Source organism: Streptomyces sp. PTL18, from assembly GCF_059510295.1.
Genome location: NZ_JCAJZO010000008.1, coordinates 166,267 through 279,256, shown reverse-complemented (window position 1 = coordinate 279,256; position 112,990 = coordinate 166,267). Strand labels below are relative to the sequence as shown.

Annotated in this window: 96 protein-coding genes and 1 pseudogene (2 of these 97 running past the window's edge); 45 read left to right on the top strand and 52 right to left on the bottom strand. The window is 72.6% G+C overall.

Translation table 11 applies throughout. The annotated features are described in order from the left end of the window. Nucleotides 1–328 carry the end of an SDR family oxidoreductase gene (locus AC5WS8_RS18375; RefSeq protein ID WP_496104474.1) on the top strand. 458 nt of this gene lie to the left of the window's left edge, so only the last 328 of its 786 coding nucleotides appear in the window; the start codon falls outside the window, past its left edge; its stop codon occupies nucleotides 326–328. Between the two features lie 91 nt (nucleotides 329–419). Here the strand turns inward: AC5WS8_RS18375 and AC5WS8_RS18370 are convergent, their stop codons facing one another. Continuing rightward, nucleotides 420–1,535: an ADP-ribosylglycohydrolase family protein gene (locus AC5WS8_RS18370; protein ID WP_496104473.1), complete on the bottom strand. Its 1,116-nt coding sequence runs from the start codon at nucleotides 1,533–1,535 to the stop codon at nucleotides 420–422. 159 nt (nucleotides 1,536–1,694) lie between these two features. On the opposite strand from AC5WS8_RS18370, the gene AC5WS8_RS18365 reads away from it, so the two are divergent. Beyond that, nucleotides 1,695–2,207: a DUF2165 domain-containing protein gene (locus AC5WS8_RS18365; protein ID WP_496104472.1), complete on the top strand. Its 513-nt coding sequence runs from the start codon at nucleotides 1,695–1,697 to the stop codon at nucleotides 2,205–2,207. Nucleotides 2,208–2,262: 55 nt separating this feature from the next. On the opposite strand, the gene AC5WS8_RS18360 is transcribed toward AC5WS8_RS18365, so the two are convergent. Beyond that, the gene (locus AC5WS8_RS18360) at nucleotides 2,263–4,851 is read right to left on the bottom strand and encodes a bifunctional FO biosynthesis protein CofGH (protein WP_496104471.1); all 2,589 of its coding nucleotides are present in this window, start codon (nucleotides 4,849–4,851) and stop codon (nucleotides 2,263–2,265) included. Nucleotides 4,852–5,073: 222 nt separating this feature from the next. Here AC5WS8_RS18360 and AC5WS8_RS18355 point away from each other — a divergent pair, with 222 nt between their 5' ends. Together AC5WS8_RS18355 and AC5WS8_RS18350 are read left to right on the top strand one after the other, a co-directional pair. After that, nucleotides 5,074–6,600 carry a CehA/McbA family metallohydrolase gene (locus AC5WS8_RS18355; RefSeq protein ID WP_496104531.1) on the top strand — a complete coding sequence of 509 codons (1,527 nt, stop codon included), beginning with the start codon at nucleotides 5,074–5,076 and terminating at the stop codon, nucleotides 6,598–6,600. Nucleotides 6,601–6,723: 123 nt separating this feature from the next. After that, a complete protein-coding gene (locus AC5WS8_RS18350; RefSeq protein WP_496104470.1) occupies nucleotides 6,724–7,119 on the top strand; it encodes a nitroreductase/quinone reductase family protein in 396 nt (131 codons plus the stop codon). Nucleotides 7,120–7,218: 99 nt separating this feature from the next. Here AC5WS8_RS18350 and AC5WS8_RS18345 read toward each other — a convergent pair whose 3' ends face one another. The 6 genes from AC5WS8_RS18345 to AC5WS8_RS18320 all read right to left on the bottom strand — a co-directional run bounded on the left by AC5WS8_RS18345 (nucleotide 7,219) and on the right by AC5WS8_RS18320 (nucleotide 14,626). Continuing rightward, on the bottom strand, nucleotides 7,219–8,670 hold the full coding sequence (locus AC5WS8_RS18345) for an aldehyde dehydrogenase family protein (protein WP_496104469.1): 1,452 nt from the start codon (nucleotides 8,668–8,670) through the stop codon (nucleotides 7,219–7,221). Next, entirely contained in the window at nucleotides 8,667–10,397 is a 1,731-nt protein-coding gene (locus AC5WS8_RS18340) for an N-acyl-D-amino-acid deacylase family protein (RefSeq protein WP_496104468.1), read from the bottom strand. Before AC5WS8_RS18340 ends, AC5WS8_RS18345 begins: the two co-directional genes overlap by 4 nt. Before the next feature lie 12 nt (nucleotides 10,398–10,409). Further along, nucleotides 10,410–11,528, bottom strand: a complete 1,119-nt coding sequence (locus AC5WS8_RS18335) for an LLM class flavin-dependent oxidoreductase (protein WP_496104467.1) — start codon at nucleotides 11,526–11,528, stop codon at nucleotides 10,410–10,412. Between the two features lie 125 nt (nucleotides 11,529–11,653). Next, on the bottom strand, nucleotides 11,654–12,430 hold the full coding sequence (locus tag AC5WS8_RS18330; RefSeq protein WP_496104466.1) for an SDR family NAD(P)-dependent oxidoreductase: 777 nt from the start codon (nucleotides 12,428–12,430) through the stop codon (nucleotides 11,654–11,656). A gap of 13 nt (nucleotides 12,431–12,443) precedes the next feature. After that, nucleotides 12,444–13,349 (bottom strand): TIGR03619 family F420-dependent LLM class oxidoreductase, encoded by a 906-nt coding sequence (locus tag AC5WS8_RS18325; protein WP_496104465.1) that lies wholly within the window; start codon nucleotides 13,347–13,349, stop codon nucleotides 12,444–12,446. Between the two features lie 20 nt (nucleotides 13,350–13,369). Further along, nucleotides 13,370–14,626, bottom strand: coding sequence for an amidohydrolase family protein (locus tag AC5WS8_RS18320; protein ID WP_496104464.1), 1,257 nt, complete (start codon nucleotides 14,624–14,626; stop codon nucleotides 13,370–13,372). A 192-nt stretch (nucleotides 14,627–14,818) separates the two neighbouring features. Here AC5WS8_RS18320 and afsR point away from each other — a divergent pair, with 192 nt between their 5' ends. Continuing rightward, nucleotides 14,819–17,761, top strand: coding sequence for an SARP-family global regulator AfsR (gene afsR, locus AC5WS8_RS18315; RefSeq protein ID WP_496104463.1), 2,943 nt, complete (start codon nucleotides 14,819–14,821; stop codon nucleotides 17,759–17,761). 194 nt (nucleotides 17,762–17,955) lie between these two features. After that, complete coding sequence (locus AC5WS8_RS18310) at nucleotides 17,956–18,135, top strand: hypothetical protein (RefSeq protein ID WP_496104462.1); 180 nt, start codon at nucleotides 17,956–17,958, stop codon at nucleotides 18,133–18,135. A gap of 98 nt (nucleotides 18,136–18,233) precedes the next feature. On the opposite strand, the gene AC5WS8_RS18305 is transcribed toward AC5WS8_RS18310, so the two are convergent. Beyond that, nucleotides 18,234–19,856: a FadD3 family acyl-CoA ligase gene (locus AC5WS8_RS18305; RefSeq protein WP_496104461.1), complete on the bottom strand. Its 1,623-nt coding sequence runs from the start codon at nucleotides 19,854–19,856 to the stop codon at nucleotides 18,234–18,236. Between the two features lie 110 nt (nucleotides 19,857–19,966). On the opposite strand from AC5WS8_RS18305, the gene AC5WS8_RS18300 reads away from it, so the two are divergent. From AC5WS8_RS18300 to AC5WS8_RS18290, 3 genes are read left to right on the top strand one after another with little or no spacing between them, the layout of a single operon-like run. Then, entirely contained in the window at nucleotides 19,967–21,115 is a 1,149-nt protein-coding gene (locus tag AC5WS8_RS18300) for a lipid-transfer protein (protein WP_496104460.1), read from the top strand. A gap of 10 nt (nucleotides 21,116–21,125) precedes the next feature. After that, entirely contained in the window at nucleotides 21,126–21,566 is a 441-nt protein-coding gene (locus tag AC5WS8_RS18295) for a Zn-ribbon domain-containing OB-fold protein (protein ID WP_496104459.1), read from the top strand. Then, the gene (locus tag AC5WS8_RS18290; RefSeq protein ID WP_496104458.1) at nucleotides 21,563–22,360 is read left to right on the top strand and encodes an enoyl-CoA hydratase/isomerase family protein; all 798 of its coding nucleotides are present in this window, start codon (nucleotides 21,563–21,565) and stop codon (nucleotides 22,358–22,360) included. Before AC5WS8_RS18295 ends, AC5WS8_RS18290 begins: the two co-directional genes overlap by 4 nt. 292 nt (nucleotides 22,361–22,652) lie before the next feature. Here the strand turns inward: AC5WS8_RS18290 and AC5WS8_RS18285 are convergent, their stop codons facing one another. Beyond that, on the bottom strand, nucleotides 22,653–24,992 hold the full coding sequence (locus tag AC5WS8_RS18285; RefSeq protein WP_496104457.1) for an outer membrane protein assembly factor BamB family protein: 2,340 nt from the start codon (nucleotides 24,990–24,992) through the stop codon (nucleotides 22,653–22,655). Nucleotides 24,993–25,218: 226 nt separating this feature from the next. Continuing rightward, nucleotides 25,219–25,956: an AfsK-binding protein KbpA gene (kbpA, locus tag AC5WS8_RS18280; protein ID WP_496104456.1), complete on the bottom strand. Its 738-nt coding sequence runs from the start codon at nucleotides 25,954–25,956 to the stop codon at nucleotides 25,219–25,221. Nucleotides 25,957–26,111: 155 nt separating this feature from the next. On the opposite strand from kbpA, the gene AC5WS8_RS18275 reads away from it, so the two are divergent. Then, the gene (locus AC5WS8_RS18275; RefSeq protein ID WP_496104530.1) at nucleotides 26,112–26,747 is read left to right on the top strand and encodes a TetR family transcriptional regulator; all 636 of its coding nucleotides are present in this window, start codon (nucleotides 26,112–26,114) and stop codon (nucleotides 26,745–26,747) included. A gap of 258 nt (nucleotides 26,748–27,005) precedes the next feature. Here AC5WS8_RS18275 and AC5WS8_RS18270 read toward each other — a convergent pair whose 3' ends face one another. Next, entirely contained in the window at nucleotides 27,006–27,479 is a 474-nt protein-coding gene (locus AC5WS8_RS18270) for a nitroreductase family deazaflavin-dependent oxidoreductase (RefSeq protein WP_496104455.1), read from the bottom strand. After that, nucleotides 27,476–28,651: an acyl-CoA dehydrogenase family protein gene (locus tag AC5WS8_RS18265; RefSeq protein ID WP_496104454.1), complete on the bottom strand. Its 1,176-nt coding sequence runs from the start codon at nucleotides 28,649–28,651 to the stop codon at nucleotides 27,476–27,478. Before AC5WS8_RS18265 ends, AC5WS8_RS18270 begins: the two co-directional genes overlap by 4 nt. A gap of 106 nt (nucleotides 28,652–28,757) precedes the next feature. On the opposite strand from AC5WS8_RS18265, the gene AC5WS8_RS18260 reads away from it, so the two are divergent. Together AC5WS8_RS18260 and AC5WS8_RS18255 are read left to right on the top strand one after the other, a co-directional pair. After that, nucleotides 28,758–29,933: a thiolase C-terminal domain-containing protein gene (locus AC5WS8_RS18260; RefSeq protein ID WP_496104453.1), complete on the top strand. Its 1,176-nt coding sequence runs from the start codon at nucleotides 28,758–28,760 to the stop codon at nucleotides 29,931–29,933. A 30-nt stretch (nucleotides 29,934–29,963) separates the two neighbouring features. Next, entirely contained in the window at nucleotides 29,964–30,629 is a 666-nt protein-coding gene (locus tag AC5WS8_RS18255) for a pyridoxine/pyridoxamine 5'-phosphate oxidase (RefSeq protein WP_496104452.1), read from the top strand. Nucleotides 30,630–30,639: 10 nt separating this feature from the next. Here AC5WS8_RS18255 and AC5WS8_RS18250 read toward each other — a convergent pair whose 3' ends face one another. The 4 genes from AC5WS8_RS18250 to AC5WS8_RS18235 are packed head-to-tail and all read right to left on the bottom strand — an operon-like array spanning nucleotide 30,640 to nucleotide 33,100. After that, nucleotides 30,640–31,512 (bottom strand): GNAT family N-acetyltransferase, encoded by an 873-nt coding sequence (locus AC5WS8_RS18250; RefSeq protein WP_496104451.1) that lies wholly within the window; start codon nucleotides 31,510–31,512, stop codon nucleotides 30,640–30,642. A gap of 39 nt (nucleotides 31,513–31,551) precedes the next feature. Beyond that, entirely contained in the window at nucleotides 31,552–32,205 is a 654-nt protein-coding gene (locus AC5WS8_RS18245) for a GNAT family N-acetyltransferase (RefSeq protein ID WP_496104450.1), read from the bottom strand. A 29-nt stretch (nucleotides 32,206–32,234) separates the two neighbouring features. Beyond that, nucleotides 32,235–32,651, bottom strand: a complete 417-nt coding sequence (locus AC5WS8_RS18240) for a Zn-ribbon domain-containing OB-fold protein (protein WP_496104449.1) — start codon at nucleotides 32,649–32,651, stop codon at nucleotides 32,235–32,237. Then, nucleotides 32,648–33,100 carry a DoxX family protein gene (locus AC5WS8_RS18235; RefSeq protein ID WP_496104529.1) on the bottom strand — a complete coding sequence of 151 codons (453 nt, stop codon included), beginning with the start codon at nucleotides 33,098–33,100 and terminating at the stop codon, nucleotides 32,648–32,650. The genes AC5WS8_RS18240 and AC5WS8_RS18235 overlap by 4 nt, the downstream gene beginning before the upstream one ends. A 211-nt stretch (nucleotides 33,101–33,311) precedes the next feature. Here AC5WS8_RS18235 and AC5WS8_RS18230 point away from each other — a divergent pair, with 211 nt between their 5' ends. The 4 genes from AC5WS8_RS18230 to AC5WS8_RS18215 all read left to right on the top strand — a co-directional run bounded on the left by AC5WS8_RS18230 (nucleotide 33,312) and on the right by AC5WS8_RS18215 (nucleotide 38,441). Further along, nucleotides 33,312–34,520 (top strand): flavin-containing monooxygenase, encoded by a 1,209-nt coding sequence (locus AC5WS8_RS18230; protein ID WP_496104448.1) that lies wholly within the window; start codon nucleotides 33,312–33,314, stop codon nucleotides 34,518–34,520. A gap of 159 nt (nucleotides 34,521–34,679) precedes the next feature. Further along, nucleotides 34,680–36,905, top strand: a complete 2,226-nt coding sequence (locus AC5WS8_RS18225; protein ID WP_496104447.1) for an acetate--CoA ligase family protein — start codon at nucleotides 34,680–34,682, stop codon at nucleotides 36,903–36,905. 34 nt (nucleotides 36,906–36,939) lie between these two features. Then, nucleotides 36,940–37,770, top strand: coding sequence for an enoyl-CoA hydratase/isomerase family protein (locus AC5WS8_RS18220; protein ID WP_496104446.1), 831 nt, complete (start codon nucleotides 36,940–36,942; stop codon nucleotides 37,768–37,770). A 65-nt stretch (nucleotides 37,771–37,835) separates the two neighbouring features. Next, nucleotides 37,836–38,441 carry a flavin reductase family protein gene (locus AC5WS8_RS18215; RefSeq protein ID WP_496104445.1) on the top strand — a complete coding sequence of 202 codons (606 nt, stop codon included), beginning with the start codon at nucleotides 37,836–37,838 and terminating at the stop codon, nucleotides 38,439–38,441. Nucleotides 38,442–38,471: 30 nt separating this feature from the next. Here the strand turns inward: AC5WS8_RS18215 and AC5WS8_RS18210 are convergent, their stop codons facing one another. After that, nucleotides 38,472–39,776 (bottom strand): MFS transporter, encoded by a 1,305-nt coding sequence (locus tag AC5WS8_RS18210; protein ID WP_496104444.1) that lies wholly within the window; start codon nucleotides 39,774–39,776, stop codon nucleotides 38,472–38,474. A gap of 71 nt (nucleotides 39,777–39,847) precedes the next feature. Here AC5WS8_RS18210 and AC5WS8_RS18205 point away from each other — a divergent pair, with 71 nt between their 5' ends. Further along, nucleotides 39,848–40,858: a GlxA family transcriptional regulator gene (locus AC5WS8_RS18205; RefSeq protein ID WP_496104443.1), complete on the top strand. Its 1,011-nt coding sequence runs from the start codon at nucleotides 39,848–39,850 to the stop codon at nucleotides 40,856–40,858. 47 nt (nucleotides 40,859–40,905) lie between these two features. Here the strand turns inward: AC5WS8_RS18205 and AC5WS8_RS18200 are convergent, their stop codons facing one another. The 3 genes from AC5WS8_RS18200 to AC5WS8_RS18190 form a co-directional block, all read right to left on the bottom strand. Further along, nucleotides 40,906–41,955, bottom strand: coding sequence for a Zn-dependent alcohol dehydrogenase (locus tag AC5WS8_RS18200; RefSeq protein ID WP_496104442.1), 1,050 nt, complete (start codon nucleotides 41,953–41,955; stop codon nucleotides 40,906–40,908). A 10-nt stretch (nucleotides 41,956–41,965) separates the two neighbouring features. Beyond that, nucleotides 41,966–43,120 carry an acyl-CoA dehydrogenase family protein gene (locus AC5WS8_RS18195; protein WP_496104441.1) on the bottom strand — a complete coding sequence of 385 codons (1,155 nt, stop codon included), beginning with the start codon at nucleotides 43,118–43,120 and terminating at the stop codon, nucleotides 41,966–41,968. A 285-nt stretch (nucleotides 43,121–43,405) separates the two neighbouring features. Further along, nucleotides 43,406–44,305 (bottom strand): SDR family NAD(P)-dependent oxidoreductase, encoded by a 900-nt coding sequence (locus AC5WS8_RS18190; protein WP_496104440.1) that lies wholly within the window; start codon nucleotides 44,303–44,305, stop codon nucleotides 43,406–43,408. Nucleotides 44,306–44,414: 109 nt separating this feature from the next. Between AC5WS8_RS18190 and AC5WS8_RS18185 the strand changes: the two genes are divergently transcribed. Continuing rightward, nucleotides 44,415–45,341 (top strand): cyclase family protein, encoded by a 927-nt coding sequence (locus tag AC5WS8_RS18185; protein WP_496104439.1) that lies wholly within the window; start codon nucleotides 44,415–44,417, stop codon nucleotides 45,339–45,341. A 350-nt stretch (nucleotides 45,342–45,691) separates the two neighbouring features. On the opposite strand, the gene AC5WS8_RS18180 is transcribed toward AC5WS8_RS18185, so the two are convergent. From AC5WS8_RS18180 to AC5WS8_RS18165, 4 genes are all read right to left on the bottom strand, one after another. Then, nucleotides 45,692–46,201 carry an ATP-binding protein gene (locus tag AC5WS8_RS18180; protein WP_496104438.1) on the bottom strand — a complete coding sequence of 170 codons (510 nt, stop codon included), beginning with the start codon at nucleotides 46,199–46,201 and terminating at the stop codon, nucleotides 45,692–45,694. A gap of 474 nt (nucleotides 46,202–46,675) precedes the next feature. Beyond that, a complete protein-coding gene (locus tag AC5WS8_RS18175) occupies nucleotides 46,676–47,563 on the bottom strand; it encodes an acyl-CoA dehydrogenase family protein (protein ID WP_496104437.1) in 888 nt (295 codons plus the stop codon). 7 nt (nucleotides 47,564–47,570) lie between these two features. Next, a complete protein-coding gene (locus AC5WS8_RS18170) occupies nucleotides 47,571–48,704 on the bottom strand; it encodes an acyl-CoA dehydrogenase (RefSeq protein ID WP_496104436.1) in 1,134 nt (377 codons plus the stop codon). 10 nt (nucleotides 48,705–48,714) lie between these two features. Continuing rightward, on the bottom strand, nucleotides 48,715–49,911 hold the full coding sequence (locus tag AC5WS8_RS18165) for an amidohydrolase family protein (protein WP_496104435.1): 1,197 nt from the start codon (nucleotides 49,909–49,911) through the stop codon (nucleotides 48,715–48,717). A gap of 102 nt (nucleotides 49,912–50,013) precedes the next feature. Between AC5WS8_RS18165 and AC5WS8_RS18160 the strand changes: the two genes are divergently transcribed. Beyond that, nucleotides 50,014–51,552 carry a class I adenylate-forming enzyme family protein gene (locus AC5WS8_RS18160; RefSeq protein ID WP_496104434.1) on the top strand — a complete coding sequence of 513 codons (1,539 nt, stop codon included), beginning with the start codon at nucleotides 50,014–50,016 and terminating at the stop codon, nucleotides 51,550–51,552. 175 nt (nucleotides 51,553–51,727) lie between these two features. Here the strand turns inward: AC5WS8_RS18160 and AC5WS8_RS18155 are convergent, their stop codons facing one another. Continuing rightward, nucleotides 51,728–52,240 (bottom strand): EF-hand domain-containing protein, encoded by a 513-nt coding sequence (locus AC5WS8_RS18155; protein ID WP_496104433.1) that lies wholly within the window; start codon nucleotides 52,238–52,240, stop codon nucleotides 51,728–51,730. A gap of 229 nt (nucleotides 52,241–52,469) precedes the next feature. After that, nucleotides 52,470–52,853 (bottom strand): STAS domain-containing protein, encoded by a 384-nt coding sequence (locus AC5WS8_RS18150; protein ID WP_496104432.1) that lies wholly within the window; start codon nucleotides 52,851–52,853, stop codon nucleotides 52,470–52,472. 361 nt (nucleotides 52,854–53,214) lie between these two features. On the opposite strand from AC5WS8_RS18150, the gene AC5WS8_RS18145 reads away from it, so the two are divergent. Both AC5WS8_RS18145 and AC5WS8_RS18140 read left to right on the top strand, forming a co-directional pair. Further along, nucleotides 53,215–53,796, top strand: a complete 582-nt coding sequence (locus AC5WS8_RS18145; RefSeq protein ID WP_496104431.1) for a sigma-70 family RNA polymerase sigma factor — start codon at nucleotides 53,215–53,217, stop codon at nucleotides 53,794–53,796. 110 nt (nucleotides 53,797–53,906) lie between these two features. Continuing rightward, nucleotides 53,907–55,073: a maleylpyruvate isomerase N-terminal domain-containing protein gene (locus tag AC5WS8_RS18140; RefSeq protein ID WP_496104528.1), complete on the top strand. Its 1,167-nt coding sequence runs from the start codon at nucleotides 53,907–53,909 to the stop codon at nucleotides 55,071–55,073. Between the two features lie 377 nt (nucleotides 55,074–55,450). Here AC5WS8_RS18140 and purU read toward each other — a convergent pair whose 3' ends face one another. Both purU and AC5WS8_RS18130 read right to left on the bottom strand, forming a co-directional pair. After that, on the bottom strand, nucleotides 55,451–56,332 hold the full coding sequence (gene purU, locus AC5WS8_RS18135; protein WP_496104430.1) for a formyltetrahydrofolate deformylase: 882 nt from the start codon (nucleotides 56,330–56,332) through the stop codon (nucleotides 55,451–55,453). Between the two features lie 96 nt (nucleotides 56,333–56,428). Continuing rightward, nucleotides 56,429–56,929, bottom strand: coding sequence for an SCO4402 family protein (locus AC5WS8_RS18130; RefSeq protein WP_496104429.1), 501 nt, complete (start codon nucleotides 56,927–56,929; stop codon nucleotides 56,429–56,431). Between the two features lie 117 nt (nucleotides 56,930–57,046). Here AC5WS8_RS18130 and AC5WS8_RS18125 point away from each other — a divergent pair, with 117 nt between their 5' ends. Continuing rightward, on the top strand, nucleotides 57,047–58,381 hold the full coding sequence (locus tag AC5WS8_RS18125; protein ID WP_496104428.1) for an ABC transporter substrate-binding protein: 1,335 nt from the start codon (nucleotides 57,047–57,049) through the stop codon (nucleotides 58,379–58,381). Nucleotides 58,382–58,433: 52 nt separating this feature from the next. Here AC5WS8_RS18125 and AC5WS8_RS18120 read toward each other — a convergent pair whose 3' ends face one another. After that, nucleotides 58,434–59,897: a hypothetical protein gene (locus AC5WS8_RS18120; RefSeq protein WP_496104427.1), complete on the bottom strand. Its 1,464-nt coding sequence runs from the start codon at nucleotides 59,895–59,897 to the stop codon at nucleotides 58,434–58,436. A gap of 270 nt (nucleotides 59,898–60,167) precedes the next feature. Beyond that, nucleotides 60,168–61,550 carry an NsdA family TPR-like regulatory protein gene (locus tag AC5WS8_RS18115; RefSeq protein WP_496104426.1) on the bottom strand — a complete coding sequence of 461 codons (1,383 nt, stop codon included), beginning with the start codon at nucleotides 61,548–61,550 and terminating at the stop codon, nucleotides 60,168–60,170. A 342-nt stretch (nucleotides 61,551–61,892) separates the two neighbouring features. On the opposite strand from AC5WS8_RS18115, the gene AC5WS8_RS18110 reads away from it, so the two are divergent. From AC5WS8_RS18110 to AC5WS8_RS18095, 4 genes are all read left to right on the top strand, one after another. After that, complete coding sequence (locus tag AC5WS8_RS18110; protein ID WP_496104425.1) at nucleotides 61,893–62,546, top strand: bifunctional DNA primase/polymerase; 654 nt, start codon at nucleotides 61,893–61,895, stop codon at nucleotides 62,544–62,546. A 43-nt stretch (nucleotides 62,547–62,589) separates the two neighbouring features. Beyond that, nucleotides 62,590–63,381 carry an ABC transporter ATP-binding protein gene (locus AC5WS8_RS18105; RefSeq protein WP_496104424.1) on the top strand — a complete coding sequence of 264 codons (792 nt, stop codon included), beginning with the start codon at nucleotides 62,590–62,592 and terminating at the stop codon, nucleotides 63,379–63,381. After that, complete coding sequence (locus AC5WS8_RS18100) at nucleotides 63,378–64,964, top strand: transporter (protein WP_496104423.1); 1,587 nt, start codon at nucleotides 63,378–63,380, stop codon at nucleotides 64,962–64,964. The genes AC5WS8_RS18105 and AC5WS8_RS18100 overlap by 4 nt, the downstream gene beginning before the upstream one ends. 167 nt (nucleotides 64,965–65,131) lie before the next feature. Then, a complete protein-coding gene (locus AC5WS8_RS18095; RefSeq protein ID WP_496104422.1) occupies nucleotides 65,132–66,523 on the top strand; it encodes a PAS domain-containing protein in 1,392 nt (463 codons plus the stop codon). 13 nt (nucleotides 66,524–66,536) lie between these two features. On the opposite strand, the gene AC5WS8_RS18090 is transcribed toward AC5WS8_RS18095, so the two are convergent. Continuing rightward, entirely contained in the window at nucleotides 66,537–67,325 is a 789-nt protein-coding gene (locus AC5WS8_RS18090; protein ID WP_496104421.1) for an SIS domain-containing protein, read from the bottom strand. 283 nt (nucleotides 67,326–67,608) lie between these two features. On the opposite strand from AC5WS8_RS18090, the gene AC5WS8_RS18085 reads away from it, so the two are divergent. Then, on the top strand, nucleotides 67,609–68,301 hold the full coding sequence (locus tag AC5WS8_RS18085) for an iron-dependent transcriptional repressor DtxR (protein ID WP_496104420.1): 693 nt from the start codon (nucleotides 67,609–67,611) through the stop codon (nucleotides 68,299–68,301). Between the two features lie 730 nt (nucleotides 68,302–69,031). Further along, nucleotides 69,032–69,886 (top strand): alpha/beta fold hydrolase, encoded by an 855-nt coding sequence (locus AC5WS8_RS18080; protein ID WP_496104419.1) that lies wholly within the window; start codon nucleotides 69,032–69,034, stop codon nucleotides 69,884–69,886. Between the two features lie 331 nt (nucleotides 69,887–70,217). On the opposite strand, the gene pdxH is transcribed toward AC5WS8_RS18080, so the two are convergent. After that, complete coding sequence (pdxH, locus tag AC5WS8_RS18075; RefSeq protein ID WP_496104527.1) at nucleotides 70,218–70,856, bottom strand: pyridoxamine 5'-phosphate oxidase; 639 nt, start codon at nucleotides 70,854–70,856, stop codon at nucleotides 70,218–70,220. A gap of 428 nt (nucleotides 70,857–71,284) precedes the next feature. On the opposite strand from pdxH, the gene AC5WS8_RS18070 reads away from it, so the two are divergent. Next, nucleotides 71,285–72,385 (top strand): citrate synthase 2, encoded by a 1,101-nt coding sequence (locus AC5WS8_RS18070; RefSeq protein WP_496104418.1) that lies wholly within the window; start codon nucleotides 71,285–71,287, stop codon nucleotides 72,383–72,385. A gap of 35 nt (nucleotides 72,386–72,420) precedes the next feature. Here AC5WS8_RS18070 and AC5WS8_RS18065 read toward each other — a convergent pair whose 3' ends face one another. The 8 genes from AC5WS8_RS18065 to AC5WS8_RS18030 all read right to left on the bottom strand — a co-directional run bounded on the left by AC5WS8_RS18065 (nucleotide 72,421) and on the right by AC5WS8_RS18030 (nucleotide 82,673). Beyond that, nucleotides 72,421–73,098 (bottom strand): TetR/AcrR family transcriptional regulator, encoded by a 678-nt coding sequence (locus AC5WS8_RS18065; RefSeq protein WP_496104417.1) that lies wholly within the window; start codon nucleotides 73,096–73,098, stop codon nucleotides 72,421–72,423. After that, nucleotides 73,086–73,862: an enoyl-CoA hydratase family protein gene (locus AC5WS8_RS18060; protein ID WP_496104416.1), complete on the bottom strand. Its 777-nt coding sequence runs from the start codon at nucleotides 73,860–73,862 to the stop codon at nucleotides 73,086–73,088. Before AC5WS8_RS18060 ends, AC5WS8_RS18065 begins: the two co-directional genes overlap by 13 nt. Then, a complete protein-coding gene (locus tag AC5WS8_RS18055) occupies nucleotides 73,859–75,424 on the bottom strand; it encodes a 4-coumarate--CoA ligase family protein (RefSeq protein ID WP_496104415.1) in 1,566 nt (521 codons plus the stop codon). Before AC5WS8_RS18055 ends, AC5WS8_RS18060 begins: the two co-directional genes overlap by 4 nt. Nucleotides 75,425–75,453: 29 nt before the next feature. Beyond that, nucleotides 75,454–76,623, bottom strand: coding sequence for an acyl-CoA dehydrogenase family protein (locus tag AC5WS8_RS18050; protein WP_496104414.1), 1,170 nt, complete (start codon nucleotides 76,621–76,623; stop codon nucleotides 75,454–75,456). An 82-nt stretch (nucleotides 76,624–76,705) separates the two neighbouring features. Next, a complete protein-coding gene (locus AC5WS8_RS18045) occupies nucleotides 76,706–78,556 on the bottom strand; it encodes an acetyl/propionyl/methylcrotonyl-CoA carboxylase subunit alpha (protein WP_496104413.1) in 1,851 nt (616 codons plus the stop codon). A gap of 15 nt (nucleotides 78,557–78,571) precedes the next feature. Then, nucleotides 78,572–80,170 (bottom strand): acyl-CoA carboxylase subunit beta, encoded by a 1,599-nt coding sequence (locus AC5WS8_RS18040; RefSeq protein ID WP_496104412.1) that lies wholly within the window; start codon nucleotides 80,168–80,170, stop codon nucleotides 78,572–78,574. Further along, nucleotides 80,167–81,873 (bottom strand): acyclic terpene utilization AtuA family protein, encoded by a 1,707-nt coding sequence (locus AC5WS8_RS18035; RefSeq protein ID WP_496104411.1) that lies wholly within the window; start codon nucleotides 81,871–81,873, stop codon nucleotides 80,167–80,169. The genes AC5WS8_RS18040 and AC5WS8_RS18035 overlap by 4 nt, the downstream gene beginning before the upstream one ends. Next, a complete protein-coding gene (locus tag AC5WS8_RS18030; RefSeq protein ID WP_496104410.1) occupies nucleotides 81,870–82,673 on the bottom strand; it encodes a TIGR03084 family metal-binding protein in 804 nt (267 codons plus the stop codon). The genes AC5WS8_RS18035 and AC5WS8_RS18030 overlap by 4 nt, the downstream gene beginning before the upstream one ends. 559 nt (nucleotides 82,674–83,232) lie before the next feature. Between AC5WS8_RS18030 and AC5WS8_RS18025 the strand changes: the two genes are divergently transcribed. Further along, nucleotides 83,233–84,189: an EamA family transporter gene (locus AC5WS8_RS18025; protein ID WP_496104409.1), complete on the top strand. Its 957-nt coding sequence runs from the start codon at nucleotides 83,233–83,235 to the stop codon at nucleotides 84,187–84,189. 338 nt (nucleotides 84,190–84,527) lie between these two features. Here AC5WS8_RS18025 and AC5WS8_RS18020 read toward each other — a convergent pair whose 3' ends face one another. After that, entirely contained in the window at nucleotides 84,528–84,785 is a 258-nt protein-coding gene (locus AC5WS8_RS18020) for a hypothetical protein (protein WP_496104408.1), read from the bottom strand. A 246-nt stretch (nucleotides 84,786–85,031) separates the two neighbouring features. On the opposite strand from AC5WS8_RS18020, the gene AC5WS8_RS18015 reads away from it, so the two are divergent. Continuing rightward, on the top strand, nucleotides 85,032–85,472 hold the full coding sequence (locus AC5WS8_RS18015; RefSeq protein WP_496104407.1) for a YybH family protein: 441 nt from the start codon (nucleotides 85,032–85,034) through the stop codon (nucleotides 85,470–85,472). A 99-nt stretch (nucleotides 85,473–85,571) separates the two neighbouring features. On the opposite strand, the gene AC5WS8_RS18010 is transcribed toward AC5WS8_RS18015, so the two are convergent. Then, complete coding sequence (locus AC5WS8_RS18010; RefSeq protein WP_496104526.1) at nucleotides 85,572–86,177, bottom strand: carbonic anhydrase; 606 nt, start codon at nucleotides 86,175–86,177, stop codon at nucleotides 85,572–85,574. A gap of 573 nt (nucleotides 86,178–86,750) precedes the next feature. Continuing rightward, entirely contained in the window at nucleotides 86,751–87,992 is a 1,242-nt protein-coding gene (locus AC5WS8_RS18005) for a PP2C family protein-serine/threonine phosphatase (RefSeq protein WP_496104406.1), read from the bottom strand. 243 nt (nucleotides 87,993–88,235) lie between these two features. On the opposite strand from AC5WS8_RS18005, the gene AC5WS8_RS18000 reads away from it, so the two are divergent. Continuing rightward, nucleotides 88,236–88,661 (top strand): hypothetical protein, encoded by a 426-nt coding sequence (locus AC5WS8_RS18000; RefSeq protein WP_496104405.1) that lies wholly within the window; start codon nucleotides 88,236–88,238, stop codon nucleotides 88,659–88,661. Nucleotides 88,662–88,838: 177 nt separating this feature from the next. Here the strand turns inward: AC5WS8_RS18000 and AC5WS8_RS17995 are convergent. Both AC5WS8_RS17995 and AC5WS8_RS17990 read right to left on the bottom strand, forming a co-directional pair. After that, nucleotides 88,839–89,009 (bottom strand): annotated as a pseudogene (locus tag AC5WS8_RS17995) (IS982 family transposase); the annotation flags it as partial. A gap of 8 nt (nucleotides 89,010–89,017) precedes the next feature. After that, a complete protein-coding gene (locus tag AC5WS8_RS17990; protein ID WP_496104404.1) occupies nucleotides 89,018–91,888 on the bottom strand; it encodes an FAD-binding and (Fe-S)-binding domain-containing protein in 2,871 nt (956 codons plus the stop codon). A 497-nt stretch (nucleotides 91,889–92,385) separates the two neighbouring features. Between AC5WS8_RS17990 and AC5WS8_RS17985 the strand changes: the two genes are divergently transcribed. The 7 genes from AC5WS8_RS17985 (at nucleotide 92,386) to serC (ending at nucleotide 99,795) form a co-directional block, all read left to right on the top strand. Continuing rightward, complete coding sequence (locus tag AC5WS8_RS17985) at nucleotides 92,386–94,218, top strand: ATP-binding protein (RefSeq protein ID WP_496104403.1); 1,833 nt, start codon at nucleotides 92,386–92,388, stop codon at nucleotides 94,216–94,218. Further along, complete coding sequence (locus AC5WS8_RS17980) at nucleotides 94,215–94,622, top strand: roadblock/LC7 domain-containing protein (RefSeq protein WP_496104402.1); 408 nt, start codon at nucleotides 94,215–94,217, stop codon at nucleotides 94,620–94,622. The genes AC5WS8_RS17985 and AC5WS8_RS17980 overlap by 4 nt, the downstream gene beginning before the upstream one ends. Further along, complete coding sequence (locus AC5WS8_RS17975; RefSeq protein ID WP_496104401.1) at nucleotides 94,619–94,966, top strand: DUF742 domain-containing protein; 348 nt, start codon at nucleotides 94,619–94,621, stop codon at nucleotides 94,964–94,966. Before AC5WS8_RS17980 ends, AC5WS8_RS17975 begins: the two co-directional genes overlap by 4 nt. After that, nucleotides 94,947–95,591 (top strand): GTP-binding protein, encoded by a 645-nt coding sequence (locus AC5WS8_RS17970; RefSeq protein ID WP_496104400.1) that lies wholly within the window; start codon nucleotides 94,947–94,949, stop codon nucleotides 95,589–95,591. Before AC5WS8_RS17975 ends, AC5WS8_RS17970 begins: the two co-directional genes overlap by 20 nt. Further along, a complete protein-coding gene (locus AC5WS8_RS17965; protein ID WP_496104399.1) occupies nucleotides 95,588–96,811 on the top strand; it encodes a cytochrome P450 in 1,224 nt (407 codons plus the stop codon). The genes AC5WS8_RS17970 and AC5WS8_RS17965 overlap by 4 nt, the downstream gene beginning before the upstream one ends. Next, nucleotides 96,808–98,031 carry a cytochrome P450 family protein gene (locus AC5WS8_RS17960; protein WP_496104398.1) on the top strand — a complete coding sequence of 408 codons (1,224 nt, stop codon included), beginning with the start codon at nucleotides 96,808–96,810 and terminating at the stop codon, nucleotides 98,029–98,031. Before AC5WS8_RS17965 ends, AC5WS8_RS17960 begins: the two co-directional genes overlap by 4 nt. Nucleotides 98,032–98,676: 645 nt before the next feature. Next, nucleotides 98,677–99,795: a phosphoserine transaminase gene (gene serC / locus AC5WS8_RS17955; RefSeq protein WP_496104397.1), complete on the top strand. Its 1,119-nt coding sequence runs from the start codon at nucleotides 98,677–98,679 to the stop codon at nucleotides 99,793–99,795. A 530-nt stretch (nucleotides 99,796–100,325) separates the two neighbouring features. Here serC and AC5WS8_RS17950 read toward each other — a convergent pair. Further along, nucleotides 100,326–101,300 (bottom strand): WD40 repeat domain-containing protein, encoded by a 975-nt coding sequence (locus AC5WS8_RS17950; RefSeq protein WP_496104396.1) that lies wholly within the window; start codon nucleotides 101,298–101,300, stop codon nucleotides 100,326–100,328. 85 nt (nucleotides 101,301–101,385) lie between these two features. Here AC5WS8_RS17950 and AC5WS8_RS17945 point away from each other — a divergent pair, with 85 nt between their 5' ends. The 3 genes from AC5WS8_RS17945 to AC5WS8_RS17935 all read left to right on the top strand — a co-directional run bounded on the left by AC5WS8_RS17945 (nucleotide 101,386) and on the right by AC5WS8_RS17935 (nucleotide 103,348). Further along, on the top strand, nucleotides 101,386–102,069 hold the full coding sequence (locus tag AC5WS8_RS17945) for an SGNH/GDSL hydrolase family protein (RefSeq protein WP_496104395.1): 684 nt from the start codon (nucleotides 101,386–101,388) through the stop codon (nucleotides 102,067–102,069). A 57-nt stretch (nucleotides 102,070–102,126) separates the two neighbouring features. Next, on the top strand, nucleotides 102,127–102,294 hold the full coding sequence (locus tag AC5WS8_RS17940; RefSeq protein WP_496104394.1) for a hypothetical protein: 168 nt from the start codon (nucleotides 102,127–102,129) through the stop codon (nucleotides 102,292–102,294). 61 nt (nucleotides 102,295–102,355) lie between these two features. Continuing rightward, nucleotides 102,356–103,348 (top strand): aldo/keto reductase, encoded by a 993-nt coding sequence (locus AC5WS8_RS17935; RefSeq protein ID WP_496104393.1) that lies wholly within the window; start codon nucleotides 102,356–102,358, stop codon nucleotides 103,346–103,348. A 196-nt stretch (nucleotides 103,349–103,544) separates the two neighbouring features. Here the strand turns inward: AC5WS8_RS17935 and thpR are convergent, their stop codons facing one another. The 3 genes from thpR to AC5WS8_RS17920 all read right to left on the bottom strand — a co-directional run bounded on the left by thpR (nucleotide 103,545) and on the right by AC5WS8_RS17920 (nucleotide 106,318). Then, on the bottom strand, nucleotides 103,545–104,114 hold the full coding sequence (gene thpR / locus AC5WS8_RS17930) for an RNA 2',3'-cyclic phosphodiesterase (RefSeq protein WP_496104392.1): 570 nt from the start codon (nucleotides 104,112–104,114) through the stop codon (nucleotides 103,545–103,547). A gap of 124 nt (nucleotides 104,115–104,238) precedes the next feature. Next, nucleotides 104,239–105,501 (bottom strand): MFS transporter, encoded by a 1,263-nt coding sequence (locus tag AC5WS8_RS17925; RefSeq protein WP_496104525.1) that lies wholly within the window; start codon nucleotides 105,499–105,501, stop codon nucleotides 104,239–104,241. 379 nt (nucleotides 105,502–105,880) lie between these two features. Further along, nucleotides 105,881–106,318 (bottom strand): MarR family winged helix-turn-helix transcriptional regulator, encoded by a 438-nt coding sequence (locus AC5WS8_RS17920; protein ID WP_496104391.1) that lies wholly within the window; start codon nucleotides 106,316–106,318, stop codon nucleotides 105,881–105,883. A gap of 194 nt (nucleotides 106,319–106,512) precedes the next feature. Here AC5WS8_RS17920 and AC5WS8_RS17915 point away from each other — a divergent pair, with 194 nt between their 5' ends. Then, a complete protein-coding gene (locus AC5WS8_RS17915; protein WP_389001572.1) occupies nucleotides 106,513–106,695 on the top strand; it encodes a ribbon-helix-helix protein, CopG family in 183 nt (60 codons plus the stop codon). A 33-nt stretch (nucleotides 106,696–106,728) separates the two neighbouring features. Here AC5WS8_RS17915 and AC5WS8_RS17910 read toward each other — a convergent pair whose 3' ends face one another. Then, entirely contained in the window at nucleotides 106,729–108,180 is a 1,452-nt protein-coding gene (locus AC5WS8_RS17910) for an NCS2 family permease (protein ID WP_496104390.1), read from the bottom strand. A 283-nt stretch (nucleotides 108,181–108,463) separates the two neighbouring features. Here AC5WS8_RS17910 and AC5WS8_RS17905 point away from each other — a divergent pair, with 283 nt between their 5' ends. Then, on the top strand, nucleotides 108,464–108,733 hold the full coding sequence (locus AC5WS8_RS17905) for a DUF2530 domain-containing protein (RefSeq protein WP_496104389.1): 270 nt from the start codon (nucleotides 108,464–108,466) through the stop codon (nucleotides 108,731–108,733). 107 nt (nucleotides 108,734–108,840) lie between these two features. After that, entirely contained in the window at nucleotides 108,841–111,234 is a 2,394-nt protein-coding gene (locus AC5WS8_RS17900; RefSeq protein WP_496104388.1) for an HAD-IC family P-type ATPase, read from the top strand. Between the two features lie 11 nt (nucleotides 111,235–111,245). Here the strand turns inward: AC5WS8_RS17900 and AC5WS8_RS17895 are convergent, their stop codons facing one another. Further along, nucleotides 111,246–112,990: the 3' portion of a sacsin N-terminal ATP-binding-like domain-containing protein gene (locus AC5WS8_RS17895; RefSeq protein WP_496104387.1), read on the bottom strand. Its footprint extends 1,423 nt past the window's final position; 1,745 of the gene's 3,168 nt are visible here — the last part of the coding sequence; the start codon falls outside the window, past its right edge; it ends in the stop codon at nucleotides 111,246–111,248.

The window sequence follows — 112,990 nt, the reverse complement described above, 5'->3', positions numbered from 1 at the left end:
ACAGGCGGCGTACGCGGCGTCGAAGGGGGCGCTGACCAGCGCCATGTACTCGCTGGCACGAGAGCTCGGCCCGTACCGGATCCGGGTCAACACGGTTCTGCCCGGCTGGATGTGGGGTCCGCCCGTCGAGGCGTACGTGCGCTTCACCGCGCACACCGAGGGCGTACCGCAGTCGGAGGTGAGAAGACGGCTCACGGACCGCATGGCCCTGCCCGATCCGGCGACGGACGGCGACGTGGCGGACGCCGTGGTGTTCCTGGCCTCCGACCGGGCGCGCGCGATCACGGGCCAGTCCCTGCTGGTGAACGCGGGTGAGCTGATGAGATGACCCGCACCTGAAGCAACCGCCTGAACGGAGGTGTGCGCACCCGGCCGGAACCAAGCGCCCCTGGGTTCGTCGGGGAGCCCCCGGGCGGCGGTCACGCCCGGGGGTACCGCTCCAGCCAGCCCGGCGAGGACCCACCCGGCCCGTGCAGTGCGGCGCCCTGCGTCATCTCCATGGCGAAGTCGTCCGCCAGGACCAGCATCGTGGGACGGCCCTCCAGCTCGGCCAGCCAGCCCGGCGGGAGGGCCGTGTCGCCGTGCAGCGCCCCCAGAAGGCCACCGGTCAGGACCGCAGCGGCCCCCGAGGGACCGCCCTGGTTCACGGCGAGGCACAGCGCGTGCGGGACGTCCTCCCCCACCAGTGCGCAGTACACGGCGACCGCGAGCACCCCGGCCGCCGTACCGTCCCCGGCCAGCTCCTCGATCCGGTCGGGAGTCGGCACACCCTGCCGTACCGCTCCCAGGGCGTGCTGCAACGCGTCCGCGACCTGCTGCTGCCCCGGTCGCGGGGCGAGCAGCGCCAGGGCCCGCTGCACACCCGCGTCCAGGCCCTCCGCGCGCGCCAGCCCGTGCAGGATCACGGCGTACGCGCCCGCCGCGAGGTACGCCGTGGGGTGCCCGTGCGTCTGCGCCGCGCACTCGATCGCGAGTTGCAGCACGAGTTGCGGATCCCACCCGACGAGCAGCCCGAACGGCGCGGAGCGCGCCGCGGCCTCGGGCCCCTGATCGCCCGGATTCTTCGGCGCGTCCAGCGTGCCCATGGTGTCGTCGCCGAGTCCGAGCAGACACGCCCGGGCCGGTGAGCGCCGGGCGTACAGCCACTCCTCGCGGGCCAGCCAGCCGTCCTCCTTGCGCCGCTCGTCGGGCCCCCAGTCCCGCTGGGTGGCCGCCCAGCGCAGATACGCCCGGTGCAGATCGGTCGGCGGATGCCAGGCGCCGGTGTCACGGCGGACCTGGGCGCGGATCAGCCCGTCCACGGAGAACAGGGTGAGCTGGGTGTGGTGCGAGATCGCGCCACGCCGGCCGTGCCCGAACGTCAGGTCCGTCAGCCCCAGGGGCCCGTGGGCCTGCCGGATCTCCTCCAGCGTGAGTCCGTCCACCGGCGCGCCCAGGGCGTCGGCGACGGCCACCCCGAGCAGCGTGCCCCGAACCCGGCTGCGGAAGTCCTGCTGCTCGGTGCGCCCCCAGACGGTACCGGCTGTCGCACCCACCCCAGGCCTCCCTCACGGCACCGCACGCACGTCGACGCGCAGCACTGTAATCGAGCCGGAGCGGTCGGCTCAGGGCTGTGGAGCGTCATGCACACCACACGTGCGGGACCGCCCGAAAATCCCCTGTGAGCGACCGAAAGCCGTCTCCATAGTTGGATCATGGCCGAAACCACGAGAAGCCCCCGCACCCCGTCCGCGCTCCCCCTCGCCGCGACCCTCCTCACCGGCACGGTCGCCCTCTACATCGCGCTCGTCGCGTTCGGGAACATCACCGACTTCGGCACCAACCAGCAGTTCGTCCGGCACGTCCTCGCGATGGACACCACCTTCAAGGACGACGACCTGATGTGGCGCGCCATCACCTCGCGCGCCTGGGAGGACGCCGCCTATGCGGCGATCATCGTCTGGGAGACGGCGGCCGCCCTGGTCCTGATCGCCGCGACCTGCCTGTGGGCCCGCCGCCACCCGCGTGCCCGGTGGCTGTCCGACATCGGTCTGCTGATGCTCCTGCTGCTCTTCGGTGCCGGGTTCGTCGCGATAGGCGGCGAGTGGTTCGCGATGTGGCAGTCCAAGACCTGGAACGGCCTGGACGCGGCTGTGCGGGTCATCGTCCTGGCCGGGGTGGTGCTGCTGGTGACGCATCTGCCGGGAGCGGCCCGGGAAGAGGGCTGAACGGCCCTGGGGGACCCGTGGGGCGAGGCCCCCGGCACATGACGCGCGGCGGCGCTCAGCTCTCCAGCACCGGCAGCAGCTCCGGCAGGTGCCCGTCCGAGGCCGCCGCCGCCCGCTGCCGTTCCTCCGGGACCTCGCCGTACAGCGTCGTGCGCGGTTTCGCGGGGCGGCCCGCCGCCTCCGCCACCGCGACGAGTTCCCTGACCGACTTGTACGAGCCGTACGACGAGCCCGCCATGCGGGAGATCGTCTCCTCCATCAGCGTGCCGCCCAGGTCGTTCGCGCCGGAGCGGAGCATCTCCGCGGCGCCCTCCGTACCCAGTTTCACCCAGCTCGTCTGGATGTTGGGGATGTGCGGGTGCAGCAGGAGGCGCGCCATCGCCGTGACCGCGCGGTTGTCCCGCATCGTCGGACCGGGGCGGGAGATGCCCGCCAGGTACACCGGGGCGTTGGTGTGGATGAAGGGCAGGGTGACGAACTCCGTGAAGCCGCCCGTCCGTTGCTGGATGCGGGCGAGGGTGCGCAGGTGCCCGAGCCAGTGGCGGGGCTGGTCGACGTGGCCGTACATCATCGTCGACGAGGAGCGGATGCCCAGTTCGTGCGCCGTGGTGACGACCTCGACCCAGGTCGCGGCCGGCAGCTTGCCCTTGGTCAGGACCCAGCGGACCTCGTCGTCCAGGATCTCCGCCGCCGTGCCCGGAATGGTGTCCAGGCCGGCCTCCTTCGCCGCCGCGAGCCACTCGCGGATCGACAGGCCGGTACGGGCCGCCCCGTTGACCACCTCCATCGGGGAGAAGGCGTGCACGTGCATGCCGGGGACGCGGGACTTCACCGCCTTCGCGATGTCGAAGTACGCCGTCCCGGGCAGGTCCGGGTGGATGCCGCCCTGCATGCACACCTCGACCGCGCCCACCTCCCAGGCCTGCCGGGCACGGTCCGCGACCTGCTCCAGGGAGAGGGTGTAGGCGTCCGCGTCCGTGCGGCGCTGTGCGAAGGCGCAGAAACGGCAGCCCGTGTAGCAGACGTTGGTGAAGTTGATGTTCCGGGTGACGATGTACGTCACGTGGTCGCCGACCGCCGACTTGCGCACGTCGTCCGCGATGCGGGTGAGCGCGTCCAGTGCCGGGCCGTCCGCGTGCAGCAGGGCCAGGGCCTCGTCGTCGTCGAGCTTCGCCGGGTCGTCGGCCGCCGTGCGCAGCGCCGCCCGTACGTCCGCGTCGATGCGCTGCGGTGCCATGCCGGGCGCCGCCGCCTCCCGCAGCGCCTCCCAGTCGCCGTACACCTCGTCGAAGTCGTCCCGTCGGTCGCCCGTGCGGCCGTCGGTGTCGATCGTGCGGTGCAGGTCGGTGCGTCCGGTGGCGACGAAGACCTCCTCGGGCTCCTGCCAGGGGTGCCCCTCGACCACCGCGTCCTCGCGGGCCAGGCCCGTCTCCGGGTCCGCCAGAGCCGCCACGTGCGGGCGCAGCCGGGGATCCAGCCAGGGCTCGCCGCGCCGTACGAACTCCGGGTAGACGCACAGGCGTTCGCGCAGCGTGAAGCCCGCCGCCGCGGAACGCTCCCGCAGGCGCTCGATCTGCGGCCAGGGCCGCTCGGGGTTCACATGGTCGATGGTCAGCGGTGAGACCCCGCCCCAGTCGTCGATGCCGGCGCCGATCAGCCGCTCGTACTCGCCGTCGACCAGGTTCGGCGGTGCCTGCAGGCAGGCGGAGGGGCCCATGATGTGCCGGGCCACGGCCACCGCGGCGACCAGCTCGTCCAGTTCGGCGTCCGGCATCCCGCGCATCGCCGTGTCCGGCTTGGCGCGGAAGTTCTGGATGATCAGCTCCTGGATGCCGTGGTGGGCGCGGGAGACCTTCCGCAGCGCGAACAGGGACTCGGCGCGCTCCTCGTAGGTCTCGCCGATGCCGATGAGGATGCCGGAGGTGAAGGGGACGGAGGAGCGGCCGGCGTCCTGAAGGACGCGCAGCCTGACCGCGGGTTCCTTGTCCGGGGAGCCGTGGTGGGGGCCGCCCGGCTCCGACCACAGCCGCCTCGCCGTCGTCTCCAGCATCATGCCCATCGACGGGGCGACCGGCTTGAGCCGCTGGAAGTCGGTCCAGGACATCACTCCCGGGTTGAGGTGCGGCAGCAGGCCGGTCTCCTCCAGGATCCGGACGGAGACGGCCCGTACGTAGGCGATGGTGTCGTCGTAGCCGTGCGCGTCCAGCCACTCGCGCGCCTCGGGCCAGCGGTCCTCCGGCTTGTCGCCGAGGGTGATCAGGGCTTCCTTGCAGCCCAGGGCGGCGCCCTTGCGGGCGATGTCGAGGACCTCGTCCGGGGACATGAACATCCCGTGCCCGTCGCGGCGCAGCCTGCCCGGCACGGTGACGAAGGTGCAGTAGTGGCACTTGTCGCGGCACAGGCGGGTCAGCGGGACGAAGACGCTCTTGGAGTACGTGATGACGCCGGGCCGGCCGGCGGCCTCCAGGCCCGCGTCGCGCACCCGGGCGGCGGACGCGGCCAGGTCGTCGAGGTCCGCGCCGCGGGCCCGGAGCAGCACCGCCGCCTCCGCCACGTCGAGCGCGACACCGTCCCGGGCGCGTTTGAGGGCGCGACGCATGGAGTTCTCGGTGGGGCCGGTTCCAAAGGTCGCGGAAGTCGTCATCCCTCGAGCATACGGAGGCGGTGACCGGGCCATACAGGGCGTACTCGTGTCGGCGGGGCGGCTCGGCCGTTACAGGGTGTCACTGGCGCCGTGTCCATCCGTTGTTCCGCCGAACGTGGCTGCCGATCGGCTTCCCGTGCCCGGGAGTTCACAGCCGGACCCCACAGTGGTGTGCGCCATCCCTGCACCACCCCCGTCATGCGACACGTTGGGAGCAGCAGCATGTGCGAGGACGACCGGGGCAACGGCATGGGAAGACGCGCACTGTTCGTGACGGGCGCGGCCGCCGCGCTTACGTTGGGAACCGTGAGCTTCTCCCCGGGCCCCGCCGCCGAGGCGGCCGACAACCAGGAGACGAGGACGGTGCGCGGCACGCTGCCCACCGGCTCTCCCGACTTCGTGTACCTGCCCGTCGACGTCCCCGAGGGCGTCCGTGAGATCAGGGTCGCCTACACCTACGACAAGCCGTCCGTCCCGGCCGGCACCCGGGGCAACGGCCTGGACATCGGCATCTTCGACGAGCGCGGCACCGAGCTGGGCGGCGCGGGGTTCCGCGGCTGGTCCGGCGGCGCGCGCAGCGAGTTCTTCCTCCGCGCGGACGACGCCACCCCCGGCTACGTCCCGGGCCGCATCCGCTCCGGCACCTGGCACATCGTGCTGGGCCCGTACACGGTGGCGCCGCAGGGCCTGACGTACGAGGTGACGGTCACGCTCACCTACGGCGCGCAGGGCGAGACCCCGAAGCCCGTGTACCCGCCGTCCCGGGCGAAGGGCCGGGGCCGCGCCTGGTACCGCGGGGACTGCCATCTGCACTCCTGGTACTCCGACGGCCGCCGTACACCCGCCGAGATCGCGGCGCTGGCCCGGGCGGCCGGTCTGGACTTCATCAACACCTCCGAGCACAACACCCACTCCTCGCACGCCCACTGGGCCGACCAGGCGGGCGACGACCTGCTGATCATGACGGGCGAGGAGGTGACGACGCGCAACGGCCACGTGCTCGCCTTGGGCGTCGACCCGGGCACGTTCATCGACTGGCGCTACCGGGCCCGCGACAACCGCTGGGCCCGCTTCGCCCGGCAGATCCGCAGCGCGGGCGGTCTCGTCGTCCCGGCGCATCCGCACGCCACGTGCGTGGGCTGCGGCTGGAAGTTCGGCTTCGGCGAGGCGGACGCGGTGGAGGTGTGGAACGGCCCTTACACCCCGGACGACGAGGTGACGCTCGCGGAGTGGGACAACACGCTGGTGGCGGCGGTCCGGGAGGGCCACGGCCGGTGGCTGCCGGCGATGGGCAACAGCGACGCGCACCGCGACCCGGACGCTGTGGGCAGCCCGCAGACGGTGGTCCTCGCCGACGACCTGACCCGCGAGGCCGTCCAGGAGGGCATCCGCGCGGGCCGCTCGTACGTCGCCGAGTCCAAGAACGTCTCCCTGACCTTGACGGCCTCGGGCAGCCGCGGCGAACACGCGGGCATCGGCGAACGGCTGCGGGTGGACCGCGACACCCCGGTCACGGTCCGCCTGGAGGTGCGGGGCGCCCCGCGCTGCACGGTCCGCTTCGTCACCGACCAGGGCGTGCTGTTCTCGAGCCCCCCGCTGCCGGTGACCGGCTCGGGCACGGCCGAATGGCGTACGACACCGGCGTACGCGGCCTACGTCCGGGCCGAGCTGCGGCACGAGGCGGCGGCGGGCCCGGTGCCCGGGGCGCTGGCCGCGTTCACCAACCCGATCTTCCTGGGCGGGGCGTAGTCCCTGCCGGGGCGTGGACCCGCCCGTTGGGGCGCGCGGCCAATCCCCGCGCGCTCCGCTCCCGGGTCTGCGAGACTGCGCGAAGCGCCCAGCACTTCCCGCCGTCAAGGAGAGCGAGGGACGATGCCGGAATTCGCCGATCGCAAGCAGCGGGTCGTCACGGCTTGTCAGCGCCACGTCGTCAACCCGCTGCTGCGCCGCCTGCCCCTCCAGACGGTCCTGGAGACGACGGGCCGTGTGTCCGGGCTGCCGCGCCGGACCCCGGTGGGCGGCCGCCGCGTCGGCGACTCCTTCTGGCTGGTGTCGGAGTACGGCGAGAAGTCGCAGTACGTCCGCAACATCCAGGTGGATCCCCGCGTCCGGGTCCGCATCCTGGGCCGCTGGCACACGGGCACGGCGCACCTGCTCCCGGAGGACGACCCCCGGACCCGCCTGAAGAGCCTGCCGCGCATGAACAGCATGGCGGTACGGGCGTTCGGGACGCGGCTGCTCACGGTGCGCGTGGACCTGGACGGCTGAGACGGAGGCCGGGACCGACGGCCGGGATGGGACGGACGGCCGGGACGGACAGCCGGGACCGACGGCCGGGACCGACCGCAGCCGGGACCGGCGGCCGGGTCAGCCCGGCCACACGATGGCCTGCAGCTCGCTGTACGCCTGCAGGGCGTAGGAACCCACGTCGCGGCCCACCCCGCTCTTCTTGAAGCCGCCGAACGGCGCCTCCATGTTGCGGCCGACCGTGTTCACGCCGACGCCGCCCGCGCGCAGCCGGCGCGCCACGCGGAAGGCGCGGGCCACGTCACGCGACCAGACGTAGTCGATCAGGCCGTAGTCGGAGGCGTCGGCCAGGTCGATGCCCTCCTCCTCGTCGTCGAACGGGAGCACCACGACCACCGGCCCGAAGATCTCCTCCCGGACCACCCGCATCCCGGGTGTGCAGTCCGCGAGGAGGGTGGGGGCGACGTAGAAGCCGCGGCCCCGCGGAGGCCGTTCACCGCCGGTGACGAGGCGCGCGCCCTCCTTGCGGCCCAGTTCGACGTACGCCTCCACGCGGTCCCGGTGCGCCGCCGAGATCAGCGGGCCCACGACGGTGTCCCGCTCGCGCGGATCACCGACCTTCAGGCGGCGGGCGTACGCCGCCAGTCGGGAGACCAGCCGGTCGTACACGCCGCGTTGCGCGAGCACCCGCGTCGGCGCCGTGCAGATCTGGCCGCTGTAGAAGGAGAACGTGGTACCGATTCCGGCCACCGCCGCGTCCAGGTCCGCGTCGTCGAAGACGAGCGCCGCGCCCTTGCCGCCCAGCTCCATCAGCTGCCGTTTCATGGACCGGCCGCACACCTCGGCGATGCGCTGCCCCACGGCCGTCGATCCGGTGAAGCTCACCATGTCGACGTCCGGGCAGTCCACGGCCGCCTCGCCCACCTCCGGGCGCGCACCGCCCACCACGTTCACCACGCCCGGCGGCGCTCCCGCCTCCTGGAGCGCCTCGGCCATGCGGTACACCGACAGCGGGTCCTGCGGGGCCGGCTTCACGACCACCGTGTTGCCCATCGCGAGCGCGGGGGCCACCTTGCCGGCCGGGTTCGCCCAGGGGTTGTTGTACGAGGTGACGCAGGCGACCACGCCGACCGGCCGACGCACGGCCAGGGCGCCCACGACGCCGGCCGGGCCGAACGGCCCCGCCTCGTTGATCTGCGGCGGCAGCGGCTGCTCCACCGGTTCCACCCGCGCGTACCGACGGAAGCGGGCCACCGCGACCCCGACCTGCATCCCGCGGGCCGTCCCGGTCGTCGCGCCGCTCTCCGCCTGCGCCAGCTCGGCGTACGGCCCCAGCCGGCTCTCGATGATGTCGGCCGCCCGCGCCAGCACCGCCGCCCGTTCCCGGGGCGGCGTCCGCGACCACGGCCCGAACGCCTCGCGGGCCGTGGCGCAGGCCGCCCGCACCTGGTCCCGCGAGGCCTCCGGCGCCCACCCGACGATCCCCTCGGTCGCCGGGTCGGTCACCCGGTGGTGGCCGTCGTCCGGCTCCACCCACGCGCCGCCGATGAACAGCCGCTGCCGGTCGGTCACGTGGTGCTCACCGTCCTGGTGTCCCGCCCGGAGCGCAGCACCTTCCCCGGTACGGCCCCGGTCACCACGTCGTCCCGGATCGCCTCCACGCCGTTGACCCAGACGGCCCGTATCCCGATCGCCCGCGAGTCCAGCCGCGGGCTGCCCCCCGGCAGGTCGTGCACCAGGGTGGCCTGTCCGGCGTCGATGCGCTCCGGGTCGAAGAGGACCAGGTCGGCGTGGAAGCCCTCGCGCACCCGACCGCGCTCCCGGAGCCCGAACAGCTGCGCGGGGTCGTCCGTCAGCATCCTCACCGCCCGTTCCAGCGGCACCAGCTTCCGGCCGCGCAGACAGTCCCCGAGGAACCGGGTCGTGTACGGCGCCCCGCACATGCGGTCCAGGTGGGCGCCCGCGTCGGAGCCGCCCAGCAGGACGTCCTCGTGCCGCCAGGTCTCGGCCCTCAGGGCCCAGGAGCCGGGGTCGTTGTCGGTGGGCATGGGCCACAGGACCGTGCGCAGGTCGTCGTTCGCGCAGATCTCGACCAGGCACGCGAAGGGGTCCTGGCCGCGCTCGGCCGCGATGTCCTTCACGACGCGCCCGGTCAGGCCCTCGTTGCGCGGGCTGAAGGTGTCGCCGATGACGTAGCGCCCGAAGTTCGTCAGGCGCCGGAAGACGCCGGCCTCCCGGGAGTGCGCGCGGCGCAGCATCCCGGCCCGGACCTCGGGGTCGCGCAGCTTCGCGATGCGCTCGGGTACGGGCAGGCCGAGGACCGGTCCCCAGCCGGGGATCAGGTTGAGGGCGCAGAAGGTGCCGAGGGACATGTTCATCGGCGTGAGGATGGGCATGGTCAGGGCCACCACCCGGCCGCCCGCCTTCCGGGCCCGCTCGCTCGCCAGGAGCTGGCGGGGCACACGTTCGGGGACTGCCGCGTCGATGGTGAGGACGTTCCAGTTCAGGGGCCGGCCCGCCGCCGCGCTCAGCTCCACCAGCAGGTCGATCTCCGGGTCGCTGAACCGGTCCAGACAGCCCGCGACGATCGCCTCGATCTGGGTCCCCTCGTGCTCACCCACCGCCTCGGCGAGCGCCAGCAGCTCAGCCGGCCGTGCGTGCCGGGAGGCGACCGGCTTCCCGTCGCCGTCGGAGTGGGTGGAGGACTGGGTGGTGGACAGCCCCCAGGCGCCCGCGTCCATGGCCTCGTGGAACAGCCGGACCATGGCGTCCAGCTGCTCGTCCGTCGGCTGCCCGCCGACCGCCTCCGGGCCCATCGCATATCGACGCAGCGCGCAGTGCCCCGCCATGAAACCGGCGTTGACGGCGATCCGCCCCTCCAGGGCGTCCAGGTACTCCCCGAAGGAGCGCCAGGTCCAGGGCGCCCCCTCTTCCAGGGCGACCAGGGACATGCCCTCCACCTTGCACATCATCCGCCGGGTGTAGTCCGCGTCCTCGGGCCGCGCCGGGTTCAGCGGGGCGAGCGTGAACCCGCAGTTGCCGGCCACGACCGTGGTGACCCCGTGGTTCAGCGACGGGGTCGCGTACGGGTCCCAGAACAGCTGGGCGTCGTAGTGGGTGTGCGGGTCGACGAAGCCGGGGGCGAGGACGAGGCCGTGCGCGTCTTCACCGGTGCGGGCGTCCTCGGTGACCGTGCCGACGGCGGCGATCCGGCCGTCGCGTATGCCGACGTCCGCGGTACAGGCGGGGGCGCCCGTACCGTCCACGACGGTCGCGCCCTTGATGACGTGGTCCAGCATGCGCCGCACCCCTCAGGCGGCCTGACGGAACCGGCTGGTCCGGTGCACGGGATCCGTGTCGATCTTCGGGATCACGTGCTCTCCGATCAGCCGTATCGTCTGGAGCGTCTCCTCCTTCGGTATCCCGACCGGCAGCCCGAAGCTGAGCTGGTCGGCGCCCGCCTGCTCCCACCTCTTGCACTGCCGCAGCACCTCCTCCGGGTCGCCGCAGATGAGCAGTTCCTCCTCGATGAGCAGTTCGAGGAACTCCTCGGTGTACTCGGGGAGCGTCTCCGGCCACACGGGGAAGCCCTCGGGACGCGGGAAGGTGTCGTGGTAGCGGAAGACCAGGGACGGCAGGTAGTGCAGTCCGCCGTTCACCGCGATGCGGATCGCCTCCTCGTGCGTGGGCGCGCAGATCGCGGTGCTCGTCACCATCACGTTGTCGTTGACGAAGTCCCCGACGGGCTCGGCGTCCACGATCGCCGTCTTGTACTGCTCCAGCACCCACTCCATGTCGGAGACCTTCTGCACGCTGAAGCCGAGCACCCCGAGGCCCTTCTTCGCGGCCATGGCGTACGAGGACGGGGACCCGGCGGCGTACCACATCGCGGGGTGCGACTTCCCGTACGGCTTGGGGAGCACCGTGCGGGGCGGCAGCGACCAGTGCTTGCCCGTGAAGCCCTGGTACTCGTCCTGGAGCCACATCTTCGGAAACTCGGCGATGGTCTCCTCCCAGATCTCCTTCGTGTGGTTCATGTCGGTGATGCCGGGGAGGAAGCCGAGGATCTCGTGGGAGCCGGCGCCGCGTCCGCTGCCGAACTCGAAGCGGTTGCCGCTGAGGTGGTCGAGCATGGCGACCTTCTCGGCGACCTTCACCGGGTGGTTGACCGGGGCGAGCGGGTTGAAGATCCCGGAGCCGAGGTGGATGCGCTCGGTGGCGTGGGCGAGGTAGCCGAGGAAGACGTCGTTGGCGGACAGGTGCGAGTACTCCTCCAGGAAGTGGTGTTCGGACGCCCACGCGTACTTGAAGCCGGACCTGTCCGCCTGGATGACGTACTCGGTCTCCTCCATCAGCGCCTTGTGTTCCGCAAGCGGGTCGGTCTCGGCCCGCTTGCCGACGTATCCCTGTACGAAGAGCCCGAATTCCACGGAGGTCACCGTCCCCACGAGTCTTATCTGACACACCGTCAGATTGGCTTGCCGCCGACTGTCGCACCACCCCGTCGGGCCGTCAATAGCCGACGGACGGTCGGATCACGGAGTCGGACGACTCCTCAGACGACCGAAACGCCGGCCAGCCACCCACCGTCGATCACGAACGGCTGCCCGGTGATGTACGAGGAGTCGTCCGAGGTCAGGAAGAGGGCGAGTTGCGCCACCTCCTCCGGCTTGCCGATGCGGCCGAGCGGCACGAGCCTGCCGTACACCTCGTCGAGCGCCCTGGACGTCTCCTCGGCGTCCGCGTCCGGGTCCAGCCGGGCCGGATTGGCCATCGCGGTGTCGATGGCGCCGGGGCACACCGCGTTGACCCGGATCCCCTCCGGCGCCAGCTCGATCGCGGCGACCCGGGTGAGGCCGAGCACGGCGTGCTTGGTCGCCGCGTACGCCCCCACGGCCGCCATCCCGGTCATCGCGGTGTAGGAGGCGGTGTTGACGACGGTGCCGCCGCCGGCCGCCGCGATCTCGGGAGCGACGGTCCTCATGCCGAGGAAGCAGCCGACCTGGTTGACCTGGACGACGTTCATGAACTCGTCCAGGGGCGTGTCACGAAGCGCGTTGAACCGCAGGATGCCCGCGTTGTTGACCAGCCCGTCGATGTGCCCGTACGCCGCCTTCGCGGCGGCCACGGCGGTGGCCCAGTCGGCCTCGCGGCCCACGTCGAGGTGGACGTACGACTGCCCCAACTCCTTGGCGAGCGCCTCCCCCTGGTCGTCGAGCACGTCCGCGAGGACGACCCGGGCCCCCTCGGCCGCGAACAGCCGCGCCTCCTGCTCGCCCTGCCCGCGCGCCGCCCCGGTGACGATGACGACGCGCCCGTCCAGCTTGCCCATGGGACCTTCCTCCTCAGTCCAGGCGGGGCGCGACCTCGGCCCCGAACGCGGTTATCTGGTCGGTGAGTTCGGTGCGGCTCCGGCTGCGGAACCGCACCTGGACCTGGTTCACGCCCATCGCGCGGTAGGCCCGCAGGGACTCGGCGATCGCCTCGGGGGCGCCCCCGATCGTGCGCGACCCGACGTCCCAGCGGGGGTGACCGATGTACAGGGGCTCGGTGATGGCGCCGACGGTGAAGGGGCCGCTGAGCCCCGCCTGTTCACGGAGCTGCCCGATCCGGGCGATCTGCGCGGGCAACCGCTCGCGCGGGTCACCCTGCGGCAGCCAGCCGTCCCCCTTGAGCGCGGCCCGGCGCACGGCGGCGGGCGAGGAGCCGCCCACCCACAAGGGGACGCGCGGCTGAGCGGGCCGGGGCCGCTGACCGAGCCCTTCGAAGTCGTACGCCTTCCCGTGGTGGACCGGGAACTCCTCGGGCCCGAGCGCCGCCCGCAGCGCGTCGATCGCCTCGTCGAGCAGCGGCCCGCGCCGCCCGAAGTCCACCCCCAGCGCCTCGAACTCCTCCCGCACGTGCCCGGCCCCCACCCCGAGGACGAGGCGCCCGCCGGAGAGGTGGTCGAGGGTCGCGTACTGCTTGGCGGTGACGAGCGGGTGCCGCAGCCCCACGATCGCGACATGGCTGAGGAGCCGTACGCGCTCGGTGGCGGCTGCGAGGTGGGCGAGTGTGGCCACCGGGTCGTACCAGACCGTGCTCATGGCGGGGGCGAGCCGACGCGGAACGGCGACGTGGTCGCAGCAGGCGACGTAGTCGAACCCGGCGGCGTCGGCGGCGCGGGCGACCGCGACCAGGTCCCCCGGACCGGCCCCGGCTTCCCAGGGCTCGGCGTAGAGCGTGGACTGCGACTGGACGGGAAGCTGCATCCCGTACCGCAGGCTCCCGCTCAACGCCTGCCGCCCGGCCACAGTCCGTCCTCCGTGAGCCCCAGCAGCTCGATGGCGTTGCGCCGCACGATCCGCTCGACGACGTCCGGGTCCAGGTGCGCCATCTGCGCCTCGCCGACCTCCCGGGACCTGGGCCAGGTGGAGTCGGAGTGCGGGTAGTCGGTCTCGTACAGGACGTTGCCGACACCGATGGCGTCCACATTCCGCAGCCCGAAGGCGTCGTCGAAGAAGCAGCCGTAGACGTGCCCGGCGAACAGCTCGGACGGCGGCCGGTGCACCTTGTCGGCGACGCCGCCCCAGCCGCGGTTCTCCTCCCAGACGACGTCCGCGCGTTCGAGGATGTACGGGATCCAGCCGATCTGCCCCTCCGCGTACATCACCCTCAGGTTCGGGAACCGCTCGAACTTGCCGCTCATCAGCCAGTCGACCATGGAGAAGCAGCAGTTGGCGAAGGTGATCGCGGAGCCGACGGCGGGCGGTGCGTCGGCGGACGTGGACGGCATCCTGCTGCTCGACCCGATGTGCATGGCGACGACCGTGCCGGTCTCGTCGCAGGCGGCGAGGAAGGGGTCCCAGTCGTCGGTGTGGACGGACGGCAGGCCGAGGCGGGGCGGGATCTCGGAGAACGCGACGGCGCGGACCCCTCGTTCGGCGTTGCGGCGCACCTCGGCGGCCGCGAGTTGGGCGTCCCACAGGGGGATGAGGGTCAGGGGTATGAGACGCCCCTGCGCCTGGGGCCCGCACCACTCCTCCACCATCCAGTCGTTGTAGGCCCTGATGGACAGCAGCCCGAGCTCGCGGTCCTTGGCCTCGGTGAAGGTCTGCCCGCAGAAGCGCGGGAAGGTGGGGAAGCAGAGGGCCGACTGGACGTGGTTGACGTCCATGTCGGCGAGGCGCCGGGGGACGTCGTACGAGCCCGGGCGCATCTGCTCGTAGGTGATCACCTCGAGCCTGATCTCGTCCCTGCTGCAGCCGACGGCGGTGTCGAGGCGGGTGAGGGGCCGGTGCAGGTCCTCGTACACCCACCAGTCGCCGAGCGGTCCGTCGTCGCCGGGGGCGCCCATGACCGGGGCGAACCTGCCGCCGAGGAAGGTCATGTCCTTCAGGGGTGCGCGGACGATGCGGGGGCCGGTGTTCCGGTACTTCGCCGGGAGGCGGTCCTGCCAGACGTTCGGGGGCTCCACGGTGTGGTCGTCCACGGAAATGATCTCGGGGAAGGCGGCGCCGGCCGCCGCTGAGGTCTCCATGCCGCTCAAGGTAGCGCCGATCTGACGCTCCGTCAGCTGCTGCGGACGGGCGCTCCCGATATGAGGAGAGCGTGTGGGGACCTCGTGACGCACCGCACACCGGCTTGTGATCGCCGTCTCCCACGGCTGACGCATCCGCCATGAACAAGGCAAACTGGCCTCTTGGTCGTGGACGGTTCGGCAGGGGGCCAGGGGGCAACGATGGACGGTGTGCCGCGAGTACCTGAGCAGCGGGGTCCCGAGGATTCGGCGGCACTGCGCTTCGGTGTGCTCGGACCGGTGCGCGCCTGGCGCGGGAAGGAGCTGCTGGCCACCGGCTCGCCGCAGCAGCGCGCCCTGCTGGCCGCGTTGCTGATGCGCGAGGGCCGTACGGCGACCGCGTCCCAACTGATCGACGCGCTGTGGGGTGACGACCCGCCCCCCCGGGCCCTGGCGGCGGTCCGCACCTACGCCTCCCGTCTGCGCAAGGTGCTCTCGCCGGGTGTCCTGCTCAGCGAGTCGGGCGGCTACGCGGTGCGGCTGGGCGAGCCCCGCTCCCTGGACCTGGCCGCCGCCCAGGAGCTGGCAGCGGAGGCCGAGAAGGCGAAGAACTCCGGGGACCTGTGCCATGCCCGGCGCGTCCTGAACGAGGTGCTGGCGCTGTGGGACGGTGAGCCGCTGGCCGGGGTGCCCGGCCCGTACGCGGAGGCCCAGCGCGCCCGCCTGGAGGAATGGCGGCTGCAGCTCCTGGAGTCACGCCTCGACATGGACCTGGAGCAGGGCTGCCACGCGGAGGCGGTCTCCGAGCTCACGGCCCTGACGGCCGCGCACCCCCTGCGCGAGCGCCTCCGGGAGCTGCTGATGCTGGCGCTGTACCGCTCCGGCCGCCAGGCGGAGGCCCTGGCGGTCTACGCGGACACGCGGCGACTGCTGGCCGACGAACTCGGGGTGGACCCCCGGCCCGGCCTGAGGGAACTCCAGCAGCGCATCCTCCAGGCCGACCCGTCCCTGGCCGAACCCTCGGCACCGGCGCCCGAGCCGTCCGCCGCCCCCGTACGCCCGGCGCAGCTCCCGGCCACCGTCCCGGACTTCACGGGCCGCGCCGCCTTCGTCGCCGAACTGAGGGAGGTGCTGGCGTCGGCGGAGGGCCGGGTGATGGCGGTGTCGGCGATGGCGGGCATCGGGGGCGTGGGCAAGACGACCCTGGCCGTGCACGTGGCCCACCAGGCACGCACCGCCTTCCCGGACGGCCAGCTGTACGTCGATCTGCAGGGCGCGGGCTCCCGGGCGGCGGAACCGGAGACGGTCCTCGGCTCCTTCCTGCGTGCCCTGGGCACGGCGGACTCGGCCATCCCGGACTCGCTGGAGGAGCGGGCGGCCCTGTACCGGTCGGTGCTGGACGGCCGCCGGGTGCTGGTCCTGCTGGACAACGCGCGCGACGCCGCCCAGGTACGCCCGCTGCTTCCCGGCACCGAGGGCTGCGCGGCCCTGGTCACCTCCCGGGTCCGCATGGTCGACCTGGCGGGAGCGCACCTGGTGGACCTGGACGTGATGTCGCCCGACGAGGCCCTGTCGTTGTTCACGAAGATCGTGGGCGAGGAGCGGGTCGCCTCGGAGCGGGAGGCGGCACTGGACGTGGTGGCGGCGTGCGGCTTCCTGCCGCTGGCGATCCGCATCGCGGCGTCGCGCCTGGCCTCGCGGAGGACCTGGACGGTCTCGGTACTGGCGGCGAAGCTGGCGGACGAACGACGGCGGCTCGACGAGTTGCAGGCCGGCGACCTGGCGGTGAAGGCGACCTTCGAGCTGGGCTACGGGCAGTTGGAGCCGGCGCAGGCGCGGGCGTTCCGGCTGCTGGGGTTGGCGGACGGGCCGGACATCTCGCTCGCGGCCGCCGCCGCGGTACTGGACCTCCCGCCGGAGGAGACGGAGGACCTGCTGGAGTCCCTGGTCGACACGTCGCTGCTGGAGTCGGCGGCGCCCGGCCGCTACCGCTACCACGACCTGGTCAGACTCTACGCGCGTGCGTGCGCGGAACGGGACGAACACCCGCCGAGCGAGCGGGACGCGGCGATGTCGCGGTTGCTGGACTTCTATCTGGCCACGGCGGCGGGGGTCTATGCGATCGAGCGGCCGGGGGACCGGCTGGTGGATCACCTGGAGGCCACGCAGTATCCAGGCCTGACGTTCGTGGACCGGCACGAGGCCCGGGACTGGTTGTACGCCGAGGCACACACGCTTCTCGCGTTCGTCCAGCAATGCGCCAGACGTTCGACGCTGCGGCGTGCGGTGGACCTGCTGTGGGCGGCGAAGGACCTCGCCGAGTCGGGCGCCAACTCCAAGCAGTACGAGGTCGCAGCGCACGCTCTCCGAGACGCGGCCGACCAGGCGGATGACCCCCGGGCACGGAGCCGCGCGCTCACCACCCTGACCAACGTGCACCTCGTGGCCGGGCGCTTCAGCCAGGCGGACGAGGAGGCACGCATGGCGATGGAACTCGCCCATCTCGCAGACGACCTGGCGCCCAGCTGCTGGGCCGCCAACGACCGGGGCATCATCGCTCTCTACCAGAACCGTCATTCCGACGGAGAGGCGTACCTGCGACAGGCCATCGAGAGTTTCCGGCTGGACGAGAACCACGCCGGTGAGGCCAGCGCGCTCTGCAACCTCTCCCGTATCCAACTGGCCCTGGGACAGGTCGGCAGCGCCGTCGAACTCGCACAGCAGGGCATCGTCATCTACGACCGACTGGGGCACACGTTGCGAGGCGCCAACGGCCGCTACGCCCTGGGGCTTGCGCTGACCGGCAAGGGCGAACTGGACGCAGCTGTCGACCGGCTGACCGAGGCGCTGGAGGTGTTCCGAGACAGCAGGCAGCGCCTCTGGGAAGGGATGACGCTGTTCCGGCTGGCGGAGGCGCATATAGCGGGGCAGCGGCCGGCCAAGGCAGCGGCCCTGGCCGAGCAGGCGCTCGCGGTCCTGCGGGGAATCGGAGGCGAATGGCGGCGAGGCAACGTACTGACCGTCCTGGGCCGTGCCCTCAACGGCCTCGGCCAGACCGGTCGGGCACAAGCCTGTTGGCAGGAAGCCCTTGACATCTTCGATCAACTCGGCTCACCGGAGGCAACGGACGTGCGGCTCATGCTCGCCCCCGCCGCAGCCGCATAGCCTGCGGCAGCGCGTTCATCGTTCGTTTATCGCGACAGGGCACTCTCCTTGTTGTCGATCCGTCGCGTCGGGGGGCCCACGGGTCAGCGGTGATCGCTACCGCTAGGGTGAACGGCCCTGATACGCCTGTCCGGCGGCCCTCGGGGGAGTCGCCGGGCAGGCATCGCCCATCAATGAACGGGAGTTGCACGTCCATGAGCGATGCCAAGAAGGACTTCGTGGTCAAGCCGCTCGACAACCACGCCACCGACATCGAGAACGTCACCACGCTCGACAACCACGCCACCGACGGGGAAATCACCACGCTGGACAACCTCGCGACGGGTGGCACAGTGACTCCGCTGGACAACCACGCAACGGACGAGAGAGCCTGACACACCTGTCTCCACACGGGGATCGGCCGCGGCGGCACGGAGGGGGAGCCGTCGCGGCCGAAGTGCGTCCGGCCTACGTCGGCACCACTCCGTCGTGCCTACGTCGTCCCCGAGCGCTGTTGCGTGCGCCCCCGCAGCGTCCCTTTCAGCACCTTGCCGCTCGCGTTCCTCGGCAGGACCTCGACGAACTCCACCAGCCTCGGCACCTTGTAGTTCGCCATCTCCCGGCGGGACCAGGCGATCAGGTCGTCCGCCGTCAGCACCGCCCCGGGGCACCGCACCACGTACGCCTTGCCCACCTCCCCCAGCCTCGCGTCCGGTACGCCGATCACCGCCGCCTCCGCCACGTCCGGGTGCAGGGCGAGCAGTTGCTCTATCTCCGCCGGGTACGCGTTGAAGCCGCCCACGATGTACATGTCCTTCAGCCGGTCCGTGATCCTCAGGTTGCCCGCGTCGTCCAGCACGCCCACGTCGCCCGTGCGCAGCCATCCCTCAGCCGTCAACGCCTCCGTCGTGGCCGTCTCGTCCTCGAAGTAGCCCTGCATGACGTTGTAGCCGCGGACCAGGACCTCGCCCGGAACTCCCGCGCCGAGCGGTTCGCCCTTCGGGTCCACCACCCGTACCTCCACTCCCGGGATGGGGCGGCCCGACGTCGTCGCGATCACCTCCGGCGCGTCGTTCCTGCGGCACATGGTCACGAAACCGCTCGCTTCCGACAGGCCGTACGCCGTCAGCACCGTTTCCACGCCGAGTTCCCCGCGCAGGCGTTCCACCAAGGGCAGCGGCACCACCGCCGCCCCCGTCACCACCAGGCGCAGGGCGGAGAGGTCGTAGGAGGCTCGTGACGGGTGGTCCAGCAGCGCCTGGTGCAGGGTCGGTGGGCCCGGCAGGACCGTCACCCGCTCGGCCGCCGTGTTCGCCAGTGCCGTGTCCACGGTGAACACCGGCTGCGGGATCATCGTCGCGCCCCGCATCAGGCAGGCCAGAACGCCCGCCTTGTAGCCGAACGTGTGGAAGAAGGGGTTGACGACGAGGTAGCGGTCCCCTTGCCGCAGGCTCGTCAGATCCGCCCAGGTCTCGTAGGCCCGCAGCGTCTGCGCGTGGGTGATCACCGCGCCCTTGGGGCGGCCTGTCGTGCCCGAGGTGAAGATGATGTCCGAGGGCCGGTCGCCCGTCACGGCCGACGCCCTCCGCCGCACCACCGGCTCCCCCACCCCCTCGCCGCTCGCCAGGAAGTCCTTCCAGGTACGGAAGTCCGCCGGGGCGTCGTCCGCGAGGACCACCACCTGCTCCAGGTGCGGCAGACCCGGCAGCGGACCGCCTCCGGGCCCCTCTCCCGCCGCCCTCCGCAGCGCGGCCACGTACGACGTCCCGAGGAACGCCCCCGTCACGAACAGCAGCTTCGCCCGGCTGCGCGCCAGGACGCAGGCCGCCTCGGAGCCCTTGAAGCGGGTGTTGAGCGGCACCAGGACCGCGCCCGCGGACACGGCGCCCAGAGCGGACACGATCCAGTCGAGCGTGTTGGGTGCCCAGATCGCGACGCGGTCGCCGGCGCCGGCGCCGTTCGCGATGCAGGCCGCCGCCGCGCGTTCGACGCGGGCGCCCAGTTCGGCGTACGAGATCCGGGTACGGGCCTCGACGACCGCCTCCGTGTCGCCGTAGCGACGGGCCGCGCTGCGCACCAGTTCCGCAATGCTGCCCCACTCCACGTCACCGCGCACGGCGTCCTCCCCACAGCACGCACTGCCGAACACCCATAGCTGACTCTCCGTCAGATTAGCGGTAACCTGACGCACTGTCAGCCGAGGTACGTCCGCAGAGGTGGTGCACCATGGCAGGGTTCAAGGACGCGACCGCCGTCGTCGGCATCGGACAGACCGCCTTCGCCAAGCGGCTCCCGGAGTCCGAGAAGGCCCTGGCCTGCCGTGCCGTCCTCGCCGCCCTCGACGACGCCGGGATCGCGCCCGGCGAGGTCGACGCGCTCGCCTCGTACACCATGGAGGAGACCGACGAGGTGGAGGTCGCGAAGGCCCTCGGACTCGGGGATCTCACCTTCTTCAGCAAGGTCGGGTACGGGGGCGGCGGTTCCTGCGCGACCGTCGCGCACCTCGCCGCCGCCGTCGCCACCGGTCAGGCCACCGTCGGTGTCGCCTGGCGGTCCCGCAAGCGCGGCAGCGGGCCGCGGCCGTGGCGGAACACGACCGCGCAGCTCCCCACTCCCGCCCAGTGGACCCGGCCCTTCGGGCTCCTCAGGCCCGTCGACGAGATAGGGATGCTCGCACGCCGGTACATGCACCGGTACGGGGCGACCAGGGACCACCTCTTCAACGTCGCCCTCGCCTGCCGGAACCGGGCCAACCAGAATCCCGCCGCCCTCATGTACGAGCGGCCCCTGACGAGGGACATGTATATGACCTCGCGGTGGATCAGCGAGCCGCTCTGCCTCTTCGACAACTGCCTGGAGACCGACGGGGCGTTGGCCTGTGTGGTCGTCTCCCGCGAGCGCGCCCGCGACTGCCGGCGACGGCCCGTCTACGTCCACGCCGCCGCCCAGGGGCTGCCCGCCCAGCACCACGGCATGGTCAACTACTGGAACGACGACCCGCTCACCGGCCCGGCCTGGACCGCCGCCCGGCACCTGTGGAAGCACGCCGACTTCACCCCCGACGACATCGACGTCGCCCAGATCTACGACGCGTTCACCCCTCTCGTCCTGCTCTCCCTCGAGGGCTACGGCTTCTGCGGCCGGGGCGAGGGCGGGACCTTCACGGAGGGCGGTGCGCTGGAGACCGGTGGACGGCTGCCGCTCAACACCGGGGGCGGTGGGCTGTCCGAGGCGTACGTCCACGGGTTCAACCTGATCAACGAGGGGGTCAAGCAGCTGCGCGGCACCAGCACCGCCCAGATCCCGGGCGCCGCCACCTGTCTCGTGACCGCCGGCGAGGGGGTCCCGACCTCCGCCCTTCTGCTCAGGAACTGAGGAGCGTGCCATGTCCCCCGAGTCCCTCCCCGCCTTCCTCTCCCCCGTCCCCGACGACGACGGCGCTCCCTTCTGGGAGTACGCCGCGCGCGGCGAACTGCGCGTGCAGGCCTGTGCCGAGTGCGGGGAGACCCGCTTCCCGCCGCGGCCCTGCTGCCCGCGCTGCCGGTCCTTCACCGGCGAGTGGCGGCGGATGAGCGGGAAGGGACGGATCTGGTCCTACGTCGTTCCTCATCCGCCGCTGCTTCCGGCCTACGCGGCACAGGCCGGGTACAACGTGATCGTGGTGGAGCTCGCCGAGGCGCCGCGCATCCGGCTCGTCGGGAATCTCGTCGCCGGGCCGGACTCGCCCCTGAACTCCGTGCCGCCCGAGCGGATCCGGATCGGCGCCAGGGTGCAGGCCGTCTTCGACGGGGACGGGATGCCCCGGTGGGTGCTGGAGCGGTCGTGAGCGCGGAAACCGGAGGGGGCGCAGGGCTGCGGATCAACGCGGACGAGGAGACCGGGGTCGCGGTCGTCACCCTGGACCGGCCCGGGAAGCTCAACGCCGTCGACCTGGACATGGCGGCCCGGCTCGCGTCCTGCTGGCGCGCGCTGCGGTACGACGACTCCGTACGGGCCGTCGTCCTCACCGGCGCCGGGGAGCGGGCCTTCTGCACCGGGCTCGACCGGGACACGGACGTGCCGCAGCCGGAGTCCCCGTACATGCTGGACGATCCGCTGCTGAGCATCGGCCCGAAGGCGAACGACCTGTGGAAGCCGGTGATCGCCGCCGTGCGGGGCATGGCCTGCGGCGGGGCGTTCTATCTGCTCGGCGAGAGCGAGTTCGTCGTCGCGGACGAGACGGCCTCGTTCTTCGACCCGCACACCACCTACGGGATGGTCAGCGCGTACGAGGCGGTGTACATGGCGCACCGGATGCCGTACGGGGAGGCCGCCCGGATGGCGCTGATGGGGACCGCCGAGCGGATCTCCGCGCGGCGGGCGTACGAGATCGGGCTGGTGTCCGAACTCACCGGGCCCGGCGGCGCCTTGGAGGCCGCGGTGCGCTGTGCCGCCGTTCTCGCCTCCTACCCGCCAAAGGGCGTGCAGGGCACCGTGCGATCCCTGTGGGCGGCCAAGGAGGCGGCGCGGGCGCAGGCCTTCGCGCAGGCGCCGGCGCTGATCGCGCTCGGGAGCCTGCCGGTGGAGCGGCAGGCGGAACTGTTCGCGGGGCGGCGGAAAGGTGGGTTCCGGGTGCGGTGAGGGACCGCACGGGTCCCGTCCGGGCCGCCACCGTATGGCACGGCCCGAGCACAGCACATAGCGTCAGGGGGACGGCCGCCGTCCCGAACCCCTTCCGTCCGGCCCGGTACGACGGCCGTCTCCACCACGCCTCAGACCGCCCGGGCCGGCACGACAGCCGTCCCCACCCGCACCCCGGACCGCCCCGGCCGGCACGACAGGCGTCCCCCCTCGGACCGGCACGACAGGCGTCCCCACCCGGGCCCCGGACCGCCCCGGCCGTCGCCACGACCAGTAGGACGACCGCCCGTCCTCACGCCGTCCGCGCCGTGCCCGTGCCCTTCTCCGCGTCCAGTGCGTACACGCAGCGGTCCTTGCTGCACGCGTACACCACGCCGTCCTTGACCACGGGGGCGCCGGTGATCTCGCCGCCGGTGGCCAGCTTCCAGCGCAGGCGGCCGTCGTCCGCCTTCAGGGTGTACAGCAGGTGGTCCGTGGAGCCGAAGTGGATGCGGCCCTCCGCGACGGCCGGGGAGCCCACGATGTCGCCGCCCGCCTGGAAGCGCCACTTGGGGGTGCCGGTGACCGCGTCCAGGGTGTAGAGGCCCTTGCCACTGCCCACGTGGACGTGCCCGGCGGCCACCAGCACCGGGTCGATGGCCGCCCGGGACTCGGTGGCGATGCGCCAGCGGTCGCGGCCGTCCGCCGCGTCGAGGGCGTACACCGTGCCGAGGTAGTCCGCGAGGTAGATGCCGCCGCCCGTCACCGCCGGGCCCGGCGCGAAGGCGGGCGGGCTGAGGAAGACCGCCGGCGCCTCGAAGTGCCAGCGCACCATGCCGCTCGCCACCTCCAGGGCCAGGACCCGGGTGCCGGCGCAGACGTAGACGCAGCCGTCGGTCGCGTGGGTGAGGCGTAGGGGGACCTGGCCGCAGGAGGCCACGTCCCCGATGGGGTACGACCAGCGTTCCTCGCCGGTGCGGGCCTCCAGGGCGCGCAGCCGGGCGTCCTGCCAGACGTACACCGTGCCCTCGTGGAGCGCGGGACCCGCCTCGGGGGTCTCGAAATCGGTCTGCGCGCCGGTGATCTCCCACAGCTTCCGGCCGCCCGTCGCCTCCCAGGCCTGGACGCCGCCGCCGCGGGTCGCGGTGACGACCGTGCCGTGGCCGGCCTTGAGGGAGTACACCCAGCCATCCGTCTGCAGCCGCCACAGATCGGTGCCCTCGCGGGCGTCCAGGGCGAAGAGGGTGGGCCCGTCGGAGGCGTGGACCCGGCCGTCCGCGACCGCCGTCGACCAGGCGACGTCGCGGGTCTTGAAGCGGCGGCGACCGGTCGCCACGTCCAGCGCGTGCACCTCGAAGGAGGTGACGTAGACCAGGTCGTCGGCGACGGTGGGGGTGCCCCACACATCGTTGGACATGCGGAAGCGCCACGGACGCCAGCCGGAGGCGGTCTCCGGGGGCGCGGGCGGCGCGGTGACCGCGGGGACGGCTCCCCCCGCGCCGTTGACCCCGGCGCCCGGGCGGGACCAGGACGCGGCGAGCGCGGCCTCGGGCGGCGGCGCCTGCAGCGCGGCGGCCCGGGCGTCGGCGACCCGCGGCCCGGGTCCGATCGGCACGGAGGCGCCCGCGAGCCGCACCGGCCCGGCGTCGGGCGCGCCGACCGGCATGGGCACCGGGTCGTGGGACGGCGGGGGCGGAAGTGCGGGGCGCGCGCCGCCGCCGCTGCGGTTGCCGGAGGGGGAGGGCCTGGTGGCCGGACGTCCGCCCCTGCGGGCCTCGATCAGGCCGACCGCCTTCTCGGGCAGCCAGGCCGAGGCGGTACCGCTGTCGTCGGAGCCGGAGCCGAACAGGTGCGGGGCGAGCTGGGCCTGGAGGTCGGCCGGGTTGGGGCGGGCGGTGGGGTCCATCTGCATGCAGGACTCGATGAGCGGGCGCAGCTCGTCCGGCAGGCCGGACAGGTCAGGGCCCTCGCGCAGCAGCATGAAGACGGTCTCGACGGGGTTGGCGCCGTGGAAGGGGGGATGCCCGGTGGCCGCGAAGACGAGCATGGAGCCGAGCGAGAAGACGTCGCTGGCACCGGTGACGCTGCGTGAGTCCTTGGCCTGTTCGGGGGACATGTAGGCGGGCGTGCCGACGGCCACATTGGTCATGGTCAGGCGGGTGTTCGATACGCCGGAGGCGATGCCGAAGTCGATCACCCGGGGGCCGTCCTCGACGACGAGGACGTTCGACGGCTTCAGGTCCCGGTGGACCAGGCCCGCCCCGTGGATGGACTGCAGCGCCTCGGCCACGCCCGCCGCGAGCCAGCGCACCGCCTGGGCCGGCAGCGGGCCGCACTCGGTCACTATCTCCTCGAGGGAGGGCGCGGGCACATAGGCGGTGGCGAGCCAGGGCACGGCCGCACGCGGGTCGGCGTCGACCACCGCCGCCGTGTAGAAGCCGGAGACCGCGCGGGCGGCCTCCACTTCCCGGGTGAAGCGCACCCGGAACAGCTGGTCCTCGGCCAGTTCCGTGCGCACCGTCTTGATCGCCACGCGCCGGCCGGACGCCGAGCGCGCGAGATAGACCAGCCCCATGCCGCCGGCACCCAGCCGTCCCAGCACCTCGAACGGCCCGATCCGCCGCGGATCGTGCTGCGTCAGCTGATCCACCACTTGCCTGCCACCTCCCCGTACGGGTCGCGTCATCCGCCTCGTGCACGCGACCCCGTGCAGCGTCTCACCACCGCACCGCCATGGCGGCACGCACCCCGATTCTTCCTGTCCGGGCGTGTGGAAGCTAACCCGGGGGCGGAACGGGGTGTCTCAGGACAAAAACATGCCGCACGGTGGTACGGGAAGCGGGCGCCCGCATGGTGGAACAGTGGCCTGCGGGGAGGCGTCAGCGCTGGAGCAGCGCGAAGGACGCCCCTTGGTCGTCGCTGACCACCGCCACCCGTCCGTACGAGGTGTCGAACGCGGGTACCTGTACGCGCCCGCCCAGCCGGGCCACCGCGCCGAGCGCCGCCGCGCCGTCCCGGACGCCGAAGTGGACGAGGAAGTGGGGCGGCATCTCCGCCGGGAAGACGTCCTCGAGCGGGGCCCGCCCGAAGTCGGGGGCGGCGCCGGGGCCGAACAGGGCGTCGTGGAAGAGGCCCGTGTAGAAGGTGTTCGCGGCGGCGGTGTCCCGCGTGTACAGCTCCGCCCAGGTGAAGGAGCCGGGCTCGTGCCGCTTGCCGAAGCCCGCGTGCGCACCGGGCTGCCAGAGCCCGAACACGGCACCCTCGGGGTCGGCGGCCAGCGCCATGGTGCCGAGGCCGTCCACGGGGTCGGGCAGGGCGACGACCTGGCCGCCGGCCGCCTGGATCCGCCGGGCGAGCGCGGTGGCGTCGGGGGTGGCGAAGTAGACCGTCCAGACGGTGGGCATCCGCCCGTCCACCTTGCGGGTCAGCGCGGCCACGGGTGCACCGTCGAGGTGCGCCCACACGGAGGAGCCCGGCGCCTCGGCGAAGCTCCACCCGAAGAGCTCGCCGTAGAACCGCTTGCCCGCCTCGACATCGGGCAACTGCGCGTCGAGCCAGCACGGGACGCCCTCCGGGAAGGGGCCGCTGCGCGAAGACGATGGCGGATTTTCGGCCATGCTGCCAAGCTAGCGTCACGACCCGTGGCGCGCTCGCGGGCGTACTCCCTCTTCACCGCCCCCCGAAGCGGGTGCAGGCCCCTGTACTCCCCATTTGCAGTCGGCCGAATCGCGCTTCGATCACCCCTCGGTAAGCTGACGGCATGACAGGACAAGTGCGTACCGTCGACGGCCGCGTGGCCGGTCGACGCGGGCAGGCGACGCGGCAGAAGCTGCTCGACTGCCTCAGCGAGATGCTCAGCTCCTCGCCCTACCGCGACGTCAAAGTCATTGATGTCGCCCGGAAGGCGGGGACGTCACCGGCGACCTTCTACCAGTACTTCCCGGACGTCGAGGGCGCCGTCCTCGAGATCGCGGACCAAATGGCCGCGGACGGTGCCGGGTTGACCCGGCTGCTGGAGGGCCGCTCCTGGGCCGGGAAGGCCGGCTGGCAGACCGCGCAGGAACTCGTGGAGGGCTTCCTCGAGTTCTGGCGCAAACACGACGCCATCCTGCGGGTCGTGGACCTCGGCGCGGCCGAGGGCGACAAGCGCTTCTACAAGATCCGCATGAAGATCCTCAACGCGGTGAACAACTCCCTCGCGGACTCCATCGCCGAGCTGCAGTCCAAGGGCAGGGTCGACAAGGACGTGAACCCGGCGGCCGTGGCGGGCGCGCTCGTGGCGATGCTCGCGGCCGTGTCCTCCCACCAGAAGGGCTTCACGTCCTGGGGCGTCAAGCAGGCCGAACTGAAGCCGAACCTGGCCCTGTTGGTGTACCTGGGCGTCACCGGCAGGAAGCCGACGAAGTAGCCCCGCGGGCGGCACTCGCCGACACGGCGCCAAGTCCTGTCATCCAGGCGGCGGTTCACCCGAGTGGACCGCCGCCCGCGGCGCCGTCCGGCCCCCGCGCCGGAGCCGGTCTTCCGCGCCCGAGCCCGTTTCCCGCGTCGAATCCCCGCGGCCGGGGCCGCGGTCACCGCCGCACGAGGGTCACCACCCCCGAGGGTCACCGCGGCACAAGGGCCACCCCCGAGGTCACCGCCGCACAAGGGCCACCGCCCCCCAGGGTCACCGCGGCACGAGCCGGAAGATCCGGATCTGCCGCTCCACCCGCTCCTGGTAGGTGGCGTACGGCGGCCAGAACGTCAGCACCGCCTTCCACGCGGCCTCCCGCTCCTGCCCCCGCAGCAGACGGGCCGTGACCGGGATGTCCTCGCCCTTGAAGCTGATCTCCGCGTCGGGATGGACGAGGAGGTTGTGGGTCCAGGCCGGATGGCCGGGCCGCCCGAAGTTGGAGCCGACGAGGAGCCAGCTGCCGCCGTCCTCCGGCATGCACGCGAGCGGCGCACGACGCGGAAGGCCGCTCCTCGCGCCGGTGGACGTGAGGATCACACCCGGCAGCATCTGCGCGCTGAGCAGCACCTTTCCACGGGTCAGCCGGTGCACGGCACGATCCAGGGCGGGTACGACGTGCGGCGCGGCCCTGGCGAAGGCCCGCGTGGAGGACACCTTCTGGACGATCCGTACGCCGAGGGCCGTCACACGGCCACCTCCCTCTGGTCGAAGAGCCCCGCCGCGTCCGCCGCGCGGGCCCGCAGCCGGTGCACGGGCCCGAACAGCAGCTCGTCGCCGGTGGCCCGTTTGAAGTAAAGATGCGCGGGGTGCTCCCAGGTGAAACCGATACCGCCGTGCAACTGGATCCCCTCGGCCGCGGCGGCCCGCAGCGCCTGAAGGGCCTGGGCGAGCGCGAGCCCGCCGGCCCGGTCCCCTTTCACACCGGCCCACGCCGCGTAGTACGCCGCCGAGCGCGCCGCCCGCACCCGTACGTACACGTCGGCCAGCCGGTGCTTCACGGCCTGGAAGGACCCGATGGGCCGCCCGAACTGCTCCCGCTGTCCGACGTACTCGACGGTCCGCTCCAGCACCCGGTCGGCGGCACCCACCGCCTCGCAGGCGAGCACGGCGGCGGCACGGTCCCCGACGGAGGCAAGTACCCCCGCCACATCGGCACCGTCCTCCCCGAGCAGGTCGGCTTCGGTGTCGCGGAGTTGGATCCGGGCGCAGGGCCGCGTCCCGTCCAGGGAGGTCTGCCGGGTACGGACGGCGCCGTCCCGTACGAGGAACAGCAGTGTCCGCGACCGCGCGAACCCCCCGGCGTGTGCGGCGACGACCAGCAGCCCGGCGCTGTGCCCGTCGAGCACCTGCGCCGCCTCCCCGTACAGCCGCCAGGTGCCGGCCGCCCGCCGCGCCTGAACGCCGCCGGCGCGTCCGCCGCCCGCCCAGTCGCCCCCGTTGTCCCCGGTGAGGGCGAGGGCGGTGGCGAGGGCGGGGCCCGGCACGGCGAGGGCGGCGGTCAGCTCCCCGGCGGCGATCCGGGGCAGCAGTGCGCTGCGCTGGGTGTCGGTGCCCAGGGCGAGCAGCAGGGGCGCGGCGAGCACCGCGGTGGCGAGCAGGGGGGAGGGGGCCAGGGCACGGCCCACCTCCTCGCAGGCCAGCGCGAGTTCGGTCGTGCGGCAGCCCGCGCCGCCGTAGGCCTCGGGCAGCGCCAGTCCGGGAAGGCCGAGTTGTCCGGCGAGGGTGGCCCACAGGGCGGGGTCGTACCCGGCGGCGGTCCGGGCTGCGGCGCGCACGTCCTCGGGGTCACAGTGCTTGGCCAGCACCCCGCGCACCGTACGGCGGATCTCGTCCTGTTCGGTGGTGAAGCGGGCGTCCATGCGCGAACCGTCCCTCCGCACGGTATCTGATGGTGCGTCATATTAGGTCAGCGGTCTTCGCCCGCACAGGCTCCGCACTCGACTTATCTGATGTACCGTCAGATCCATGGCACCCAGATCCGGTGAACGTGCCGCGATCGTCGGCGTGGCGCTCTCCGACTGCGGGCGGGCCGACGACGCGACCCCCTACACCCTCCACGCCCAGGCCGCCCGCCGCGCCCTCGCCGACGCGGGCCTGGACCGTGCGGTGGTCGACGGCTTCGCCTCCGCCGGGCTCGGCACGCTGGCGCCGGCGGAGGTCGCCGAGTACCTCGGTCTGCGGCCCACCTGGGTCGACTCCACCTCCGTCGGCGGTTCCACCTGGGAGGTCATGGCGGCGCACGCGGCGGACGCGATCGCGGCGGGCCACACCCGGGCGGTGCTGCTGGTCTACGGCTCCACGGCCCGCGCGGACGTCCGGGCGGGCCGCCGCACGGGCACCCTGTCCTTCGGCGCCCGCGGTCCCCTGCAGTTCGAGGTGCCGTACGGCCACACACTGATCGCCAAGTACGCGATGGCGGCCCGCCGCCACATGCACGCCCACGGCACGACGATCGAGCAACTGGCCGAGGTGGCGGTGCAGGCGCGGGCCAATGCGGCGGCCAACCCGGAGGCCGTGTTCCGGGACCCGATCACGGTCGGGGACGTCCTGGCCGGGCCGGTGATCGCGGACCCCTTCACCAGGCTGCACTGCTGCCTGCGCTCCGACGGCGGAGCGGCGGTCCTGCTGGTGGCCGGGGAACTGGTACGGGACTGCCGTACCCGGCCGGTGTGGGTGCTCGGGACCGGAGAGCACGTCTCGCACACGACGATGTCCGAGTGGCCGGACTTCACGGTGTCGCCCGCGGCGGTGAGCGGCCGTCTCGCCTTCGAGCGGGCCGGGGTGCGCCCGGAGGAGATCGACTTCGCGGAGATCTACGACGCCTTCACCTACATGACCCTGGTGACGCTGGAGGACCTCGGCTTCTGCGGGAAGGGCGAGGGCGGGGCCTTCGTCGAGAAGGGGCGGCTGCTGGTGGAGGGCGGGGCGCTGCCGGTGAACACGGACGGGGGCGGACTGTCCGCCCAGCACCCGGGAATGCGGGGACTGTTCCTGCTGGTGGAGGCGGTACGGCAACTGCGGGGCGAGGCCGGGGCGCGACAGGTCCGAAGGAGCGGTGGACGGCTGCCGGAGCTGGCGGTGGCGTCGGGGACGGGGGGCTGGTTCTGTTCGTCGGGGACGGTGGTGCTGGGGCGGGGCTGACAGAGCCGCCGGCCGGGCGATACTCGGGGCATGGCGACGGATCTTCACGAACTGCTCAGGTCCCTGCGGGTGTGGGACCCGGCCACCACCCAGCTGGCCGCCTTCGACCCGGCGGCGGCGCCCGAGGAGCCGCTCGCGCTGTTCACCGAGTGGTTCGCGCAGGCGGTGGCGGCGGGGCAGCCCGAACCGCACACCATGTCGCTGGCGACGGCGGACGCGGACGGAACCCCGGACGTCCGCATCGTGATGCTGCACGGCGCGGACGCGGACGGCTGGTCGTTCGCGACCCACCTGGACAGCCGCAAGGGACGGCAGCTGGCCGCCCGGCCCCAGGCCGCGCTCTGCTTCTACTGGCCGGTGCAGGCCCGCCAGGTCCGGCTGCGCGGCCCGGTCACGGCGGCACCGTCGCAGGAGGGCCAGGCGGACCTGCACGCCCGCTCGACCGGTGCGCTGGCGGCGGCGCTGACCGGTCGGCAGAGTGAGGTGCTCGGGTCGCTGGAGGAGCTGGCGCGGGCGTCGGAGACGGCCTGGGAGCGCGCGGGGCGCGAGCCGGACGCCCCGGTGCCGTCCTGGACGCTGTACCGCCTCCGGCCCGAGCAGGTGGAGTTCTTCCAGGGCGACGCGCGGCGCCGGCACGTGCGGCTCCACTACCGCCGGGCGGAGGGCGGCTGGTCGCGGCAACTGCTGTGGCCGTGAGCGGAGAGCGTCAGGCGTCCCCGAACTCGTACACCGCGAAATCCGCCACCGTCCGGTAGCCGAGCCGCCGGTAGAGGCCGTTGCTCGTGGGGTTGGCGAGGTCGGTGAACAGCAGGACCTCCTTGGCACCCGCGTCGAGCGCGGCCCGGCTGACGGCGGCGGTGGCGGCGCCCGCATAGCCACGGCCGCGCAGCGGGGCGGGGGTGTAGACGGGGGCGACGCGGATCTGCCCGGCGACCTCGGGGGCGACCCCCGCCATCGAGACGGGGGTGCCGTCGGGGGTCTCCCACAGCGTGACGCCGCCACGGGCGATCCGGGTCCCGGCCCAGCGCTCCGGGTCCTGCCCGGGAGGCTCGCCGACGTCCGCCGCGAACTCGGCGAACCACCGCGCGGCCAGTTCCGCGTCGTCCGCCCCCGCGACCCGGGCACGGCCCGGCGGTGCGGGGTCGGGCGGGGTGAGGGTGCCGAGGCGGTAGAGGCGCCGGCTCCTCGCGAGCCGGGCGGCGGCTCCGGTGCGGCGCTCCCAGGCGGCCGCGAAGTCGGCGGCCGCATCCGCGGGTCCGAAGGCCGACGGAAGCGTCCGGTCCTCCTCCGCGAGCCGTGCCGCCAGCGCGTCGGCGGCCCCCTCGGGAAGGGCGCCGACCTGGAGCTGGAACGGGGGCGTGCGCAGGGCGGTGGCGCGCACGGTGCCGTCGCCGTCCACGAGGTGACCGAAGTACGGCGCCTGGTCGCCGTAGGTGGCGGGGCCGTTTCTGCGCAGGGTGTCGGTGACCGTCAGCTGGACGGTGTGCAGCGCGGGCTCGGACCGCAGGAACGCCCCGGCGCGGTCGAGGAACCGTTCGAGATCGTCGGTCAACTGCCAGTCGTACGCGTCCGAGTCCATACGCCAGGTTCTCGTGCAGCCCCCGGGCACGCACGCGATTTACGCACCCGGGGGCCGCGACGGAGCGAACGTCGCCTGTCGGGGCACTGGCTGGGAGAGCACCGGCTCCGGGTCGCTCGCGATGCGGGCATGCAGATGTTCGTCCCGGAAGAGGTCGAACCGCCCTTCCCCAGGCATCGCGCCCCGTCGTGTCCCCTCGTACCGGAAGCCGCAGCGCTCGGCGACCCGGCAGGAGATCTCGTGACCCAGGGCGTGGCCCAGCTCCAGCCGGTGCAGCCCGAGGTCGCCGAAGGCCCAGTGGGCGGCGAGCGCGAGGGCGCGGGTGGCGACCCGACGGCCGCGGGCCTCGGGCAGCACCCAGTAACCGACGTGAGCGGCGCGCATGACGGCGTTGATCTCGTTGAGACTGAGGCAGCCCAGCGTCGCACCGCTCGCCGCGTCCGTGATCCGGAACGTCAGGCCCGTCCCGTTCCCCGCGGCCTCCACCTTCGAGCGCAGCGACTCCCGTGCGCTGTCCCTGTCCCGGACCCGTCTCAGCGGCGTGTTCCAGCGCAGGAAGTCCGGATCGGTCAGGCCTCGCAGCCACAGGCCGACATGCTCCTCCGCCTCGACGTCCCAGGAGGTGAGCCGCAGGCCATGGCCGTGCACTTCGGGAACGGGCAGCAGGGAGGAGTGCTCTCGTATGGCAGCCATCGGGCCATTCAACCAATGTCGGCGCCCGATCACCGGCTGAACGGCCGGAACACCGGTACGCCCTCCCGGAACGCCACATCCAGCTCCATCCCCACCCGCAGACCGCTGCCGTGCCCGCAGTCCACCACCTCGGTCATCATGCGCGGCCCCTCCGCGAGGTCCACGACGGCCGCGACGTACGGGATGCGCTCGGTGAAGGGCGGCAGGTCGTTGCGGTGGACGACGGACCAGGTGTAAAGGGTCGCCCGGCCGCTCGCCGGCTCCCAGGTCACCTCCTCACTCCAGCAGTACGGGCAGAACTCGCGCGGGTAGTGGTGCGCACGCCCGCAGGCCGCGCAGCGGCGGACCAGCAGCCGCCCCTCCGCCGCCGCGTCCCAGTAGGGGCGGGTGAAGGCGTCGGGCTCGGGACGGTCGTACCGCGGCCGCCCACCCGCCGCCCCTCTCACCGGAACAGCCCCAGGGCGCCGTCCACCGACCAGGCCTGCCACGACATCCCGAACAGACCCACCACCGAGATCAGCGCCATCATCGAGTTCTGTCCCTGCTCGGCCCAGTCGTGGATCATGAGGACGAAGTAGAGGGCGTTGAGCGCCAGTCCGCCGGCCAGGGCGACCGGCGTGAGGAAGCCGACGATCAGGCCGAGCCCGAGGGCGAGTTCCGCGTACGCCACCACGTACGCCATCGCCCTGGGTCTGGGGGCGACCACCGCGTCGAAGCCGCTGCGCACCGCCGCCCACCGGTGCCGGGCGGCGATGTCCGCGGCCCACGCGATCCCGGTTCCCCGCTCGAACCACGCCTTCTTGTCCTTGTGCCGCCAGCTCTCCAGCCACCACAGGCCGAGCCCGATCCGCAGCACGGCGAGCCACTCGGCGCCGGTGAGCCAGATCGTGTCCATACCCGCCTCGCTTCCCACCGACCGGGTGCCGGCCACCGCATATCTGACGGTACGTCAGTTCAGCGCACCCGCCGGAGTCGCGCAAGACTCCCCACAAGCGGGCCGCCCCGTCACGATTCCCACCCACTCCCCCTACAGTCGTGATCGATTCGCAACCGATTCCGGTCTTGACCGAGACCCATCAACGGATGACGCGGTTACGCTCCCGCTCATGGCCGACTTGTCTGCTGCTTCGCCGCGCGCCGTGGTGCCCGCCCACGAGGACCGACCGGTGTACGTCGTCGGCGGCGGCCCGGGCGGGCTCGCCGCCGCGTACGCGTTGCGCGCCCGGGGCGTACGAGCCGTCGTGCTGGAGAGGTCCGACCGGGTGGGAGCGTCCTGGCGGCGCCACTACGACCGGCTGCACCTGCACACCACGCGGCACCTGTCCGCCCTCCCCGGGCTGCCGATGCCGCGGCCCTTCGGGCGGTGGGTGTCGCGCGACGACGTGGTGCGCTACCTGGAGAAGTACGCCGAGCACCACGAGCTGGAGATCGTGACCGGCGTCGAGGCCTCCCGCATCGATCCTGCCCCCGACGGCACCGGCTGGCTGCTGCACGCCACCGGCGGCCGCGAACTGACGGGCAGCGCGGTCGTCGTGGCCACCGGCCACAACCACACCCCGCGCGTGCCCGACTGGCCCGGCCGCGACGCCTTCACCGGCGAGCTTCTGCACGCGGGGGAATACCGCAACGCGAAGCCGTACGCGGGCCGCGACGTCCTCGTCGTCGGGGCCGGCAACACCGGCGCCGAGATCGCCGTCGACCTGGTGGAGGGCGGCGCCTCACGGGTGCGGCTGTCGGTGCGAACGGCGCCCCACATCGTGCGCCGGTCCACCGCCGGATGGGCCGCGCAGTACACGGGCGTGCTCGTACGGCGGCTGCCGGCGGGGCTCGTCGACCGGCTGGCCCGGCCGGTGGCGAGGCTCAGCGTGCCCGACCTGTCGGCGTACGGGCTGCCCCGGCCCGACACCGGGCTGTACAGCAGGGTCAAGGACGGCGCCATCCCGGTGCAGGACGTCGGGCTCATCGACGCGGTGCGCAAGCGGCGGGTGGAGGTGGTGGCGGCCGTCGAGGCCTTCGAGGGCGGCAAGGTCGTCCTCGCCGACGGCGGCCGGATCGAACCGGAGGCCGTGATCGCCGCGACCGGGTACGTCCGCGCCCTGGAGGGCCTCGTCGGGCACCTCGGCGTCCTCGACGCCCGTGGCAGACCGGTCGTCCACGGCGCCCGCACCCCGCGCACGGCCCCCGGCCTGTACTTCACCGGCTTCACCAATCCGATCAGCGGCATGCTCCGCGAACTCGCCATCGACGCCCAGAAGATCGCCAAGGCGGTGGCGCAGCACACCGAACGCACCCGCGCGGCCCGCCGACACGGCTGACACGAACCGGCACCGCACCCGGCAGGAGACCCGGCAGGGACCCGTCGCAGCCCCGCACCGCACACCCCCTTCCTGACAAAGCGTCAGTTCAGTAACCTGACACTGCGTCAGCTACAGGCTGTCCGTTGCCGGAGCCGTCACACAGAAGCGGGCGGAGCGATGCTTGGATCAACCCATGGCACCCTGACCACCGACTCCCGCCGGGCCCGCGTCGCCGCCTGCGGGGAACCGCATTCGCCCGTGGTGCGGGGCCGGGCCGCCGACACCGGTGACCTCGATGTCAGCGGGCGGCCGCTGCATGCCGACGTGCCCGACCTGGACCGGTTCTTCCGGCCCGAGTCCGTCGCCGTCATCGGCGCCTCCGACGCCGAGGGGCGCCCGAACGCCGGCATCACCCGGCAACTGCTCGCCTGGGCCGAGCGGGTGGGCGCCCGGCTGCACCCGGTGCACCCCACCCGTCGGTCCGTCTTCGGCCTGCCCTGCTCTCCTTCCGTCGCGGACCTGCCCGAACAGGTCGACCTCGCCGTGCTCCTCGTCTCCGACCCACTCCCCGTCCTGGAGGAACTGGGCGCGGCCAAGGCGAGGTTCGCCGCCGTCTTCGCCTCCGGGTTCGCCGAGACGGGCGAGGACGGAGCCGCCGCCCAGGCCGGGCTGGCCGCCGCCGCCCGCAGGGCCGGGGTGCGGCTGCTCGGGCCGAACACCAACCTCAACGCCTTCGAGCGGTTCCGGGACGACCTCGACGGGCCGGCCATCGCGCTCATCACCCAGTCCGGACACCAGGGGCGACCCGTGTTCGCCCTGCAGGAACTCGGCATACGGCTCTCCCACTGGGCTCCCACCGGCAACGAGGCCGACCTGGAGACCGCCGACTTCCTCTCCTACTTCGCCGAGCAGCCCGAGGTCGGCGCCATCGCCTGCTACATCGAGGGCCTGAAGGACGGCCGCGCCTTCCTGCTCGCCGCCGACCGGGCCGCCCGGCGCGGAGTACCGGTCGTCGCGGTCAAGGTCGGCCGCACCGAGGCCGGCGCCCGCACCGCCGCCTCACACACCGGCAAGCTGACCGGCGCGGACGACGTGATCGACGCGGCGATGCGGCAGTACGGGGTGATCCGCGTCGACGGGCTCGACGAACTCCAGGACACCGCGACGCTGCTGGCCCGGGCCCGCACCCCGCGCGCCGACGGTGTCGTCGTCTATTCGATCTCGGGCGGCACGGGCGCGCACGTCGCGGACCTCGCGGCCGGGGCGGGGCTGCGGCTGCCGGTGCTGTCCGAGGCCAAGCAGGCCGAGCTGCACCAGTGGATCCCCGCCTACCTGAGCGTCGCCAACCCCGTCGACAACGGCGGTCACCCGGTGGGCGACGAGCGCGGGCGGAAGATCATCGACGCGATCCTGGACGACCCGGAGGTGGGCGTGCTCATCTGCCCGGTCACCGGGCCCTTCCCTCCGCTGAGCGACAAGCTGGTGCGGGACCTGGTGGACGCGGCGGAGCACACCGACAAGCTGGTGTGCGTGGTGTGGGGGTCGCCGGTCGGCACCGAGGCCGCTTACCGCGAGACGCTGCTCGGCTCCTCGCGCGTGGTCACCTTCCGCACGGTCGCGAACTGCGTCGTCGCCGTCCGCGCCCACCTCGAGCACCAGCGCTTCACGCGCGGCTACCGCTCCCCCTTCGACGAGGCACCCCGCACCCCCTCGCCCTCCTGCCGCAAGGCACAGGCACTGGTGCAGGCCGGTCAGCAGCTGAGCGAGCACGCGGCGAAGCAACTTCTGCGGGCGTACGGCATCCGCGTACCGCGCGAGCAGCTGGTGACCAGCGCGGCGGCGGCCGTGCGCGCGGCGGGGCTCGTGGGCTACCCGGTGGTGATGAAGGCGTCCGGCGCCCGGATCGCCCACAAGACGGAGCTCGGTCTTGTGAAGATCGGGCTGACCTCCGCCAGCCAGGTCCGGGACGCCTACCGGGAACTGACCGACATCGCGCGCTACGAGGGGATCGAGCTCGACGGTGTCCTGGTGTGCCAGATGGTCGAGCGGGGTGTCGAGATGGTCGTCGGCGTCTCGCACGACCGGCTCTTCGGACCCACGGTGACCGTGGGACTCGGCGGTGTGCTGGTCGAGGTGGAGCGGGACGCGGCCGTGCGCGTGCCGCCCTTCGGCGAGGAGCAGGCGCGGGCCATGCTCTCGGAACTGCGCGGGCGGGCCCTGCTGGACGGGGTGCGCGGGCGCCCCCCGGCCGACATCGACGCGCTCGTCGAGGTGGTGCTCCGCGTCGAGCGCATGGCGCTCGAACTCGGGGACCGGATCGCGGAGCTGGACATCAATCCGCTGATGGTGCTGCCCAGGGGGCAGGGGGCCGTGGCGCTGGACGCGCTGGCGGTGTGCCGCTGAGGCCCGGATCGGCCGACTCACGAAACGGAACATCATGACGTCCTCCCCCGAAGACTCCGTGGACAGCGAAGATCCCGTCGAGTCATTGGTACTGCACACCACTGACAGCCACGTCGCGCAGCTCACCCTCAACCGCCCCGGCTCCCTCAACGCGATCACCCCTGACCTGCGCGAACTCCTCATCCGGAAACTTCTCGACGCCTCCGCGGACCCCGATGTGCGCGCCGTGGTCCTCACCGGCGCGGGACGTGGTTTCTGCGCCGGGGCGGATCTGCGCGGCGGGGCGGGGGCCGGTGAGCGGATCGCCGGCGACGTCGCACGGACCATCCGCCGGGGCGCCCAGCGGCTGATCTCCGCGGTCCTCGACTGCGAGAAGCCGGTGATAGCCGCCGTGAACGGGACCGCCGCCGGACTCGGCGCCCACCTCGCGTTCGCCTGCGACCTGGTTCTCGCGGCCGAGTCGGCGACGTTCATCGAGGTGTTCGTGCGCCGCGGCCTGGTCCCGGACGGCGGCGGGGCGTATCTGCTGCCCCGGCTGGTCGGCCCGCAACGCGCCAAGGAGCTGATGTTCTTCGGCGACGCCCTGCCGGCCACGGACGCGGAACGCCTCGGCCTGGTCAACCGCGTGGTACCGGGGCACGCCCTGGAGAAGACCGCCCGCACGTGGGCCACCCGCCTCGCCACCGGCCCCACCCGCGCCCTGGCACTCACCAAGCAGCTGGTCAACGCCTCCCTGGACACCGACCGTGCCGCCGCCTTCACGGCCGAGGCCACGGCCCAGGAGATCAACATGACGACGGCGGACGCCCGCGAGGGCGTGACGAGCTTCGCGGAGCGGCGGGAGCCCGGCTACCGCGGCCGCTGAGCACCGTAAGGGGCCTTCACCCGCCCCTTCACTTCTGACGTTCCGTCAGTTTCAATGGCGGTGTGATGGGACACGCAGGGATGGCGGCCACCGCCGTCCGCTACCTCAGGTCCATCGGGGCACGCGCGGACGCGGGTCCCGTCGAAGCGCTGCCGCGGCCGGAGTTGCGGGCCGTGCGGGAGGACGAGCGGGCGCCCGTCGACCCGGCCGAGTTCCGGCGCGTCCTCGGGAACTTCGCCACCGGAGTCACCGTTGTCACCGCGCCGGCGGGGGACGGCGAGGCGAGCCCCGCCGGCTTCGCCTGCCAGTCGTTCTCGTCCCTCTCCCTGGATCCGCCGCTGGTCGCCTTCATGGTCGGCCGGACCTCCGGCACCTGGCCGCGCATCGCCCGCGCCGGGGTGTTCTGCGTGAACGTCCTGGGCTCCGGCCAGGGCGAGCTGTGCCGGGCCTTCGCGGTGAGCGGCGCCGACAAGTTCGCCGGCGTCGCCCACGACACGGCCCCCGCCTCCGGCTCCCCCCGCCTCGCGGGCGCCCTCGCGTGGATCGACTGCGCGATCCACGCGGTCCACCCGGGCGGCGACCATCTCATCGTGGTGGGGCGGGTGGAGGCCCTGGGGACCGGCGACGGGAACGACGCTCCGCTGCTGTTCCACAAGGGGCGGTTCCTCTAGGGCCGGCCCTGCCGGCACAGCCGGCCGGGGTCAGGCCGGAGCCGGTACCACCGCCGGACGACGCCGGATCACCAGGGCCATCAGGGCCGCCGCCGCACACAGGGCACCCGCCGCGTACCAGACCACGTCGTACGAGCCGAAGGTGTCCCGTGCCACGCCGCCGAGGAACGCGACCAGGGCGGCCCCGACCTGGTGGGAGGCGAGGACCCAGCCGAAGACGATGGCGCTGTCCTCCCCGTACTGCTCCCGGCACAGCGCCAGCGTGGGTGGGACCGTGGCGACCCAGTCCAGGCCGTAGAAGACGATGAAGAAGATCATCGGCGGATGGACGGACGGGGCCAGCAGCATGGGCAGGAACAAGAGCGAGATCCCGCGCAGGGCGTAGTACACGGCGAGCAGGCGGCGTGGCTCGAAGCGGTCCGTGAACCAGCCCGAGGCGATGGTGCCCGCCACGTCGAAGACTCCGACGACCGCGAGCAGCGAGGCCGCCGCCGTGATCGGCATGCCGTGGTCGTGGGCCGCGGGGACGAAGTGGGTCTGGACGAGGCCGTTGGTGGAGGCACCGCAGATCGCGAAGGTGCCGGCCAGCAGCCAGAACGGGCCCGTGCGCACCGCCGAGCTCAGCACGGTGACGGCGCGGCGGGCGGCGCCCCGCGCGGGTTCCGGCTTCGGTGCGAACTCCTCGGCACCGTAAGGGCTCAGGCCCACGTCCGCCGGGTGGTCTCGCAGCAGCAGCCAGACGAAGGGGACGACCGCGAGGGCGGCGAGGGCCACCGTCACCGCGGCCGGGCGCCAGCCGTGGTGCTCCACCGTCCAGGACAGCACGGGCAGGAAGATCAGCTGGCCGGAGGCCGAGGCGGCGGTGAGGATGCCGCTGACCAGGCCACGCCGCGTGGTGAACCAGCGGTTGGTGACCGTCGCCGCGAAGGCCAGCGCCATCGATCCCGAGCCCAGGCCGACCAGCAGACCCCAGCAGAGCAGCAGTTGCCAGGGCGCCGTCATCCACACGGTCGCGCCCGAGCCGAGTGCGATCACCGCGAGGGCCACGGCGACCACCTTGCGGATGCCGAAGCGGTCCATCAGAGCGGCGGCGAACGGGGCGGTCAGGCCGTACAGCGCGAGATTGAGCGACACCGCCGCGCCGATCGTGCCGCGGGCCCAGTGGAACTCCTGGTGCAGCGGATCGATCAGCAGGCCCGGCAGCGAGCGGAAGCCCGCGGCGCCGATGATCGTCACAAAGGTGACGGCGGCCACGAACCAGGCGCGGTGGACGCGGGTCGTCCTGGTCGGTTGTGGTTCTTCGACAGTGGGTGCGCTTGCGGTCGTCTGGGTCACGTCATAGAGCTTCGGGCCTGGCAACCTCGCGATCGAGTGGCCCGAGGGACAGCATTCGCTAGGATCGGGCCATGACCCGTGAGTCCGCGTTCCGGCCGCACCGTGTCGTCGTCCTGGCCCTCGACGGTCTGCTGCCCTTCGAACTGGGCATCCCGCACCGGATCTTCGGGCGCCCCAAGGACGCCGAGGGCCGGCCGCTGTACGAGGTCGTCACCTGCTCCGTCCGGCCACCGGGCCCGGTGGAGACGGACGCCGACTTCTCCATCCGCGTGGAGAACGGCCCGGAGGCCCTGGCCACCGCCGACACCGTGATCATCCCGGCGTCCTACGAGCTGGGGCCGGTCTTCGACGAGGGTGTGCTGACCGACGAGCTGGCCGCCGCGATCGCCCGCATCCGGCCCGGCACCCGGCTCGCCTCCATCTGCACCGGCGTCTACGTCCTCGCCGCCGCAGGCCTTCTCGACGGGCGCCCCGCCACCACGCACTGGGCGGAGGCCGAGCACTTCCAGCGGCTCTTCCCCCGCATCGAGGTCGATCCGGACGTCCTGTTCATCGACGACGGCGACATCCTGACCTCCGCGGGTGTCGCGGCCGGGATCGACCTGTGCCTGCACATGGTGCGCCGCGACCACGGCAGCGCCGTCGCCAACGAGGTGGCCCGCCGCACGGTCGTCCCACCGCACCGCGACGGCGGCCAGGCGCAGTACATCCACCGCCCGGTGCCCGAGCCGCAGCTGGCGACCACGACCGGCGCCCGCGCCTGGGCGCTCGGCCGCCTCCACGAACCGATCCAGCTGCGCGACATGGCGGAGCAGGAGGCCATGTCCGTACGCACGTTCACGCGCCGCTTCCGCGAGGAGGTCGGCATGAGCCCCGGCCAGTGGCTCACCCAGCAGCGCGTCGAACGAGCGCGCCATCTGCTGGAGTCCAGCGACCTGTCGATGGACCGGGTGGCGCGGGACGCGGGTTTCGGCACCGCCCAGTCGATGCGGCAGCACCTCCAGGCGGCCCTCGGCGTCACCCCCAGCACGTACCGGCGCACCTTCCGCACGGAGGTCGCCGATCCGGCCGCCGTGTCCTGACGTCCCGCAGAACCGAAGCCGCGGGTGGGGCGAGCGGACCGCCCCCGTCAGAACGTCAGTACCGCCCTCGCCACCCGCCCCGCCTGCGCGTCCGCCGCCGCTTTCTCGAAGTCCTCCACCGGGTACGTCGCCGTCACCAACTCGTCCAGCAGCAGGCGGCCTTCGCGGTACATCCGGGTGTAGCGCGGGATGTCCCGCTGAGGGCGGGAGGAGCCGTAGCGGCAGCCCAGGACGGCCTTGTCCAGGTACATCGACGAGACGAGGAAGGACGCCTCGGCCGTCGCCGGCGGTACGCCGAGGAGCACCGCCTGGCCGTGGCGGTCCAGGGCGTCGACCGCCGCGCGGATCAGCTCCACCCGGCCCACGCACTCAAACGCGTGGTCGACGCCGGTGGGCAGGACGTCCTTCACCCCGTCCGTCGAGGTCAGGAAGTCGGTCGCGCCGAACCGGCGGGCCACCGGCTCCTTCGCCGGGTCGGCGTCCACCGCCACGATCCGCGACGCTCCCGCGATCCGCGCGCCCTGGATGACGTTCAGGCCGATTCCGCCCGTCCCGATGACGAGGACCGTCTCGCCCTGGTCCACCCGGGCGCGGTTCAGTACGGCGCCCACACCGGTGAGGACGCCGCAGCCGATCAGGGCCGCCGAGGGGAGCGGGACGTCCTCGGGGATGCGGACCGCCTGGACGGCCCTGACGACCGTGCGTTCGGCGAAGGCGGAGGTGGACGCGAACTGGTGGACCGGCCCGCCGCCCCGCGTGAACGGGCGGCCGGGGCGGCCGATCGCCTGCCGGCACATCGTCGGGCGACCGCGGTCGCAGTCCGCGCACGTCCCGCAGTTGGCCAGTGTGGACAGCGCCACGTGGTCGCCGGGCCCGACGTGCGTGACGCCCGCGCCGACGGCTTCCACGATCCCCGCGCCCTCGTGCCCGAGCACCACGGGAGAGGGGAAGGGGATGGTCCCGTCGACCACGGACAGGTCGCTGTGGCACAGACCCGCCGCACGGATCGCCACGCGGACCTCGCCGGGTCCGGGGTCCCGGACGGCCAGATCGTCCACGACCCGGGTCCGGCTGCCGTCGTAGATCACGCCTCGCATCGCGACTCCCTCAGTCCTCGTTTCCCCGGGGTTCCTTCGGCAGGCCGAGCACACGCTCGGCGATGATCGTGCGCTGGATCTCGTCCGAGCCGCCGTAGACGGTGTCGGCCCGGCTGAAGAGGAACAGGTGCTGCAGCGGGTCCAGCTCGTACGGTGCCGTGGGCGACCAGTCGGCCGGGCCTGCCGCGGCTGCCGCGCCCCTGACCTGCATGGCGAGTTCGCCCAGACGCTGGTGCCAGCGGGCCCACAGCAGTTTGGCCACGCTGGGGGCGGCCGGGTCCGCCGTGTCGCCGAGGGTGCGCAGGGCGTTCCAGCGCATCGTGCGCAGTTCGGCCCACTGGGTGACGAGGTGGTCGCGCAGGACGGGGTCGTTCGCCGCGCCGGTGGCCACGGCCGTGCGGACGACCTCGGCGAGTTCGTTCGCGAAGCCGATCTGCTGGGCCAGCGTGGAGACGCCGCGTTCGAAACCGAGCAGGCTCATCGCGACCCGCCAGCCGTTGCCCTCGCCGCCGACGACGTGTTCGGCACGGGCCGTCGCGCCGTCGAAGAAGACCTCGTTGAACTCGCTGGTCCCGGTGAGCTGGCGGATGGGGCGGACCTCGATGCGGCCGGGCTGGTCCATCGGGACGAGGAGGAAGGTCAGGCCGCGGTGACGGTGGGAGGTGGGGTCGGTGCGGGCGAGGACGAAGCACCAGTCCGCCTCGTGGGCCAGGGAGGTCCAGATCTTCTGTCCGGTGACGCGGTAGAAGGCCGGGGTGTCCCGTACGGCGGTGGTGCGCAGGCCCGCCAGGTCGGAGCCGGCGCCGGGTTCGCTGTAGCCCTGGCACCACAGTTCCTCGCCACGGGCTATGGGGGGCAGGAAACGGGACTTCTGGTCCTGGGTGCCGTGGGCGAGGAGGGTGGGGGCGAGGAGGTTCTCCCCTATGTGGCCGGAGCGGGGCGGTGCCTGGGAACGGGCGTACTCCTCGGCCCAGACGACCTGTTGGGTGAGGGTGGCGGTGCGGTTGCCGTACCCGCCCTCGGGCCAGGACAGGCCGATCCAGCCGGCGCGGCCGAGGGTGTGTTCCCAGGACCGGCGGGTGCGGGGGGTGCCGAGGTGGGCTTCCAGCCAGGTGCGGGCCTGGATGCGGAAGGGTTCGTCCTGCGGGTCGGGGTCGAAATCCATGGTGTCCGCCTTGTGTTGTGGGCCGGCGATGCGCGGTGCGGGCCGGAGGGTTCTCGCCTCGCCGCCCTTCCGTCCCCGGGGGCCACGCCCCCGGACCCCCGCTGTCGGCCTTCGGGCCCGTCCTCGAACTCCTCCCGTTCTTCACGCAGGGGAAGCCCCGGACGGGCTGGACATGGCGGGCCGCGCTCCGCCATCAGGGGCGCGGGGAACCGCGCGACCAGCCACGACGAACCCGCAGCCGCCGACAGACCGGCGGCCCCGGGTTCTACCGCGCTCCGCGTGGGCTCAGCGGCCGCGGCGGGCCGCCCGCTCCATCGCCTCCACCTGCTCCAGCAGCGGCATCGGGTCGATCCCGACCGTTCCGGGCAGGAAGTCCGCGATCCTCTCCGGGGTCCACGCGCCCTCCGCGTAGGCCGCCCTCAGTTCCCTCGGCTGGGCCCAGACCGCGAGTTTGGGGCCCGCGACGGTGTACACCTGGCCCGTGATGCCCGCCTGCTTCGCGCGGTCGGACAGGAGGTAGACCACCAGCGCCGCCACGTCCTCGGGGTCGCCGATCTCCTTGAGTTCCATGGGGACGTTCGCCGACATCCGGGTCCGTGCCACGGGGGCCACCGCGTTCGCCGTCACCCCGTACTTGTGGAGCCCCAGGGCCGCGCTGCGGACCAGGGAGATGATGCCGCCCTTCGCCGCGCTGTAGTTGGCCTGGGAGACCGAACCCTGGTGGTTGCCGCTGGTGAAACCGATCAGCGTGCCCGAGCGCTGCGTGCGCATCACCGCCGACGCCGCGCGGAACACCGTGAACGTGCCCTTCAGATGGGTGGCGACCACGGGGTCCCACTCCTGCTCGGTCATGTTGAACAGCATCCGTTCGCGCAGGATGCCCGCCACGCACACCACCCCGTCCAGGCGGCCGTACGCCGCGAGCGCCCGGTCCACCACCCGCTCGCCGCCCGCCATGGCCGAGATGTCGTCGGCGGCCGGGACGGCCTCCCCGCCGGCCGCCTCGATCTCCTTGACCACGGCGTCGGCGACCTCGCTCGTGGGCGAGGCCCCGTCCACCGAGACCCCGTAGTCGTTGACGACGACCCGCGCTCCCTCGGCCGCCGCGGCCAGCGCCACCGCCCGCCCGATACCCCGGCCCCCACCCGTGACGACGACGACCTTGCCCGCCAGGAAGTTCGCCATGCTCAGCCCCTCCCGTTTCCCTTCCGGAGTTTCTGACGGTCCGTTAGGTTCGTTCCAGTCGGATTTTACGGGTCGTCAGATACTCCGGCACAAGCCCCGGGGAGGGCCGATGTCACTGCCCGCCGAGTTCCACAAGATCGCGGACCGCGTGAACAACTGGGGGCGCTGGGGCGCGGACGACGAGATCGGGACGCTGAACCTGGTGACCGACCAGGTGGTGCGCGAGGCCGCGGCCTGCGTGCGCAGCGGGCGGCGCGTACCGCTCGCCCTTCCGCTCCGGCAGGACGGTGTGCAGACCGGCGTCATCCCGGGGCGGGTCAATCCGCTGCACGTCATGGTGCAGGTCAACCAGGAGCTCTTCGGCCCGGGCACGGTCGCGTGCAGTGACGACGCCGTGACCATGGGCCTGCAGGCGGCCACCCACTGGGACGCGCTCCCGCACGTCTCGCACTCCGGGAAGCTCTACAACGGCCGTCCGGCCGGCACGGTGACACCGCACGGCGGCGCCGCGTACAGCGGGATCGACAAACCGCGCCACATCGTCTCGCGGGGGGTGCTCCTCGACGTTCCCCGCGCACTGGGCCGGGAGCGACTCGAGGGTGCGTACGCCGTCACACCCGAGGACCTGGACGCGGCCGAGGAGTTCGCCGGCACACGGGTGCGGGCCGGCGACATCGTCCTGGTGCGGACCGGACAGATCCGCACCTACCTCTCGGGCGACAAGCAGGCCTACGGGTATCCGTCGCCGGGGTTGTCCGTGCGGACCCCGGAGTGGTTCCACGCGCGCGATGTGGCGGCCGTGGCGAACGACACGCTCACCTTCGAGGTCTTTCCCCCGGAGATCGAGGACCTGTGGCTGCCCGTGCACGCCCTCCATCTCGTGGAGATGGGGATGCCGCAGGGACAGAACTGGAATCTCGAGGAGTTGTCCACAGCCTGTGGAGAAGAGGGGCGCTACGCCTTCCTGCTGTCCGCGACACCCGAACCGTTCGTCGGCGGCACCGGAAGTCCCGTGGCGCCGGTGGCCGTCCTGTGACGCGGACGCCGACCGGTGGCACCTCTCCCCCGCCTCTACTGCACTCGAGCGGGCGGTCCCCCCACCTCGCCCCGAGTGCGGCACGGCGCCACCGGCCGGTTCGGCGTACCCGCCCGCTCCCGGACGGCCCCTCAGGACCGCCCGGCCCCGCAAGGAGCCGGCGCCGAAGCGCGATCCGCACTCGTCGAGGGCTCCCGTCACCCGAGGCCTCGGCGTCCCCTCACAACGGATCGCCGAACACCAGCGTGATCAAACAGCCACACGGCGTCAACAGCCCCCCGGCGATTCCTTACGTACGCCCTTTTTGTGACGGCGCGTACGGAAGCAGACCCCGGCGCATTCGCGGTTCGTCACATCACGCCGTACGCGAACCGAGGCGTCGCCTCCGCCCCGCAGGACACCGCGTCGGCGTCGCACACCGTCGCCCCGGCTCCGGCAGGCGCCGTACACCGGTCCACCTCGCACCAGATGCGCTTTCCCGCGCCCTCCGCGTCCCAGCCCCAGCGGTCGGCGAGCCCGTCGACCAGTTCCAGGCCGCGGCCTCCGGTCTCGTCGCCCCCCGCGTGCCGGGGCTGCGGCGGGCGGGCGCTGGCGTCGGCGACCTCCAGCCGGACGGTCCCGGCGGGCGCGCCGGACGGCGCGTCGCACACGCCGGTCAGCAGCAGGCGCAACACGGCGGGGCAGCCGGTGTGCACCACGGCGTTGGTGACCAGTTCCGAGACGAGCAGGATCAGCGTCTCGGCCAGCGGTTCGTCCGCCGCTATGCCCGACCCGGCGAGACGCGAACGCGCCCACCGCCGGGCCCGACCCACTTCAGCGGGGTCGGGCCGGATCTCCAGCTGCACTTGAAGCACCTGCACCGCTCACACCATCCGAACCGGCGGACACATCGCCTCGCGCCTCGAAAGGGCCACGATCGTGGTCATCGTCTGCATGGCAGGAACCAGGATCACGGACCGTGATTCCCTTGCATGACAGCATGGTTGACGTACAGTCACCCCAACAAGCGCTTCGGGCATATTCCAGCGCGAAGGAGTACCCGTACGCCATACTGTGCGACGCTTGCCACGGTGAGTCGAACAGGCGGGCATGACGGCCCACCCTGCCCCACGAACGGCACGCATCGCCGGATCCGGCGCCGCCGCAGGGGCCGCACCGTGGTGGATCGGGGTCAGAACCGCTCGCATCCCACACAAGGTACCGGAGCCCTCCCGCGACTCCGGCTCGTGACAAGTCACGCGTAGGACACAACCCGGTATCGACGCTCCGTGATTACGGAGTGCCACAATCCGCGACATCAGGGGCCCCAAAGGCGAAGATGCCCTGCTCAGGGCCTACTGCACCAGCCCCGAGAGCAGCTCCGCCGCCAGCCTTTCCTCACTCTCCGCACTCGAACCCGTACGCTGGGTCCGTACCCATGCTCGTTTCAGGTACAGGTGCACCTCCGCCTCCCATGTGAAGCCCGTACCGCCGTGCACCTGGAGGCAGTCGCGGGCGCAGCACACGGCCGCCTCGTCGGCGAGCAGACGGGCCGCGGCGATGTCCAGGGGGTCGGCGGTGACGGCGGCGGCATACACCGCGGCGCGTGCCGTCTCCACCCGCACCGAGCTCTGCGCGCACAGGTGTTTGACCGCCTGGAAGGCCCCGATCGGCCGGCCGAACTGCTCCCGGGTCCGGGCATGCTCCACCGCCAGCTCGCAGGTCCGTGCGGCGCCGCCGAGCTGTTCGGCGGCGGTGAGGAGGACGGCGACGGGGTCCGGCGGCCCGCCTTCGCCGGCCGCGGCGGCCCGGTGCAGGGGCGTCAGCGGGTCCACCGACGCCAGGGGCACGGCACCGGTCGCGTCGCCCCGGACGGCGTCCGCCTCCCCCAGCCACTCCACGAGGCCGCCGTACACCGCCGTGACGACCGTCTCCCCGCTCGCCGCGCCCGGCACCTGCCCGGCCGCGAGGTGGGTGGCCAGCAGGGGGCCGGGCAGCAGCGCCCGGCCGGCCTCCTCGAAGGCCAGGACCGCCTCGGGCAGGCCGAGTCCCACCCCGCCCTCCGCCTCCGGCAGCCGCAGCGCGAAGAAGCCCGCCTCGCCCAGTTCCCGCCACAGCACACGGTCGAGCGCACCGGACCGGTCCACGGCGGCCCGCAGCGCGTCCCGGCCGAAGCGGCGCTCGAGCAGGCGGCGCACTCCCGCCCGCAACGCCCGCTGGTCATCGGTCGGCTGGAGGCGCACGGCCGCGTCACCGTCCCTTCGGCAGGCCGAGGATGCGTTCGGCCACGATGTTCCACTGGATCTGCGAGGTACCGGCCGCGATCGTGTACGACAGCGACGACAGCCGGTCCAGCACCCACGGGCGACCCAGATCCAGGGACTCGGGGCCCAGCACCTCGGCGGCGGTGTCGTACAGCTCCTGACGCGCGTGCGAATACCTCAGCTTGAAGACCGAGCCGCCCGCCCCGGGCACCCCGCCCGCACTCTCCGCCTCGCTCACGTTCCACTGCGTGAGCCGCCACAGGGCACGGAACTCGGCGTTCAGCCGGCCGAGCCTCCGCCGCAGCGCGGGGTCGTCCCAGCGGCCGTTCCGCCGTGCCTCGCGAGCGAGTTCGCCGAGAACGCGGCGGCAGGCCACCACCTCCCCCACGAACGCCGTGCCGCGTTCGAAGGAGAGCGTCACCATGGTCACGCGCCATCCGTCGTTCTCCGCGCCCACCCGGTTGGCGACCGGCACACGCACCTCGTCGAGGAACACCTGCGCGAACTCCGCCGACCCGGCGAGCGTCCGCAACGGCCGCACGGTGACGCCCGGTGCGTCCATGGGCATCGCCAGCCAGGTGATCCCCCGGTGCTTCGGCGCGGCGGGGTCGGTCCGCACCAGCAGTTCGCACCAGTCGGCGACCTCGGCGTGCGAGGTCCAGATCTTGGACCCGCTCACCACGTAGTCGTCGCCGTCCCGCCACGCGCGCGTGCGCAGCGCCGCGAGGTCGGACCCGGCGTCCGGCTCGCTGAACCCCTGGCACCACACCTCCTCCCCGCGCAGGATCGGGGTCAGCCAGCGCTCCCGCTGCCGGGGCGTGCCCTCGGCGGCGATGGTGGGACCGGCGTGCAGCAGCCCGACGAAGTTGGCCCCCACATAGGGCGCCCCCGCCTTCTCGGTCTCCTCCAGGAAGATGAGCCGCATGGTCGGGGAGGCGTCCCAGTGGACGCCGGCGTATCCGGCGTCGTGGAGCGTGCGCTGCCAGCCGAGGTCGTAGGCGCGGCGGGCCGGCCAGTCGGCGGGGGACGGCTTCGGGGGGAGCGTGGGCAGCACCTTCGCCAGCCACTGACGCAGCCGCGCCCGGAACTCCTCCTCCTCGGGCGTGTACGAGAGGTCCATCAGCCGGGGGCTACCGGTCGAGGTCCAGGTCCAGCATGCGGATCGCGTTGCCCCGCATCAGCTTGTACACCGTCTCGTCGTCCAGGCCCTTCACATGGTCGAGGGCCACCTCCTTGGTGTGCGGGAAGGTCGAGTCGACGTGCGGGTAGTCGGTCTCGAAGGTGGCGTTGTCACGGCCGACCGTGTCGAGGGACGCGACGCCGTGCTTGTCGCGGAAGAAGCAGCAGAAGATCTGCCGGTAGTAGTACGTCGACGGCGGCTCGGGGATCAGGTCGCGCACGCCGCCCCAGGCGCGGTGCTCCTCCCAGACGTCGTCGGCGCGTTCCAGGGCGTAGGGGATCCAGCCCATCTGCCCCTCGGAGTAGGCGAGCTTCAGCCCCGGGAACTTCACCAGGACCCCGCTGAAGAGGTAGTCCGTCATCGAGGCCATCGCGTTGTTGAAGCTGAGCGAGGCCTGCACGGCGGGTGGGGCGTCGGGCGAGGCGGCGGGCATCTGCGAGCTGCTGCCGATGTGCATGTTGACGACCGTCCCGGTCTCCTGGCAGGCGGCGAAGAACGGGTCCCAGTAGCCGGAGTGGATGGAGGGCAGGCCGAGGTGGGTGGGGATCTCGGAGAAGGTGACGGCCCGCACCCCCCGCTCGGCGTTGCGCCGGATCTCCGCCACGGCCAGGTCCACGTCCCACAGCGGGATCAGGCACAGCGGGATGAGCCGGCCGCCGCTGTCCCCGCACCACTCCTCGACCATCCAGTCGTTGTAGGCGCGTACGCAGGCCAGCGCGACCTCCTTGTCGTGCGCCTCGGCGAAGGTCTGACCGCAGAAGCGCGGGAAGGTCGGGAAGCAGAGGCTGGCCTCGACGTGGTTGAGGTCCATGTCCTCCAGGCGGGCCCCGGGGTCCCAGCATCCGCGCCGCATCTCTTCCCTGGTGATCCCCTCCAGGGTCATCTCGTCCCGGTCGAAGCCGACGGCGGCGATGTTGCGCTTGTACGGGAACTTCAGGTCCTCGTAGATCCACCAGTCGGTCGGCGGCCCCTCGGGGTCCATGGTGATCCGGTACTTCCCGCCGACGTAGGCCAGTTCGCCGATCCCGGCGGTCAGCGGCTGCGGACCCCGGTCCCGGTACTTGGCCGGCAGCCAGGTCTCGAAGAGGTGCGCGGGTTCGATCACGTGATCGTCGACGCTGATGATGCGGGGCAGTTCGCTCGCCATGGTTCCCCTCCGCCGGACCGGCTCTCATCTGATGAGTCGTCAGATAGCATGGCACCTGACGAGTCGTCAGCCAAGCGTTGTCAGCCGAGCAGGGAGCCGGCCGTGAACGAGACCCCGCACGTCCTGAGTTCCGCCCGCACACTGTGGGAGCTGGTCGAGCGCCGCGCCGGCCTCACCCCCGACCGTCCGGTCCTGCTCCAGGGGGACCGGGTCCTCACCTTCGGTGACCTGCACACCCGCGCCGAGCGCGTGGCGGCCGGCCTGTACGGCATGGGCGTACGCCCCCGAGCGGTGGTCGCCTGGCAGCTGCCCACCCGAATCGAGACGGTCCTGCTGTCCTTCGCGCTGGCCCGGCTCGGCGCCGTCCAGTCCCCGGTCATCCCCTCCTACCGCGACCGCGAGGTCGGGTTCGCGCTGCGCGAGTCGAAGGCGGAGTTCTTCGCGGTGCCGGGCGTCTGGCGCGGACACGACCACACGGAGATGGCCCGCCGGCTGGGCGCGAAAGGCGTCGTCGAGGTGTACGACGCCCTGCCGGACGGCGACCCGTCGACGCTGCCCGCCCCGCCCGCCGACGGCACCTGCGTCCGCTGGATCTACTGGACCTCGGGCACCACCTCCGCCCCCAGGGGTGTCCTGCACACGGACCGCTCGCTGATCGCGGGCGGCTCCTGCCTGGCCCACGCGCTGCGCCTGACATCGGACGACGTCGGTTCGATGGCCTTCCCGTACGCCCACATAGGCGGCCCCGACTACATGGTGATGCTGTTGCTGTACGGCTTCCCCGCGGTGCTGTTCGAGCACTTCGCGCTCCCGGACGCACTGGCGGAGTACCGGCGGCACGGGGTGACGGTGGCCGGCGGCTCGACGGCGTTCTACTCGATGTTCCTCGCCCAGCAGCGCAGGCACCCGGGGGCGAAGGTGATCCCCTCCCTGCGCCTCCTGGCGGGGGGAGGCGCCCCCAAACCGCCCGAGCTGTACCACGCGGTCGTCCGCGAGATGGGCGTCCAGCTCACCCACGGGTACGGCATGACCGAGGTGCCGATGATCACCATGGGTGACCCCGAGGACTCCCCCGAGAACCTGGCGACGACCGAGGGGCGCCCTCCGGCTGCGATGGAGATACGGATCGTCGACGGGGAGGTGCGGCTGCGCGGGGAGGCCGTCTGCCAGGGGTACCTCGATCCGGCCCGGACCGCCGAGGCCTTCGACGCGGACGGCTTCCTGCGCACCGGCGACCTCGGACATCTGACCGATTCCGGGCACCTGGTGCTCACCGGGCGCCGCAAGGACGTGATCATCCGCAAGGGGGAGAACATCTCCGCGAAGGAGATCGAGGAGCTGCTGCACCGGCACCCGGCGGTGGGCGATGTCGCGGTGATCGGGCTGCCGGACGCCGAGCGCGGGGAACGGGTGTGCGCGGTGGTCGAGGTGGCGGCCCAGCCGCCGGGCGTCGAGGCGCTGACGCTGGCCGCCGTCGTCTCGTACCTGCGCGCGGAAGGGCTGTCGGTGCACAAACTGCCGGAGCAGCTCGAGGTGGTGGACGCCCTTCCGCGCAACGACACCCTGCGCAAGGTGCTCAAGTACAAGCTGCGCGAGCGCTATGCGGGGACCGCGGAGCAAGAGTCCCGAACGGGGCTCTGAGGGCTCCTCGCGCCATGAGCGTCCGGTCAGGTCGCGTGGTCCTGCCGTGCGTCGCAAGACGCCGGAGAGTCCTGGACGGGGGCCCTGCCCGAACGGAGCCGAGAGCTCGGTGGGAGTGCGGTGCCGGGCCGCGCGACCCGGGCGGGCGCAGGGCAAGGACCCCCAGGGCCGGGGGCTACTCCGGGACCGTGAAGTAGCGGGCGAACGCGGACACGATCTCGCTCTCGCCGACCTTGCCGTCCCCGTCCGCGTCGAGCGTCGTGGCCGCCGCCCGGGCCGCGGCCTCCGGTACGCCGAGGGCCGTCAGGGCGCGGGAGGTCTCCTCGACCGTGGCGGCGCCGTCGCGGTCGCCGTCCGCCACGGCGAGCGCCGCGTGCAGGAAGGGACGGGCGATCTCCGCGAACCGCTCGGGGTTGTCCCGCAGCCGCTTCACCGCGCCGCCCACGAACTCCTCGCGGGTGATGCGCTGGTCGCCGTCCCGGTCCGCTATCCCGGCCATGCCCTGCCAGAACGCCTCACCCCCGGCGTACAGGGCCTGCCCCTGCTCCGACCTGGCCGCGGTGCCGAACTCGGTGAGGACCGCCTTGGCCGCCGCGCTGAAGTCCGCGCGGTCGATATAGCCGTTGCCGTCCTGGTCGAAGCTGGCGAACCGGGCGGCGATCCTGCGCTCGTACTCGGTGCTGACCATGGTGTTTCGGGCCGCCTTACGTCACATCGGGGGTGTATCCGGCAGGGAGCGTACGCCGCGGGAGGGGCGCGGGGAGACGGAAAACGGCGGTTGTACCGAGACCGCAGGAATTCCGGGACAACGGTGTGGCTGTCCTGCGACGTTCCGTTGACCGTGGTGCGCCGGCACTCACACCGGGAGTGCCGTGCGGTGGGGGCGGGCGGTGGTGTCCGCCCGGGGCGGGGCGGGATCAGGCCGACAGCGGCGGTGTCGTGTCGTCGTCGGTGGCGGAGCCGAGGTCGGGGTGCACGTCGAAGAGGCGGCGCACGCCGAGGGCGGCGAGGACGCGGTTGACGTGCGAGCCCTCGGGAGCGCTGTGCCCGGGCAGGACGATGCGGAGCCGGCCCCGGCAGGAGCGCAGCAGTCTGCGCGCGGCGACGAGCACGCCGACGCCGCTGGAGTCGCAGAAGACCACCTCGGAGAGGTCGAGTACGAGGCAGTGGCGGCCGTCGGCCACCGCGTCGTGCACCCGCTGGCGCAGCACGGGTGACGTCATCAGGTCCAGTTCGCCCGCCACCTGGAGCACGATCCACTCGCCGTGCTTCCGCCCGGTCACTGTGAGCGTCACCGCCACGCCTCCCGCCTGCCCGCGCCGTCCATGAAACGGAAGCGGTCCCTACGCTTCCTTGGGGCGCAGCTGCCCGAACACCCTCCCATGAAACACCGAACTGCCGATCGAAATCGGGTAGTAGATGAGCCAATTCAATCTGTAACGGTCTTGTTCGTTCAGCACTGATCCGCAGGCCGTCGGATGGCGTCCGCGCGCCCGGCGCGATCCCCCGCGCTGCGGCCTTTACCATCCGCGGCTCGCCGAGGGGCGCACATTGCCACAAAGGGGCGTGCGTCGTCCGATGTGCCGACTACATTCGAAGGCGTGGGGGACGCACGCTGAACCGGAGCAGGGCGCGGGGCACGTCCGGGGACGAGGGGGCCGCATGGCGACGAAGGACGCACCGCCCCGGTGGGACCGCAGGATGCAGCAGCGGCTCACCCGGGGTGAGGCCGCCGCGCTCGGCGAGTGCTACGACCGGTTCGCCTCCCTGGTGCACGGCCTCGCCCACCGGGTGCTCGGGGACGAGGAGGAGGCGGACGCCGTCACGCGCGAGGTGTTCGCGCACGTCTGGGAGAACCCCGAGGCCTACGACCCCGGGCAGGGCCCGCTGCGCACCTGGGTCGCCGCGCTGAGCCACCGGCTCGCCGTCCAGCGGCTGCGCGCCACCGAGACCGCCGCGCTGGCACGGGAGGGCCGGGGCACTGCGGAGGACCTGGAGCGCAGAGTGCGCCAGGCCTCGGTCGCGGCCCGCGCGGACTACATCGTCACCTCCATGCCGGTGCCGCTGCGCGCCGCTCTGGAGCGGGCCTACTTCCAGCGCCGGGACTACCGCCGGACCGCCGCCGACCTCGGCATCACGGAGGACGAGGCCCGCCGCAGGCTCCGTCTCGGCCTGCAGCTCCTCGCCACCGCCCACGAGACGCGTCCCTCGGGCACGCCGCCGGAAACGGGGGGTGTGTGGTGACCGGGGCCGAGCGCTCCCGGAAGTACGAGGAGTTCGAGGGGCACGGCGCCTGCGAGAGGTGCGGCGGGCAGGGCGCGCCCGGAGGCGCCGACGAGCGCGAGGTGTCCGAGGTGGCCCCAGGACCCGTGCCCGGCGGCGCCACGCCGCCCGGTGACGAGGCGGTGCCGCTCGCGCACCGGGTGCTGCAGTCGCTGCTCGGGGCCTGGGCCCTGGCCGCCTGTTCCGCGCAGGAGACCGCCGCCGTGGAGGCGCACCTCGGTGGCTGCGGCCCGTGCGCGGAGGAGGCGCGGCGGCTGCGGAAGGCCGTGGGGCTGTTGCAGCGGCCCGAGAGTCTCGATCTCGACCCCGCCCTGCGCACCCGTGTCCTGGCGAGCTGCCTCGACCGGCGCCCGCCGCGCATCCCGGTGCCTCAGTGGGCGGCTCCCTACGACGCGGAGGCCGCGCGGCTGGACGCCCTGCTGCAGGACTTCGGCGACGGCGAGTGGCACGCGCCGGTCAGGCTGCGGTGGTTCGACGGGACCGCACCGGCGAGCCGCCGTACCACCGTGGCGGGAGTGATCGCCCACCTGCTCTCCGTCGACGGACTGGTCGCGGTGGCGCTCGGGCTGGACGACCCCCTCGGCGACGCCGCCGGGGACGACGGCAACCCCCAGGAGCGCACGGAGGCGTACTGGCGCGCCTCCCACTTCCCGCCGACCCGTTCCATCCGCGTCCCGTGGCGCGATCAGACCCACCAGCTCGTCCGGACGGTGTCCCTCACCGACGACACCGGCGGGGCAGTCCCGGTGTCCTACGGCGCCTTCGGCCTCTCACTGCACGACGCGATGCTGGACCGGGCCTTCGAGTGCTGGGTGCACGCGGAGGACATCGCGAACGCCGTCGACTACCCCTACGACCCCCCGGCGCCGCGCCATCTCCACCAGATGTTCGACCTGGCGGCACGGATACTGCCGCTGACCCTGGCAGCCCGGCGGCGCGCCGGCCTCGCCGCGGCCCCGCGCGGCGGACGGCACCTCGTCCCGGCGGGCGAGCCCGGGCGCAGCCTGCGCCTGGAGATCGAGGGCCGGGGTGGCGGCCAGTGGCTGATCCCGCTCGACTCCCCCGGGGCGGTGGCCTCCGCCGAGCACGAGGTGGCGCATGTGGCCCTCGACGGCGTGGAGTTCTGCCGCCTGGCCGCGGGCCATGTGCCACCGCAGGAGGCGGCCGCGGGACAGGTCGGCGACCGCGAGGCGATCACCGACGTACTGTTCGCGGCGGCGTGCCTGAGCCGGATGTAGCGGCGCCCCGGTGGGGTCCGGGGGCCTGGGGTCAGGGGCCTGGGGTCAGGGGTCCGGGGTCCGGGGTCCGGGGTCCGGGGTCCGGCTTCAAGGATCATCTCGGGAGTCGGATGCTCCAAGGCCTGCGCGGCATCGCCGCCGGACACGAGAAGACCGCCACCTCCTTCGAAGCGGCGGCGCTGTTCACGGTGACGATCAGGGACAGCGGGCGGCACGGCCGCACCGCTTGAGTGCATCCTGCTGGTGAAACCGCCACGCGAGCGACCCGGGGCGGTTCGGTGCGGGCGCCGGCCGCATGCCGGTGTGCACGCACAGCGCGGGACTCGGCGGCAGCGACAGTCGGGCAATCGGCCGGAGAGCTCCCGGCCGGAGAGCTCCTATGCGAAGACCACCGTCCGGCGGCCGTTCAGCAGGATGCGGCGTTCCGCGTGCCACTTCACCGCGCGTGCCAGCGCCTGGCACTCCACGTCGCGCCCCGTCGCCACCAGCTGGTCGGGGGTGACGTCGTGGCCGACCCGCTCGACCTCCTGCTCGATGATCGGACCCTCGTCGAGGTCGGCCGTGACGTAGTGCGCGGTCGCGCCGATCAACTTCACACCGCGCGCGTGGGCCTGGTGGTAGGGCTTGGCGCCCTTGAAGCTCGGCAGGAAGGAGTGGTGGATGTTGATGATCTTGCCGCTGAGCTGCTTGCACAGGTCGTCCGACAGCACCTGCATGTAGCGGGCCAGGACCACCAGCTCCACGTCCAGCTCGCGCACCAGCTCCAGCAGCCGCGCCTCGGCCTCCGGCTTGGTGTCCTTGGTCACCGGGATGTGGTGGAACGGAAGGTTGTAGGAGCCCACCAGCTCGGCGAAGTCGGTGTGGTTGGAGACCACGGCCGCGATCTCGACGGGCAGCGCGCCGATCCGGGCGCGGAAGAGCAGGTCGTTCAGGCAGTGGCCGAACCTGCTGACCATGAGGACGACACGCATCTTCTCGTCGGCCCGGTGGATCTGCCAGTCCATCTGGAAGGAGTCACCGATCGCGGCGAAACTCGCGCGCAGCTTGTCCACGGTCACCGGGGCCTCGGCGGAGAAGTGGACCCGCATGAAGAACAGTCCCGTGTCCTGGTCGCCGAACTGCTGGCTGTCGACGATGTTGCAGCCGGTCATGAACAGGTAGCTCGACACGGCGTGCACGATGCCCTGCTTGTCCGGGCAGGAGAGGGTGAGGACGTACTGGTCGGCCGGGGCCGGGGCTCGGGTGGACTGCTCGTTCATGCACGCCAGGGTCTCATGTCCGCGGGTCCGTGTGGACCGCCGTCCCGCACCCCGGACGGCCCGGCGGACGCGGGGCCCACGCCGGAACGACGGGGCCTACGCGCTCCTGGTCAGGATCCGCAGCACCTCGAGCGTGCGCGGCGGCGCGTCCGGCTCCTCCCCGTCGGCCACCGAGAGCCGTACATGGGCGTCCCGTGCCGCCCGCACCGCCTCCGGCCACCCCTGGTGGTCGAGGTAGGCCGCCACGGGCGCGTCCGGCCCGACCTGGTGCATGATCCGCAGCACCCGCAGGACGGCGGTGTCGACGAGGGCCGCCTCCTGCGAGTCCCGGAAGATCGTGCCCACGTACTTCTCGGCCGACCAGTTGTCCAGCCAGGTGTCCTCGACGAGGCGGTACACGGCGTCGGTGACGTCGCCGTACCCCTCGACACCGGCCAGCCACACGTCGCGCTGGAAGACGGGGTCGGAGAGCATGTGCAGCGCGGAGCGCACATTGCTGCGCCAGCGCCACCACGGCATGTCGTTCAGTGGCATGCCGCCCATGGTGGATGAGCGACGACCGCGACGGGAAGAGTTCTCCGGACCTTGCACGGTCATCGATCGTACGTTCCTCATGAAACACCGATCATCGGACCCCGCAATTCACTTCGATGTCACCTTCTGTTGGCTGCCGATCACTCCTCGGTTAGCGGTGTGAGGGAATCGTGCGTGTGCATGACCGGCAGGCGACGCAGCAGCACCTCCTCCACCCGCTCCCGCGTTCCGGGCTCCGTCCGCGAGAAAGCGACTCACCGCGTCAGAACCGTCCTGCTGTCCGCGGGCGCACTGGTGGCCTGTGCGTCGATCGCGGTCGCCTGCGGGGTCGTCCCCGGTACCACGGGGGGCTCCGGGGACACCCGCGTGACCGTCATGACCTGGGCGCCCGACCAGACCTCGGCGACCAACAAGCCGGGCATGCCGGCGATGGCGCAGGCCTACGCCCGCTGGGTCAACGCCCACGGCGGCCTGAGCGGCCGCAAACTCGAGGTCCTGACCTGCAACGACCACAACGACTACGTGGACGCCGCGAAGTGCGCCCGGCTCGCCGTGAAGAAGCAGGCCGTCGCGGTCGTCGGCTCCTACAGCCAGTACGCCGGTTCCTTCCTCTCCCCGCTGGAGTCGGCGGGCATCCCCTACATCGGCGGTTACGGCCTCACCGACGACGAGTTCAAGAGCGTGCTGTCCTACCCCGTCAACGGCGGCCAGCCCGCGCTGCTGGCCGGCCTCGGCGAGGAGCTGGGCCGGACCTGCGGTGCCGTCGCCCTCGTGCGCCCCGACACCATCGCCGGCGACCAGCTCCCCCTGCTGCTGGACGCCGGCCTGAAGGCCGCGCACCACGCCCCGGCGGCCGACGTGCGCGCCGCCGAGGACGCCACCGCCCTCGGCGACCAGGCACGGCAGGCGCTGCGGGCGGCGACCGCGGAGCCGCGGAAGAAGGGATGCGTGGTGCCGGCGCTCGACGAACGCACGGGGATCTTCATGGACTCCTTCCGCCGTCTGAGCGCCGACTACCCGGCGGTAGGCACCGCGTCGGTGCTCGGCAGCGTCGACCAGTCGGTGATCGACGCCTCCGGCGGGGGCTCCGGCCCCTACGAGGACGCGTACGTCACCGGCTGGTACCCGGAGGCGTCGGACCCGCGCTGGAACCCGATGAAGGAAGTGATCAGGGAGCAGGCCTTCGGCGACAACCGGATCGATCCGGCCGACGCGGGCGTGCAGACCACCTGGATCGCGTACACGGTCCTGCGGAAGGTCGTGGAGTCCCTCGGCAACGGCGAGGTGTCCGCCCGTACGATCCGCGCGGCGCTCGACAACGGCCTGAAGGTCGACACCGGCGGCCTCACCCCGACCCTGCGCTGGCGGTTCCAGGACCTGACCGCGGTCGTCGACTTCCCCCGCCTGATCAACTCCGACGTCACCTTCCAGGCCGTGCGCGACGGGCGGCTGGTGGCGGCGCGCAAGGGCTTCGTGAACGTGTCGAAGACGCTGGAGAGCACGGACAGCGAGTGAGGGGTGCCGGGTACGCGCCGCCCTGTTCACCGGGCGGCGCGCACCGCCGTGCTCACAGCTGGGTCGGCCGGCGCTCGGTCAGCCCGTACTTCTGCGCGATGACGTTCCACAGCCGCGCGGCCCTCGCCTTCTGGGCGCTGGCCGTGCCGCTGTCCCGGTTGGCCACCTGGACCTGGGGGGTGACGCGCGCCCGGCCGTTCTTGCAGCCCTTCTTGCCCGAGACCTGGTCGGCCCAGGCCGCGTAGTGGATGTCGGCGGACGCGGACGCCTTCCAGGCGCTGGTCAGTGCGGCGGTCAGCGCGGCATGGTCGGGGAGCTTGTCGACCTGGAGTCCGGACAGCCGGCCGACCAGGTCGTCGCGCTGCTTGGCCGCGTCCCGTAGGACGCCGGCCGACTGGTCGAGGTTCTGGCACGCCTTGACGTCGGCGACCGCCTTGATCACCGCGTCACGGCTGTTGCCGCTGTCGGCGAGGAGCTTGTCCAGGGCGGCGGCCTGCGCCCGGGCCGGGTCGGCGGCGCCCTGCTGCGAGGCCTCCGGGGCGGCCGCGGTCGCGGCGACGGACTTGCCGGTGTCGTTCCTGCCGTCGCCGCCACCGCTGAGCAGGGCGCCGGCCCCGATCCCGAGGGCGACTATGCAGACGCCGATGCCCGCGATGAGGGGGACGCGGGAACGGGTACGGCCACCGCTCTGGTCGGCCGCGCCGACCGCGGGTGCGCCGGGGGCGTCCGCGCCGTCGAACCGCGGCAGGTGCTGGGTGGGTTCGGGGGCCCCGCCCGCGCTGCTGCGGAAGAGGTTGTCGAACTCGGCGGGCGGCGCCTGCCCGGGAGCCCCGGGCCGCACGGCGTACGGCTGCCCGGGCACGGGCGGAAGGTACTGCGTGGCCTGCGCGTTCGGGTCCGCGGCGGACGGCAGCGGACCGGCGGCGGTCCGACCGAGGAACTGGGTCGCCTGGTCAGCGGGCATCTCCGGGGGCAGCGCGCCCGGACCCACCGGCGGGATGTACTGGGTGGCCCCCTCGTCCGGAACTGCGGCCACCGGGGGTATGTACTGCGTCGCGCCCTCGTTCGGGGCGGCGGCAACGGGCGGCAGGTACTGCGTGGCGCCCTCGTCGGAGGAGCCGGCCGCCGGGGGCAGCGGACCGGCACCGGGGCTCTGCTGCGGGGGCAGGGGCTGCCCCGATCCGGCCGGCGGCTGCTGCCCCCAGGCCGAGCGCGGGTCCGCTCCCTGCCAGGACGGCTGTGCCCCCCACTGCGGGTGCTGGTCCTGGGGCTGGTTCTGGTGCTGGTCCTGGGGCGGGATCTGATGCTGGTTCTGATGCCGGGGAGCCTGTTCCGGCCCCCAGGGCTGCCCCCATTCCTGCCCGCCGGCGGGCGCGGGTGCGGGCGCCGGGGGTACGGCACCGTTCACCCCGCCCGGCCGGCCCGGCAGCAGAGGCGCGCCGCCGTCGGAGGGCAGCACGATGCCTTCGCGCGCCTGCCGCGCCGAGGGCTCCTCGCCCTGTCCACTCTGCGTCACCGGGACTCCTACGAATGGGGGACCTTCGGAATCGTCGGTTTACGCTACCGGGTCCCCGTCACCGGGTGCCACGCCGGACAGGGGGTGTACCCCGGGAGGCGCGCGGAAACGGCGCGACCGGCCAGCGACATCCCGCACCAACGAGACATCCGTCACCCCTGCGGCGATACCGCCCCCGGAGTCCGGGACGGAGCCCCGCGACCGCACCCCCGGCCCCGGGCACGCCACACAACCGCCGGGCACGTCATCAACCCGCAACCGCCGCAGGCGTCACGCGGCCGCCAGTTCCACCCGCGCCCCGAACTCCCGCACCACGGCCTCCTCCCGATACGGCGCCAACCGCTGCTGCAGGTCGTCCAGATACTCCGCCCCCCGGCTGGACCGCAGCGTGCCGAGCAGTTCCACGGCCTTCAACCCCGTGTGGCACGCCTGCTCCACCTCCCGCTGCTGCACCTGCGCGGTGGCGAGCAGCACCAGGCCGATCGCCCGCCGCCGGGCCCGGGACTCCGGGTGTCCGGCGAGCGACTCCTCCGCCCGCCGGGCCGCGGCCTCGGCCTGCCCCAGGTCCCGGTGACAGTGCGCCAGCTCGTCCGCCAGGTACGCCTCGTCGAAGTGCGCGATCCACGCCGGGTCGTCCCCGGACGCCGCGTCGGCCGACTCCAGGGCCGTCACCGCATGCCCGGACGCGATCTGCGTGGCACGTACATCGCCCATCAGTGCATGCCCGCGCGCCTCCGCCGCGTAGAACATCGCCTCGGCACGCGGGGTCACGCGCCCCCGTGCCCCCTCCTGCGCCGCCCGCGCCAACTGCGCGATCTCACGCGGGGTCCCGAGCTGCGCGGCGAGGTGGCTCATGGACGCGGCGAGCACATAGCCGCCGTAACCCCGGTCACCGGCCGCCTGTGCGAGCCGCAACGCCTGGATGTAGTACCGCTGCGCCAGCCCCGGCTGTCCGGTGTCGACCGCCATGTATCCCGCGAGCTCGGTCAACCGCGCGACGGCCCCGAAGAGTTCGCGTCCCACCGCGTCCCGGTACGACCCGGCCAGCAGCCCGGAGACGACGCTGTTGAGGTAGTGCACGACGACCGGCCGCACATGCCCGCTGCCGTACTGGTGGTCCAACTCGACCAGGGCCTGCGTCATCGCCCGCACCGCGTCCACGTCCGACTGCCCCACCCGCGGCCCGGCCGACCGCGCCACCTGCGGGTCCGGCCCGGAGATCAGCCAGTCACGGCTCGGTTCGACGAGTGCGGAGGCCGCGACGGAGGACCCGGACAGGAAGTCCCGGCGCCCGACGTCGCTGCGCCACAGCTCGCAGACCTGCTCGATGGCGCCGAGCACCGTCGGCGAGAACTGCAGGCCCACGCCGGACGCGAGGTTCTTGCCGTTGGCCATGCCGATCTCGTCGATCGTGACCGTACGCCCCAGCTTGCGGCCGAGCGCCTCCGCGATGATCGCCGGGGCTCGGCCCCGGGGCTGCTGTCCGCGCAACCAGCGTGCCACGGACGTCTTGTCGTAGCGCAGGTCGAGACCGTGCTCCGCGCCGCACATGTTGACCCGGCGGGCGAGCCCCGCGTTCGAGCAGCCCGCTTCCTGGATGAGCGCCTGCAGTCGTTCGTTCGGCTGCCGCGCGACAAGAGGCCTGGCGGCCATGGCGTACCCCCTACTTCCTGGCTCGGTTCGCCGAGTGGCCGGTGCACCGAAAAGATCCGGCCTTGAAGATCGATGCCCAGCGGACATACCTCTGATGCGAGACATGCGAAGATTGCCGGGGTAAGGGCTGATCCCGGCGCCCCTCACCTGGTTACCCCACCCCCACCGCGGTTCCCCGTGCGCGCCCCCACGCGTGCATCCATGCGCCCCACCCGCCGGGACGGTGCTCCTCCCCGGCGCATGTGGGATGAAAAGGACGTGCTCAAAAAGCATTGCTCCCGGCCCGGACAGCGCCGCGTGGGCGGCCCGTAACCCCCGGTGACCGCTAGAGTTGAGTTCATCGTGGAAGAGACCATCGCGGGCCCCGAAGCCGCCCACATCCCGAAGCAGCGCGGCGAGTCACTCCTTGATGTCGCCGTCCGTTACGTCGAGGAGCGTCACTGGGACGTGTTCCCCGGCACCTGGCTGGACGCCGTCGACGGGACGCACCGCTGCTCCTGCGGTCAGTCCGAGTGCCCCGTGCCCGGCGCGCACCCGGCGCACGGCGACTGGGCGACGCAGGCGACCGGCAGTGCGACCGTCGCGCGCGGTCTGTGGTCGGAGCGGCCGACCGCGTCGATCCTGCTGCCCACCGGGCGCACGTTCGACGCGATCGACGTGCCGGAGACCGCCGGGTTCCTCGCGCTCGCGCGCATGGAACGGATGGACCTGACACTCGGTCCGGTGATCCTGACGCCGGCGCGGCGCATGCAGTTCTTCGTGCTGCCGGGCGCGTCCGCGAAGGTGCCGGACCTGCTGCGCAAACTGGGCTGGCAGCCGAACACACTCGGCCTGGTCACGCTCGGCGAGGGCGCGTACGTGGCCGCGCCGCCCACCCGGTTCGGGTCGCGGGGGGCCGTGCAGTGGGTCCGGCGGCCCACGTCGGCGAATCGGTGGTTGCCGGACGCGGAGAAGTTGGTGTCGCCGTTGGCATATGCGTGCGGGCGGGATCGCTAACGGCCCCCGAAGGGGCGCACCCCCCGCGCCGTAGGGTTCTCCCATGAACGAGGGAACAGTTTCCGCTCCCGCCGCCGTACGCGTGCACGACCTGTGGAAGCGGTTCGGGGAACACGTCGCCGTCGCCGGGGTCGATCTCGAGTTGCCCGCCGGGCGGTTCATCGGGCTGGTCGGACCCAACGGGGCCGGAAAGACCACCACGTTGTCCATGGTCACCGGACTGCTCCGGCCCGACCGCGGCACCGTCGAGGTCGTCGGGCACGACGTGTGGCGCGACCCGGTCCAGGTGAAGGCCCGTATCGGGGTGCTGCCCGAGGGGCTGCGGCTCTTCGAGAGACTGTCCGGGCGTGAACTCCTCGGCTACACCGGCCGGTTGCGCGGACTGCCCGGCGCCGAGGTCGACAAACGGGCCGCCCAGCTCCTCGACGTCCTCGATCTGGCCGGGGCCCAGCACAAGCTCGTCGTCGACTACTCCACCGGGATGCGCAAGAAGATCGGCCTCGCCGCCGCGCTGCTGCACAACCCCGAGGTCCTCTTCCTCGACGAGCCGTTCGAGGGCGTCGACCCGGTCTCCGCCCAGACCATCCGCGGCGTCCTGGAGCGGTACACCGCCTCCGGCGCCACCGTCGTCTTCTCCTCCCACGTCATGGAGCTGGTCGAGTCGCTGTGCGACTGGGTGGCGGTCATGGCCGCGGGCCGCATCCGCGCGCACGGCCCGCTCGCCGACGTACGCGGCGACGCACCCAGCCTGCAGCAGGCGTTCCTCGAACTGGTCGGCGCGCACGGCCGCACCGCCGGCGCCGACCTCGACTGGCTCGGCGGCGGGGCCCGGTGAGCGGCCTGACCGCCGTCGTCGTACGGCTGAAGCTGTCCCTGCTGCTGGGCGGGCTGCGGCGGTCCGCCGGGCGGCGCGCCGCGTTCCTCGCGTCCCTCGTCCTGGTCCTGCTGTTCGCCGCCGCCCAGTTGCTCGGCCTGATCCTCCTGCGCGGCAACGCGCACGCCGCCGCCGTCACCGTGCTCGGCACCGAGGTCCTCGCGCTCGGCTGGGCCGTGATGCCGCTGTTCTTCCCCAGCGGCGACGAGACGCTCGACCCCACCCGTCTGGTGATGCTGCCGCTGCGCCCGGGGCCCCTCGTCCGGGCACTGCTGGTGGCGTCCCTGGTCGGCATCGGACCGCTGTTCACGCTCTGCATGGCCGTCGGCTCGGTGATCTCCGTGGCGCACGGGGCGGCCGCGTACGCCACGGCGGTCCTCGCCGTCGTCCTCACCCTGCTCAGCTGCGTCACCCTCGCGCGGGCCGTCGCCGCCGCCAACCTCCGGCTGCTGACCAGCCGCAAGGGCCGGGACCTCGCCGTACTGAGCGGGCTTGTCGTCGCCGTCGGCGCGCAGCTCGTCAACTTCGGCGCGCGCGAGCTGGGTTCGGCGGGCCTGTCTCGGCTGGACCCGGTGGGCGACATCGTGCGCTGGGTGCCGCCCGCCTCCGCGATCGGCGCGGTGGACTCCGTGAGCAAGGGCTCGTACGGCGTCGGGGCCGCCCAGCTCGCGCTGAGCGCGGCGGCACTGGCGGCCCTGCTGGCCGTGTGGTCGCGCAGCCTGACGAGGCTCATGACCGCACCCGACTCCTCCACGCTCCAGGCCGCCGAACCCGGCCCCCGGGAGCGGTCCTCGGGGGGCCTGTCCCGGCTGCTGCCCGCGGGCCGCACCGGTACGGTGGCGGAGCGCAGCCTGCGCTATGTGTGGCGCGACCCCAAGACCAAGGCGGCGTGGGTGACATCGCTGGCCATCGGGCTGATCGTGCCCGTCTTCAACGCCCTCCAGGGCACCGGCTCGATCTACTTCGCCTGCTTCGCGGCCGGCATGCTCGGCATCCAGATGTACAACCAGTTCGGGCAGGACACCTCCGCGTTCTGGATGGTCGCGACGACGATCTCCTCCACCCGCGACGCCCACGCGGAACTGCGCGGCCGGGCGCTGGCCCTGCTGCTGATCACCGTGCCGTACGCCGCCCTCGTCACCCTCGTCACGACCGCCCTGCTCGGCGCCTGGGACAGACTGCCCGAGGTGCTGGGGCTGTCCCTCGCGCTGCTCGGCGCGATGCTGGCCACCGGCGCCTGGTCCTCGGCCCGCTTCCCGTACTCGATACCGCAGGACGGCTACAAGAACGTGGTCCCCGGGCAGGCGGGGCTCGCCTGGATCTCCATCCTCGGCGGCATGGTGTCGGCGGCCCTGCTGTCCGCGCCCGTGATCGCGGCGACGATCTGGCTCAACGTCACCGCGGGCGGCGACGAATGGACCTGGCTGCTGCTGCCGGCGGGCGCCGCCTACGGCGCCCTGATCACCGTCCTCGGCCTCCGCCTCGCGGCTCCCCGCACAGCCGGCCGGCTGCCGGAGATCCTGGCGGCGGTCAGCAAGGGGTAGTCCGGCGGCCGGTTCCGGCCCTTCCACGGACGGGGAACCACGGCGCAAGGATTTTCCCCAATCTTCCGTGAAGGAGATGTGGGCTGGGTCACGGTCGAGTTGAATGTGGACGAAAGAGCGGACGAGCGTGCCGTATGGGCGGACGCGCAGGCTGCAGGGGGGTTCGGGTGAGTGCTTCCCGGCGGAGGGGGACCACGGACGAGCTGGGGCCGGACGAGCCGGAGCGGGATGGCTCGGATCTTCTCGCCGCGCTCCTCGACGGGATGGACGCGGCCCTGTGCGCCTTCGACGCGGACGGGGTCGTCACGCACTGGAACCGGGAGGCCGAGCGGATCCTCGGCTGGGCGGCGGCCGAGGCGGTGGGACGGCGCGGGTTCGCCGGGTGGGCCGTGCGCAGCGCCGACGCGGCCGAGGTCGAGGCATGGCTGATGTCCGCGATGCGGGCCCCTGGACGGCAGGTGCACGAGTTCGCACTGCTGACCAAGGACGGCGGGCGGGTGCTCGTACGCACCCAGTCCGCGGCGGTGCGGGGGCCCGACGGGAAACCCGCCGGGGTGTACTGCGCGTTCAGCGAGGTGCACGCGCAGATCGATCTGGAGCGGTCGATCGCGCTCAGCGAAGCCCTGTTCGAGGACGCGAGCTGGGGTGTCGTGCTCGTCGACGCGGATCTGCGGCCCGCCGTCGTCAACGCCCACGCGGCCCGGGCGCTCGGCATCGGGCGTACGGCCGTGCTGGGACGGCCCCTCGGGGACCTGCTCGCCCAGGGCGTCGAGGAGTTGGAGAGCGCCCTGACGTATGTGCTCGCCGAGGGCGCGCCGCCGGCGCCCGCCGAGATCTGGGTGAGCGTGCGGACCGCGGACGGCGAGAGGCGGCGGTGCTGGCGCAGCGGGTTCCTGCGGCTGGCCTCACCACTGGCGGAGGAGCCGGTTCCGCTTGGGGTCGGGTGGCTGTTCCAGGACGTCACCGAGGCCAAGCAGAGCGAGCAGGAGGCGGCCCTGCTCCGCTTCCGCTCCAACCAGCTGCACCGCGCCGCACGAGCCGCCGCCGAGTGCGAGGACCCGGGAGAGGCGGCCACCGTCCATCTCGACTTCGCCCTCGCCGGGTTCGCCGACCACGCCCTGATCGACCGGGTTGCGGGCGGCCGGGTGGCGGACGGGGCGGGGCCGGTGCGACTGGTGCGGGCGGCGGAGACGCCGTCCGGTGCACCCGGGCCGAGCATGCTCACCGGCAGGGCGGGACTGCCGGTGCGCTACGACGAGGGGCATCCCGCCCTGCAGTGCGTGGAGCGCGCCGGGTCCGTACGCGCCGAAGCGGGCGCCGCCGACCCGGCGCAGGCGCGGGCTTGGGCGCTGGCCCGGCAGTGGCCCGCGGACGCGGTGCACGCCCTGTGCGCGGTGCTGCGCAGCCGGGGGCGGACGCTGGGTGTGGTGACGTTTCTGAGAGGGGCCGGGCGCAGCCGGTTCGAGCGGGTGGACGCGGTGTACGCGGAGGACGTGGCGGTACGGATCGCCGCGGCGCTGGACCTGTCCGACGTGGCGAAGGGCCGGGCGGGGGCGTGAGGCGTGGACGCGGCTACCCCTGGTGGTAGAAGATCCGGTCGGCGTACTCCCGGAACACCCGGGCGTTCCACTCGTGGCCGCCGTCCACGTTGCCCGACCTGAGGAGCGGCGGTTCGATGCCCCGGTCCGCCAGGCTCGCCGCGGCCGTCGCCATGACCGCCTGCAGCAGTGCCGTGGTGACGACCGTCGAGGCGGGGGCGAAGGGGACCGGGACGCTGTCGAGGCTGAGTTCCGCGTCACCCGGCGCGATCTTCGAGTCGAGCACGATGTCGCAGTGGTCCCTGAGGTACGTACCGGACGAGTGCCGCGATTCCGTCTCCGCCGCGTACGCCACCGAGGTCACTCCGACGACCTTCACGCCCAGCGCGCGGGCATGCATCGCCATCTCCACGGGCAGCGCGTTGCGGCCGGACAGGGAGATGATCACAAGGAGGTCGCCGGAGCGCAGCGGGCTCGTGTCGAGGACCGCGCTCGCCAGGCCGTCCACGCGCTCCAGCGCGGAGCCCAGCGTCGCCGGCATGACGTCCACGCCGACGGCACCGGGGACCGCGAGCAGGTTCATCAGGGCCAGGCCGCCGGCCCGGTAGACCAGATCCTGCGCGGCCAGCGAGGAGTGCCCGGCGCCGAAGGCGAACAGCCGGCCGCCCGAGGCCACGGTGTCCGCGATCAGGGTGCCGGCCGCCGCGATCTCCTGCGCGTCCTCGTCCCGCAGGCGCCGCAGCAGCCCGATCGCCGCGTCGAAGAACCGCCCCGCCGGTGTGCTCCCGCCCTGCGGCTCCCCGCCGCTCGGCCCTGCGCTCATCGGCGACGCCCCTTCGAAGTCGGCCCGTGTCGCGGATCACGGTGCGGTCCGGACCAGCGGGATGTCAATACGGCCCGGAGCCGCCCGGTGCGCGGTCGGGGCCCGCGGCCGAGCCGGGAACCGGCGCCCCTTGGCGCGCCGGGGGCCGTGCCGACGCGCTCCGGAGCCTCCGGTTCCCTCGCCGCGCCCCGGTTGTCGGTGGGATGAGTCAGAATTGACTCCAGGGCCAGCGCACACGCCGGTGAGCAGTCGAGCCTCCGGCAGATCTCTTCGAGGGGCACGTATGTCCGGATTGATCGACACGACGGAGATGTATCTCCGTACCATCCTCGAGCTCGAGGAGGAAGGCGTCGTCCCCATGCGCGCCCGTATCGCCGAGCGGCTCGACCAGAGCGGCCCGACCGTCAGCCAGACGGTGGCGCGGATGGAGCGCGACGGCCTGGTGTCGGTCGCCGCCGACCGGCACCTCGAGCTCACGGACGAGGGCCGCCGCCTGGCCACCCGCGTCATGCGCAAGCACCGCCTCGCCGAGTGCCTCCTGGTCGACGTGATCGGGCTGGAGTGGGAGCAGGTGCACGCCGAGGCGTGTCGCTGGGAGCACGTGATGAGCGAGGCGGTCGAGCGCCGCGTCCTGGAGCTGCTGCGCCACCCCACCGAGTCGCCGTACGGCAATCCGATCCCGGGCCTGGAGGAGCTCGGCGAGAAGGAGATCGCGGACCCGTTCCTGGACGAGGGCATGGTCTCGCTGGCCGACCTGGCTGCGGGCACGGACGGCAAGACGGTCGTCGTACGCCGTATCGGCGAGCCCATCCAGACGGACGCGCAGCTGATGTACACGCTGCGGCGGGCGGGCGTGCAGCCCGGCTCGGTGGTCAGCGTGACGGAGTCGGCGGGCGGTGTCCTGGTCGGCAGCGGCGGTGAGGCGGCCGAACTGCGGGCGGACATCGCGTCCCACGTCTTCGTGGCCAAGCCCTGAGGACCCGAGCCCCCGCAGACGCCCCTGGTCCCGCTCGAACCCCCCGAACCTCCCGCGCCCCTCATCCGTCCCGTCCCCGCAACTCCTGTGACTCCCGGGGCTGTTGTGATGATTTCGCGATCGTACTGCAATCAAGATTCAGTGAGCGGAATCGCAGCGCGCGGAGCGTTCGCGTGCGAGGCTGTCGCATGAGGCATATGACCTGAGGGCTCTTGGCCGGACCTGACAGCGATGTCAACAGCCGGGAAGGGGAGGGAGGATGTGCCCGGACGTGATCCCGGACCCGTGGAGGGCCCCGGCGCCGATGGGCGCCGGGGCCTGTCCTCCCCTGTTCCGACCCGGAGCCCCGAGCTCTCAGGGTCGCCCCCTCGGACCGGTTTTCCCCGAGCGGTCCGCCTCCCGCAGAAGATCTCCCCGCGCAGACAGCGGCCAATCCTCGAGGGAGGTCACTCGAAGGTGGGGTGTTGCCGCCGAAAACGGCGCTTTCGAATAGCCATTCGATAGCGTGGGCGGTGACGATCTCGCCGGGCCGGGCGCTGTACCAACCAGCACGTCCGACACACGGCAAGTACCAGGCACCACCGCCCGGCGGCCACACCCGGGGCCGGCGGTGACCGCCGACACCAGCAGGCGCAGCACGACAGCGGAAGCACGACCAGTACACGAGCGCGCGGACCGACCGCCGACGCGGAACCGAGCGGTCCCGGCCGAGCAGGGGGGTGCCAGGACGATGCGTCGCATCGACGTGACCGGAGCGGGCGGTGTACGCCTCGCCGCATGGGAGTTCGCCGACCCGCCCAAGACCGGCGACGGCGAGCACACACCGGGCGTGCTGTTACTGCACGGCCTCATGGGTCGCGCCTCGCACTGGGCACCCACCGCCCGCCGCCTCGCCGAACGGCACCGCGCCGTCGCCCTCGACCAGCGCGGCCACGGCCGGAGCGACAAGCCCGCCGACGGCTACACCCGCGAGGCCTACATCGACGACGCCGAAGCCGCCCTCGAACAACTCGGCCTCGCCCCGGCCGTCCTCATCGGCCACGCCATGGGCGCCCTGACCGCCTGGCAGCTCGCCGCCAAACGCCCCGACCTGGTGCGCGCCCTGATCATCTGCGACATGCGGGCCTCCGCACTCGGCGCCGCCTCCCAGCGCGAATGGGAGAACTGGTTCAAGTCCTGGCCCCTCCCCTTCGCCACACTCGCCGACGTCCGCAAGTGGTTCGGCGAGGACGACCCCTGGGTCGAGCGGCCGAACCCCGCCCGCGGCGAGTTCTACGCCGAGGTGATGACCGAGTCCCCGGACGGCTGGCGCCCCGTCTTCGAACCCGAGCACATGCTGAGGTCCCGCGAGACCTGGGTGTACGACGCGCACTGGGAGGAACTGGCCCAGGTGCGCTGCCCCGCCCTGGTCGTCCGCGGCCTGGACAGCGAGCTGGGCCGCGCGGAGGCCCAGGAAATGGTCCGCGTCCTCCCCCACGGCCAGTACGCGGAGGTCCCCGACGCCGGCCACTACCTCCACTACGACCAGCCGGAGGCCTGGCGAGCGGCGATCGATCCGTTCCTGGACGGCGTCCTGACCCCGTGAGCGCCGCCGGCCACGCCGGTCGGCCGGGTCCGGGGCGCCGATTTCTCGAAAAATCGATTGCCTGCCCTCCGACCGCTTCCTAGGGTGTGAGGTACACGGAAGGGAGGTGGTTCGGCAGATGTATGACAACCGGACGCGTGAGGTGGCTGCGGGCTAGTGGCCCGCCGTCGTACTCGGTTCGGCGCCGGACCAGCGCGTGTGAGATGCGCGCAGCCGGCCTAATCCAACGCAGTCACCCGGTCCGCGGGCTCGCCGGTACGTCCGGCCGGCTCCTTCGTCTTTCGGCGGAGGACCTGAGCTCGCGGGCCGTCTGCGTTTTCGGGCGCCGGGATCAGGGGCTGAGGCGCTCCGCCCGCCAGGTGCCGTCCGGTTCCGCAACGTAGCGGAGGCGGTCGTGGAGGCGGTTTTCGCGGCCCTGCCAGAACTCGACCGTCGAGGGTGCGATACGGAAGCCGCCCCAGTGCGGGGGGACGGGGACCTGGGTGCCCTCGGGGTAGCGGGCCGTGAGTTCCCGGTAGGCGGCGTCGAGTTCGGCGCGGGAGTGGATGACCGAGGACTGCGCGCTGGACCAGGCGCCGAGCTGGGAGCCGTGGGGGCGGGTGCGGAAGTAGGCGGCGGTTTCGTCGCGGCCGGTGCGGCGGGCGGTGCCGGTGACGATCACCTGCCGGGCCATGGGGTGCCAGGGGAAGAGCAGGGAGACGTACGGGTTGGCGGCGAGGTCCCGGGCCTTGCGGGAGTCGTAGTTCGTGTAGAAGACGAAGCCCTGTTCGTCGTACTGCTTCATCAGGACGGTGCGGGAGCTGGGGCGTCCTTCGGCATCGGCGGTGGAGACGATCATCGCGTTCGGTTCGTAGATCATTCCGGCGAGGGCGGCCTGGGCGGCCTGTTTGAACCAGCGGGCGAACTGGTCCATGGGGTGGGGGGCGAGCGAGGACTCGTCGAGGCCTTCGGCGCGGTAGTGGGCGCGCATTTCGGCGGGGTTGGCGGACAGGTCCTCGACGGGCCCTTCGGCCGCGTGTTCGACGATGGGTTCGATAACCGGGTCCGTGGTGGATTTGGCGGCGGGGTGCACGGGCGGCTGGGCTGCGGGTTCGTCCGGGTGGCGGTCGGTCACGTCGTCATCTTGCCGTACGCACCCGGGGCCGTCGGCGGCTTGTGGACAGTGACCACGGGGCGGGTGGGCTTCATCACTGTGTGGCACTGAGTGCCGCTTGCTCTCCCCAAAGGTGGCACTCGGAGATATCGTGCTGATGCCGCTCGGGTCGGGTGACCGCCGACCGATCGGGGCATCAACCGGGGTGACCGTTTCGGACCGCGAATTTTCGAGAACGACCGCTACAGACCGTGGAGCCGGGCCGGCGTACCCCTTCCGCCGTACACATCACGAGGAGCCGCCTGATGTCCGATTTCGTACCCGGACTCGAGGGAGTCGTCGCGTTCGAGACGGAGATCGCCGAGCCGGACAAGGAGGGCGGTGCCCTGCGGTACCGGGGCGTCGACATCGAGGACCTGGTCGGCCACGTCTCCTTCGGGAACGTGTGGGGGCTGCTCGTGGACGGCGCCTTCAACCCCGGACTGCCGCCCGCCGAGCCCTTCCCGATCCCGGTGCACTCCGGTGACATCCGGGTGGACGTGCAGTCCGCGCTGGCCATGCTCGCCCCCGTGTGGGGCCTGAAACCGCTGCTGGACATCGACGTGGAGAAGGCCCGCGAGGACCTGGCCCGGGCCGCGGTCATGGCGCTGTCGTACGTCGCGCAGTCGGCGCGCGGCCAGGGTCTGCCGATGGTGCCCCAGCGGGAGATCGACAAGGCGAGGTCCGTCGTCGAGCGGTTCATGATCCGCTGGCGGGGCGAGCCGGACCCGAAGCATGTCGCGGCCGTCGACGCCTACTGGACGTCGGCCGCCGAGCACGGCATGAACGCCTCCACCTTCACCGCGCGGGTGATCGCGTCCACGGGCGCGGACGTGGCCGCGGCCCTGTCGGGTGCCGTGGGCGCCATGTCGGGACCGCTGCACGGCGGTGCGCCCTCCCGGGTGCTCGGCATGATCGAGGAGATCGAGCGCACCGGTGACGCGGAGGCGTATGTGAAGGGGGCCCTGGACAGCGGCGAGCGGCTGATGGGCTTCGGCCACCGGGTCTACCGGGCCGAGGACCCGCGGGCGCGGGTGCTGCGCCGTACGGCCCGTGAGCTGGGCGCGCCGCGGTTCGAGATCGCGGAGGCGCTGGAGAAGGCGGCGCTGGAGGAGCTGCACAACCGCCGTCCGGACCGGGTGCTCGCCACGAACGTGGAGTTCTGGGCGGCGATCGTGCTCGACTTCGCGGAGGTCCCGGCGCACATGTTCACGTCGATGTTCACATGTGCCCGCACGGCCGGCTGGTCGGCGCACATCCTGGAGCAGAAGCGCACGGGACGCCTGGTGCGCCCGTCGGCCCGCTACGTGGGCCCCGGACCGCGCAGCCCGCGGGAGGTCGAGGGCTACGCGGACATCGCGCGCTGACGCCGCGCCGGCGACCGGGGAGCGCTGGGCGGTCCTCAGCCCAGCGCCTCCTCCAGCAGCGCCGCCCACTGGGCCACGACCCCTTCCCGACGGGCGGCGTCGTCGGTGAGGAGGTTGGCGAGGCCCAGGCCGCGGGCCATGTCCAGCAGGCCCTGGACGGTCTCGCGGACGCCCGGCCTCGTCTCGTCGGCGCCCAGCAGCTCCACGGCGATGCGGTGGGTCTCGCGGCCGACGCGGGCCTCGAGCTCGGTCACGCGGGGGCGCAGCTGCTCCTCGTTGGAGGCGGCGACCCACAGGTGCAGGGCGGCGCGGAACAGCGGCCCGGTGTAGAGGTCGACGAGGGCCGCGACCACCGCCCGCCGGTCGGCGGGGCCCTGCGGGAACAGGGCCCGCAGGGCGGTGGAGCGCTCCTCGGCGACGTACTCGACGGCCGCCGTGAACAGGTCCTCCCGGGTCGGGAAGTGGTGCTGGGCGGCCCCCCGGGATACGCCGGCGCGTTCGGCGACGACGGAGACCGTGGAGCCCGCCCAGCCGTGGTCGGCGAGGCAGGCCACGGCGGCCTCGAGGAGCCGTTGCCGGGTGGCCCGGCTGCGGTCCTGCTTGGGGAGCCGGTCCTGCTTGGGGAGCCGGTCCTGCTTGGGGAGCCGGTCCTGCTTGGGGAGCCGGTCCGGCTGGGGGACTCGCTCGCGTTCTACTGTGCTCACACCACCCATGAGGGGTCCCGTCGTTCCAGGAAGGCCGTCACTCCCTCGCGGGCCTGCGGGGAGGAGAACAGCCGGGCCGAGAGCGCGGTCAGGTCGGCCGCGTCCCGGTCGAAGGTCTCAAGCACAGTAGCGGTGAGGAGCCGTTTGGTCTCCGCCAGGGCCCGGGGTGCGGCCCGCCGCAGTCCGTCGAGCACAGGTTCGATGACGTGGTCGACGTCGTCGCCGGTGGCGGTGAGCAGTCCGGTGCGGACGGCTTCGGGGGCGTCGAAGCGTTCGCCGGTGAGGCAGTGGCGGGCCAGTGCGCGCGGGTCGGCGCGGGGCAGCAGGGGCAGGGAGATGACGGCGGGTGCGACTCCGATGCGTACCTCGGTGAAGGCGAAGGTGGCGGCGCTGGACGCGGCGGCGATGTCGCAGGCGCCGAGCAGGCCGAGGCCGCCCGCGCGTACGTGTCCGGTCACCCGGGCGACGACGGGTTTGGGCAGCTCGACGATCTGCCGCATCAGTGCGACCAGGGCGTCGGGGGCATGGGGGTCCCCCCTGCTCGAGCGGAGCCGAGAGCTTGGGGGAGGGTCGCGCAGGTCGGCGCCCGAGCAGAAGGTGGTGCCGGTGTGGGTGAGGACGACGGCGCGTACGTCGTGGTCCTTGCCGCAGGCGGTGAGCGCGTCGGCCAGGCCGCCGACGAGTGCGGCCGACAGGGCGTTGCGGTTGGCGGGCGAGTCGAGGGTGAGGGTGGTGATGCCGCGGTCGTGGGTGGTGCCGACGAGGTCGGTCATGTGCGCTCCCTCAGCTGCCGGCGGAGGATCTTCCCGGACGCGGCGCGCGGCACGGCGTCGACGAAGGTGACGTTGCGGACGCGTTTGTAGGGTGCGACGCGTTCGGCGACGTACATCATGACCTCGCCCTCGGAGAGGTCGTCGGCGCCGGGGCGGCGGACGACGAAGGCGTGGGGGACCTCGTTGTGGTCGTCGTTGTAGACACCGATGACGGCGGCGTCGGCGATCTCGGGGTGGCTGAGGAGGAGGGCTTCCAGTTCGGCCGGGGCCACCTGGAAGCCCTTGTACTTGATCAGTTCCTTCACGCGGTCGACGACGAACAGCCAGCCGTCGGCGTCGACGTACCCGACGTCCCCGGTGTGCAGCCAGCCGTCCCGGTCGATCATCGCGTCGGTGGCCTCGGGCCGGCCGAGGTAGCCCTTCATCACCTGGGGGCCGCGGAAGGCGATCTCGCCGGCCTCGCCGACGCCGAGGTCCTTGTCGGGGTCGTCGAGGGACAGGATGCGCATCTCGGTGCCGGGGACCAGTTTGCCGACGGTGCCGGGGGGCGCGTCGTGGGCGTCGAGGGGGACGACGTGGGTGCACGGGGACAGCTCGGTCATGCCGTACCCCTGGCCGACGGGCGGCAGGCCGAGGCGCTCGGCGCAGGCCAGGGCCAGCTTGGCGTCCAGGGGTGCCGCGGCGCTGATGATGTACTTCAGGGACGACAGGTCGTACTGGGCGACGACCGGGTGCTTGGCGAGGGCCAGCACGATCGGTGGGGCCACGTACAGGCCGGTGATGCGGTGGACCTGGATGGCCGCGAGGAAGGTGTCGAGGTCGAAGCGCGGCAGTACGACGACGGTGGCGCCCTGCCGCAGGGGCGCGTTCATGAGGGCCGTCATGCCGTAGATGTGGAAGAAGGGCAGCACGGCGAGGATGCGCTCGCCGGGTCCCGTCCCGATGAGCGGTCGTATCTGCGCGAGGTTGGTGGCGATCTGGCGGTGGGTGAGCATGACGCCCTTGGGGACGCCGGTCGTCCCGGACGAGTACGGGAGTGCGGCGATGTCCCGCGCCGGGTCGATGACGACCTGGGGTTCCGGCGCGGTGGAGGCCAGCATGTCGATCAGCGACCGGTGGCCCGGCGCGCTGTCGCAGACGAAGATCTCTTCGACGCCGCCCGAGAGTTCGGCGGCGCGGCGGGCCGTCTGGAGGAGCGGTGACACGGTGATGATCCAGCGGGCCGCCGAGTCCCGCAGCTGCTTGGCGAATTCCTCGGGCGTGGCCTGCGGGTGCACGGTCGTGACGGAGGCGCCCGTGCGGGTGGCCGCGTAGAAGGCGAGCGGGAAGGCGAGCGTGTTCGGGCTGTGCAGCGCGAGCACGTCGCCCTTGCGCGCCCCGGCCGCGGCGAGCGCGGCCGCGATCCGCCGGTGGAAACGGTCCAGTTGTTCGTAGGTGAGGGTGGTGCCGTCCGTGCCGTCGATCAGGGCGGGCAGCCCGCCGAACTCGGCGGCCCGGCCCAGCACCGCGTCGTGGATGGGGAGTTCGACGGGCGGGACCTCTGCGTACTCGCTGCGGAACACTGTTCCTCCTCGCGCCGGCGTGCCGGGTGTCAGTACGACTTGGGCAGACCCAGGGTCTGGTGGGAGATGTAGTTGAGAATCATCTCCCGGCTGACCGGTGCGATACGAGACACGCGCGCGACCGTGATGAGCGAGGCGAGTCCGAACTCCCGGGTGAGACCGTTGCCGCCGAGGGTGTGCACGGCCTGGTCGACGGCCTTCACACAGGCCTCCCCGGCCGCGTACTTGGCCATGTTCGCGGCCTCACCGGCGGCCGCGTCGTCCCCGGAGTCGTACAGGAAGGCCGCCTTCTGCATCATCAGGCGGGCCAGTTCCAGGTCGATGTGCGCCTGCGCCAGGGGGTGCGCGACGGCCTGGTGGGCGCCGATGGGCTGCTGCCAGACGGTACGGTCGCGCGCGTACTCCACGGCGCGGGAGACCGCGTGGCGGCCGAGGCCGATCGCGAAGGCGGCGGTCATGATCCGCTCCGGGTTCAGCCCGGCGAACAGCTGGAGCAGGCCCGCGTCCTCGTCGCCGACGAGCGCGTCGGCGGGCAGCCGTACGTCGTCCAGGGTCAGCTCGAACTGCTTCTCGCGGCCGGGGAGTTCCATCTCGATCTGCCGCCGCCCGAAGCCGGGGGTGTCGCGGGGGACGATGAACAGGCAGGGCTTGAGCCTTCCCGTTCGAGCGTCTTCGGTGCGGCCGACGACGAGGGTCGCGTCCGCGATGTCGACGCCGGAGATGAACACCTTGCGGCCGTTCAGGATCCAGTCTCCCCCGCTCCCGGCCCCGCTCGAGCGGGAGGCGCCCCCACCCTCGCGGCGTGCGGTGGTGGTGATGCGGTGGGAGTTGGAGCCGGCGTCGGGTTCGGTGATGCCGAAGGCCATGACGCGGGTGCCGTCGGCCAGACCCGGCAGCCACTGCTCTTTCTGGGTGCGGGTGCCGAAGCGGGCTATGACCGTGCCGCAGACGGCCGGCGAGACGACCAGCATGAGCAGGGGGCAACCGGCTGCGCCCAGTTCCTCGAGGACGATGGAGAGTTCGGCGATGCCGCCGCCTCCGCCTCCGTACTCCTCGGGGAGGTTCACGCCGAGGTAGCCGAGCTCGGCGGCCTCCGACCAGAGTTCCTCGGGACGGTGGTTACGGCCGTGGCGGGCGCCGAGGGTGGCTACCGCCGTCCGGAACGCCTTGTGTTCTTCCGATTCGATGAGGGGGCTCATGTCCGTCTCCCGGGTGCGGGTGTCCGATGTGGTTGAACGCGCTCACGCGGCGGTGGCCGCGTACCGATACAGCCCCGCGCCCCTATCGGGGCGCCTCCTCGACCCTGGCCAAGAGCGTGCCGACTTCCACCTGCAGGCCGGGGCTCGCGTGCAGGGCCGTGACCGTTCCCGTGGCCGGGGCCGTGATCCTGTGTTCCATCTTCATCGCCTCCAGCCACAGCAGAGGCTCCCCGGCCCGCACCTCCGTCCCCACCGTCAGGCCCTCCGCGACCCGTACGACCGTCCCGGGCATCGGTGCCAGCAGGGAGCCCGGGGCGTGGTCGGTCGTGGGTTCCCGGAAGCGGGCCAGGGCGGTCAGTGCCGTCGCGCCGACGTACACCTCGTCGCCGTAGCGGTCCACCTGGAACTTCCGCCGTACGCCGTCCGCCTCGAGGATCACCAGGTGCGCGTCCGCGTGCACCACCCGCACCCCGTCCGACGCGAGGCCCTCGCGTGTGTGCCGGTAGCGGACCTCGTGCTCCTCGCCCGCCATGCGGTACCGCTTGGTCTGCGGCTGCGAGGGAAGGTTCCGCCAGCCGCCGAACCGTGAGCGGCCGTGGGCGTCGGCGAGGGCTGCGGCCAGGGGGGCGTAAGGGTCGGGGGCGGGCTCGGTGAGGGCGGCGAGGTGACGGTCGTAGAAGCCGGTGTCCATCCGGGCCGCCGTGAACTCCTCGTGGCGCAGCGAGCGGACCAGCAGGTCCCGGTTGGTCACCGGGCCGTGGATCTCGGCGCGCTCCAGGGCGCCCGCCAGCCGGCGGATCGCCTCCGCACGTGTCGGGGCGTGGCCGACGGCCTTGGCGAGCATGGGGTCGTAGTGGACGCCGATGGTGTCGCCGTCCGTGTATCCGGTGTCGAGGCGTACGCCGGATACGGCGAGGCGGTGCAGCGTGCCGGTCTGCGGCGCCCAGTCGTGGGCCGGGTCCTCCGCGTACAGGCGGGCCTCGATCGCGTGCCCGCGCGCGCGTGGCGGCTCGTCGTCCAGTGCGGTGCCCTCCGCGACCCGGATCTGCAGGGCCACCAGGTCGATCCCGAACACCGCCTCGGTGACCGGGTGTTCCACCTGGAGGCGGGTGTTCATCTCCAGGAAGTGCGCCCTGTCCTCAGCGACCAGGAACTCGACCGTGCCCGCGCCCACGTAGCCGACGGCGCGGGCGGCCCGTACGGCCATCGTGTGCAGGGACTCCTCGAGCCCGGGGGTCAGTCCGGGTGCGGGCGCCTCCTCGATCACCTTCTGGTGGCGGCGCTGGAGGGAGCAGTCCCGGGTGCCGAGCGCCCACACCGTGCCGTGGGTGTCGGCGATGACCTGCACCTCGACATGGCGGCCGCCCTCGACGTACGGCTCGATGAACACCTCGTCGTCGCCGAAGGCGCCGAGCGCCTCCGCGCGGGCGGCCGTCAGTCCGGCGTCCAGGTCGGCCAGTCGCCGTACGATCCGCATGCCGCGTCCGCCACCGCCCGCCGCCGCCTTGACCAGGACGGGGAGGTCGGCCTCCGTCACGGAGGTGAGCGGCTCAAGGCCCATCAGCTTCTTCGCGCGCGTCTTGGACGCCATCGCCTCGATCGCCTCCGGTGGCGGCCCGATCCAGACCAGGCCCGCGTCGCGCACCGCGCGCGCGAAGTCGGCGTTCTCGGAGAGGAAGCCGTAGCCGGGGTGCACGGCGTCGGCGCCGGACGCGAGGGCGGCCTCGACGATCAGGTCGCCGCGCAGATAGGTGTCGGCGGGTGCCGCGCCCGGGAGACGTACGGCCGTGTCGGCCACGCGCGTGTGGAGTGCCGTCTCGTCGGCGTCCGAGTGCACGGCGACCGTGCGGATGCCCAGGTCACGGCAGGTGCGGAAGACGCGGCAGGCGATCTCGCCCCGGTTGGCCACCAGAACGGAAGTGATCGAGGGCATCACGGGCATCAGGCCTCACATCCGGAAGACGCCGAAACCGCCACGCGCGCCCCGGTAGGGAGCGGTGTGGAGGGCGGACAGGCACAGGCCGAGGACGGTGCGGGTGTCGCGCGGGTCGATGACCCCGTCGTCGTACAGCCGCCCGGACAGGAACATCGGCAGGGACTCGGACTCGATCTGCTGTTCCACCATGGCGCGCAGGGCGGCGTCCGCCTCCTCGTCGTAGGGCTGTCCCTTCGCGGCGGCCGACTGGCGGGCGACGATCGACAGGACGCCCGCGAGCTGCTGGGGGCCCATCACGGCGGACTTGGCGCTGGGCCAGGCGAACAGGAAGCGCGGGTCGTAGGCCCGTCCGCACATGCCGTAGTGCCCGGCCCCGTACGAGGCTCCCATCAGCACCGACAGGTGCGGCACCGTCGAGTTGGCGACGGCGTTGATCATCATCGCGCCGTGCTTGACGATGCCGCCCTGCTCGTACTCCTTGCCGACCATGTAGCCGGTGGTGTTGTGCAGGAAGAGGAGCGGTATGTCGCGCTGGTTGGCGAGCTGGATGAACTGGGCCGCCTTCTGGGACTCCTCGCTGAACAGCACCCCCTGGGCGTTGGCGAGGATGCCGACCGGGTAGCCGTGCAGGGCGGCCCATCCGGTGCACAGGCTGGTCCCGTACAGCGGTTTGAACTCGTCGAAGTCGGAGCCGTCGACGATGCGGGCGATGACCTCGCGCGGGTCGAAGGGCACCTTCAGGTCGCCGGGCACGATCCCGAGGAGTTCCTCCGGGTCGTACACGGGTGGATGCCCCGGTGCCGGGTCGGCGTACGCCTTGCGGTGGTTGAGGCGGGCGACCACGCGCCGGGCCTGCCGGATCGCGTCCTGCTCGTCGACGGCGAAGTGGTCGGCGAGGCCCGACACCCGCGCGTGCATCTCGGCGCCGCCCAGCGACTCGTCGTCGCTCTCCTCGCCGGTGGCCATCTTCACCAGGGGCGGCCCGCCGAGGAACACCTTGGCATGCTCCTTGACCATGATCACGTGGTCGGACATGCCGGGGATGTAGGCGCCGCCGGCCGTGGAGTTGCCGAAGACGACCGCGACGGTCGGGATGCCGGCGGCGGACAGGCGGGTCAGGTCCCGGAAGATGGCGCCCCCGGGAATGAAGATCTCCTTCTGGGACGGCAGGTCGGCGCCCCCGGACTCCACGAGGCTGATGCAGGGCAGCCGGTTGGCGAGGGCGATGTCGTTGGCACGCAGGGCCTTCTTCAGGCTCCACGGATTGCTGGCGCCGCCCCGCACCGTCGGGTCGTTGGCGGTGATCAGGCACTCCACGCCCTCCACCACCCCGACGCCGGTGACGAGGGAGGCACCGACCGTGTGGTCGCTGCCCCAGGCGGCGAGCGGGGACAGCTCCAGGAACGGCGTGTCCGGGTCGAGGAGGAGCTCGACGCGCTCGCGGGCGAGCAGCTTGCCGCGTGCGCGGTGACGCGCGACGTACTTCTCGCCGCCGCCCGCGAGCGCCTTGGCGTGCTCGGCGTCCAGTTCGGCGAGCTTGGCGAGCATGGCGTCGCGGTGGGCCAGGAAGTCGGGGCTGCCGGGGTCCAGCGCCGACGGCAGCACGGTCACAGGAGAGCCTCCGGAATCTCCAGGTGGCGGGCGCGCAGCCATTCGCCGAGGCCCTTGGCCTGCGGGTCAAAGCGGTGCCGCGCGGCGACGCCCTCGCCGAGGATGCCCTCGACGACGAAGTTCAGGGCGCGCAGGTTGGGCAGGACGTGGCGGGTGACGGGCAGGTCGGCCGTCTCCGGGAGGAGTGCGCGGAAGCGGTCGGCGGTGAGGGTGTGGGCGAGCCAGCGCCAGGCTTCGTCGGTGCGGACCCAGACGCCGACGTTGGCGCTGCCGCCCTTGTCGCCGCTGCGGGCGCCCGCGACGAGGCCGAGGGGCGCACGCCGGGTGGGTCCCGGGGGCGGAGGCTCGGGCGGCGGTGGCTCCGGGACGTCGTCGGGTACGCGGGTGCGGTGGGCCGGGGGCACGGGGACGCGGCGGCCGTCGTGCAGGACGGCCGTATGGTCTACGGCGCCACGGTCGACGGTGGCCGCCTCGAAGACTCCATACGGCTCCCCCTTCCCCGGTGGGGCGACCACATGGAAACCGGGGTAGCTGGCGAGGGCCAGTTCGACCGCGGCGCCGCTCAGCGCCCGGCCCACCGCCTCCTGGCCCGGGGCGCGCACGACGAGCCGCAGCAGGGCGCTCGCGGTCTCCTCGGTGGGGGCGTCGGGGTGATCGGTGCGGGCGAGTTCCCAGCGAACCTCGCTCGGCCGCGACTTCGCGGCGTCCAGGGCCGCCTCCATCTGGCCTCGGACGAGCGCGGCCTTGGCCTCGATGCCGAGCCCGGTCAGCACGAAGGTGACCTCGTTGCGGAAGCCGCCGAGCCGGTTGACGCCCACTTTCAGGGTGGGCGGCGGTGCCTCCCCGCGCACGCCCTCGATCCGCACCCGGTCGGCTCCCTCCCGGGCCAGCCGGACGGTGTCGAGACGGGCGGTGACGTCGGGGCCCGCGTACCGGGCACCGGCCGTCTCGTACAACAGTTGTGCGGTGACCGTGCCGACGTCCACGACGCCGCCGGTGCCGTCGTGCTTGGTGACGACGCTGCTGCCGTCCTCGTGGAGTTCGGCGAGCGGGAAGCCGGGCCGGAGCAGCCGTTCGGGCGGGTGCTCGGTGAAGAAGGCGTAGTTGCCGCCGGTGGCCTGCGCCCCGCACTCCAGGACGTGCCCGGCGACCACCGCGCCCGCCAGCCGGTCGTACTCCTCGGGCCCCCAGCCGAAGTGGGCGACGGCCGGCCCGGTGACCAGCGCCGCGTCCGTCACGCGCCCGGTGACCACGACGTCGGCACCCTCGCGCAGGCAGGCGGCGATGCCGTGGCCGCCGAGGTAGGCGTGGGCGGCGACGGCTCCCGGGTGGAGCGCGGTGAGGTCGTCGCCCTCGACGTGCGCCACCCGGACGGGGATGCCGAGACGTTCCGCCACCTCCCGTACGGCCTCGGCGAGTCCGGCCGGATTGAGGCCACCGGCGTTGGTCACGACGCGTACGCCCCGCTCATGGGCGAGGCCGAGGCACTCCTCCATCTGGCCGAGGAACGTGCGCGCGTAGCCGCCGCCGGGGTTTTTCAGGCGGTCGCGGCCGAGGATCAGCATGGTCAGTTCGGCGAGGTAGTCGCCGGTGACGACGTCGAGGGGGCCGCCGGTGAGCATGTCACGCAGGGCGTCGAAACGGTCGCCGTAGAAGCCGGAGGCGTTGCCTATGCGCAGGGGGCGGGGACGAGGGGCGGTCACCGGGCGCCCCCCTTCGGCGGGCGTCCGGTGCCCGGTGGGCCCGCGAAGGCCTGTGCGATGTCCAGCCAGCGGTCGGCGTCCGGGCCCTCGGCGCGCAGGGCGAGGTCGGCGCGGTGGGCGCGTTGGGTGACCAGGAGGCAGAAGTCGATGGCCGGGCCGGTGACGCGCTGCGGGGCGTCGTCGGGCCCGTACGTCCACACCTCGCCGCCCGGAGCGAGGAGTTCGACGCGGAACGGATCGGCGGGCGCGGGCAGTCCGTGGACCGCGTAGGAGAAGTCGCGGGTGCGGAACCCGAGGCGGGCGATGTGCCGGAGCCGGGCCGTGGGCGCGGGTGCCACACCGAACGCGTCCGCCACGTCCAGGCCGTGGGCCCACGTCTCCATGAGCCGGGCGGTGGCCATGGACGCGGTCGACATGGGTGGCCCGTACCAGGGGAAACGGGCGCCGGACGGTGCCTGGCGCAGGGCCCGGGCGAGCGCGGCGCGGCCCTCGCGCCACCGGGTGAGGAGTGCGGCGGGCGGTCGTGCGGCTTCCTCGCGTGCGGCCTCGTCGACCCAGGTGCCGGGGGAGGCGAGCGCCTTCCGCACCTCCGCCGCGAAGGCCTCCGGGTCCGTGACGGCCAGCAGGGCGGCGCGGTCGGTCCAGGCGAGGTGGGCGATCTGATGGGCGACGGTCCAGCCCTCGGCGGGGGTGTGCAGCGCCCAGCCGCGCCCGTCGGGCCCGGCCAACCCGGCCACCAGGCGGTCGAGTTCCTCACTCTCCCGGACCAGGTCGTCGATCACGGACGATGCGTCGGACACGATGCGCTCCCCTCGGGGCACGACGGTGTGCGTGGGGAGCATGGCAGCGGACGAAGAAACAAGCAAGCATGCTTGCATGGATTACTCACACCCAGGGGGCTCACAGGCAGGGGGGCGAGAGGCGAGCGGCACTCCCCGGGTTCCGCACTTCTTCCACCGCCACCGGCAGCGCGACCCGCCGTCCCGGCCGACCGGCGGCGCCGCGGCGATCGAGAGGCCGGTGGTGCCCGGTCTCGGTGGTGCCCGGTCTCGGTGGCGCCCCGTCTCGGTGGCGCCCGGTCTCCGCGGGCGCCCCGTCCGCCGCCCTCAGTGCCGTCTTTCCAAGCGGCCGCCCCCGCACGCCGTACGACATCCCGAAGGCACCCCCGGGGCGCACCCACCAACTCCCGGACGGCCGCCCGCTGTTCCGCGACACGACGCCCCGGCGCGGGGCCCGCCACCGCTCGGCGGCCGGGAGTACAGGCGCATCATCACTTCACACACCTGACACGGTCCACTACCCTGGACCTCCAGGTACACCAAGCTGCACGACTTCCGTGCCCAGCACCTGGAAGGCCCCGTGAACACGCCCAGCACAGCCGCCTCCGCCGCCTTCTCGGCGCCGACTTCCGCCTCGACCGGACCCGGGGCGCCCGGCGGTCCTCGGCTGCGGAGTTCCCTCGGGCCCGTCGGCCTGGTGCTCGCCGGAGGCGTCTCGGTCCAGTTCGGCGGCGCGCTCGCGGTGAGCCTGATGCCGCGGGCCGGTGCGCTCGGGGTCGTCACCCTGCGGCTGGTGGTGGCCGCGATCGTGCTGCTGGTGGTCTGCCGGCCCCGGCTGCGCGGGCACTCGCGCCCCGACTGGGGCACGGTCGTGGTCTTCGGCATCACCATGGCCGCGATGAACGGCCTCTTCTACCAGGCCGTGGCCCGCATCCCGCTGGGCCCCGCCGTCACCCTGGAGGTCCTCGGCCCCCTCACCCTCTCCGTCCTCGCCTCGCGCCGCGCGCTGAACCTGGTCTGGGCGGCCCTCGCCGTGGCCGGTGTGTTCCTGCTCTGCGGCGGAGGCTTCGGCGGCCTGAACCCGGCGGGCATCGCCTTCGCGCTGTCGGCGGGTGCGATGTGGGCGGCGTACATCGTCTTCAGTGCCCGCACCGGACGGCGCTTCCCGCAGGCCGACGGGCTGGCGCTCGCGATGGGAGTCGCGGCGGTGCTGTTCATGCCGCTGGGCATCGCGGAGTCCGGCACGAAACTGCTCGTCCCGGCGACGGTCGGGCTGGGCGCGGCGGTGGCCGTGCTCTCCTCGGTCCTCCCCTACACCCTGGAACTCCTCGCCCTGCGCCGCCTGTCCGCGTCCACGTTCGCGATCCTGATGAGCCTGGAACCGGCACTCGCGGCGACGGCTGGCTTCCTGGTCCTCGACCAGCCCCTGACCACCACCCAGGCGGTGGCGGTCACACTGGTCATCGGGGCGAGCATGGGGGCGGTGCGGACGCAGGTCGGTCGGGGCAAGGTGAAGGTGGCGCAGCCGGAGGCGTAAGGTCCGGATCCAGCGTCACCAGCCGCCCCAACAGCTCCCGCCGCGTACCGCTCGGGCGTGAGATGGTCCCTCCGGGCGTTGGCTTCCCGGCGGGCGAGCGCCCCTCCCCCACGACGCGGGCCTCTCAAGGACACCGTCTCGTGGTGCCGTCTGCGTCCCGCTCCTCCAGCCGCCGCCGCGGCGGCGGACGCCGGCTACGGGATCCCGTGTGCCCGGGGGGCCAGCTGCGGCTCGGAGCTGGGCAGCGTCGTCCCGACGAACGCGTGAATCACCGTGACCTCCTCGCACCGCAAGCTCTGACGGTGAACGATACCGCCTGTGCCGCTTCGGGCCGTCGTTCATCCGGCCGATCTCGCCGAAGCGGGTTCGGCGGTGTGCGCGCGTGTGGGGCGGCGGTTGGTGGTGACGAAGACGGTTGCGGCGAGGAGGGCAAGCACTGTTCCGGTCAGCGAGGACGGCACATCCACCCCTCTGCTGCCGGCCCGGTCCCGCCACGTCTCCGTCCGCTCCCTGGAGCGGTACGCCCGCCCGGCGTCGACGCGGTCGCACGGCACGTCGCCGAACGCGGCCCCGCCGCCCGGCGGAAGGGCTGACACCTCCGAGATCGACTACTGGCGGCTTCCGGGATCACCTCGGCGACACCCCTTCCCCGATCGGCGTCGCCCGACTCCCCGCAGGCCCGTCCCCGCGTCGGCGCGTCCGTCGAGGCATGTCACATTCCGGACGGCCCGGTCGTCGAACCACTGAAACCAGGGGGCCGTCGCCAGGGGACCCGGTCGCAGTCGGACTCCCTGAACCAGCGAGAAGCCGAGCACCCGCCCCGAAGGAAGGAATGAGGAGCGATGCCTGCACAACGCGAGGTGGACGAAGCCGAGATCCGCCGGCACCTCGACAAGATCGTCGAAGCGATCCGGGCCAAGGACCTCGAGAGCCTGAAGAAGCTCTACGCGACGGACATCGTGTCCTTCGATGTCGAACCGCCGCTGCAGCACGTCGGAGTGGAGGCCAAGTTGAGGAACTGGGCGAAGGTGTTCACGTTCTTCCGGGATGTGAGGTACGAGGTTCGCGGCCTGGCAGTCACCGTGGGCGGCGATGCGGCATTCGCGCACTGCTTCGGCCGGCTCAGCGGCACGCTGAAGAACGGGACGGCGACGAGCGGTATGTGGGTCCGGGGCACTTTCTGCTTCCGGAAAATCAACGACAACTGGCTGATCACACACGACCAGGCTTCTGTGCCGTTCGACGTGGCGAGCGGCAAGGGAGTGGCCGACCTCGAACCCTGACGGACCGCCGAAGTCTCACAACGGTCGGGCCCGGCACGGTCCGTCGGCATCACCTGGATGCGCCGTGCCTGATCCGGGTGAGGGAGAGCGGGGCGCGCGTCAGTACCTCGTCGGCCGTTCGACTCGTCCTGCCGGCCGGGAGGGCGCGCCGGCCAGGACTTCCACCTTGCCGGTGTCGAGTGAGTAGTAGGCGCCGACCACGGCAAGGGCGCCCTTCCCCACGAGCGGGGCCAGGTCCTGGTTGGATCGCAGATCGGCCGCAGTCAACTTGACCTGGGCGCGGGCCATGGTCTCCACCGGGTCGGCGCCACCCTCCCGGACGGCCTGCTCGTACGCCGGCTGCAGGGCCTTGACGATCGCCTGCAGGTTGCCGGGCAGCGGTTTGCCGTCACGAAGGGACGTGTACGCCGCCTTGACAGCGCCGCAGCGCTGATGCCCGAGGACCACGATGAGAGGGGTGCCACTCGTCATGGGCCCGTACTCGACAGAGCCAGTGACCACCGGGCCGACCGCCTCCCCACCGGTGCGCATCACGTAAAGGTCACCCAGGCCGGTATCGAAGAGGAGCTCAGGTGGCACTCGGGAGTCGATACACGAGAGGATCGCTGCAAAAGGCTGCTGCTCCTGGGCCACGAGCTGACGCCGGTTCGGATCCCGGTCGGGGTGTTGAAGGTCTCCGGTCACCCAGCGCTTGTTGCCTTCCATCAGCCGCGCGAATGCCGTGGCGGGTGTGGTGGGCCGCGCTTCCGGCGAGGCGCTGGTCGCCGACGAGGCGCCCCTCGTCGATGAGGCGGCCCTCGTCGATGAGCACCCCGCGAGCGCGACCGTGGCGCCCGCAAGCCCGCCGACAAGCAGCGATCTACGATCCGAACGTCCGGCTCTGTCCATCGGTCGGTTCCCTCGATACCGCTCAGACATCTCCTGCGTCTTGACCCGGCCAATGGTCCAGCGCGGTGTGGGTGTCCTCGCAGCAGGCACAAGCGGGAGCGGGCTACATTGCTCCGGACGGCCCACACAACCGGTTCGGGGGCGGCGTCAACCCCTGGTGCCGAGACCCGCCGTGCCCGACTGGAATGTCGACGGCGGGGTGCTGTGCGTCCTCGTGAACATCGGCCTCGACGCGATCCGGGTGCCTCCCGAGACCATGGACAACTGCTGTCGCACCTTGCGAACAAAGCCACGGCGGTCGCCCCCTCTGGCGGGTGCAGACCATCCATGAGTGCGTATTCCTGATCCGGGCTGGAGTATCTCCGAGCGCTGCCGAGAAGGCGCGCGGGGTTACAGGCGGATGATGACGAGAGCGATGTCGTCGCAGACGCCCCCGGCGACGTCGAGCCGGGTCAGCAGTGCGTCGGCCAGCAGGTCAGGGGCGAGGGCGAGGGTTCGGCCTTCGGCCAGGGCTGTGGTCAGGCGTTCCAGGCCGGTGTCGATGTCCTCGTCGCGGCGTTCGATGAGGCCGTCGGTGTACAGCACGAGGGTGTCTCCCGGGGTATAGGGGAGGCCGGCCTGGGGGCGGGGGACATGGTGCTCGCGTGTGCCGAGTGGCGGATCGGTGGCCTGGTCCAGCAGTGCGCAGGTCCCGTCGGAGTGGAGCAGGACGGGCGGTGGGTGCCCGGCGTTGCTGTAGATGATCAGCCTGCTGCGGGTGTCGATGAGTACCTTGACCGCGGTGGCGGCCATGGCGCCGTCCACGGAGCGGGCATAGAGGCCGAGGACCTCCAGGGCCTGGGCAGGGCTGGGAAGGGCGCGGATGGCGGCGCTCAGGGCGCTGCGGAGCATGCCCATCACCGCTGCAGCGTGCAGGCCGTGGCCGACGACGTCTCCGACCGCCACGGCGTAGCGGTCGGGGGGCAGGTCGACGATGTCGTACCAGTCGCCGCACACGTTCAGGGACGCGGTCGCGGGCAGGTAGCGCACGGCGATGTTGCGGTGCCGGTCCAGGTCGGGGACGGAGAGCATGGCTTCCTGCAGGGTGACGGCGACCTGCTGTTCGCGGGTGTGGGCCTGGCGCAGTTCCTGGTTCAGCCGGTGCAGCTCGTGGGCCCGCGCGTACAGCTCAGCTGCCGTGCCCTGCGTTGGCTCAGTCGCCTCCTCGCTGAGCTGACGTGCCTGGGGGGAGTGGACGAAGGCCGTGACGTCCTCTATCTGCTGGATGATCCACTTCACTGTGCCGTCAGGCGCGGGAAGCGGGGTGTGGATCACGGACCACCACCGCTCCTCGAACCCGTCCGGCTGGTCGGGGGCGGGAAGGTCGTAGCGCCGGAGCACTGCGCTTTCCGGTTTCCCGGTGTCCAGAAGCCGGTGCAGTGAGGCTTTCAGGTTTTGTTCCGGGCCGTCACGGAAGCCGGGATTTTCCGGCAGGGCGTCGAAGAAGTACTTCCCGATCAAGTCGTCCTCGGTCTGCCCGGAAAGCCGCAGGCATGCCGGGTTGACGTAGCGGATCACCAGGTCCGCATCCAGCACCAGGTACGGGCTTGGTGTGGCGTCGCAGAACGCCGCGAAATCGATGTCCGCCGTCATCACGGGCTCCCCGTGGCCGCGAGCGCGGTTGCCTGGACTTCCAATCTACGGGCGATCCAGTGCTCGGGCTCGTTCGTCCGTGTTCGTCCACCCGGCACCGCGAGCCCCGACCGGCTCCCACAGGACACCGCCCGGGAATCCCGCCGGAGCGCGCGAGGCGCTGCCACGCGAGTAGCAGCCCGCTGTCGCATATGTTCGTATTGATGAGAATCCCCCTATTGGAGCAATCGGGAGGTCAGGACCATGACGCAGATGACGGACCGCATCGCCCAACTGACGGATTGGTCGAAGCACGCACAAGAGCAGGTGCAGAGCGCCATCGCCAAGGACCAGGAGGATCTGGCTGCCGCGATCGAACAGGTTCAGAGGGAGACGGAACAGCGGGCAGAGCAACTTCGCCGTGAGGGAGCCGAGCAGAAGGCCGCTGCCGCTGCGTCGCTGGAAGAGGCAAGGAACAAGTGGCAGGAGCATGTAGCGAAGGTCAAGAGCCACCTCCAGGAGCGCAAGGGCCAGCTTGACGTGAAGCATGCCGAACTCAAGGCGGATGATGCGGAGGGATACGCGTCGTTCGCGATCGACTTCGCCGGCTCAGCGATCCTGGAAGCTGAATACGCTGCCCTGGAGGCGGTGCGGGCGCGTACGGAGGCCGAAACTCTGGCCGGCAGGTAGGAGCAAGGTCGGAGGAACGGTCAATCCCAAACACGGGTGTCCTGGCCCCGAGCGCGACTTCCTGGCGGGGCGACCACCCGGGTCACCTCGTCCTCCTCAAGGGACCTCGACCAGCACCGGCACCACGTACCGGACCCACCGCTTCGCCATCGCGGCCCCGCCCTTCGCATCGCGTCGTCGGCGGCAGCGATCGGCATTCATGCCGCAGGGCACCGGGGTGGAGTCCACGATCCAGCAGTCGTCGAGCCAGAAGTCGCTCGATTCGGCGAGCATCCGCATGACCCGTTTGACCAGCCCGAGCGCGGCCCGCAGCCGCTTGTTGCAGCCCGACTGCTGCGGCAGGTACGGGCCTCCGCTCACTTCTCCTCCTCCAGGGGTGCGGGTCCTTCAAGGCCGTCCGCCAGTACCTCCGCCAGGTGCCGTGCCCTGATGCCCGCCAGCTGTTCCAGCTGGGTGCGGCAGGAGTAGCCGTCCGCCAGGACCACCGCGTCCGGTGGGGCCGAGCGCACGGCCGGGAGCAGTCGGTCCTCGGCGCAGGCCGTCGAGACGTCGTAGTGGCCCTTCTCGAAGCCGAAGTTGCCCGCCAGGCCGCAGCAGCCGCCCGTCAGGTCGCCGGTCAGGCCCGCCGCCGCGCGCAGCCGGCGGTCGGGGGCGTCGCCGAGCACCGCGTGCTGGTGGCAGTGGGTCTGGCCGGTCGCCGGGCGGTCGAGGCGGGGCGGGGTCCAGCCGGGGGCGTGCTTCCGCAGGGCCTCCGCGAACGTCAGCACCGCCGCCGCCAGGCGCTGTGCGCGCGGGTCGTCGTGCAGCAGTTCCGGCAGGTCCGTGCGCAGCGCGGCGGCGCAGCTCGGCTCCAGGACGACCACCGGGGCGCCCGCCGCCAGCACCGGGTCCATCAGGTCGAGGGTGCGGCGCATGACCTTGCGGGCGCGGTCCAGTTGGCCCGTGGAGACGTACGTCAGGCCGCAGCAGACCCGGCCACGGTGTCCCGGCGGCAGGGCGACCCGGAGACCCGCCGCCTCCAGCACCCGTACGGCCGCGCGGCCCACGGACGGCGAGAGGTGCTCCGTGAAGGTGTCGGGCCAGAGGACCGCCAAGGGGCCTCTCGCCCGTGGGTGTCCGCCGACCGTCCGCCGCCACCATCGGCTGAACGGCTCCCGCGCCAGCGGAGGGAGCCGGCGCTCCGGGGCGATCCCGCCCAGGCGCTTCACCAAAGCCGCCGGCCGGTCCGCCGACGCCAGGGCGTTGACCAGCGGGGCCGTGCGGGTGCCGGCCACCGCCCGCAGCCACAGCGGCAGCCACCCCATCGCGTAGTGCGCGGCCGGACGGCGGCGGCCCGTGTAGTGGTGGTGCAGAAACTCCGCCTTGTACGTGGCCATGTCGACGCCGACCGGGCAGTCCGTGCGGCAGCCCTTGCAGGAGAGGCACAGGTCCAGGGCGTCCCTGACCTCCGTGGAGCGCCAGCCGTCTCTCACCACCTCGCCCGCCAGCATCTCGTGCAGCAGCCGGGCCCGTCCGCGGGTGGAGTGCTCCTCCGCGCCCGTCGCCCGGAACGACGGGCACATCACCGAGGAGCCGGACACCGTCGTCGTACGGCACTTGGCGACGCCCACGCACCGGCGGACCGCCGCCGAGAAGTCGCCGCCGTCCGCCGGATAGCCGAAAGCGACCTCGACGCGCTCCCGGGGCAGCACCGCGAACCTCAGGTTCTCGTCCAGGCGGGCCGGGCGGACCAGCATGCCGGGGTTGAGCAGGCCGTCCGGGTCCCACAGGCCCTTGGCGCGGGCGAAGAGGGCGACCAGGTCGGGCCCGTACATCTTCGGCAGCAGCTCGGCGCGCGCCTGCCCGTCGCCGTGCTCGCCCGACAGCGAACCGCCATGGGCGACGACCAGATCCGCGAGGTCCTCGGAGAAGCGGCGGAAGCGGGCGACGCCCTCCTCGGTCAGCAGGTCGAAGTCGATACGGACGTGGATGCAGCCGTCCCCGAAGTGGCCGTACGGGGTGCCGCGCAGACCGTGGTCGGCCAGGAGGCGGCGGAAGTCCCGGAGGTAGTCGCCGAGTCGGGGCGGCGGCACCGCGCAGTCCTCCCAGCCCGGCCAGGCTTCCGTTCCGTCCGGCATGCGGGTCGCCGTACCGCTCGCGTCCTCCCGCAGGCGCCACAGGGCGCGCTGCGCCGCCGGGGCCGTGACCACCAGGGCGTCCGTGACGTCGGCGGCCCGGACGATCGCCTCCGCACGCGCGCGTGCCTCCGCCTCGCCACCGCCGCCCGCCTCCACGAACAGCCAGGCGCCACCGCGCGGCAGCCCCGCCGACGGTGGTACGAGATCGGCGGCCATGCCCTCCACCGTCATCGGGCCGAGGGGCAGCAGCCCGGCCGCGGCCTGGGCCGCCGCCGTCTCGTCCGCGTATCCCAGCACGGCGAGGGCACGCGCGCGGGGTGCCTCGACCAGGCGGACGACCGCCTCTGTCAGGACGCCCAGCGTGCCCTCGGAGCCGCAGAAGGAGCGGGCCACGTTCCCCCCTTTCTCCGGCAGCAGCGCGTCCAGCGCGTATCCGGAGATACGGCGCGGGAGGGACGGGAAACCGGTGCGCAGGAGCGCCAACTCGCCCTCCACCAGCCCTCGCAGACCCTCGGGGGCGCCCTTCCAGTCCCGGCCCGGGGTCAGCGCCTCGCCCCGCGCGGTGAGCACCGACAGCTCCCGGACGTTGTCCGCCGTCGTGCCCCAGGCCACCGAGTGGGAGCCGCACGCGTTGTTGCCGATCATTCCGCCCAGCGTGCAGCGGGCGTGGGTGGAGGGGTCCGGCCCGAAGCGCAGGCCGTGCGGGGCGGCGGCCTCCTGGAGGCGGTCCAGGACGAGGCCCGGCTGCACCACGGCCGTCCGCGCCTCGGGGTCCAGGGACACGATCCGGTTCATGTGCCGGGTGAAGTCGAGCACCACGCCCGTGCCCGTCGCCTGCCCGCCGATCGACGTGCCGCCGCCGCGGGCGACGACCGGCACGCCGTGCGTCCGGCACACGGCCAGCGCCGCCGCCACGTCGTCCGCGTCCCGGGGCGCGACCACGCCGAGCGGGACGCGCCGGTAGTTGGACGCGTCCATGGTGTGCAGCGCCCGCGCGGTCGTGTCGAACCCGACCGCACCGCGCACCGCCGCACGCAGTTCCCGCCGCAGCGCACCGACGTCGGCGTCGACGCCCGCCGCCCGCTGCCCTCGCACCCCGCGATCCGTCATGCCACCAGCATGCCTGCCGGCACTGACAGTGACCGCCCGGGGGCACACCGGAGCCGTTTCCCGGGACGGTGGCTGCCGGGGTGACAGGGCGCTGCTGCCGGGGTGACAGGGCGCTGGCGGCTGCGGGGGCGATGGCGGGCGCGGGGCGATGGCGACTGCGGGCGCGGCGGCGCGATGGCGGAAGCGCAGCAGCGGCGACTGCGGGCGCGGCGCGGCGATGGCGGAAGCGCAGCAGCGGCGACTGCGGGCGCGGCGCGGCGATGACGGAAGCGCGACAGCGGCGACTGCGGGCGCGAGGCGGTCGCACAGCGCGCGCATGACCGGATCCGAATCCGAACCGTCGCGTTCCGATCACAGACACACCCGTAACTCACCTATAGTGACGCCCAATCACTCTTATATCGACCACTGATTGAGCACCAAGGGTCGCTGCTCGTCCCGGCCCTGCGTAACGCATACGCCATGAACATGACCGAGGCCGACCGAGGACACCCTTCATGACCGTCCCCATACCGCCCGGCGAACGGCCCGCCCTCCGCGCCGTCGCCCCCGCACCCCTGGTCACCGCAGCGGTGTCGGGTCTCGCCGTCGCCGCCGCGGTGCTGGCGGCTCCCCAGGCGGTCCGCGTCCCCCTCGCCTGGGGCGGCGCCGCCGCCACCCTGGTGCTGTGCGTGGCGGCGGCGCTGGCCGCCCACGGAGTCCGGTCGGCCGCCCTGGCGCGCCGCCGCCTGGACGCCCTGACCCAGGACGCGACCCGGCTGCTGCAGGAACGCGCGCGGCTCGCCGAGGAGTTCAGCAAGGAGCGGGCCCGGCTCACGGACGGCTTCATCGAGGAACGGGTGCGGCTGACCGAGGAGTTCGAGCGGGACAGGGCCCGGCTCGCCGAGGAGTCCGGACGCGAGCGCACCCGCCTCACCGACGAGTTCGAGCGGGAACGCACCGCGCACATGGAGGAGTTCGCCCGGGAGCGTGACGCCCTCACCGCCGACGTCACCCGGCTCACCGAGGACAACCGGCGTCTCGCCCAGCGCCTGCGCCAGGCCTCGAACGCGCGTGACGCGGCCGTCTCCGTCACCGCCAACGTCGCCGGACGCATGCAGGCACTGGCCACCGGCACGCTCGCCGACCTGCGCGCCATGGAGGAGAAGCACAGCGACGAGGACGTCCTCGCCGACCTCCTCCACCTCGACCACCGCACCGCGCAGGCGGGCCGCCTGGCCGACTCCGTCGCCGTCCTCGCCGGCGCCCGCTCCGGCCGCCGCTGGGCGCGCCCCATCGGCATGGAGTCCCTCCTGCGCGGGGCGATGGGCCGCATCGCCGGCTACCAGCGGGTCCGCGTCCACTCCTCCAGCCGGGCCGCCGTCTCCGGACACGCCGCCGAGGGCGTGATGCACGCGCTCGCCGAACTCCTCGACAACGCCGCGAACTTCTCGCCGCCGACCGCCGAAGTGCACGTCTACGTCGAGGACGTGCCGGCCGGGGTCATCGTCTCCGTGGAGGACGCGGGCCTCGTCATGGGCGACGTGCAGCTGCGCCGGGCCGAACGCGCCGTCTCCGGCGACATCGCCGAACTCGGCGGCCTGACCGGCACCCGGCTCGGCCTCGCGGTCGTCGGTCGGCTCTCCCGCAAGCACGGTCTGAAGGTGTCCTTCCGGCCCTCGGCGCGCGGTGGCACCGGCGTGCTGGTGCTGATCCCGCAGGAGATCCTGGCCCAGCCGGTACCGCCGCAGGCCGCCGCACCCGCCCCGGCCCCCGCCCCCGTTCCGGAACCGGCCTCCGGGGCCGCCCGGGTCGCCCAGACGCCCGTGGTCGCCGCCCCCGAGCACCGGCCGTCGTACGCCGCCGCCCGCGCCGCCGAGGACCTCGACCCCGACCCGGTGCCGACCCACCAGTCCCCGAGGTCGCAGGACAGCGACAGCGGCGGTCTGCCCCGGCGCCGCCGCGGTCAGGCGCTCGCCGCCGCCGAACGGGGGCGCGCCCACGCCGCGGACCGCCCCGAACGCGAACCGCGCACCCCCGAGGACGCCAGGGCGCGCGCCGCCCGCTTCAGCAGCTTCCGCCGGGCGGTCCGCGCCACGTCGGCGCAACCGGCCCCCACCGGGCCGTCCACCCCCGGGCCGTCCACCCCTGGACCAGCCCCCACCGGACCGACCACCCCCGGACCGACCCCCACCGGACCGACCACCCCCGAACCCGCCGCCGGACCCGCCCCCACCGGCCCCGCCCCCGAAGCCGTACGGGAGAACCCGGCCCCGGAAGCCGACGCCCCCACGCCCGAGCCCGCCCGGGCGCCCCACCGCCCGCACCCGGAAGGCGACACCACTTCATGACCGGCACCACGACCGCCGACGAGAGGCTCACCTGGCTCCTCGAGGGGCTGCTGGAGCGCACACCCGGGGCCCGGCACGCGCTGGTGCTCTCGCGGGACGGGCTGAAACTCTGCCCCACCCCGGAACTGTCCGTCGACCAGGCGGACCAGCTGGCCGCGATCGCCGCCGGCATCCAGTCGCTGTCCCACGGCGCGTCCGTGGAGTTCGGCGACGGCAGCGGCGGCGTGCGCTCGGCGATGGCCGAGTTCTACGGCGGGGTCCTGTTCATCGTGGAGGCCGGCGAGGGCGCCCACCTGGCGCTGGTCACCGACGAGGACGCGGACGCCGGGCTGGTCGGGCACCACATGAGCGAACTCGTGGAGCAGCTCGGGGAGCACCTGACCGCCGAACCGCGGACCTCATGAGCCGCCCCGGCAGGGACGACGCGCCCGACCGGCTGTACACCCTCACCGGGGGGCGCGTCCGGTCCGACTCGGCCGCCCGGTTCGACCTGGTGACGCTCGTGGTCGCCGAGTGCGAACCGGTGCCCGGCATGCAGTCCGAGCACGCCGCGATCCTGCGGATGTGCGAGCGGCCCACTGCGGTCGTGGAGATCGCCGCCGAGCTGCGGCTGCCGGTGAGCATCACCCGGATCCTGCTCTCCGACCTCCACGCGGCCGGCCGCGTCAGCGCCCGCCACCCGCGCACCGCCGCCCTTCCCGATCCCGACGTCCTGGACAAGGTGCTCGTTGGACTCCGCAACCTCTGACACCCGCACTCCGCTGGGTGCCCGGGCCGACAACGGCCTGAAGATCGTGGTCGTCGGCGGCTTCGGCGTCGGCAAGACGACCCTGGTCCGCTCGGTGAGCGAGATCCGCCCGCTCTCCACCGAGGAGACCATGACCCGGGCCGGCGAGGGCGTCGACGACCTCAGGGGAGTGCACGGCAAGTCCGCGACGACCGTCGCCTTCGACTTCGGCCGCATCACGCTGGACGCGCACAACGTGCTGTACCTGTTCGGCGCGCCGGGGCAGGAGCGGTTCTGGTTCCTGTGGGACCGGCTGTTCTCCGGCACGCTGGGCGCGGTCGTCCTCGTCGACACCCGCCGGATCGACGACTCCTGGTACGCCATCGACCGCCTGGAGCGGCAGGGCACGCCGTTCGTCGTCGCCCGCAACGACTTCGGTGGCCCTCCGCACACGCCGGACGCCGTCCGCAGGGCCCTCGACCTGGGCCCGCACGTGCCGCTGATCGACTGCGACGCGCGCTCCCGCGAGTCCGGAAAGCAGGTCCTGATCACGCTGGTCGAGCATGTGCGGCGGCACCACGCCGCGCACCCGTCCGCACCCGAGCAGTCCCGAGCACCCCGACCGTCCGAACAGGAGCTGGTGTGACCCCCGCCCCCGTGCCCCTGAGCGGGCCGAGGTTCCAGACCGAACCCGCCGCCCTGTACCGGGAGATACGGCGCGAGCACGGCGCCGTCGCCCCGGTGCTGCTCGACGGCGGCATCCCGGCGTGGCTGGTGCTCGGCTACCGCGAACTGCACCAGGTGACCGGCGATCCGGCGCTGTTCAGCCGCGACTCCGACCTGTGGAACCGCTGGGACGACATCCCCGACGACTGGCCGCTGCTGCCGATGATCGGCCGCAGGCAGCCGTCGATCCTCTACACCGTCGGTGAACGCCACCGCGAGCGCGCCGCGATGATCAGTGGCGCACTGGAGGCCGTGGATCCGTTCGAACTGCGCCGGCACGCCGAGCGGTTCGCGGACGAGCTGATCGACGCGGTGAGCGACAAGGGTGAGGCGGACCTGGTCGCGCAGTACGCGATGCTGCTGCCCGTACGGGTCCTCGCCACCCTCTACGGCTTCGCGGAGGAACAGGGTCCGGGACTGGTCACCGCCCTCAACCACATGATCGACGGACGGGAGCGGGCGATCGCGGGCCAGACCCGTCTGGCCGGCTCCATGACGGCGCTGGTCGCCGACCGCAGGGACCACCCGGCCGAGGACGTGGTGTCGCGGATGCTCGCGGACGAGAGCGGCTTCACCGACGAAGAGATCGTCCAGGACCTGATGGTGATGATGGCGGCGGGCCACCAGCCGACCGCGGACTGGATCGGCAACTCGCTGCGCCTGATGCTGACCGACGAACGCTTCGCCGCCTCCCTCTTCGGCGGGCGCAACAGCGTCGCCGAGGCCATGAACGAGGTGCTGTGGGAGGACACCCCCACGCAGAACGTCGCGGGCCGCTGGGCGTCCCGCGACACCCGCCTCGGCGGCCGGCACATCCGCGCCGGGGACCTGCTGCTGCTCGGTCTCCAGGGCGCCAACAGCGATCCCCAGGTCCGCACCGACGGCGCCGCGCTGACCGGCGGCAACAACGCGCACTTCTCCTTCGGGCACGGTGAGCACCGGTGCCCGTTCCCGGCTCAGGAGGTGGCGGAGGTGATCGCGCGGACGGGCATCGAGGTGGTGCTCGACCGGCTGCCGGACATCGATCTCGCCGTCCCTGCCACGGAGTTGACGCGGCGTCCGTCGCCATGGCTGCGGGGGCTGACGGCGCTCCCGGTGAGGTTTGCGCCCACCCCTGCGGTTGGAAGCGCTTTCGCATGACCACTACCGACAGAGCCCCCATAGCGCTGGATCCCTTCGTCTGCGACCTGGACGCCGAGAGCGCCCGGCTCAGGGAGGCGGGACCGCTCGCCGCCGTGGTACTGCCCGGCGGCGTTCCCGTATGGGCCGTCACCCACCACGCCGAGGCCAGGCAACTGCTCACCGACCCCCGGCTGGTGAAGGACATCAACGTGTGGGGCGCCTGGCAGCGCGGCGAGATCGCCCCCGACTGGCCGCTGATCGGCCTCGCCAACCCCGGCCGGTCCATGCTCACCGTGGACGGCGCCGACCACCGGCGGCTGCGCACGCTCGTCGCGCAGGCGCTCACCCCGCGCCGGGTGGAGGAGCTGCGGGACCGCATCACCAAACTGACCGAGGACCTGCTGGGCCGGCTGCCCACGGACGGTTCGGTGGTCGACCTCAAGGCGGAGTTCGCGTATCCGCTGCCGATGTACGTCATCGCGGACCTGATGGGCATCCGGGAGTCCCGGCTGCCGCGGCTGAAGGAACTGTTCGAGAAGTTCTTCTCCACGCAGACGCCGCCCGAGGAGGTCGTCGCGACGCTCACCGAGCTGGCGGGGATCATGGCGGACACGGTGGCGGCGAAGCGTGCCGCACCGGGCGACGACCTGACCTCCGCGCTGGTCCTGGCCTCGGAGGACGGCGACCGTCTGACGGACGAGGAGATCGTCTCCACGCTGCAGCTGATGGTGGCGGCGGGCCACGAGACGACGATCTCGCTCATCGTCAACGCGGTGGTCAACCTGTCGACGCACCCCGAGCAGCGGGCGCTGGTCCTTTCCGGCGCGGTGGAGTGGCCGGCGGTGATCGAGGAGACCCTGCGCTACTCCACACCCACCTCCCATGTGCTGATCCGCTTCGCGACGGAGGACGTCCCGGTGGGCGACGGGGTCATCCCGGCGGGGGACGCGCTGATCGTGTCGTACGGGGCGATCGGGCGGGACGAGAAGGCGCACGGGCCCGGTGCGGGCGTCTTCGACATCACCCGGGACACGAAGAACCGGCACATCTCCTTCGGCCACGGTCCGCATGTGTGCCCCGGGGCGGCGCTGTCCCGCCTGGAGGCGGGGGTGGCGCTGCCGGCCCTGTACGCCCGGTTCCCGGACCTGGAGCTGGCGGTCCCGGCGAGCGAGCTGCGCAACAAGCCGGTGGTGACGCAGAACGACCTGTTCGAGCTGCCGGTACGGCTGGAGGGCTGAGCCAGGGGTTCCTCGCCGCTGCCGCCCGTCCCTGGAAACGGCGCCCCGGACCCCCGCTCCGGCCCACGTCCTCGTCCTCACGGCCGGGCAGGCTGATGCGGCGGGCGGGCGACGGGCCGGTGGAGCGGCGTGGCCGTCGGACCGTGCGGCAGTGGTGGCGGATCTCGCGGATCCGGCGGACGGCTCCGCTTCCTCGTGGGAGCGGTGTGCGGACAGACCGAGACGGACGGCCCGTCGGGGGATTCCGGGCCGTCCGTCGGGCTTCCCGGAGTGTTCCGGGAAGCGGTCACCACGCACCGGCCTTCGGAACGGTGGGCGGTGGCTCGGAGCTGCTGCGGTCCTGTGGCCCTCGCCGCGGTTCGGCAGCCGTCGATCCCGCAGGCGTGGCCCTGGATGACGGCCGGGGAGGCCTGTTCGTCGAGAACCGCCTTGCGCAGCCGGGCCGCGTTCGGCACGCCCTCGATGCGGTGCCGGTCGTTGACGACGATCGTGGGAACGACCGAGACGCGGTACGCCTCCGCGGTGCGCAGCGCCCGCGCGGCGGGGCGGGTTCACGCGAGGCGGGTTCACCCCCTCGGGCGACACCCCGTCTCACCCGACGGACCACGTTTCGCCCGGGTTTACTCCAGCGGCTACGCTCCGTCCGTGGCTGACATCCAGATTCCTGACGACATCAAGCCCGCGGATGGTCGTTTCGGCGCGGGTCCCTCCAAGGTGCGGGTCGAGGCGCTGGGAGCCCTCGCCGCGACGGGTAGCTCCCTGCTCGGCACGTCCCACCGCCAGGCACCGGTCAAGAACCTGGTCGGCAAGGTGCGCGAGGGTATCCGTGAGCTGTTCCAGCTGCCCGACGGCTACGAGGTCGTCCTCGGCAACGGCGGCTCCACCGCGTTCTGGGACATCGCGACGCACGGGCTGATCGAGAACAAGTCGCAGCACCTCAGCTTCGGCGAGTTCTCCTCCAAGTTCGCCAAGGCCGCCAAGCTCGCCCCCTGGCTCGCCGAGCCCACCGTCATCGCCACCGACCCCGGCACCCACCCCGAGCCGCAGGCCGAGGCGGGCGTCGACGTCTACGCCTTCACGCACAACGAGACGTCGACCGGTGTCGCCATGCCCATCAAGCGGGTCGAGGGTGCCGACGAGGGTGCCCTGGTCCTGGTCGACGCCACCTCCGGCGCCGGAGGCCTGCCGGTGGACGTCGCCGAGACGGACGTCTACTACTTCGCCCCGCAGAAGTCCTTCGCCTCCGACGGCGGCCTGTGGATCGGCGTGTTCTCCCCGGCCGCGATCGAGCGCGCCGAGCGCATCCACGCCTCCGGCCGCCACATCCCGGAGTTCTTCAGCCTCCCCACGGCGATCGACAACTCCCGCAAGAACCAGACGTACAACACCCCGGCCCTGGCCACCCTGTTCCTCCTCAACGAGCAGCTCGAGTGGATGAACGGCCAGGGCGGCCTGGACTGGGCGGTCCGCCGCACGGCCACCTCGGCGCGCACGCTGTACGGCTGGGCCGAGGACATCAAGTACGCCAACCCGTTCGTCGCCGACCCCGCCAAGCGTTCGCAGGTCATCGGCACGATCGACTTCACCGACGAGATCGACGCCGTCGCCGTCGCCAAGGTGCTGCGCGCCAACGGCATCGTCGACACCGAGCCGTACCGCAAGCTCGGCCGCAACCAGCTCCGCATCGCGATGTTCCCGGCGATCGAGCCGACGGACATCGAGGCACTGACGAAGTGCGTCGACTACGTGATCGAGAAGCTGTAGGGATTTTCGTCGCGGAGAACGATGGGGCGCCCGGTGGCCACCGGGCGCCCTTCGCTCGTGGAACCACCGCGACGTTTCGGAACGGCGGCGCCGGGCCCGCATCCCGGGTTGCCGGTGGCGGCACGTGCGGTCCGTTTTCATGGCACCTCAGGCCCACCCGTGCGCTTTCACCGACAGAACGCCCGGTGGACAGCCCCCGGGCCGGAGCAGACCGCCTCACATCGCCGTACAGCTCATGCCCGGCACACCGCCGCCCCCGGGCGCGGCCCCGAACCCGAAGCTCCCCGAACCGCCCACCGGGACGCTGCCGTTGCGGGCGGCGGTCACCGCGGTCACGGCCGCACCGCGTTCAGCCGGTCGAGGACGACCAGTCGGCTCCGGACCGACGCCGTGTACCACAGCGCCGACCGCCCGCCCGAGTCCCGCCGGTGCCGGTCGAAAACGACCTTCGCGGGGAGGCGCGGCCCGGAACGTAGGGGAGCGCCGCCATCACCGCGCACCACCCGGGGAACCAACGCGCCACGACCGCTTCACCCCTTGCGGAGCAGTCGTTTGAGGCCCAGGACCAGGGCCAGGCCGACGACGAGGACCAGGGCGCCGGTCCTGTAGTCCGCGTGCAGCGGTGAGCCGCTGCCCGCTCCCGTCTGCGCACTCCCTTTCCGTGACGGCGACTCGCCCCGGCGACCGGGCACCTCGCCCGGCTGCACCGGGCTGTCCGCGCCCTCGCTGCCGTACAGGAGTTTCGAGCCGTCGAGCGTATACGTGACCGACTCGCCCTGCCGCTGCAGGGGGACGTCGAGGCGGGTCTGCTTCTTGATCCTCCCGCCGTTCCACGCGTACGCGATGCCGCCGAAGTAGCCGCGCACGGCGAGCTGTTCGCCGTCGGGCGAGAAGGCGGCGTCGGTGGCCCACAGGTCGACGGCGGCGATGGGCCGGAAGACGTTCGTCCCCGTGGCGGACAGCCTGGCCGGGCCCTCGTACAGGTGGCCGCCGTCCTCCTTCTTGTCGATGATGTAGACGCGCCCGGTCTTCGGGTGGACCAGCAGGGACTCGGCGTCCCTGGGCCCGTCCGCGTACTTCACGACGTACTGGGCTGCGCGGACCGTCCGGTCCTCGAGCACCTTCGGCTCGGGCAGCTTGTAGATCCACACGTACGGCCACGTGCCGCCGAGGTTGTCGCCGATGTCGCCCAGGTAGATCTGGTTCCCCGGGCCGATGGAGATGGCCTCCACGTCACGGGGCGTGCCGATGCCGCGGAGGGTGAGGGTGGCCACCGTCCGTCCGGTGCGGCCGTCCACCGCGTAGAGGTACGGGCCGTCGCCGCTGTCGTTGTGCGTCCAGTAGATGCCCGGGTGGAGGCGCGAGGCGGCGAGCCCGCTCGACTCGGTGATCCGCGGGTCCTCGATGGTGAAGCCGCCGCCGTCGGCGGACGCGGGCACGGGCGCGTCGAGCGCGAGCGCACCGACGAGAAGGGCCCCGGAGAGGAACGCGAACGATCGACGCATGCGCCAAACCTGCCATCCGCCGCCGGCGTTCCGGCGGGAGTGGGGGCGAGGGCGCCCCCCGCCACCGACCCCCCATAATGAGCGGATGCTCAGGTTCATGCCCGTGGGCGACTCCATGACGATCGGCAGCGCGGGCGAACACACATGGCGCTACCGGCTGTGGCGGCATCTGTGCACGACGTACGGCGGCCCGTGCACGCTCGTCGGTCCGCGCGAGACGCTGTACGACAAGGCGGCCGAGGCGCCGACGTCATACGCCTACGCCGAACCCGACTTCCCGCGCGCCCATCTGGCGGGCTGGGGCGAGGGCTGGCTGCACATGGTGCCGCTGATCGCGGACGCGATCCGCACGTCCCGGGCGGACGTGCTGCTGATCTCCCTGGGACTGATCGACCTGGGCTTCTACACGAACGCGGAACAAACGGCGGAGAACGTGCACCGCTTCGTGACCGAGGCGCGGAGCGCCAACCCACGCGTCGGGATGGTCCTGCTCCCGGTGATCCCGAACATCCGGGCGGCGACGGACGCGCCCTTCGGGGCCCAGGTGGCCCTCTTCAACGAGCTCCTGGCGAAGACGGTGGCCGAGCTGGACGAGCCCCGGTCGCCGATCCTGCCGGCCTCGCCGCCGCCGTCGTACGACATCCACGTCGACACGTACGACGGCACGCACCCGAACGCCTGCGGCGAGCACAAGATCGCGGAGGCGTTCGCGGGGGCGATGTGGGAGGCGTGGGGGGTCGGACAACCGTACTCGCCCGGAACAAGCTGACCGAATTCCGGCGTGCCGTGGTCACCGTACGCATCGTTGTACTGCGCGGCTGCACTCGTGCGGAGGGCGGCCGGGGAGAAGCGCCACGATGACCGTCCTTTCTACTCCCGGCCCAAGGACGGCGAGTACCTCAGCGAACTGTCCGTCGCCTTCGGAACCGACGTCGACATGACCACCACCCCACTCGGCCTCACCCTCACGACCGACGAGTTCCCCCGCGACTGACCCGGCCCGTCGCCCAACCCCCCTTGCCTAGAGCGCACTCCACACCGTTGGCTGGGCACTCATGAAGTACACGCAGCTCGGACGCACGGGACTCAAGGTCAGCAGGCTCGTTCTCGGGACCATGAACTTCGGTCCGCAGACCGAGGAGGCCGACAGCCACACGATCATGGACGCGGCCCTGGACGCGGGGATCAACTTCTTCGACACCGCCAACGTGTACGGCTGGGGCGAGAACAAGGGCCGTACCGAGACCATCATCGGCAACTGGTTCGCCAAGGGCGGCGAGCGGCGCGACAAGGTCGTGCTCGCCACCAAGGTGTACGGCAACATGGCCCCGGACGGCGCCACCCCCTGGCCCAACCACGACAAGCTCTCCGCGGTGAACATCCGGCGGGCGGTCGACGCCAGCCTCAAGCGCCTCCAGACCGACTACATCGACCTCTACCAGTTCCACCACATCGACCGGAACACTCCCTTCGAGGAGATCTGGCAGGCCCTGGACGTGCTGGTGCAGCAGGGCAAGATCCTGTACGTCGGCTCCAGCAACTTCCCCGGCTACAAGATCGCCCAGGCCAACGAGACCGCCGCCCGGGTCGGCTCCCTGGGGCTGGTCAGCGAGCAGTGCCTGTACAACCTCTTCGAGCGCCGCGCCGAGATGGAGGTCATCCCGGCCGCGCAGGACTACGGCGTCGGGGTCATCCCGTGGTCGCCGCTGCACGGCGGACTGCTGGGCGGTGTCGTCAGGAAGGAGGCCGAGGGCGGACGCCGGGCCGGCGGCCGGACCGCCGACGCGCTCAAGGACCCCGCGGTCCGGGCGCAGATCCAGTCCTACGAGGAGCTGCTGGAGAAGCACGGCCTGGAGCCCGGTGAGGCGGCCCTGGCCTGGCTGCTGACCCGCCCGGGCGTCACGGGCCCGATCGTCGGCCCGCGCACCGCCGAGCAGCTGGACTCGGCGATCAGGGCGGTGGAGCTGGAGCTGTCGGAGGAGGTCCTCGCCGGCCTGGAGGAGATCTTCCCCGGTCCGGGTCCGTCTCCGGAGGCGTTCGCCTGGTAACCCGCGAGGGTCGTGGGTGGTGTCCGCGGGCCGGGGAACGCCCGGCCCGGGGCGCCTCCCCCGCTCCGCCCCGGATGCGGGATCTACTTCCGGACCGCCGCCGCCAGCGCCACCACGGCGAACATCAGCACGAGTACACCGGCCATGATCCGGTTACGGGTCTTCGGGTCCACGTATCGAGCGTAACCGGACCTCGTCACTCCCCCGCGCCGAGCCCCCACCGCTCCACCGTCTCGTAGCGGGGCTGCTCCCCCGGCATCCCCGACCTCGGCAGGTGACTGCGGACGAGGGCCAGGTCGGCGACCGTCCACTCGCTGCCGGCGAACTCCCGCAGTGCCGCCACATAGGGCCGGAAGTCCGCCGTGCCCCGGCCGCGGGCCAGGGTCAGATGCGGGCGGTAGGGGCGGTGCTCCCCCGCCTCCAGGCCCGCCTTCCGCGCCGCGGACTCCACACGGCCGGCGAGCAGCCTGAGCGCCCCCACGTCCCCGGACGCGCCGACCCACAGTGCCCGGTCCCCGAAGCGCCCGCCCCCGGACACGGCCAGCGGGAAGGGCTCGGTGCGCCGGGCCGCCCTGGCCAGCCGCTCCGAGAGGTCCGGTACGACGTCCTCGGCCACCTCGCCGTAGAAGGCGAGCGTGAAGTGCCAGGCCGGACGTTCCGTCCAGCGCAGTCCTCGCGCCCCCGGCAGCCCCTCCAACTCCCGTACCACAAAGGCCAGTTCCCGGAGCACGTCGGGGGGCGGCAGCACTGCGGCGAACAACCTCATGACCTCACCCTCGCAGGGATGGCGCCTCCCGGCCACACCGGCTGCCGCCCGCGCGGGGGCGTCCACCCGGGCGCCCCCGACTCCTCAGTCCGTCACCGCCCGGCTCAGGCCGACCGACGCGCCCTCAGGCCGTCACCGGCTCCTCGCGTGGCACGAACCGCACCCGCGGGTGCCCCCGGTGCCAGCCCACCGCCAGGCGCAGGCCGCTCGTCCGGGCCAGGATCAGGCCGACGGTCGCCGCGGCCGCGGCCGAGATCAGGCCGCCCGCGGCGAAGCCGATCCGGGCACCGTACACGTCCGTGATCCAGCCGACCACGGGCGCTCCGATCGGCGTACCGCCCATGAAGACCATCATGAACAGGGCCATGACGCGGCCGCGCATCGCCGGGTCCGTGCCCATCTGGACGGCCGTGTTCGCCGTGACGTTCACCGTGAGGCCGGCGATCCCCATCGGCACCATCAGCAGCGAGAACAGCCACAGGGACGGCGCCCCGGACGCGACGATCTCCAGCGTGCCGAAGAGTGTCGCCGCCGCGATCAGCATGCGCAGCCGGGCCGTGCCGCGGCGGGCGGCCAGCAGCGCGCCGGTGAGGGAGCCGATCGCCATCAGGGTGTTGAAGAGGCTGTAGGCGCCGGCGCCCGCGTGGAAGACGTCGTCCGCGTAGGCCGAGAGCCACACGGGGAAGTTGAAGCCGAAGGTGCCGATGAACCCGACCAGCACGATGGGCCAGATCAGCTCCGGGTGTCCGGCGACATAGCGCAGGCCCTCGCGCAACTGGCCCTTGCCGCGCGGTGCGCGCTCCACGACGTGCAGCTCACGGGCGCGCATCAACACCAGGCCGGCGAGGGGCGCGACGAAGGACAGGCCGTTGAACAGGAAGGCCCAGCCCGTGCCCACGCCGGTGATCAGGACACCGGCGACGGCGGGGCCGACCAGGCGGGCGGACTGGAAGTTCGCCGAGTTCAGGCTGACCGCGTTCTGCAACTGCTTCGGGCCGACCATCTCGGAGACGAAGGACTGCCGGGCCGGGTTGTCGACGACCGTGGCCAGTCCGACGGCGAAGGCGGCCAGGTAGACGTGCCAGACCTGGACGTGCCCGGTCAGGGTCAGGAGGGCCAGGACCAGGGCGGTGGCTCCCATCGACGACTGGGTGACGAGCAGCGTCGGGCGCTTGGGCAGACGGTCCACGAGGACGCCGCCGTACAGGCCGAACAGCAGCATCGGCAGGAACTGCAGCGCCGTGGTGACACCGACGGCGGTGGAGGAGCCGGTCAGGCTGAGCACCAGCCAGTCCTGGGCGATGCGCTGCATCCAGGTGCCGGTGTTGGAGACGACCTGGCCGAGGAAGAAGAGCCGGTAGTTACGGATGCGCAGGGAACTGAACATCGACGACTTGCGGGGCTCGGTCGGGACGACGGTCGCGGTGCGTACGACGGGGCCGGCCTGCTCGGCGGTCTCGGGACGGGCGGCGGTCTCGGGACGTTCGAGAAGATCGGGGCTCTCGGCAAGGTCGGGGCCCTCGGCGGGGGTGGGGGGCTGTGCCGGCTGTGCGGTCTCGTGGGCGGGCGGGGAGTCGTGGGTGGCTGGTGCGGGGGCGGAAGCTGCTCCGGTTCCCGAACTCAAAGGGATTCGCCTCCTTGCGATGACGGCTTCGTACGTACGCGGGTGGGGGCCGCGTCGGTCACGGTGAGCGTCCGGCACAGGTGCGCACCCGCGGCCGCGACACCCCGGCCCGGGGTGCTGCTGTACCCCGGATGCGCCCCGGTCACAGGTGGGCCAGCTTCTCGAGGACGGGGGCCGCGGCGCGCAGTGCCGCCCACTCGTCCTCGTCCAGCTCCTCGATCAGTCCGGCCAGGAACGCGTTTCTCTTGCGGCGGCTCTCCTCGAGCATCGCCTCGGCCCGCTCGGTCTGGGTGACCACCTTCTGGCGCCGGTCCTCGGGGTGGGGCTCGAGGGCGACCAGACCCTTGCTCTCCAGCAGGGCCACGATGCGGGTCATCGAGGGCGGCTGGACGTGCTCCTTGCGGGCGAGCTCGCCCGGGGTCGCGGAGCCGCAGCGGGCCAGGGTGCCGAGCACCGACATCTCGGTCGGGCTCAGCGACTCGTCGACCCTCTGGTGCTTGAGGCGGCGCGACAGGCGCATCACGGCGGAGCGGAGAGCGTTCACGGCGGCAGCGTCGTCGCCATGGGTCAGGTCAGGCATGCTCTTTAGGATAACTCATTACTTTCCCTAAAGACCACCGAAACCGTACGCCCGTCGGGGTGACTCCGACCACTTCCGGACGCGTACGCCCGGGCGCCGCCAAGCAATGCCCGAACTGCATCTATCACTCGAACGAGTGATACAGGGGCGGAACGTGACCCCTCGCGCGCCCGGCTCGGGCAACTCTCGTGACCATGGGGACCAGCGTGCTCAGCCTGCGGATGGACGGGGAACTGCTCGAGCGGCTCCGGCACCACGCCGCCAGAAGAGGAATGAGCGTCCAGGACTATGTCGTCCGGACGCTCATTCGCGATGACTTCGACCAGCGGTTCGAGGCCGCCGTCGAGGAGACGGAACGGTTCTACGGGGTCACCTGACCGGCGCCCGGCCCCGCAGGCCGTCCCGGCCGATCAGGTCAGCCCCAGGGCCGGCATCAGGTAGTAGAAGGCGAAGACCGCCGACACCACGTACATCGCCGCCGGGACCTCGCGCCAGCGGCCCGCGGCCAGGCGCAGCAGCGCGAAGGTGATGAAGCCCATGCCGATGCCGTTGGTGATCGAGTACGTGAACGGCATCATCAGCATCGTCACGAAGGCGGGGATCGCGATCGTGTGGTCCGCCCAGTCGATCTCCTTGACCGAGTTGGACAGGATCAGGAAGCCCACCGCGACCAGCGCCGGGGTGGCGGCCTGGGACGGGACCATCGTGGCGACCGGGGTGAGGAACAGCGCCACCGTGAACAGCAGGCCCGTGACGACGTTCGCGAAGCCCGTGCGCGCCCCCTCGCCGACACCGGCCGTGGACTCCACGAAGCAGGTGGTGGCCGAGGAGGAGCTGACGCCGCCCGCCGCGACCGCGATGCCGTCGACGAAGAGGACCTTGTTGATGCCGGGCATGTTGCCCTCGGCGTCCGTCAGCCTGGCCTCGTCGCTGATGCCCATGATCGTGCCCATCGCGTCGAAGAAGCACGACAGCAGGACCGTGAAGACGAACAGCACGCCGGTCAGCACCCCGACCTTGCCGAAGCCTCCGAACAGGCTGACCTTGCCGATCAGGCCGAAGTCCGGGCTGGCGACCGGGTTGCCGGGCCACTTGGGGACGGTCAGGCCCCAGCTGGGGATCTTCGCGACGGCGTTGAGGACCACCGCGAGGACCGTCATCGCGACGATCGAGATCAGGATGGCGCCCGGCACCTTGCGGACGATCAGTGCGAAGGTGAGCAGGATGCCGAGGACGAAGACCAGGACGGGCCAGCCGTTGAGGTGACCGTTCATGCCGAGCTGGAGCGGGACCGTGGTCTGGGCGACGTCGGGGATGCGGGTGACGAAGCCGGAGTCCACGAGACCGATCAGCATGATGAACAGGCCGATGCCGATCGAGATGCCCTTGCGCAGGCCGAGCGGCACGGCGTTCATCACGCGCTCGCGCAGACCGGTGGCGACGAGCAGCATCACCACGAGACCGGCGAGGACGACCATGCCCATCGCGTCCGGCCACGACATGCGCGGGGCGAGCTGGAGGGCGACGACCGTGTTGACGCCGAGGCCGGCGGCGAGGGCGATCGGGACATTGCCGATCACGCCCATGAGCAGCGTGGTGAAGGCGGCGGTCACGGCCGTCGCGGTCACCAGCTGGCCGTGGTCCAGGTGGTGACCGTACATGTCCTTCGCGCTGCCGAGGATGATCGGGTTCAGCACGATGATGTACGCCATCGCAAAGAAGGTGGCGAAGCCGCCGCGGATCTCGCGGGACAGCGTGCTGCCCCGCTCGGAGATCCTGAAGTAGCGGTCGAGGACGCCGGACGGCGGCCGGGTGCCCGGCTGCTGCGGGGCGGAGGCCTTGGCGGGGGCCGAGATGGGCATGCGGGACCTCAAAGGTGCACGGGGGATCACGTGATCACAGGCGGATCACGCGGATCACTGGGGATCGCTGACAAACGTGATCGAGTCTCGCCGTCGCTTGATCACCAACAGGCTTCCCCCATGTTGCTGTTGGTGTTTCGTACGAACACAAGTGGCCAGACTCAAACCGTTTCAGTATGAACATATGAGCTGCTGATCGCTATCTCCGCGCGTAGACCCTTGGTGTGCAAAGGCGGCCGGGGTCCCGGTCGGGCCCGTTCCCCTCGCCTCGTAAGCTGTGCGCATGGCGAAGTGGACCCCCAGGCACGAAGCTCCGGAGCCCCTGGAGGGCCCCGTGGTGCCGGTCGTCACCGGCGGCACGATCCTCTGGTTCCTGATGTTCCTGGTCCAGCTCCCCTTCTACGGCTGGTTCGCCGACCACGGGCACACCTGGTGGCTGTGGACGTGCCTGGCGGGAGCCGGGCTCGGATGCGTGGGCATCTGGTACGTGCGCAGGCGGGACGCGGCGATCAAGCGGGCCTCCCGGGCCGGGCGGCGGCTCTCCCGGCAGTAGCCCCGCCGGTCTCCCCTCCGACCACCGCACGAGACCCCTCCTACCCGGGTCTGATCCTCGGTGCGCTCGGGGGGTGAAGGCGCGCATCCGCACGTACCGTCGAATGCATGACGCACATCGACGCGGGTGCCGAACTCGATCCCGTGCACCCCGCACCGATGCCCTTGCGGAGGCGGGGCCTGACCGCCGCCGAAGTGGCCGAGCGGGTCGCCCGCGGTGACGTCAACGACGTTTCCGTCCGCAGCAGCCGCTCTCTGGGCGAGATCGTCTCCGCGAACGTCTTCACCCGCTTCAACGCGATCATCGGTGTCCTCTGGCTGATCATGCTGTTCGTGGCGCCGTACCAGGACAGCCTCTTCGGGTACGTGATCATCGCGAACACCGGCATCGGCATCATCCAGGAGTGGCGGGCCAAGAAGACCCTGGACTCCCTCGCGGTGATCGGCGAGGCGCGGCCGACCGTGCGCCGGGACGGTACCCCGGTGGAGATCGGTACCTCCGAGATCGTGCTGGACGACGTCCTGGAGATCGGGCCCGGCGACAAGGTCGTCGTCGACGGGGTCTGCGTCGAGACGGACGGGCTGGAGATCGACGAGTCCCTGCTGACCGGTGAGGCCGACCCCGTCGCCAAACGGCCCGGCGACCCGGTGCTGTCCGGCAGCTTCGTGGTCGCGGGCGGCGGAGCGTTCCAGGCGGCCAAGGTGGGCCGCGAGGCCTACGCGGTCCGGCTCGCCGAGGAGGCGAGCCGCTTCACGCTCGTGCACTCCGAGCTGCGCACCGGCATCTCCACGATCCTCAAGTACGTCACCTGGATGATGGTCCCGACCGCGATCGGCCTGATCATCAGCCAGCTGGTGACGACGCGGCACGGGATCAAGGACTCCGTGGCCCGCACGGTCGGCGGCATCGTGCCCATGGTCCCCGAGGGGCTGGTCCTGCTCACCTCCGTGGCCTTCGCGATCGGTGTCATACGCCTGGGCCGCAAGCAGGTCCTGGTCCAGGAGCTGCCCGCCATCGAGGGGCTGGCCCGCGTCGACACCGTCTGCCTGGACAAGACGGGCACCCTCACCGAGGGCGGCATGGACGTCACCGAGCTGCGGCCGCTCCAGGGCGCCGACGAGACCTACGTGCGCAAGGTGCTCGGCGCCCTCGGCGAGGCGGACCCCCGTCCGAACGCCTCCCTCCAGGCGATCATCGACGCCTACCCGGACAGCGAGGACTGGCGCTGCACCCAGGCCCTGCCCTTCTCCTCCGCCCGCAAGTACAGCGGCGCCTCCTTCAGCGAGGCCGACGGCCAGACCAGCACCTGGCTGCTCGGCGCCCCCGACGTGCTCCTCGGCCCCGACGACCCGGCCCTGACCGAGACCGAGCGGCTGAGCGAGCAGGGGCTGCGCGTGCTGCTGCTGGCCCGCACTTCCCGGGACCTGGACGACCCCCGGCTCACGGCCGGCGTCCGGCCCACCGCGCTGGTCGTCCTGGAGCAGCGGCTGCGCCCGGACGCCGCCGACACCCTGCGCTACTTCGCCGAGCAGAACGTCCGCGCCAAGGTCATCTCCGGCGACAACGCGGTGTCGGTGGGCGCGGTGGCCGGAAAGCTCGGCATCCGCGGCGAGGTGATGGACGCCCGGCACCTGCCGGAGAACCAGGACGAGATGGGGAAGTCCCTGGACAAGGGCACCGTCTTCGGCCGGGTGACCCCGCAGCAGAAGCGGGAGATGGTGGGCGCTCTCCAGTCGCGCGGGTACACGGTGGCGATGACGGGCGACGGCGTGAACGACGTGCTGGCGCTCAAGGACGCGGACATCGGCGTGTCGATGGGCTCCGGCTCGGAGGCGACCCGGGCGGTGGCACAGATCGTGCTGCTCGACAACAGCTTCGCGACGCTGCCGTCGGTGGTCGGCGAGGGCCGGCGGGTGATCGGGAACATCACGCGGGTCGCGACGCTGTTCCTGGTGAAGACGGTGTACTCGGTGCTGCTGGCGGTGCTCGTGGTGTGCTCGCAGGTGGAGTACCCGTTCCTGCCCCGCCACCTGACCCTGCTGTCGACCCTGACGATCGGTGTCCCGGCGTTCTTCCTGGCCCTCGCGCCCAACAACGAGCGGGCACGACCCCACTTCGTCCGGCGGGTGATGCGGTACGCGGTCCCGGGCGGGACGGTGGCCGCGGTCGCCACGTTCGTCACCTACGTGATCGCCCGCCGGAACTACAGCGGCCCCGGCTCCCTGGTCGCGGAGACCAGCGCGGCGACCCTCACGCTGTTCCTGATCGCCCTGTGGGTGCTGGCGATCGTCGCGCGCCCCTACACCTGGTGGCGGATCGGTCTGGTGGCCGCGATGGGCGTGGCGTTCGTGTGCGTGCTGGCCGTGCCGTACCTGCAGCACTTCTTCGCCCTGAGGCTGGCCGGGGAGACGATCCCGTGGGTCGCCGTGGGCATCGCGACGGTGTCGGCGGCCGCCCTGGAACTGCTGTGGAAGTGGGCAGACCGCCGGTTTCCCGCGTGATGTCCTCAGCCTCAGTCGAACCAGCGGTCCCGGGCCAGTTCCTCCGTGCGGGACGGGTCCTCCAGCAGCGCCGCCACCTCGAAGCGGCGCGGCCACTGGCCCGCCGCCCAGGCGAGCCCCGCCGCGACGCCCTCCAGGGTGGCCGCGTGCAGGACGCCGTCGGACGTCAGGCGCCAGTCCAGCTCGACACCGTCGACGACGAGTTCCTCGTGCTCCAGGTACGTCCCGGGCGTCCGCGGTCCGAGCAGGACCCGCACGGAGTCCGGTACGTCGTGTTCGGCGCCCTCGGAGGTCACCTCACCCGTCACCGACTCGCTCAGCCGCCGCACCTGGAACAGCTCGGCGAGATCGGCGGCCCGGGCGGGGCGGACCGGCAGCAGCGGCACGCCCTCGGTGAAGGGGAGCAGGTCGGGCGAGTCGCACACCACGGCCTCGGCCGCCTCCACGACCTCCACCCGCCCGTCGACCACGGCCCGCAGTTCGTCGGGCAGGGTCACCCGCTCCGGCTCCAGCTCGGCCAACGCGCCGTACAGCGCGTGCAGTGGGGCGGCCGTGACGGGGCGGTCCGGGTCGGCGAGCCGGTCGAGGAGCTCCGCCGCGCCGCCGGGCTCGTCGAGGAGGGCGGCGACCGACGTCCGTACGCCGAGGGCGCGCAGCACCTGCTCGTCGTCGAAGCCGGTGGCGTCCGCCTCCTCGTACAGGCCGGCGAGCAGCGGGTCGCCGCCCGCCGCGCGCAGACCGGCCGGTCGGCGGCCGTCCAGCACCGGGTGGCCGCGCAGCCACCACGCGGTGTACGGGCGTACGACCTCGTGCGTGCCGTCCGGCAGCAGCACCCGCACCGGCTGGGTGAGCGCGTCCCTGAGCGGGGGCTGCGAGAGGAGGGCGAGGGCCTGCGGCCAGCGGTCGTCGTCGACCAGGTCCAGGTCCCGTACGGCGACGATCTCGGTCGCCACCGGCGGGACCGGTGCCCGCCCGTCTCCCGACCACCACCCCTCATCGGCGCCGCTGCGCGGCGGCAGTGACAACTGCAGCCGGTCGAGGACGTCCTCGCACCACACGTCGACCGCGTCGAGCAGCCCCACGTCGTCGGGCTCGGCGAAGTCGGAGTCGCGGGGCTCCAGTTCGTCCGGGTCGAGGACGACGTCGGTGGCGCGGACGAGGGCGAAGGTGGCGAGCACGCCGCAGGCGGCCAACGGCTGCTCGCCCCAGCGCTCGGCCAGTTCGGCGTCCACGAAGGCCAGTTCGCCCTCGCGCATGACGCCCGCGAACGGGCTGCCGGGCAGGACCAGTTCACCGGCGGGCGCGAGTTCGCCGTCCTCGTCGGGCAGGGCGAGCGCGCCGAGCCACGGCTCCGCACCGGGTTCGAGGCCCGCCTCGCGGACCAGCGCGAGCACGGTGTCCGCCAGCTCCTCGGCGTCCAGGCCGCCCTCGTCCCAGCCCGCCCCCTCGTCCTCCAGGGAGGCGGCGACGGCGGCCCGCACCTGCGGGGTCGTGAGGATGGCCCGCGGGGTGGCCGGGAGCGCGCCGAGCTTCTCCAGCAGCGGGTGGGCGCCGTCCGCGTGGGCGACCTTCAGGCCGAGGCGGGCCAGGGTCCGAGGAGCCACCGGCGGCCCGTCGAACGTCGGCAGCAGGATCTGCCGGGGCCCGATCGTCGTCCGCCCGTCGGCCAGCGGCACCGGCAGCCCGGACAGCCGGTCCGGGTCGACCCCGGCCAGGCTGTCGTACAGCCGCCACCACCACTCCGGCTCCTTCTCCA

Excerpts from the sequence above, each read along its gene's own strand:
- AC5WS8_RS18245 (WP_496104450.1), bottom strand. The coding sequence starts at position 32,205 with ATGGCTGCCATACGAGAGCACTCCTCCCTGCTGCCCGTTCCCGAAGTG.
- AC5WS8_RS17910 (WP_496104390.1), bottom strand. The coding sequence starts at position 108,180 with ATGCCCATCTCGGCCCCCGCCAAGGCCTCCGCCCCGCAGCAGCCGGGC.
- AC5WS8_RS18350 (WP_496104470.1), top strand. The coding sequence starts at position 6,724 with ATGCCGGAATTCGCCGATCGCAAGCAGCGGGTCGTCACGGCTTGTCAG.
- AC5WS8_RS17980 (WP_496104402.1), top strand. The coding sequence starts at position 94,215 with ATGACCGGCACCACGACCGCCGACGAGAGGCTCACCTGGCTCCTCGAG.
- AC5WS8_RS18255 (WP_496104452.1), top strand. The coding sequence starts at position 29,964 with ATGGCGACGGATCTTCACGAACTGCTCAGGTCCCTGCGGGTGTGGGAC.
- AC5WS8_RS18230 (WP_496104448.1), top strand. The coding sequence starts at position 33,312 with ATGGCCGACTTGTCTGCTGCTTCGCCGCGCGCCGTGGTGCCCGCCCAC.
- AC5WS8_RS18105 (WP_496104424.1), top strand. The coding sequence starts at position 62,590 with ATGAACGAGGGAACAGTTTCCGCTCCCGCCGCCGTACGCGTGCACGAC.
- AC5WS8_RS18170 (WP_496104436.1), bottom strand. The coding sequence starts at position 48,704 with ATGGACCTCTCGTACACGCCCGAGGAGGAGGAGTTCCGGGCGCGGCTG.
- AC5WS8_RS18300 (WP_496104460.1), top strand. The coding sequence starts at position 19,967 with ATGGCAGGGTTCAAGGACGCGACCGCCGTCGTCGGCATCGGACAGACC.
- pdxH (WP_496104527.1), bottom strand. The coding sequence starts at position 70,856 with ATGCGCGCCCACTACCGCGCCGAAGGCCTCGACGAGTCCTCGCTCGCC.
- thpR (WP_496104392.1), bottom strand. The coding sequence starts at position 104,114 with ATGAGGTTGTTCGCCGCAGTGCTGCCGCCCCCCGACGTGCTCCGGGAA.
- AC5WS8_RS18220 (WP_496104446.1), top strand. The coding sequence starts at position 36,940 with ATGACGTCCTCCCCCGAAGACTCCGTGGACAGCGAAGATCCCGTCGAG.
- AC5WS8_RS18310 (WP_496104462.1), top strand. The coding sequence starts at position 17,956 with ATGAGCGATGCCAAGAAGGACTTCGTGGTCAAGCCGCTCGACAACCAC.
- AC5WS8_RS18115 (WP_496104426.1), bottom strand. The coding sequence starts at position 61,550 with ATGGCCGCCAGGCCTCTTGTCGCGCGGCAGCCGAACGAACGACTGCAG.
- AC5WS8_RS18215 (WP_496104445.1), top strand. The coding sequence starts at position 37,836 with ATGGGACACGCAGGGATGGCGGCCACCGCCGTCCGCTACCTCAGGTCC.
- AC5WS8_RS18045 (WP_496104413.1), bottom strand. The coding sequence starts at position 78,556 with ATGCCCTCGATCACTTCCGTTCTGGTGGCCAACCGGGGCGAGATCGCC.
- AC5WS8_RS18015 (WP_496104407.1), top strand. The coding sequence starts at position 85,032 with ATGCCTGCACAACGCGAGGTGGACGAAGCCGAGATCCGCCGGCACCTC.
- AC5WS8_RS17950 (WP_496104396.1), bottom strand. The coding sequence starts at position 101,300 with ATGCGTCGATCGTTCGCGTTCCTCTCCGGGGCCCTTCTCGTCGGTGCG.
- AC5WS8_RS18155 (WP_496104433.1), bottom strand. The coding sequence starts at position 52,240 with ATGGTCAGCACCGAGTACGAGCGCAGGATCGCCGCCCGGTTCGCCAGC.
- AC5WS8_RS18145 (WP_496104431.1), top strand. The coding sequence starts at position 53,215 with ATGGCGACGAAGGACGCACCGCCCCGGTGGGACCGCAGGATGCAGCAG.
- AC5WS8_RS17990 (WP_496104404.1), bottom strand. The coding sequence starts at position 91,888 with ATGACGGATCGCGGGGTGCGAGGGCAGCGGGCGGCGGGCGTCGACGCC.
- AC5WS8_RS18355 (WP_496104531.1), top strand. The coding sequence starts at position 5,074 with ATGTGCGAGGACGACCGGGGCAACGGCATGGGAAGACGCGCACTGTTC.
- AC5WS8_RS18330 (WP_496104466.1), bottom strand. The coding sequence starts at position 12,430 with ATGGGCAAGCTGGACGGGCGCGTCGTCATCGTCACCGGGGCGGCGCGC.
- AC5WS8_RS18205 (WP_496104443.1), top strand. The coding sequence starts at position 39,848 with ATGACCCGTGAGTCCGCGTTCCGGCCGCACCGTGTCGTCGTCCTGGCC.
- AC5WS8_RS17935 (WP_496104393.1), top strand. The coding sequence starts at position 102,356 with ATGAAGTACACGCAGCTCGGACGCACGGGACTCAAGGTCAGCAGGCTC.
- purU (WP_496104430.1), bottom strand. The coding sequence starts at position 56,332 with ATGAACGAGCAGTCCACCCGAGCCCCGGCCCCGGCCGACCAGTACGTC.
- AC5WS8_RS18005 (WP_496104406.1), bottom strand. The coding sequence starts at position 87,992 with ATGACGGCGGACATCGATTTCGCGGCGTTCTGCGACGCCACACCAAGC.
- AC5WS8_RS18340 (WP_496104468.1), bottom strand. The coding sequence starts at position 10,397 with ATGCTGGACCACGTCATCAAGGGCGCGACCGTCGTGGACGGTACGGGC.
- AC5WS8_RS17975 (WP_496104401.1), top strand. The coding sequence starts at position 94,619 with ATGAGCCGCCCCGGCAGGGACGACGCGCCCGACCGGCTGTACACCCTC.
- AC5WS8_RS18195 (WP_496104441.1), bottom strand. The coding sequence starts at position 43,120 with ATGGATTTCGACCCCGACCCGCAGGACGAACCCTTCCGCATCCAGGCC.
- AC5WS8_RS17985 (WP_496104403.1), top strand. The coding sequence starts at position 92,386 with ATGACCGTCCCCATACCGCCCGGCGAACGGCCCGCCCTCCGCGCCGTC.
- AC5WS8_RS18185 (WP_496104439.1), top strand. The coding sequence starts at position 44,415 with ATGTCACTGCCCGCCGAGTTCCACAAGATCGCGGACCGCGTGAACAAC.
- AC5WS8_RS18085 (WP_496104420.1), top strand. The coding sequence starts at position 67,609 with ATGTCCGGATTGATCGACACGACGGAGATGTATCTCCGTACCATCCTC.
- AC5WS8_RS18060 (WP_496104416.1), bottom strand. The coding sequence starts at position 73,862 with ATGACCGACCTCGTCGGCACCACCCACGACCGCGGCATCACCACCCTC.
- AC5WS8_RS18165 (WP_496104435.1), bottom strand. The coding sequence starts at position 49,911 with ATGGCGAGCGAACTGCCCCGCATCATCAGCGTCGACGATCACGTGATC.
- afsR (WP_496104463.1), top strand. The coding sequence starts at position 14,819 with ATGGACGGTGTGCCGCGAGTACCTGAGCAGCGGGGTCCCGAGGATTCG.
- AC5WS8_RS18250 (WP_496104451.1), bottom strand. The coding sequence starts at position 31,512 with ATGGACTCGGACGCGTACGACTGGCAGTTGACCGACGATCTCGAACGG.
- AC5WS8_RS18200 (WP_496104442.1), bottom strand. The coding sequence starts at position 41,955 with ATGCGAGGCGTGATCTACGACGGCAGCCGGACCCGGGTCGTGGACGAT.
- AC5WS8_RS17905 (WP_496104389.1), top strand. The coding sequence starts at position 108,464 with ATGGCGAAGTGGACCCCCAGGCACGAAGCTCCGGAGCCCCTGGAGGGC.
- AC5WS8_RS17915 (WP_389001572.1), top strand. The coding sequence starts at position 106,513 with ATGGGGACCAGCGTGCTCAGCCTGCGGATGGACGGGGAACTGCTCGAG.
- AC5WS8_RS18080 (WP_496104419.1), top strand. The coding sequence starts at position 69,032 with ATGCGTCGCATCGACGTGACCGGAGCGGGCGGTGTACGCCTCGCCGCA.
- AC5WS8_RS18295 (WP_496104459.1), top strand. The coding sequence starts at position 21,126 with ATGTCCCCCGAGTCCCTCCCCGCCTTCCTCTCCCCCGTCCCCGACGAC.
- kbpA (WP_496104456.1), bottom strand. The coding sequence starts at position 25,956 with ATGGCCGAAAATCCGCCATCGTCTTCGCGCAGCGGCCCCTTCCCGGAG.
- AC5WS8_RS17945 (WP_496104395.1), top strand. The coding sequence starts at position 101,386 with ATGCTCAGGTTCATGCCCGTGGGCGACTCCATGACGATCGGCAGCGCG.
- AC5WS8_RS18010 (WP_496104526.1), bottom strand. The coding sequence starts at position 86,177 with ATGGAAGGCAACAAGCGCTGGGTGACCGGAGACCTTCAACACCCCGAC.
- AC5WS8_RS18365 (WP_496104472.1), top strand. The coding sequence starts at position 1,695 with ATGGCCGAAACCACGAGAAGCCCCCGCACCCCGTCCGCGCTCCCCCTC.
- AC5WS8_RS17925 (WP_496104525.1), bottom strand. The coding sequence starts at position 105,501 with ATGTTCAGTTCCCTGCGCATCCGTAACTACCGGCTCTTCTTCCTCGGC.
- AC5WS8_RS18260 (WP_496104453.1), top strand. The coding sequence starts at position 28,758 with ATGGCACCCAGATCCGGTGAACGTGCCGCGATCGTCGGCGTGGCGCTC.
- AC5WS8_RS18090 (WP_496104421.1), bottom strand. The coding sequence starts at position 67,325 with ATGAGCGCAGGGCCGAGCGGCGGGGAGCCGCAGGGCGGGAGCACACCG.
- AC5WS8_RS18000 (WP_496104405.1), top strand. The coding sequence starts at position 88,236 with ATGACGCAGATGACGGACCGCATCGCCCAACTGACGGATTGGTCGAAG.
- AC5WS8_RS18050 (WP_496104414.1), bottom strand. The coding sequence starts at position 76,623 with ATGAGCCCCCTCATCGAATCGGAAGAACACAAGGCGTTCCGGACGGCG.
- AC5WS8_RS18125 (WP_496104428.1), top strand. The coding sequence starts at position 57,047 with ATGACCGGCAGGCGACGCAGCAGCACCTCCTCCACCCGCTCCCGCGTT.
- AC5WS8_RS18190 (WP_496104440.1), bottom strand. The coding sequence starts at position 44,305 with ATGGCGAACTTCCTGGCGGGCAAGGTCGTCGTCGTCACGGGTGGGGGC.
- AC5WS8_RS18225 (WP_496104447.1), top strand. The coding sequence starts at position 34,680 with ATGCTTGGATCAACCCATGGCACCCTGACCACCGACTCCCGCCGGGCC.
- AC5WS8_RS17920 (WP_496104391.1), bottom strand. The coding sequence starts at position 106,318 with ATGCCTGACCTGACCCATGGCGACGACGCTGCCGCCGTGAACGCTCTC.
- AC5WS8_RS18265 (WP_496104454.1), bottom strand. The coding sequence starts at position 28,651 with ATGGACGCCCGCTTCACCACCGAACAGGACGAGATCCGCCGTACGGTG.
- AC5WS8_RS18325 (WP_496104465.1), bottom strand. The coding sequence starts at position 13,349 with ATGCAGCTTCCCGTCCAGTCGCAGTCCACGCTCTACGCCGAGCCCTGG.
- AC5WS8_RS18235 (WP_496104529.1), bottom strand. The coding sequence starts at position 33,100 with ATGGACACGATCTGGCTCACCGGCGCCGAGTGGCTCGCCGTGCTGCGG.
- AC5WS8_RS18065 (WP_496104417.1), bottom strand. The coding sequence starts at position 73,098 with ATGGGTGGTGTGAGCACAGTAGAACGCGAGCGAGTCCCCCAGCCGGAC.
- AC5WS8_RS18070 (WP_496104418.1), top strand. The coding sequence starts at position 71,285 with ATGTCCGATTTCGTACCCGGACTCGAGGGAGTCGTCGCGTTCGAGACG.
- AC5WS8_RS17960 (WP_496104398.1), top strand. The coding sequence starts at position 96,808 with ATGACCACTACCGACAGAGCCCCCATAGCGCTGGATCCCTTCGTCTGC.
- AC5WS8_RS18360 (WP_496104471.1), bottom strand. The coding sequence starts at position 4,851 with ATGACGACTTCCGCGACCTTTGGAACCGGCCCCACCGAGAACTCCATG.
- AC5WS8_RS17900 (WP_496104388.1), top strand. The coding sequence starts at position 108,841 with ATGACGCACATCGACGCGGGTGCCGAACTCGATCCCGTGCACCCCGCA.
- AC5WS8_RS18130 (WP_496104429.1), bottom strand. The coding sequence starts at position 56,929 with ATGACCGTGCAAGGTCCGGAGAACTCTTCCCGTCGCGGTCGTCGCTCA.